This is a genomic window from Prevotella sp. 10(H), from assembly GCF_000711235.1.
Classification (GTDB): Bacteria; Bacteroidota; Bacteroidia; order Bacteroidales; family Dysgonomonadaceae; genus Dysgonomonas.
The window spans coordinates 288,358-403,700 of record NZ_JOMI01000003.1; the positions used below are offsets into that span (position 1 = coordinate 288,358).

At 38.9% G+C, this 115,343-nt stretch carries 121 protein-coding genes and 3 tRNA genes (2 of these 124 only partly in view); 64 read left to right on the forward strand and 60 right to left on the reverse strand.

Features of this window, described 5'->3' with window-relative positions; translation table 11 throughout:
- On the forward strand, positions 1 to 132 hold the 3' end of the coding sequence (locus tag K348_RS0106635; RefSeq protein ID WP_029904179.1) for a YceI family protein. Its footprint begins 525 nt before the window's first position; the window shows 132 of its 657 coding nt (coding positions 526-657); its start codon lies off the left edge, out of view; the stop codon is at positions 130 to 132.
- A gap of 154 nt (positions 133 to 286) precedes the next feature.
- On the forward strand, positions 287 to 712 hold the full coding sequence (locus K348_RS0106640; RefSeq protein ID WP_029904181.1) for a DUF4348 domain-containing protein: 426 nt from the start codon (positions 287 to 289) through the stop codon (positions 710 to 712).
- 7 nt (positions 713 to 719) lie between these two features.
- On the opposite strand, the gene K348_RS0106645 is transcribed toward K348_RS0106640, so the two are convergent.
- From K348_RS0106645 to K348_RS0106665, 5 genes are all read right to left on the reverse strand, one after another.
- Positions 720 to 1,589 carry a cation diffusion facilitator family transporter gene (locus K348_RS0106645; RefSeq protein WP_029904182.1) on the reverse strand — a complete coding sequence of 290 codons (870 nt, stop codon included), beginning with the start codon at positions 1,587 to 1,589 and terminating at the stop codon, positions 720 to 722.
- Between the two features lie 19 nt (positions 1,590 to 1,608).
- Positions 1,609 to 2,547 carry a hypothetical protein gene (locus K348_RS0106650; RefSeq protein WP_029904183.1) on the reverse strand — a complete coding sequence of 313 codons (939 nt, stop codon included), beginning with the start codon at positions 2,545 to 2,547 and terminating at the stop codon, positions 1,609 to 1,611.
- Between the two features lie 7 nt (positions 2,548 to 2,554).
- Positions 2,555 to 3,265 carry a histidine phosphatase family protein gene (locus K348_RS0106655; RefSeq protein WP_029904184.1) on the reverse strand — a complete coding sequence of 237 codons (711 nt, stop codon included), beginning with the start codon at positions 3,263 to 3,265 and terminating at the stop codon, positions 2,555 to 2,557.
- 3 nt (positions 3,266 to 3,268) lie between these two features.
- Positions 3,269 to 3,679, reverse strand: coding sequence for a thioesterase family protein (locus K348_RS0106660; RefSeq protein ID WP_029904185.1), 411 nt, complete (start codon positions 3,677 to 3,679; stop codon positions 3,269 to 3,271).
- A gap of 66 nt (positions 3,680 to 3,745) precedes the next feature.
- A complete protein-coding gene (locus K348_RS0106665; protein ID WP_029904186.1) occupies positions 3,746 to 4,156 on the reverse strand; it encodes a thioesterase family protein in 411 nt (136 codons plus the stop codon).
- Between the two features lie 157 nt (positions 4,157 to 4,313).
- Between K348_RS0106665 and K348_RS0106670 the strand changes: the two genes are divergently transcribed.
- The gene (locus tag K348_RS0106670; protein ID WP_029904187.1) at positions 4,314 to 5,468 is read left to right on the forward strand and encodes a DUF418 domain-containing protein; all 1,155 of its coding nucleotides are present in this window, start codon (positions 4,314 to 4,316) and stop codon (positions 5,466 to 5,468) included.
- Between the two features lie 43 nt (positions 5,469 to 5,511).
- Here K348_RS0106670 and K348_RS0106675 read toward each other — a convergent pair whose 3' ends face one another.
- Together K348_RS0106675 and purL are read right to left on the reverse strand one after the other, a co-directional pair.
- Positions 5,512 to 7,005 carry a hypothetical protein gene (locus K348_RS0106675; RefSeq protein WP_029904188.1) on the reverse strand — a complete coding sequence of 498 codons (1,494 nt, stop codon included), beginning with the start codon at positions 7,003 to 7,005 and terminating at the stop codon, positions 5,512 to 5,514.
- 97 nt (positions 7,006 to 7,102) lie between these two features.
- Positions 7,103 to 10,789, reverse strand: a complete 3,687-nt coding sequence (gene purL, locus K348_RS0106680) for a phosphoribosylformylglycinamidine synthase (protein WP_029904189.1) — start codon at positions 10,787 to 10,789, stop codon at positions 7,103 to 7,105.
- Positions 10,790 to 11,145: 356 nt separating this feature from the next.
- On the opposite strand from purL, the gene K348_RS0106685 reads away from it, so the two are divergent.
- The 3 genes from K348_RS0106685 to dprA all read left to right on the forward strand — a co-directional run bounded on the left by K348_RS0106685 (position 11,146) and on the right by dprA (position 14,327).
- A complete protein-coding gene (locus tag K348_RS0106685) occupies positions 11,146 to 12,465 on the forward strand; it encodes a UDP-glucose/GDP-mannose dehydrogenase family protein (RefSeq protein WP_029904190.1) in 1,320 nt (439 codons plus the stop codon).
- 67 nt (positions 12,466 to 12,532) lie between these two features.
- Complete coding sequence (locus tag K348_RS0106690; RefSeq protein WP_029904191.1) at positions 12,533 to 13,213, forward strand: ABC transporter ATP-binding protein; 681 nt, start codon at positions 12,533 to 12,535, stop codon at positions 13,211 to 13,213.
- A complete protein-coding gene (dprA, locus tag K348_RS0106695) occupies positions 13,206 to 14,327 on the forward strand; it encodes a DNA-processing protein DprA (RefSeq protein WP_029904192.1) in 1,122 nt (373 codons plus the stop codon). Before K348_RS0106690 ends, dprA begins: the two co-directional genes overlap by 8 nt.
- Before the next feature lie 41 nt (positions 14,328 to 14,368).
- Here the strand turns inward: dprA and K348_RS0106700 are convergent, their stop codons facing one another.
- From K348_RS0106700 to K348_RS0106720, 5 genes are all read right to left on the reverse strand, one after another.
- Complete coding sequence (locus K348_RS0106700; RefSeq protein ID WP_029904193.1) at positions 14,369 to 15,016, reverse strand: DUF1349 domain-containing protein; 648 nt, start codon at positions 15,014 to 15,016, stop codon at positions 14,369 to 14,371.
- A 10-nt stretch (positions 15,017 to 15,026) separates the two neighbouring features.
- The gene (locus tag K348_RS18990; RefSeq protein WP_029904194.1) at positions 15,027 to 15,803 is read right to left on the reverse strand and encodes an IclR family transcriptional regulator; all 777 of its coding nucleotides are present in this window, start codon (positions 15,801 to 15,803) and stop codon (positions 15,027 to 15,029) included.
- Positions 15,804 to 15,986: 183 nt separating this feature from the next.
- On the reverse strand, positions 15,987 to 18,491 hold the full coding sequence (locus K348_RS0106710) for a TonB-dependent receptor domain-containing protein (protein WP_029904195.1): 2,505 nt from the start codon (positions 18,489 to 18,491) through the stop codon (positions 15,987 to 15,989).
- Between the two features lie 215 nt (positions 18,492 to 18,706).
- On the reverse strand, positions 18,707 to 19,057 hold the full coding sequence (locus K348_RS0106715; RefSeq protein ID WP_029904196.1) for a hypothetical protein: 351 nt from the start codon (positions 19,055 to 19,057) through the stop codon (positions 18,707 to 18,709).
- Between the two features lie 12 nt (positions 19,058 to 19,069).
- The gene (locus K348_RS0106720; protein WP_029904197.1) at positions 19,070 to 19,489 is read right to left on the reverse strand and encodes a DUF6249 domain-containing protein; all 420 of its coding nucleotides are present in this window, start codon (positions 19,487 to 19,489) and stop codon (positions 19,070 to 19,072) included.
- A 150-nt stretch (positions 19,490 to 19,639) separates the two neighbouring features.
- On the opposite strand from K348_RS0106720, the gene K348_RS0106725 reads away from it, so the two are divergent.
- A complete protein-coding gene (locus tag K348_RS0106725) occupies positions 19,640 to 20,194 on the forward strand; it encodes an RNA polymerase sigma factor (RefSeq protein WP_029904198.1) in 555 nt (184 codons plus the stop codon).
- A complete protein-coding gene (locus K348_RS0106730) occupies positions 20,191 to 20,571 on the forward strand; it encodes a hypothetical protein (RefSeq protein ID WP_029904199.1) in 381 nt (126 codons plus the stop codon). Before K348_RS0106725 ends, K348_RS0106730 begins: the two co-directional genes overlap by 4 nt.
- 2 nt (positions 20,572 to 20,573) lie before the next feature.
- On the opposite strand, the gene K348_RS0106735 is transcribed toward K348_RS0106730, so the two are convergent.
- Entirely contained in the window at positions 20,574 to 21,116 is a 543-nt protein-coding gene (locus K348_RS0106735) for a DUF4924 family protein (RefSeq protein WP_029904200.1), read from the reverse strand.
- 313 nt (positions 21,117 to 21,429) lie between these two features.
- Here K348_RS0106735 and K348_RS0106740 point away from each other — a divergent pair, with 313 nt between their 5' ends.
- On the forward strand, positions 21,430 to 22,254 hold the full coding sequence (locus tag K348_RS0106740; RefSeq protein WP_029904201.1) for an MBL fold metallo-hydrolase: 825 nt from the start codon (positions 21,430 to 21,432) through the stop codon (positions 22,252 to 22,254).
- A 60-nt stretch (positions 22,255 to 22,314) separates the two neighbouring features.
- On the opposite strand, the gene K348_RS0106745 is transcribed toward K348_RS0106740, so the two are convergent.
- The gene (locus K348_RS0106745; protein ID WP_029904202.1) at positions 22,315 to 23,037 is read right to left on the reverse strand and encodes a pirin family protein; all 723 of its coding nucleotides are present in this window, start codon (positions 23,035 to 23,037) and stop codon (positions 22,315 to 22,317) included.
- A 303-nt stretch (positions 23,038 to 23,340) separates the two neighbouring features.
- Between K348_RS0106745 and K348_RS0106750 the strand changes: the two genes are divergently transcribed.
- The 3 genes from K348_RS0106750 to K348_RS0106760 are packed head-to-tail and all read left to right on the forward strand — an operon-like array spanning position 23,341 to position 25,762.
- Positions 23,341 to 24,111 carry a hypothetical protein gene (locus tag K348_RS0106750; protein ID WP_029904203.1) on the forward strand — a complete coding sequence of 257 codons (771 nt, stop codon included), beginning with the start codon at positions 23,341 to 23,343 and terminating at the stop codon, positions 24,109 to 24,111.
- Positions 24,112 to 24,146: 35 nt separating this feature from the next.
- Positions 24,147 to 25,157: an alpha/beta hydrolase gene (locus K348_RS0106755; protein ID WP_029904204.1), complete on the forward strand. Its 1,011-nt coding sequence runs from the start codon at positions 24,147 to 24,149 to the stop codon at positions 25,155 to 25,157.
- Positions 25,158 to 25,180: 23 nt separating this feature from the next.
- Positions 25,181 to 25,762 carry a DUF1287 domain-containing protein gene (locus K348_RS0106760; protein ID WP_029904205.1) on the forward strand — a complete coding sequence of 194 codons (582 nt, stop codon included), beginning with the start codon at positions 25,181 to 25,183 and terminating at the stop codon, positions 25,760 to 25,762.
- Positions 25,763 to 25,773: 11 nt separating this feature from the next.
- On the opposite strand, the gene K348_RS0106765 is transcribed toward K348_RS0106760, so the two are convergent.
- The 11 genes from K348_RS0106765 to epsC form a co-directional block, all read right to left on the reverse strand.
- Positions 25,774 to 26,733, reverse strand: a complete 960-nt coding sequence (locus K348_RS0106765; RefSeq protein WP_029904206.1) for a tetratricopeptide repeat protein — start codon at positions 26,731 to 26,733, stop codon at positions 25,774 to 25,776.
- Between the two features lie 390 nt (positions 26,734 to 27,123).
- Positions 27,124 to 27,603 (reverse strand): hypothetical protein, encoded by a 480-nt coding sequence (locus K348_RS0106775; RefSeq protein WP_029904208.1) that lies wholly within the window; start codon positions 27,601 to 27,603, stop codon positions 27,124 to 27,126.
- A gap of 177 nt (positions 27,604 to 27,780) precedes the next feature.
- Complete coding sequence (locus tag K348_RS0106780) at positions 27,781 to 29,286, reverse strand: PspC domain-containing protein (protein ID WP_029904209.1); 1,506 nt, start codon at positions 29,284 to 29,286, stop codon at positions 27,781 to 27,783.
- A 12-nt stretch (positions 29,287 to 29,298) separates the two neighbouring features.
- Positions 29,299 to 29,634: a PadR family transcriptional regulator gene (locus K348_RS0106785; protein ID WP_029904210.1), complete on the reverse strand. Its 336-nt coding sequence runs from the start codon at positions 29,632 to 29,634 to the stop codon at positions 29,299 to 29,301.
- 12 nt (positions 29,635 to 29,646) lie between these two features.
- Positions 29,647 to 30,231: a PspC domain-containing protein gene (locus K348_RS0106790; RefSeq protein WP_029904211.1), complete on the reverse strand. Its 585-nt coding sequence runs from the start codon at positions 30,229 to 30,231 to the stop codon at positions 29,647 to 29,649.
- Positions 30,232 to 30,438: 207 nt separating this feature from the next.
- On the reverse strand, positions 30,439 to 30,954 hold the full coding sequence (locus K348_RS0106795) for a hypothetical protein (protein WP_231496754.1): 516 nt from the start codon (positions 30,952 to 30,954) through the stop codon (positions 30,439 to 30,441).
- A 407-nt stretch (positions 30,955 to 31,361) separates the two neighbouring features.
- Positions 31,362 to 32,744, reverse strand: coding sequence for a cell envelope integrity protein CreD (gene creD, locus K348_RS0106800; protein WP_029904213.1), 1,383 nt, complete (start codon positions 32,742 to 32,744; stop codon positions 31,362 to 31,364).
- Between the two features lie 59 nt (positions 32,745 to 32,803).
- Positions 32,804 to 33,103: a transcriptional regulator gene (locus K348_RS0106805; RefSeq protein ID WP_029904214.1), complete on the reverse strand. Its 300-nt coding sequence runs from the start codon at positions 33,101 to 33,103 to the stop codon at positions 32,804 to 32,806.
- A 2-nt stretch (positions 33,104 to 33,105) separates the two neighbouring features.
- Positions 33,106 to 33,711, reverse strand: coding sequence for a hypothetical protein (locus tag K348_RS0106810; protein ID WP_029904215.1), 606 nt, complete (start codon positions 33,709 to 33,711; stop codon positions 33,106 to 33,108).
- A gap of 110 nt (positions 33,712 to 33,821) precedes the next feature.
- The gene (locus K348_RS0106815) at positions 33,822 to 34,277 is read right to left on the reverse strand and encodes a hypothetical protein (RefSeq protein WP_029904216.1); all 456 of its coding nucleotides are present in this window, start codon (positions 34,275 to 34,277) and stop codon (positions 33,822 to 33,824) included.
- A 74-nt stretch (positions 34,278 to 34,351) separates the two neighbouring features.
- Positions 34,352 to 35,170, reverse strand: a complete 819-nt coding sequence (gene epsC, locus K348_RS0106820; protein ID WP_029904217.1) for a serine O-acetyltransferase EpsC — start codon at positions 35,168 to 35,170, stop codon at positions 34,352 to 34,354.
- A 184-nt stretch (positions 35,171 to 35,354) separates the two neighbouring features.
- On the opposite strand from epsC, the gene gdhA reads away from it, so the two are divergent.
- From gdhA to K348_RS0106835, 3 genes are all read left to right on the forward strand, one after another.
- Entirely contained in the window at positions 35,355 to 36,692 is a 1,338-nt protein-coding gene (gdhA, locus tag K348_RS0106825; protein ID WP_029904218.1) for an NADP-specific glutamate dehydrogenase, read from the forward strand.
- 395 nt (positions 36,693 to 37,087) lie between these two features.
- Positions 37,088 to 37,441 (forward strand): hypothetical protein, encoded by a 354-nt coding sequence (locus tag K348_RS0106830; protein WP_029904219.1) that lies wholly within the window; start codon positions 37,088 to 37,090, stop codon positions 37,439 to 37,441.
- A gap of 87 nt (positions 37,442 to 37,528) precedes the next feature.
- Complete coding sequence (locus K348_RS0106835) at positions 37,529 to 38,836, forward strand: Na+/H+ antiporter NhaC family protein (protein ID WP_029904220.1); 1,308 nt, start codon at positions 37,529 to 37,531, stop codon at positions 38,834 to 38,836.
- 4 nt (positions 38,837 to 38,840) lie between these two features.
- Here K348_RS0106835 and K348_RS0106840 read toward each other — a convergent pair whose 3' ends face one another.
- The gene (locus K348_RS0106840) at positions 38,841 to 39,605 is read right to left on the reverse strand and encodes a DeoR/GlpR family DNA-binding transcription regulator (RefSeq protein ID WP_029904221.1); all 765 of its coding nucleotides are present in this window, start codon (positions 39,603 to 39,605) and stop codon (positions 38,841 to 38,843) included.
- 273 nt (positions 39,606 to 39,878) lie between these two features.
- Here K348_RS0106840 and K348_RS0106845 point away from each other — a divergent pair, with 273 nt between their 5' ends.
- The 4 genes from K348_RS0106845 (at position 39,879) to K348_RS0106860 (ending at position 44,740) form a co-directional block, all read left to right on the forward strand.
- Positions 39,879 to 41,471 carry a glycerol-3-phosphate dehydrogenase/oxidase gene (locus K348_RS0106845; protein ID WP_029904222.1) on the forward strand — a complete coding sequence of 531 codons (1,593 nt, stop codon included), beginning with the start codon at positions 39,879 to 39,881 and terminating at the stop codon, positions 41,469 to 41,471.
- Positions 41,472 to 41,499: 28 nt separating this feature from the next.
- Entirely contained in the window at positions 41,500 to 42,987 is a 1,488-nt protein-coding gene (gene glpK / locus K348_RS0106850; protein ID WP_029904223.1) for a glycerol kinase GlpK, read from the forward strand.
- 135 nt (positions 42,988 to 43,122) lie between these two features.
- Positions 43,123 to 43,821, forward strand: a complete 699-nt coding sequence (locus tag K348_RS0106855) for an MIP/aquaporin family protein (RefSeq protein WP_029904224.1) — start codon at positions 43,123 to 43,125, stop codon at positions 43,819 to 43,821.
- A gap of 160 nt (positions 43,822 to 43,981) precedes the next feature.
- A complete protein-coding gene (locus K348_RS0106860; RefSeq protein WP_029904225.1) occupies positions 43,982 to 44,740 on the forward strand; it encodes a hypothetical protein in 759 nt (252 codons plus the stop codon).
- A 91-nt stretch (positions 44,741 to 44,831) separates the two neighbouring features.
- Here the strand turns inward: K348_RS0106860 and K348_RS0106865 are convergent, their stop codons facing one another.
- Both K348_RS0106865 and K348_RS0106870 read right to left on the reverse strand, forming a co-directional pair.
- Positions 44,832 to 45,974, reverse strand: coding sequence for an aldose epimerase family protein (locus K348_RS0106865; protein ID WP_029904226.1), 1,143 nt, complete (start codon positions 45,972 to 45,974; stop codon positions 44,832 to 44,834).
- 7 nt (positions 45,975 to 45,981) lie between these two features.
- Complete coding sequence (locus K348_RS0106870; protein WP_029904227.1) at positions 45,982 to 46,980, reverse strand: glycoside hydrolase family 43 protein; 999 nt, start codon at positions 46,978 to 46,980, stop codon at positions 45,982 to 45,984.
- A gap of 190 nt (positions 46,981 to 47,170) precedes the next feature.
- Here K348_RS0106870 and K348_RS0106875 point away from each other — a divergent pair, with 190 nt between their 5' ends.
- The 5 genes from K348_RS0106875 to K348_RS0106895 all read left to right on the forward strand — a co-directional run bounded on the left by K348_RS0106875 (position 47,171) and on the right by K348_RS0106895 (position 50,961).
- Positions 47,171 to 48,148 carry a polyprenyl synthetase family protein gene (locus K348_RS0106875; protein ID WP_029904228.1) on the forward strand — a complete coding sequence of 326 codons (978 nt, stop codon included), beginning with the start codon at positions 47,171 to 47,173 and terminating at the stop codon, positions 48,146 to 48,148.
- Positions 48,149 to 48,166: 18 nt separating this feature from the next.
- Complete coding sequence (locus tag K348_RS0106880; protein WP_029904229.1) at positions 48,167 to 48,874, forward strand: hypothetical protein; 708 nt, start codon at positions 48,167 to 48,169, stop codon at positions 48,872 to 48,874.
- A complete protein-coding gene (locus tag K348_RS0106885; RefSeq protein WP_029904230.1) occupies positions 48,861 to 49,640 on the forward strand; it encodes a TatD family hydrolase in 780 nt (259 codons plus the stop codon). Before K348_RS0106880 ends, K348_RS0106885 begins: the two co-directional genes overlap by 14 nt.
- Positions 49,641 to 49,652: 12 nt before the next feature.
- The gene (locus K348_RS0106890; RefSeq protein WP_029904231.1) at positions 49,653 to 50,798 is read left to right on the forward strand and encodes an acyltransferase; all 1,146 of its coding nucleotides are present in this window, start codon (positions 49,653 to 49,655) and stop codon (positions 50,796 to 50,798) included.
- A 75-nt stretch (positions 50,799 to 50,873) separates the two neighbouring features.
- Positions 50,874 to 50,961, forward strand: a tRNA-Ser gene (locus K348_RS0106895).
- A 155-nt stretch (positions 50,962 to 51,116) separates the two neighbouring features.
- Here K348_RS0106895 and K348_RS0106900 read toward each other — a convergent pair.
- Positions 51,117 to 53,444 (reverse strand): glycoside hydrolase family 127 protein, encoded by a 2,328-nt coding sequence (locus tag K348_RS0106900; RefSeq protein WP_029904232.1) that lies wholly within the window; start codon positions 53,442 to 53,444, stop codon positions 51,117 to 51,119.
- 342 nt (positions 53,445 to 53,786) lie between these two features.
- Here K348_RS0106900 and K348_RS0106905 point away from each other — a divergent pair, with 342 nt between their 5' ends.
- The 3 genes from K348_RS0106905 (at position 53,787) to K348_RS0106915 (ending at position 57,424) form a co-directional block, all read left to right on the forward strand.
- A complete protein-coding gene (locus K348_RS0106905) occupies positions 53,787 to 54,821 on the forward strand; it encodes a hypothetical protein (RefSeq protein ID WP_029904233.1) in 1,035 nt (344 codons plus the stop codon).
- A gap of 157 nt (positions 54,822 to 54,978) precedes the next feature.
- Positions 54,979 to 55,479, forward strand: coding sequence for a thermonuclease family protein (locus K348_RS0106910; RefSeq protein ID WP_029904234.1), 501 nt, complete (start codon positions 54,979 to 54,981; stop codon positions 55,477 to 55,479).
- 304 nt (positions 55,480 to 55,783) lie between these two features.
- Complete coding sequence (locus K348_RS0106915) at positions 55,784 to 57,424, forward strand: hypothetical protein (protein ID WP_156032803.1); 1,641 nt, start codon at positions 55,784 to 55,786, stop codon at positions 57,422 to 57,424.
- 40 nt (positions 57,425 to 57,464) lie between these two features.
- Here K348_RS0106915 and K348_RS0106920 read toward each other — a convergent pair whose 3' ends face one another.
- Complete coding sequence (locus K348_RS0106920) at positions 57,465 to 57,971, reverse strand: DUF4251 domain-containing protein (protein WP_029904236.1); 507 nt, start codon at positions 57,969 to 57,971, stop codon at positions 57,465 to 57,467.
- A gap of 164 nt (positions 57,972 to 58,135) precedes the next feature.
- Positions 58,136 to 58,738 carry a nitroreductase family protein gene (locus K348_RS0106925; protein ID WP_029904237.1) on the reverse strand — a complete coding sequence of 201 codons (603 nt, stop codon included), beginning with the start codon at positions 58,736 to 58,738 and terminating at the stop codon, positions 58,136 to 58,138.
- Between the two features lie 164 nt (positions 58,739 to 58,902).
- Here K348_RS0106925 and K348_RS0106930 point away from each other — a divergent pair, with 164 nt between their 5' ends.
- From K348_RS0106930 to K348_RS0106975, 10 genes are all read left to right on the forward strand, one after another.
- Complete coding sequence (locus K348_RS0106930; RefSeq protein WP_029904238.1) at positions 58,903 to 59,559, forward strand: HAD family phosphatase; 657 nt, start codon at positions 58,903 to 58,905, stop codon at positions 59,557 to 59,559.
- A gap of 5 nt (positions 59,560 to 59,564) precedes the next feature.
- The gene (locus tag K348_RS0106935) at positions 59,565 to 60,458 is read left to right on the forward strand and encodes a class I SAM-dependent methyltransferase (RefSeq protein WP_029904239.1); all 894 of its coding nucleotides are present in this window, start codon (positions 59,565 to 59,567) and stop codon (positions 60,456 to 60,458) included.
- 15 nt (positions 60,459 to 60,473) lie between these two features.
- Positions 60,474 to 63,062: a hypothetical protein gene (locus K348_RS0106940; protein WP_029904240.1), complete on the forward strand. Its 2,589-nt coding sequence runs from the start codon at positions 60,474 to 60,476 to the stop codon at positions 63,060 to 63,062.
- An 8-nt stretch (positions 63,063 to 63,070) separates the two neighbouring features.
- The gene (locus K348_RS0106945) at positions 63,071 to 63,976 is read left to right on the forward strand and encodes a glycosyltransferase family 2 protein (RefSeq protein WP_029904241.1); all 906 of its coding nucleotides are present in this window, start codon (positions 63,071 to 63,073) and stop codon (positions 63,974 to 63,976) included.
- 165 nt (positions 63,977 to 64,141) lie between these two features.
- Positions 64,142 to 64,732 carry a hypothetical protein gene (locus K348_RS0106950; RefSeq protein ID WP_029904242.1) on the forward strand — a complete coding sequence of 197 codons (591 nt, stop codon included), beginning with the start codon at positions 64,142 to 64,144 and terminating at the stop codon, positions 64,730 to 64,732.
- Positions 64,733 to 64,743: 11 nt separating this feature from the next.
- The gene (gene queG, locus K348_RS0106955; protein WP_156032805.1) at positions 64,744 to 65,667 is read left to right on the forward strand and encodes a tRNA epoxyqueuosine(34) reductase QueG; all 924 of its coding nucleotides are present in this window, start codon (positions 64,744 to 64,746) and stop codon (positions 65,665 to 65,667) included.
- Positions 65,668 to 65,697: 30 nt separating this feature from the next.
- Positions 65,698 to 66,174, forward strand: coding sequence for a hypothetical protein (locus K348_RS0106960; RefSeq protein ID WP_029904244.1), 477 nt, complete (start codon positions 65,698 to 65,700; stop codon positions 66,172 to 66,174).
- A 105-nt stretch (positions 66,175 to 66,279) separates the two neighbouring features.
- Positions 66,280 to 66,352, forward strand: a tRNA-Gly gene (locus tag K348_RS0106965).
- Positions 66,353 to 66,358: 6 nt separating this feature from the next.
- Positions 66,359 to 66,441, forward strand: a tRNA-Leu gene (locus K348_RS0106970).
- A gap of 441 nt (positions 66,442 to 66,882) precedes the next feature.
- Complete coding sequence (locus K348_RS0106975; protein WP_029904245.1) at positions 66,883 to 67,770, forward strand: hypothetical protein; 888 nt, start codon at positions 66,883 to 66,885, stop codon at positions 67,768 to 67,770.
- 39 nt (positions 67,771 to 67,809) lie between these two features.
- Here K348_RS0106975 and K348_RS0106980 read toward each other — a convergent pair whose 3' ends face one another.
- The 4 genes from K348_RS0106980 to K348_RS0107005 form a co-directional block, all read right to left on the reverse strand.
- Entirely contained in the window at positions 67,810 to 67,992 is a 183-nt protein-coding gene (locus K348_RS0106980; protein ID WP_029904246.1) for a hypothetical protein, read from the reverse strand.
- Positions 67,993 to 68,298: 306 nt separating this feature from the next.
- On the reverse strand, positions 68,299 to 68,967 hold the full coding sequence (locus tag K348_RS0106995) for an oxidoreductase (protein ID WP_029904248.1): 669 nt from the start codon (positions 68,965 to 68,967) through the stop codon (positions 68,299 to 68,301).
- Between the two features lie 199 nt (positions 68,968 to 69,166).
- Positions 69,167 to 69,820, reverse strand: coding sequence for an outer membrane beta-barrel protein (locus tag K348_RS0107000; RefSeq protein ID WP_029904249.1), 654 nt, complete (start codon positions 69,818 to 69,820; stop codon positions 69,167 to 69,169).
- 9 nt (positions 69,821 to 69,829) lie between these two features.
- On the reverse strand, positions 69,830 to 71,122 hold the full coding sequence (locus K348_RS0107005) for a retropepsin-like aspartic protease (protein ID WP_029904250.1): 1,293 nt from the start codon (positions 71,120 to 71,122) through the stop codon (positions 69,830 to 69,832).
- 95 nt (positions 71,123 to 71,217) lie between these two features.
- Between K348_RS0107005 and K348_RS0107010 the strand changes: the two genes are divergently transcribed.
- The 4 genes from K348_RS0107010 (at position 71,218) to K348_RS0107025 (ending at position 74,565) form a co-directional block, all read left to right on the forward strand.
- Positions 71,218 to 71,598 carry a hypothetical protein gene (locus tag K348_RS0107010; RefSeq protein ID WP_029904251.1) on the forward strand — a complete coding sequence of 127 codons (381 nt, stop codon included), beginning with the start codon at positions 71,218 to 71,220 and terminating at the stop codon, positions 71,596 to 71,598.
- Positions 71,599 to 71,614: 16 nt separating this feature from the next.
- A complete protein-coding gene (locus tag K348_RS0107015; protein ID WP_081852532.1) occupies positions 71,615 to 72,487 on the forward strand; it encodes a sialate O-acetylesterase in 873 nt (290 codons plus the stop codon).
- Positions 72,488 to 72,719: 232 nt separating this feature from the next.
- Entirely contained in the window at positions 72,720 to 73,280 is a 561-nt protein-coding gene (locus K348_RS0107020) for an RNA polymerase sigma factor (RefSeq protein WP_029904253.1), read from the forward strand.
- The gene (locus tag K348_RS0107025; RefSeq protein ID WP_197027634.1) at positions 73,258 to 74,565 is read left to right on the forward strand and encodes an outer membrane protein; all 1,308 of its coding nucleotides are present in this window, start codon (positions 73,258 to 73,260) and stop codon (positions 74,563 to 74,565) included. Before K348_RS0107020 ends, K348_RS0107025 begins: the two co-directional genes overlap by 23 nt.
- Before the next feature lie 152 nt (positions 74,566 to 74,717).
- Here K348_RS0107025 and K348_RS0107030 read toward each other — a convergent pair whose 3' ends face one another.
- Positions 74,718 to 75,068, reverse strand: a complete 351-nt coding sequence (locus K348_RS0107030) for a DUF805 domain-containing protein (protein WP_029904255.1) — start codon at positions 75,066 to 75,068, stop codon at positions 74,718 to 74,720.
- 271 nt (positions 75,069 to 75,339) lie between these two features.
- Here K348_RS0107030 and K348_RS0107035 point away from each other — a divergent pair, with 271 nt between their 5' ends.
- Positions 75,340 to 75,870 (forward strand): GNAT family N-acetyltransferase, encoded by a 531-nt coding sequence (locus tag K348_RS0107035; protein ID WP_029904256.1) that lies wholly within the window; start codon positions 75,340 to 75,342, stop codon positions 75,868 to 75,870.
- Here the strand turns inward: K348_RS0107035 and K348_RS0107040 are convergent.
- From K348_RS0107040 to K348_RS0107055, 4 genes are read right to left on the reverse strand one after another with little or no spacing between them, the layout of a single operon-like run.
- Complete coding sequence (locus K348_RS0107040) at positions 75,865 to 76,635, reverse strand: GNAT family N-acetyltransferase (protein WP_029904257.1); 771 nt, start codon at positions 76,633 to 76,635, stop codon at positions 75,865 to 75,867. The two genes, K348_RS0107035 and K348_RS0107040, sit on opposite strands and share 6 nt — an antisense overlap.
- 18 nt (positions 76,636 to 76,653) lie before the next feature.
- Positions 76,654 to 77,520: a radical SAM protein gene (locus K348_RS0107045; RefSeq protein WP_029904258.1), complete on the reverse strand. Its 867-nt coding sequence runs from the start codon at positions 77,518 to 77,520 to the stop codon at positions 76,654 to 76,656.
- Positions 77,520 to 78,410 carry a GyrI-like domain-containing protein gene (locus K348_RS0107050; RefSeq protein WP_029904259.1) on the reverse strand — a complete coding sequence of 297 codons (891 nt, stop codon included), beginning with the start codon at positions 78,408 to 78,410 and terminating at the stop codon, positions 77,520 to 77,522. Before K348_RS0107050 ends, K348_RS0107045 begins: the two co-directional genes overlap by 1 nt.
- 6 nt (positions 78,411 to 78,416) lie before the next feature.
- Positions 78,417 to 78,692 carry a zinc ribbon domain-containing protein gene (locus K348_RS0107055; protein ID WP_029904260.1) on the reverse strand — a complete coding sequence of 92 codons (276 nt, stop codon included), beginning with the start codon at positions 78,690 to 78,692 and terminating at the stop codon, positions 78,417 to 78,419.
- Positions 78,693 to 78,897: 205 nt separating this feature from the next.
- Between K348_RS0107055 and K348_RS0107060 the strand changes: the two genes are divergently transcribed.
- The 3 genes from K348_RS0107060 (at position 78,898) to K348_RS0107070 (ending at position 81,352) form a co-directional block, all read left to right on the forward strand.
- Positions 78,898 to 79,632 (forward strand): hypothetical protein, encoded by a 735-nt coding sequence (locus K348_RS0107060; RefSeq protein WP_029904261.1) that lies wholly within the window; start codon positions 78,898 to 78,900, stop codon positions 79,630 to 79,632.
- A gap of 152 nt (positions 79,633 to 79,784) precedes the next feature.
- Positions 79,785 to 80,201, forward strand: coding sequence for a hypothetical protein (locus K348_RS0107065; protein WP_156032807.1), 417 nt, complete (start codon positions 79,785 to 79,787; stop codon positions 80,199 to 80,201).
- A 173-nt stretch (positions 80,202 to 80,374) separates the two neighbouring features.
- A complete protein-coding gene (locus tag K348_RS0107070; RefSeq protein ID WP_156032809.1) occupies positions 80,375 to 81,352 on the forward strand; it encodes a hypothetical protein in 978 nt (325 codons plus the stop codon).
- A gap of 37 nt (positions 81,353 to 81,389) precedes the next feature.
- Here K348_RS0107070 and K348_RS0107075 read toward each other — a convergent pair whose 3' ends face one another.
- On the reverse strand, positions 81,390 to 81,779 hold the full coding sequence (locus K348_RS0107075) for a hypothetical protein (protein ID WP_051697679.1): 390 nt from the start codon (positions 81,777 to 81,779) through the stop codon (positions 81,390 to 81,392).
- 169 nt (positions 81,780 to 81,948) lie between these two features.
- On the opposite strand from K348_RS0107075, the gene K348_RS0107080 reads away from it, so the two are divergent.
- Positions 81,949 to 82,317: a YccF domain-containing protein gene (locus tag K348_RS0107080; RefSeq protein WP_029904265.1), complete on the forward strand. Its 369-nt coding sequence runs from the start codon at positions 81,949 to 81,951 to the stop codon at positions 82,315 to 82,317.
- 1 nt (position 82,318) lies between these two features.
- Here the strand turns inward: K348_RS0107080 and K348_RS0107085 are convergent, their stop codons facing one another.
- Both K348_RS0107085 and K348_RS0107090 read right to left on the reverse strand, forming a co-directional pair.
- Positions 82,319 to 84,076: a hypothetical protein gene (locus K348_RS0107085; protein WP_029904266.1), complete on the reverse strand. Its 1,758-nt coding sequence runs from the start codon at positions 84,074 to 84,076 to the stop codon at positions 82,319 to 82,321.
- A 49-nt stretch (positions 84,077 to 84,125) separates the two neighbouring features.
- Positions 84,126 to 84,611 (reverse strand): surface-adhesin E family protein, encoded by a 486-nt coding sequence (locus K348_RS0107090; protein ID WP_029904267.1) that lies wholly within the window; start codon positions 84,609 to 84,611, stop codon positions 84,126 to 84,128.
- 539 nt (positions 84,612 to 85,150) lie between these two features.
- Between K348_RS0107090 and K348_RS0107095 the strand changes: the two genes are divergently transcribed.
- The 5 genes from K348_RS0107095 to K348_RS0107115 are packed head-to-tail and all read left to right on the forward strand — an operon-like array spanning position 85,151 to position 87,674.
- The gene (locus K348_RS0107095; RefSeq protein ID WP_029904268.1) at positions 85,151 to 85,621 is read left to right on the forward strand and encodes a DUF4252 domain-containing protein; all 471 of its coding nucleotides are present in this window, start codon (positions 85,151 to 85,153) and stop codon (positions 85,619 to 85,621) included.
- A 26-nt stretch (positions 85,622 to 85,647) separates the two neighbouring features.
- On the forward strand, positions 85,648 to 86,151 hold the full coding sequence (locus K348_RS0107100; RefSeq protein ID WP_029904269.1) for a DUF4252 domain-containing protein: 504 nt from the start codon (positions 85,648 to 85,650) through the stop codon (positions 86,149 to 86,151).
- Between the two features lie 4 nt (positions 86,152 to 86,155).
- Positions 86,156 to 86,650, forward strand: a complete 495-nt coding sequence (locus K348_RS0107105; protein ID WP_029904270.1) for an RNA polymerase sigma factor — start codon at positions 86,156 to 86,158, stop codon at positions 86,648 to 86,650.
- Complete coding sequence (locus K348_RS0107110; RefSeq protein WP_029904271.1) at positions 86,650 to 87,204, forward strand: hypothetical protein; 555 nt, start codon at positions 86,650 to 86,652, stop codon at positions 87,202 to 87,204. The genes K348_RS0107105 and K348_RS0107110 overlap by 1 nt, the downstream gene beginning before the upstream one ends.
- Positions 87,201 to 87,674 (forward strand): DUF4252 domain-containing protein, encoded by a 474-nt coding sequence (locus K348_RS0107115; RefSeq protein ID WP_029904272.1) that lies wholly within the window; start codon positions 87,201 to 87,203, stop codon positions 87,672 to 87,674. Before K348_RS0107110 ends, K348_RS0107115 begins: the two co-directional genes overlap by 4 nt.
- 69 nt (positions 87,675 to 87,743) lie before the next feature.
- On the opposite strand, the gene recA is transcribed toward K348_RS0107115, so the two are convergent.
- The 5 genes from recA to K348_RS0107140 form a co-directional block, all read right to left on the reverse strand.
- A complete protein-coding gene (gene recA / locus K348_RS0107120; protein ID WP_029904273.1) occupies positions 87,744 to 88,766 on the reverse strand; it encodes a recombinase RecA in 1,023 nt (340 codons plus the stop codon).
- Positions 88,767 to 88,787: 21 nt separating this feature from the next.
- Positions 88,788 to 89,255 (reverse strand): thioredoxin-dependent thiol peroxidase, encoded by a 468-nt coding sequence (gene bcp / locus K348_RS0107125; RefSeq protein ID WP_029904274.1) that lies wholly within the window; start codon positions 89,253 to 89,255, stop codon positions 88,788 to 88,790.
- Between the two features lie 18 nt (positions 89,256 to 89,273).
- The gene (locus tag K348_RS0107130) at positions 89,274 to 89,810 is read right to left on the reverse strand and encodes a hypothetical protein (RefSeq protein WP_029904275.1); all 537 of its coding nucleotides are present in this window, start codon (positions 89,808 to 89,810) and stop codon (positions 89,274 to 89,276) included.
- Positions 89,811 to 89,862: 52 nt separating this feature from the next.
- Positions 89,863 to 90,444 (reverse strand): TIGR00730 family Rossman fold protein, encoded by a 582-nt coding sequence (locus K348_RS0107135; RefSeq protein ID WP_029904276.1) that lies wholly within the window; start codon positions 90,442 to 90,444, stop codon positions 89,863 to 89,865.
- Between the two features lie 549 nt (positions 90,445 to 90,993).
- A complete protein-coding gene (locus K348_RS0107140; protein ID WP_029904277.1) occupies positions 90,994 to 91,860 on the reverse strand; it encodes an AraC family transcriptional regulator in 867 nt (288 codons plus the stop codon).
- Between the two features lie 457 nt (positions 91,861 to 92,317).
- Here K348_RS0107140 and K348_RS0107145 point away from each other — a divergent pair, with 457 nt between their 5' ends.
- Entirely contained in the window at positions 92,318 to 93,586 is a 1,269-nt protein-coding gene (locus tag K348_RS0107145) for a carboxypeptidase-like regulatory domain-containing protein (RefSeq protein ID WP_029904278.1), read from the forward strand.
- A 97-nt stretch (positions 93,587 to 93,683) separates the two neighbouring features.
- Positions 93,684 to 94,280: an ACP phosphodiesterase gene (locus K348_RS0107150; RefSeq protein WP_029904279.1), complete on the forward strand. Its 597-nt coding sequence runs from the start codon at positions 93,684 to 93,686 to the stop codon at positions 94,278 to 94,280.
- Here K348_RS0107150 and K348_RS0107155 read toward each other — a convergent pair whose 3' ends face one another.
- Positions 94,281 to 95,018: an XRE family transcriptional regulator gene (locus K348_RS0107155; RefSeq protein ID WP_029904280.1), complete on the reverse strand. Its 738-nt coding sequence runs from the start codon at positions 95,016 to 95,018 to the stop codon at positions 94,281 to 94,283.
- A 185-nt stretch (positions 95,019 to 95,203) separates the two neighbouring features.
- Between K348_RS0107155 and K348_RS0107160 the strand changes: the two genes are divergently transcribed.
- From K348_RS0107160 to K348_RS0107170, 3 genes are all read left to right on the forward strand, one after another.
- Positions 95,204 to 95,383, forward strand: a complete 180-nt coding sequence (locus K348_RS0107160; protein ID WP_029904281.1) for a hypothetical protein — start codon at positions 95,204 to 95,206, stop codon at positions 95,381 to 95,383.
- 16 nt (positions 95,384 to 95,399) lie between these two features.
- Positions 95,400 to 95,678, forward strand: coding sequence for an immunity 17 family protein (locus K348_RS0107165; RefSeq protein ID WP_156032811.1), 279 nt, complete (start codon positions 95,400 to 95,402; stop codon positions 95,676 to 95,678).
- Between the two features lie 142 nt (positions 95,679 to 95,820).
- The gene (locus tag K348_RS0107170; RefSeq protein WP_029904283.1) at positions 95,821 to 96,123 is read left to right on the forward strand and encodes a hypothetical protein; all 303 of its coding nucleotides are present in this window, start codon (positions 95,821 to 95,823) and stop codon (positions 96,121 to 96,123) included.
- A 62-nt stretch (positions 96,124 to 96,185) separates the two neighbouring features.
- Here K348_RS0107170 and K348_RS0107175 read toward each other — a convergent pair whose 3' ends face one another.
- From K348_RS0107175 to K348_RS0107190, 4 genes are all read right to left on the reverse strand, one after another.
- Positions 96,186 to 97,334: an esterase gene (locus K348_RS0107175; RefSeq protein WP_029904284.1), complete on the reverse strand. Its 1,149-nt coding sequence runs from the start codon at positions 97,332 to 97,334 to the stop codon at positions 96,186 to 96,188.
- Positions 97,335 to 97,352: 18 nt separating this feature from the next.
- Positions 97,353 to 98,399, reverse strand: a complete 1,047-nt coding sequence (locus tag K348_RS0107180) for an AI-2E family transporter (RefSeq protein WP_029904285.1) — start codon at positions 98,397 to 98,399, stop codon at positions 97,353 to 97,355.
- A gap of 184 nt (positions 98,400 to 98,583) precedes the next feature.
- Positions 98,584 to 98,994, reverse strand: a complete 411-nt coding sequence (locus K348_RS0107185) for a DoxX family protein (RefSeq protein ID WP_029904286.1) — start codon at positions 98,992 to 98,994, stop codon at positions 98,584 to 98,586.
- Positions 98,995 to 99,065: 71 nt separating this feature from the next.
- Positions 99,066 to 99,929 (reverse strand): energy transducer TonB, encoded by an 864-nt coding sequence (locus tag K348_RS0107190; RefSeq protein ID WP_051697685.1) that lies wholly within the window; start codon positions 99,927 to 99,929, stop codon positions 99,066 to 99,068.
- Between the two features lie 192 nt (positions 99,930 to 100,121).
- Here K348_RS0107190 and glmS point away from each other — a divergent pair, with 192 nt between their 5' ends.
- The 3 genes from glmS to K348_RS0107205 all read left to right on the forward strand — a co-directional run bounded on the left by glmS (position 100,122) and on the right by K348_RS0107205 (position 103,049).
- Entirely contained in the window at positions 100,122 to 101,966 is a 1,845-nt protein-coding gene (gene glmS / locus K348_RS0107195; RefSeq protein WP_029904288.1) for a glutamine--fructose-6-phosphate transaminase (isomerizing), read from the forward strand.
- 111 nt (positions 101,967 to 102,077) lie between these two features.
- Positions 102,078 to 102,605, forward strand: coding sequence for a Hint domain-containing protein (locus K348_RS0107200; RefSeq protein WP_029904289.1), 528 nt, complete (start codon positions 102,078 to 102,080; stop codon positions 102,603 to 102,605).
- Between the two features lie 6 nt (positions 102,606 to 102,611).
- The gene (locus K348_RS0107205; RefSeq protein ID WP_029904290.1) at positions 102,612 to 103,049 is read left to right on the forward strand and encodes a PaaI family thioesterase; all 438 of its coding nucleotides are present in this window, start codon (positions 102,612 to 102,614) and stop codon (positions 103,047 to 103,049) included.
- Positions 103,050 to 103,295: 246 nt separating this feature from the next.
- Here the strand turns inward: K348_RS0107205 and K348_RS0107210 are convergent, their stop codons facing one another.
- Genes K348_RS0107210 through K348_RS0107220 form a run of 3 tightly spaced genes read right to left on the reverse strand, consistent with a single transcriptional unit; the run spans position 103,296 to position 105,272 of the window.
- Complete coding sequence (locus K348_RS0107210; protein WP_029904291.1) at positions 103,296 to 103,655, reverse strand: GntR family transcriptional regulator; 360 nt, start codon at positions 103,653 to 103,655, stop codon at positions 103,296 to 103,298.
- A 1-nt stretch (position 103,656) separates the two neighbouring features.
- Positions 103,657 to 104,433 carry a hypothetical protein gene (locus K348_RS0107215; protein WP_029904292.1) on the reverse strand — a complete coding sequence of 259 codons (777 nt, stop codon included), beginning with the start codon at positions 104,431 to 104,433 and terminating at the stop codon, positions 103,657 to 103,659.
- Positions 104,430 to 105,272 carry an ATP-binding cassette domain-containing protein gene (locus K348_RS0107220; RefSeq protein WP_029904293.1) on the reverse strand — a complete coding sequence of 281 codons (843 nt, stop codon included), beginning with the start codon at positions 105,270 to 105,272 and terminating at the stop codon, positions 104,430 to 104,432. Before K348_RS0107220 ends, K348_RS0107215 begins: the two co-directional genes overlap by 4 nt.
- Positions 105,273 to 105,821: 549 nt before the next feature.
- On the opposite strand from K348_RS0107220, the gene K348_RS0107225 reads away from it, so the two are divergent.
- Positions 105,822 to 106,187 carry a BlaI/MecI/CopY family transcriptional regulator gene (locus tag K348_RS0107225; protein WP_029904294.1) on the forward strand — a complete coding sequence of 122 codons (366 nt, stop codon included), beginning with the start codon at positions 105,822 to 105,824 and terminating at the stop codon, positions 106,185 to 106,187.
- Positions 106,188 to 106,192: 5 nt separating this feature from the next.
- Positions 106,193 to 107,497, forward strand: coding sequence for a M56 family metallopeptidase (locus K348_RS0107230; protein ID WP_081852533.1), 1,305 nt, complete (start codon positions 106,193 to 106,195; stop codon positions 107,495 to 107,497).
- A gap of 88 nt (positions 107,498 to 107,585) precedes the next feature.
- Here the strand turns inward: K348_RS0107230 and K348_RS0107235 are convergent, their stop codons facing one another.
- From K348_RS0107235 to K348_RS0107250, 4 genes are read right to left on the reverse strand one after another with little or no spacing between them, the layout of a single operon-like run.
- Entirely contained in the window at positions 107,586 to 108,401 is an 816-nt protein-coding gene (locus tag K348_RS0107235) for an META domain-containing protein (RefSeq protein WP_029904296.1), read from the reverse strand.
- Between the two features lie 34 nt (positions 108,402 to 108,435).
- Complete coding sequence (locus tag K348_RS0107240; protein WP_029904297.1) at positions 108,436 to 109,221, reverse strand: amidohydrolase; 786 nt, start codon at positions 109,219 to 109,221, stop codon at positions 108,436 to 108,438.
- A 20-nt stretch (positions 109,222 to 109,241) separates the two neighbouring features.
- A complete protein-coding gene (locus K348_RS0107245) occupies positions 109,242 to 109,781 on the reverse strand; it encodes a 1-acyl-sn-glycerol-3-phosphate acyltransferase (protein WP_029904298.1) in 540 nt (179 codons plus the stop codon).
- Positions 109,778 to 110,062, reverse strand: a complete 285-nt coding sequence (locus tag K348_RS0107250; protein WP_029904299.1) for a hypothetical protein — start codon at positions 110,060 to 110,062, stop codon at positions 109,778 to 109,780. Before K348_RS0107250 ends, K348_RS0107245 begins: the two co-directional genes overlap by 4 nt.
- Before the next feature lie 153 nt (positions 110,063 to 110,215).
- Here K348_RS0107250 and K348_RS0107255 point away from each other — a divergent pair, with 153 nt between their 5' ends.
- The 3 genes from K348_RS0107255 to K348_RS0107265 form a co-directional block, all read left to right on the forward strand.
- On the forward strand, positions 110,216 to 111,865 hold the full coding sequence (locus tag K348_RS0107255) for a glycogen/starch synthase (protein ID WP_029904300.1): 1,650 nt from the start codon (positions 110,216 to 110,218) through the stop codon (positions 111,863 to 111,865).
- A gap of 186 nt (positions 111,866 to 112,051) precedes the next feature.
- The gene (glgP, locus tag K348_RS0107260) at positions 112,052 to 114,637 is read left to right on the forward strand and encodes an alpha-glucan family phosphorylase (protein WP_029904301.1); all 2,586 of its coding nucleotides are present in this window, start codon (positions 112,052 to 112,054) and stop codon (positions 114,635 to 114,637) included.
- Between the two features lie 126 nt (positions 114,638 to 114,763).
- Positions 114,764 to 115,343, forward strand: the 5' portion of a protein-coding gene (locus K348_RS0107265; protein WP_029904302.1) for a DUF1080 domain-containing protein. It continues 149 nt past the right edge of the window; the window shows 580 of its 729 coding nt (coding positions 1-580); the start codon lies at positions 114,764 to 114,766; the stop codon falls past the right edge of the window.

A 115,343-nucleotide genomic window follows, 5' to 3' on the forward strand; every position in this document is an offset into this window, starting at 1 on the left:
CCGTTTACAATCGACCGTACACAGTGGAACGTAAAATACGGGTCAAAGACATTATTCTCCAATCTGAAAGAAAATATTGTAAACGATAATATCGAATTACAAATAACAATAGTGGCAAAGGCTGCAGAATAGAAGAAGAGTGAAGACAATAATAAGTAGCGGTTCAGGTTGTTACCTGAGCCGTTTTTTGTATTTATAATTTAAGGCCGATACAAATTTCTCATTATTATAGTTTAGTATAATAATTATAATATTGTATCTTTAAGGAGAAATAAAGAACAAACCTATGAAAACTATAGCGGTAATATTGGGTATAATAACCACATTAGGCTTAATGGCCTGTAACCTGAACAGCAAAGCTGCAAACGATCTGCAAAGCACAAAACAAGCCCCGGAAAATTTCAAAGACTTTTATGAAAAATTCCTCACGGATGAAGAGTTCCAATTATCCCGTATCAACTTTCCTCTCGAAGGTGAGATTATCGATGAAGATATAGAAATAACCGGTGAGATCGAGGAAACAGACTGGGAAATGCTAACTAATTCGATATACGAAGTCGATACTGATGAATATCAGGTAGAAATAAAAGAAGATGCCGACGAAGTATTTCACCGGGTATATATACAGGATTCAGGTGTCGATATAATTGAGAAGTACAAAAGGATTAAAGGTAAATGGTATCTGGTGTATTATAAAAGTATTTTTATCTGATTGAAACTTACTTCGACGGTTCTACATGTATGAGTACATCCGCAATTTCAGGCTTATATTCCATGAGCCTGCGTTTTAGATTGTGAGCAATATCGTGCCCCTCTTTTACGGTTATGTTCTTATCTACAATAATATGCAGGTCGACATAGTATGACATACCCGTTTTGCGTATATGGCATTTCTCTGTATTCAAAACACCTTCTACAGTTTTTGAGAAATTAGAAATGTCGTTTGCCATATCGGTATATGTATCTTTGTCCATTATTTCCCCCCAAGCCGGCTTCAGTATTCTGTAACTATTATATAAAATTACACCTGATGCAAAGAGGGCAGCCCAGTCATCGGCCGATTCATAACCATCACCCATATAAATAGCTATAGATATACCTATAAAGGCAGCGACAGATGTTATAGCATCGCTCCTGTGATGCCAGGCATCAGCTGTTAAGGAAGTACTACCTGTCTGTTTCGCTTTTCTGATAACAATGCGGTAAGAAATCTCTTTCCATGCAATGATAGCCCCTAGAACGAACAATGTAAATAGCTTAGGGCCTTCATTCGGGGTACGTATATTATTAATACTTTCTGTAGCAATAATAGTAGCGGAAATGATAAGAAAACCGACCACGGCGAAAGTAACAAGTGGCTCTATACGTCCATGCCCATACGGGTGATTACTATCGGCAGGCTTGCTGGCATAACGGATACCGAGCAATACAAGAATAGAAGAAAATATATCTGCAGTGGATTCTATAGCATCGGCAATAAGGGCATAGGAATTTCCGAAATATCCGGCAAGCCATTTACATAATGCAAGTAAAGTATTGCCTATGATGCTGAAGATAGACGCTTTTTGGGCAGTCTGTGTTTTATCCATTACATTGTTTTTAAGACTTTTATTTAGTGCTTATTATCTTATCACCGCTGAAAGTCAGTTTTCCGGCAGGATAAGTCCATTGTTCAGTTTTTCCTGATTCGTTTATATCAGTGGGTTCTCCCCATGCCAGCCGCGTCATTTCCTTTGTCATCCCTACACGAACTTTGTTCTGGAGAATGCGCCGGAAGTTATTCACGTTATACTTTTTCGTAAGCTCTTTTGCTTCTTCTGCGGTATATACTTTCTTGATACTTTCGGTATTTAATATAGTAGAGTAGGGGATTACGGTTTTCAGCCCTTTCGCATTCTGTAATACCAGCGACATTTCATTGGTCGTATTATCCATTGTTACATCGATGCATTTCCATGTCTGGCCGGTAGTGAAAGTTAAAGCACTGCCTGTAACAAGATTGCGCGACATTTTCAATATATCGTCTGATATCACATATTCTTTGCCAGTTAGTAATTGCTTTTGTTTTTCAAAGAAGCCTCTGACAATAAACGGGAAAGTATATTCCGAGTCTACGTTATATTTATAGTACATGATATCTCCACTTGATAATTCCTGCAGTTTCAAATAAAATTCATCTTTGAAATCCTTATCTTTTGTCGACATCGGATGTCTGATAACTTCAAGTACATGGAAGTATTTTCCGGCAAGATCTTCGTATCTCGAATTGTAATTATCATTCGGTTTGTAAATATTCTTTTCGTCATTCAGCAGTTCGTCGTCTTTTTTATATTTTAGGATGAAATTGCTATATCCGTATGACTGTGAAGATTTATCAAGACCTTTCAGATAAAGTTCCTGTCCGGTATATCCCATTGCATTTTTACCCAGAAAGTTTGCGGTGCTATCGTATGCTATAGTTGGAATTGCCTCTTTTATCTTACCTGATTGTGCAAGTAACGAAATGGTTGATAATGTAAAAATTATAATTGCAAATACTTTTCTCATAAATATCTTATATTACTGCTGCTTCTTTTTTCCCTTTTTCCACATAACTCATGTCAGCCATCGATTCTACAGTGAATTGCCCATTCTGATAAGTTACTTTGCATACGGCTGCATTTTCAAGCGGCTTTTTAAATAATTTATCGCCTCCCAAGCCTAAAAGCATGGCCAGTATGCTCATCCCGTGAGAGATTACCAGTACATTTCCGTCTCCATATTGGGATTCGTTCTGTGCAATCTCAAAAAGGCTTTCCTGTGTACGGGCTTCGACCTGTGCAAAGTCTTCTGCCATACCCATTTTATCCAGTTTCTTCACGGCATTCAGTACTTCTCTATAGCTGATTTCCTTTTCCATGATCGCCTTAATCATACCTTCCATAGAAGTATAGTGAAGATATAATGCGGCACTGTTCCACATAAAATGATTAAAATCTGCTTCGAAACTGCCGAAACAAGCTTCGCGCAGGCCTGATAATTCTATCACGGGAATATCGTCCTGTCCTTTGGCACCTAAGATAATTTTTGTGGTCTGTACAGTCCGTCGCAAATCGCTGCAATAGGCTGAGCGGAAATTAATATCACTAAGCCCGTAACCCAGATAGCGGGCTACGTCTATTCCTTCTTTTGTTAGTGGCGAGTCGCACCAGCCCTGTACCCTGTCGAGGGTATTCATCATTGTTTTGCCATGGCGGGCGACATATATTGTTATTTTTGAACTCATTTTTTATTTATTCCATGTTATGTAATCTGCAAAAGCTTTGTCGAACATATCGGGTGCTGCGACTTTCCCGTCGATAAGGCACACTACTTCTATAACAGCATTGGCGCATAAAGTGTTGTCGGGAATCCTTATTATTTGTTGATTAAAGTAATATCTTACCCCTTTGCGTTCGGCCTCTACAGTACAAATGAATGCATCCGAGCCTCTCAGGGAATTCCTGTAACTTATATTCGCATTCCGTACTACGGGTATGATATTGGCATCCGTGAGGTCGCGGAGGCGCAATCCGCATTTTTCCATCAATTCGTGGCGGGTGGCTTCGAAATAATGGAGGTATATAGCATTGTTGACTACTCCCTGCGAATCGCATTCGTAATCTCGTACTTTCATTTTATTTTCAAATATTAACGCCATATATAAATAGTTTAATGAATCGATGTGCCGATATGCCAATGTACTATTTATTGGCACATTGGTATATTAACTAATTAGCATATTACTAAGAGCCTTATCGAATAACTCGGGCTTCTTCACCTTTCCGTTTACCATACAAGCGGTTTCTACCCTTGCGGTCGAACAAACTTTATTGTCTTTGAGCCGGATTATTTTCTGGTTGAATATATACCGGATACCGTCTTTCTCTATAGAATCGACAGTGCAGATAAAATCATTAGCCCCGCGCAAAGAATGCTTGTAACGTATATATACACTCACAACTACTGCGTCTATTCCCTGCTCATGCAATTCGTAGAAATTCAGACCGTGCTGCTCCAGAAACTCATGACGTACTACTTCATAATAATGCTGGTAGTTGGCATTATTGACTATGCCCTGCGCGTCGCATTCATAATCGCGCACTTTCATTTTATATTCGAATAAGGATTCCGTCATGTAATATATTATTATAATTGTAAGTGCAAATATACGACTTTCCATTCTATCATTGAAGCTTAAAGCGTAAGGACTCACTTTCTCCGATTATATTAATCCGGAAAGAGATTGTTTTTAAATTAATTATTATAGTTTTGTGCATTAATTTTAACGCCCAATGAAAAGAGTAAATGTAGCCGATGCCCTTAGAGGCTTTGCTATTTTCGGAATTCTGCTAATGCATAGTTATGAGCAATTCAACCTTTTTAATCATCTTGTAGTCGATAATAAATTATTGATGTTTATCGATGCTGTCCTCGGCACTTCCGTGCCTTTTGTCTTTGCGGGAAAAGCCTATGCTATATTCGCACTGCTATTCGGGTTCAGCTTTTTCATACAGGATAATAACCAGCTGGAAAAAGGAAACGATTTCAGAGGACGTTTTGTCTGGCGAATGGTTTTACTTTTCTTATGGGGTGTAATCAATTCTATATTTTATACGGGAGATGTTTTAGTGCTCTTCTCAATAGTCGGTTTGCTATTGGTTATTACAGCAAGGCTTTCCGACAAGACAATTCTCATACTAGGCATCATCTTATTCCTTATGCCTCTTCAATGGGGTACTATTGTCAGTTCTTTAATCACCGGCGAAAGTACAATCGGCCCTAAGTTGTTCCTCGAATATTACTATAAAACCATACCTGTACTAACTGACGGAAATCTTTTGGATATGGTAAAAGGTGTATATAATAGTCAGTTGTATAGTTTTTACTGGTGGACGGGCGAGGGCCGTGTATTTCAGGTCGCAGCTTTGTTTATGTTCGGTATGCTGATAGGCCGTCGTAAATTATTTATAAATACGAAAGAGAACATTATATTCTGGCGGAAAGCGCTTGTTATAGGCATCATTTGCTTCTTGCCTCTTGCAGGGCTTACATCTATAATGAATGAATTTGTCGAGAATGAAGTTATCAGGCATCAATTGAAAATTATATTAGGATGTTACTCTTCATTTGCATTTCTGGCTTTTCTGATGTCGACGTTTATTCTCGTCTATTATAAGAGTTCACTGGGCAAATATCTGTCGAAATTCGAGTCTTATGGAAGGATGAGCCTGACAATGTATATAAGCCAGTCGATAATAGGCGGCTTCATTTTCTATAACTGGGGCATTGGTATTTCCGCTTATCTTACGGTAACAACATCGATACTCGTTGGTCTTGGCATTTTTGCCATACAATATACTTTTGCATATTACTGGCTGAAATCACATAAACAAGGCCCGTTGGAATATGTCTGGAAAAAGGCGACCTGGATTGGAAAGAAAAAATGATTGATATTAAAAATGCACGGGTTCGAAACCGTGCATTTTCTTTTTATTTTTCCGGAATATCTTTTTTCTTTCTGTTATACTTGTATTCTAATAACCTGTTTGATAGGATATATACTACAGTAAACAATACCGCATTGGTAGGTATCCAGAACCGTGTTGATACAGGGCTTGCAAAGACTGTTGCCGCATAATACATTATTCCTGTGATAACGATAATCCAGAATATCTTTTTCTCATTTTCTCTCCATATCAATTGTTTTCTCAACACAATATTGAGGACTCCCATAATGAGAATAAGAAGCCATACTACAGGGTAGGATATTGTTATCAAATCATCGACGAAATCACTGTATATTGTATGTTTTGCATTCATATCCGTATTTTCAGGTACATTATACCATTCCAATACATTTTTCATTTCGATAGGGTAGTACTTTCCTATGATTTCGTGGTGGTCGGGGTAAAATATATGCTTACTGTTTGGTAGATAATAATACTGCATGAATTTCAACGGATATTTTCGAATAAGGAAACTTCCGTAATCTTTATAGTTATGACTCCCGAGCCATATCCACGAAGAAGAATAAGGATTTCCGGTCTGCTGTGTATATGCAAACAGGAATTGCTTTAGTGGCAAGTCATTTATCCACATGAATGCAGCAACGGCCTCGGTTCCGTTTTTCGTACGTTCCCTGATGACATCTTTCTGGGTCATCATATACTGATGCAGCACTTTCATTTCGGGGTCTTTGACCTTTTCCGGCGGCAAATCAATATAGGGAATTACATGCATGGCATTATTAGCCAGTTGCCAGCCGTCGAATCCTGTTGAGAATTGGTCGAATCCCGTAGTCTTTCTCATGTCCTTCTTTACCTGATTGTAAAAGGTAAAAGTGAAAATAAGGATCCCGGCTATTCCGACCCAGCGTATTTTCCCTTTTATCATAAAGAAAAAACAGATAAACAAGACAGGAAACATCATGGCCGAATATCTTATATGCAAGGCAAAGAACATCGATAATAGGAAAATACAGAGAGTAAACCAACTTTGTTTTTTTAGAAGGAAAATAAACGATGCAAGCATGAAATAAATCATCACGGCAAACATCAGGTCACTCATCAGCGCATTAACCATATATATGGCAACAGGGCTGAATATGAAGAAAAATAAGAGGACGCGCCACAGTATTTTGCTAAATGGAGGAAGTATATATTTTATGACAAAAGAGAAATATGATACTGATAGGAGATAAAATATCATTTGTACTATTACTACAGCATTCATACTTGATGAAAAAGAATGCACCAATCGTAGGAAATAAGAATATCCGAACGGCCTGTAGAAATTAAATGTATTGCTGGCAGCAGCCTGAACGTACGTTCCTGAATCGGAAATAGTGGCAGGATAAGGGTAACATACTTTTATAATTATATATCCGATCAGGCAACTAAAGATTAAAATAATCCAGTCTATACGCTGTTCTTTTGCTTTCAAAAATGAGAAGAAAGATACCGGGCTATTACTGCTCTTTGTCATTTTTATTAAATTTTTGCCATAAAGATATCAATTATATCAGTATGGCAATAAAAATAAAAGGCACGAATTTCTATGTCCGTGCCTTTAAAATATATACTTACTTGTTATTCTCAACCCATTTTCGTGCATTTACAAATGCTTCCATCCACGGAGTAAAGTCATCCTTACGGTTTTCGAACGGCTGGTATCCACATTGCCATGGGAACAGCGAACGTTCCAGATGCGGCATTATTGCCAGATGTCGTCCATCTTTCGATACCACTCCTGCAATATCGTAATCGGAACCGTTAGGATTGCCAGGATACCCGCTATAGATATATTTCGCTACCACATTGTATTCCGATTCGGCTTTCGGCATTGCGAAACGACCTTCACCGTGAGCTACCCATATACCGAGTTTGCTTCCCGAGAGTGAACCGAACATAACGGAATTATTCTGAGGTATTTCTACACTTAAGTAAATCGATTCGTATTTGTGCGAACGGTTATGCTCCATCTTCGGATGCTTGTCGTGTTCCGGATAGATGAGGTCAAGTTCCATCATCAATTGGCAACCGTTACATACACCGAGGCTCAACGTATCTTTACGTTCATAATATTTACGAAGAGTTTCTTTAGCCTTTTCATTATAAATAAAGCTTCCTGCCCATCCTTTTGCCGAGCCGAGTACATCGGAATTAGAGAATCCGCCGCAGAATACTATCAGGTTGATATCTTCCAGTGTTTCACGTCCCGAAGCAAGGTCGGTCATATGTACATCCCTCACATCGAAGCCTGCAAGATATAGCGAATAAGCCATCTCACGCTCACTGTTCGTACCTTTTTCACGTATAACAGCGGCTTTAAGTCCGGTCGGTTGAGTCCTGTTAGGGTCAAGGCCGTATTGACTAAACTTCCCTGTGAAGGAAGGATTGTATTTGAACTGAAGAGGTTGATTCTTATAATTTTGGTAACGTTCGGCAGCAAGACTCCCTGCTGTTTGGTTCTTATCTAGTAGGTAAGACGGTTCGTACCAAACATCGCGAAGTTCGTCTATGTCGAATTCCTGCGAGAAAGTATCCTTTTGTATCACCAGCTTACGCTCTTCGATAGGGCGTGCGACAATGGCAAAACCGATGCCATAATCGTCGAGTATTTTTTCTACCAGATGATGATGTTTCACCTGAATGAGGATACCCGGATTTTCGGAGAATAATACTTTTATAAGGTTTGCATGGTGCAGCTTATCAAGACGTGCTTCAAGTCCTCCCTGCGGATTGGCAAAGCACATTTCTAACATAGCTGTAACCAGACCTCCAGCAGAAACATCATGCCCGGCAAGGATAAGCCCCCTGTCTATCAATTCCTGTACGGCATTGAATGCATTTTTAAAATATTCAGGGTCTTTCACCGTTGGTACTTCTTCGCCCACTTTGCTCATGGTTTGGGCAAAAGCAGAACCTCCAAGTTTGAATGTATCGAAAGAGAAGTCTATATAATAGAGGTATGTTCCTTTGATATAAGCCAACACCGGCGATACTATCTTACGGATATTCTTTACCTCACCAGCAGCAGAGATAATCACTGTTCCCGGAGAATAAACTTTTTCATCACCGTATTTTTGAGTCATGGACAGTGAGTCCTTTCCTGTCGGAATATTTATCCCAAGTTCGCAGGCGAAATCGGAACAGGCTTCCACAGCTTTGTAAAGACGTGCATCCTCTCCCGGGTTTTTACAAGGCCACATCCAGTTTGCACTGAGTGAAATGCCTTTCAATCCGTCTTCGATTGGTGCGAATATGATATTAGTCAAAGATTCTGCTATTGCTAGAACCGAACCTGCGGCAGGGTCTACCATAGCTGCCTGCGGTGCATGACCTATAGAAGTAGCGATACCTGCCTTACCTTTATAATCGAGGGCAACAGCGCCTAAGTCACTTAATGGTAATTGTATTTCGCCCTGTGTCTGCTGACGGGCAACTTTACCTGTTACCGAGCGGTCGACTTTGTTTGTCAGCCAGTCTTTACAGGCAACAGCTTCCAGTTGGAGCACATTCTTTATATATTCTTCCAGTTTATTTATGTCATATTCCGGATTAGCGTATGATTCATCGATTGTTTCGTCACGCATGATTGTTTTCGGTGCTTTTCCGAAGAAGTCTTCCAGTTTCAGGTCGATAGGACGTTTTCCGTCAGCCTGCTCGAAAACGAATTTCATGTCGTTTGTGGTTTCTCCAACAACGTACATCGGTGAACGTTCACGATCGGCGATACGTTGTATTTTTTCGGTCGCATCTTCGGGAATAAGTAAGCCCATACGCTCTTGACTTTCATTACCCACAATTTCTTTAGAAGATAGGGTAGGATCGCCGATAGGTAGTTTCGATATATCTATTTTCCCTCCGGTAGCTTCCACTAGTTCCGACAAGCAATTTAAGTGCCCGCCTGCGCCATGGTCGTGAATAGAAACAATGGGATTATCCTCTGATTCGGCTAAAGTACGGATAACATTTGCCGTACGTTTCTGCATTTCGGGATTAGCACGTTGTACCGCATTCAGTTCTATACCGCTCGAAAATTGCCCTGTGTCGACAGACGATACGGCACCACCACCCATTCCGATGCGGTAATTGTCGCCTCCGAGAATAACCACTTTTTCGCCCGGCTTCGGTTCTCCTTTCAATGCATCGCGTTTGTTGGCAAAGCCTACACCTCCGGCCAGCATGATTACCTTATCGTAAGCGAATTTTTTTTGATTCTCCAGATGTTCGAAAGTGAGTAATGAACCACAGATAAGCGGTTGCCCGAACTTGTTTCCGAAATCGGATGCCCCGTTCGATGCTTTTATCAATATTTCTTCCGGTGTCTGATATAGCCATGGTCTTTCGGGCATTGTTTCTTCCCAAGGTTTTCCGGCTTTTGTGCGTGGATAAGAAGTCATATAGACGGCTGTTCCGGCTATTGGTAAAGATGCTTTTCCTCCGCCCAGTCGGTCACGGATTTCACCACCCGAACCTGTAGATGCACCATTGAAAGGCTCTACAGTGGTAGGGAAGTTATGTGTTTCTGCTTTCAGGGAAATAACCGATTTGATTGATTTTTTCTGATAGAAACTTGGCTTTTCTCCGTTTACGGGAGCGAATTGCTCTATCTCAGGTCCCTGACTGAAAGCTACATTATCTTTGTATGCAGATATTAGTTTATTGGGGTTTACCTGCGATGTCTTTTTTATTAGCTTAAATAATGAACTTTCTTTCTCTTCCCCGTCGATTATAAATGTACCGTTAAAGATTTTATGACGGCAATGCTCGGAGTTTACTTGTGAAAAACCGAAAACTTCGCTATCCGTCAGTTTCCGACCTAGTCTCTGGCTTACATTGTTCAGATATTCTATTTCATCCTCGCTTAGCGCCAGTCCTTCCTGTATATTGTAGGCTTCAATATCGTCTATTTCAAGAATCGGCTCAGGCTGCTTGTATATATTGAATACTTCCTGATTCAGTCCGTCATAGATATGCTGAAGCATCGGGTCATGCTTTGCATCGTTTGTTTCTACTGGGAAAAATTCTTCGATACGCATTATTCCGCTTATTCCCATATTTTGGGTAATTTCTACGGCATTGGTACTCCATGGGGTAATCATTTCGCGGCGCGGACCAACAAAAAAGCCCGGAACATTATCTGCTTCGAGCAAGGTTGCACCACTGAAAGCCCATGTAAGGCGTTGGAGAAAATCGGCGCTAAGACTTGAGCTTGTTTGGACGGCAATAATGCCTTTGTCAGAGGTTTGAAAGAAAGAAACCATATTTTTATTTCAGTTAATAAATTGACTTTCTAATAGGCATGCAAAGGTAGTGAAAAGAATTCTAAAAAGGTAAAAATAAGTTGGAGAACAAATGTTATTTTTTTACACAATTGTTGGGCTAAATTTTGGAAGAAATGGATAATCCCAGATGTTATGCAATTATATTGGGAAAGTAGGGAAAAGATCGATATCCGTGAAAGTTGTTTTTAACCGTTAGTTTTCTTTATTTCTTTTGAAGATGCCTTTTTAAGCTTATCTCAACCTAATAATTAGGCTGAATAAAAGAATAATATTAACTTTGTCCCGCAAAAAAACAAACGTTTACAACTAGATTTGATACTTAATATTAAAAACGAATGAAAATAGCAATAGTCGGCACTGGATATGTAGGTCTTGTTACAGGAACCTGTTTTGCAGAAATGGGTACTGAAGTTTATTGTGTAGACATTGACCAGAAGAAAATAGAAAATCTGAAAAACGGTATTATACCAATTTTCGAACCCGGGCTGGATGAGATGGTAGAACGTAATCATAAGGCAGGTCGTCTACACTTTACAACTGATCTGAGTACTGTCATCAATGATGTAGATATTGTGTTTTCTGCAGTAGGTACACCTCCCGATGAGGATGGAAGTGCTGATCTCAAATATGTAATGGATGTTGCCCGTACAGTAGGTGAAAATCTGAATAAATATATGGTGATCGTTACCAAGAGCACTGTTCCGGTCGGTACAGCTAAACTAGTTAAGAGAACCATACAAGAAGAACTGGATAAAAGGGGTAAATCCGACCTGAAATTTGATGTAGCCTCAAATCCTGAATTCTTGAAAGAGGGAGCGGCTATAACAGATTTTATGCAGCCGGATCGTGTGGTTGTTGGCGTGGAATCGGAAGAAGCTCGGAAATTAATGGAAAGACTTTATAAACCATTTACCCTCAATAATTATCGTATCATATATACTGATATTCCTTCGGCAGAAATGATAAAATATGCAGCTAATGCAATGCTTGCCACACGTATCAGTTTTATGAATGATATAGCTAATCTCTGTGAAATAGTTGGTGCTGACGTAACGATGGTACGGAAAGGCATTGGTTCAGATGCACGAATAGGTTCTAAATTTCTTTATTCGGGATGCGGATATGGAGGAAGCTGTTTCCCTAAAGATGTAAAAGCTATTATAAATACAGCTAAAAAACTTGGCTACAATATGGAAATCCTTGAGGCTGTAGAAAATGTAAACGAACGCCAGAAGAATATCTTATTTGATAAATTGATGAAATATTACAACGGCGATATAAAGGGGAAGACTATCGCAGTATGGGGACTGGCATTCAAGCCTAAAACCGACGATATGCGAGAAGCTCCTTCACTCGTGCTTATTGATAAGATATTGAAAGCCGGAGGTAAAGTCAGAGCATACGATCCGGTTGCTATGGAAGAGGCCAGAAATCATAAATTAGGAGATACTATAGTATATGCAAAAGATATATACGATGCGACGCTCGATGCTGATGCTATACTGATGGTAACAGAGTGGAATGAATTCCGCTTGCCGACATGGGAGGTTATAAAGAAAACAATGAATAAGCCGGTTGTTTTTGACGGACGAAATATATACAACAAGCAGGAAATGAACGATGCCGGATTCGATTATTTCGGCATAGGCATTTAAAAAATTAAAATAATAATGAAGGATGCATAAGTTGATATTTATGTAGTTTCTTCTATAAAACATTAACATGATTGCAGTAGAAGGTATAACGAAAAGTTTTGGTACACTTAAAGTATTGAAAGGTATCAACCTCCGTGTGGAAAAGGGAGAAATAATATCTATCGTAGGAGCGAGTGGTGCCGGAAAAACAACCTTACTGCAAATAATGGGTACGTTAGATAAGGCTGATAGCGGGACTGTATTTATAAACAATCAAAATTTAAGTAAGCTTAGTGATTCCAAACTATCTGATTTCAGAAATAAAAATATTGGATTTGTATTCCAGTTTCATCAGCTTTTACCTGAATTTACTGCTTTGGAGAATGTGATGATTCCTGCTTTGATTGGCAAGGTAAAAGATTCTCAGGCTAAGGCGAAAGCAAAAGAATTGCTCGATATGCTTGGTCTGTCTTCTCGTATGGAACATAAGCCGAACGAACTTTCGGGAGGGGAAAAACAGCGTGTTGCAGTAGCCCGCGCCCTGATAAACGATCCGGCCGTAATCCTTGCCGATGAACCATCCGGAAGTCTCGATACGGAGAATAAAGAAGAATTACATCAACTTTTCTTCAAATTGCGTGATACATTAGGGCAGACCTTTGTTATTGTGACGCATGATGAACATTTGGCTTCAATAACCGACCGCACCGTACATATGAAAGACGGAATGATAATAGAGCCACAGGCAGAAATTATCGCAAATGGATAACTCCGCTGATAAACGACTGTACCAAATAGCACTTACCCGTATATTCGGAGTAGGGGATATTACAGCGCGAAATATATTGCAGGTAGTCGGTGATGAAGAAGCAATATTTAAGTCGGGCAGAAAATCATTATTGAATATCTCCGGACTCTCCTCCCGTTTAGTCGACGAAATATTGAAACCCGAAGTATTACTGAATGCAGAAAAAGAACTGGATTTTGTAGAAAAAAATAATATATCCACTTATTTTGTCAGTGATAAAGATTATCCTCATCGGCTGAGAGAATGTACTGATGCCCCTATATTGTTTTACTTCAAAGGAAAAACTGATTTCAATGCTGAAAAAGTTATAAGTATAGTAGGTACACGGAATTCTACAAATTATGGGAATAATTTTTGTGGGGCTTTTTTAGAAAAGATTGCCGGAATATATCCTGATACACTTATTGTTAGTGGCCTTGCATACGGCATAGATATTCATGCGCACAGAGCAGCCTTGAAATATGGTCTTCCGACTGTAGGAGTTCTTGCTCATGGGTTGGACATTCTCTATCCCTCAGTACATAGACAAACTGCTACGGAAATGATTGATAATGGTGGTTTGTTATCTGAATTCACAAGCGGAACTGATCCTGACCGCCACAATTTTGTGCGTCGCAACCGTATAGTGGCAGGGATGGCCGATGCTGTAATTGTAGTAGAATCGGATGAGAAAGGCGGCTCCTTGATTACTGCCGAAATTGCTAATTCGTATTGTAAAGATGTGTTTGCTGTTCCCGGAAAGATGACTGATAGGTTTTCGCGAGGATGTAACAAGTTGATTGCATCCCATAAAGCCGATTTATTTCAGTCTGCAGAATATTTTCTTCAGCAAATGGGCTGGGATACCGAATCTCAGAAAAAGAAGAAAATGCCGCGACAACAGGATTTGTTCCTTGTGCTGACGGATGAAGAACAGCGTATTGTCGATAAACTTACCACTATCGAAGCTTTGCATATAGACCAACTGGCAAGGGAACTCTCTATTCCTGCATATCAATTATTTACTACACTTTTGGAACTGGAGATGAAAGCAGTTATAAAAAATCTGCCCGGAAATATGTATGCATTGAACTAAATGAAATAAAAAAGAGCGAAGTGTTTCCGCTCTTACCTTTATTACTGATTATTTTTCAACCATTCCAAACGACGCTGATCAGGCAAATGAGTCACCTTGAAATTTTCGAATTTCGCTTCGAACCCTTTTCCGTCTGGGCAAGCAGCCATTAACCCTACCATAACAGGCCGATTATCCTGCAAGTGAGCATTGCGCATCATTGTATATGTCTTATCATCGAAAGAATAAAATATTTCTACAGCATCGAGCCTGCGTACAGCTTTAATCCAAACATACGGAGGCGTCTTGTCCTGCGTAATAACGCTCCAGTCGCTTGTTTTGTGAGTAACAACAGTGCTTAGATTGAACTTGCCGTCCACAAATTCTACGCCCGCCTTTATATAATTTTCATGATCGATACGCAGCATCAACCCCATTTGGTCAAAACGCGCTTTATAATCTCCTGTGATTTTTACTTTAACTTCAAACTCACCCCCGTAAGTTGTATAATAAAAAGGAGCATCATCAACAGTGAAGCCATAATGTGAGATACGCCAGTAATCGCTTTGCGGGGTTACGAACATTGTTAATGTATTGTTTTTGATTTCCCATTTTTCAGGTTCATTGAACCATTGCATTTTTTCGAGACTTTGAGCTGTCATAATCTGTGATAAAATTAAGGCCAACAGGCCGATTGCAAGTTTTTTCATTTTCGGTTTTTTATTTTGATGTATGTTTATATCCTATATTACGTGATATCTCCAGTCCGGCTTCTCTTGTCAGTAAACCGATGTTTTTTATATTTTCTTCCGTCAGACGGCCGGCAGGTCCTGATGTCCAGATGCATGCAATAGCACATCCCTTCTCATCGAATATCGGTGCGGCAATGCAATGCACACCCTTTACCGTTTCATTCAGGTCGAGTGCATAGCCATCGGCAACTATTTTATCGAGTTCGTTTTTCAAAATGTTTTTTTCGGTGATAGTATACTCATTTATAGCATCTAAACTGATTGTGGCTAACTTTTCACGTTGCTTCTTTTCGGGCATGAAAGCCAGTAAAACTTTTCCCGGTGCTGTGGAATGGAGATTAAAGCGCATACCTTGTTTCAGGGTAAATACAAAATCGAGATTTCCCTGTACTTGTTTTAAGAGAACGACTTCTGTATCAACAAGCGTTCCTATCATTACCGATTCACCGATCTTATCGCGCAGGCGGCGCATATACTCCTCCGACTTTTCTATTATATCATAGTTGCTTATAGCAGCCAGCCCTATTAATAGTAATTTGTGGGTAAGGAAATAGCGCAGGCTATCGGGCTCACGGCCGATATATCCGAGTTCAAGCAGATTAGATGATATTTTATGTACAGATGATTTCGGATAATTGAGCAATTCCACCATTTTTTGTAGGGTTAGCCCTTCCGGATACCGCGATAACATTTCCAGTAACTCCATGGCTTTTGTTATCATCGATATATTTTCTTTATTTTCCATTAATTGTGCATAAGTTAATCGTATTTCATTAGTGTGTCTCTATATGTGTATTATATTCTTATTTATGTACAAATGTAATATTAATTAATAATGCTGCAAAAAATGTATGAATATTTTTTCTGAAAAAAGAAAGAGACCCTCTAAATATAGAAGGTCTCTTCCGAATATTTTTAAATATAATTTTTAGTTCTGTCCGCCACTCTGCTGTCCGCCTTGGTCTCCTCCCTGACCTCCGCCCATGCTATCATCGTTTCTGATGCTTCGTTGGGCTTTTTTGATCTGGGCTTTCATTTCACCGAAGCGGAACGATATTCCAATACCGAAATTGCGCATCCTGTTTGAATTCCGCGATTCGCTATAGAAAGTATCTGTTTGAGTTATATTCTTGAATTCATTATCCTTTTTGAACGGATTCTGTGCATATGCGCGTATTTGTAATCTATCTTTTAAGAAACCTTTAGAGAAAGATACGCTGTGGAAGAAAAATGATGATCCTTCGCCTTGTAGCATAATCCATGGACTGAAATAGCCTGTATTGACATATGCTTTGAAATTTTGAGGGAATGAATATTGTCCTCCTGCAACTATGTTCCCTGAAAAACCACTGTTGGTCATCCTTTTATTAGTAATAGGGTCGGTGCTTGATTTTATGTCGACATATCTTCCCGACATATTACTATACACACGAATCTTATCGTTAGGACTCCAGTTTATATAGCCTGAAAGGCCCAGATTCTTCCGCTCACCTATATTTTGATAAGTTGTTGTAGAAATACCATTCTCGCGTATTGTGATATTTTCTATACCATTGTCTTCAAAGTCGTAAGACAAATTCGCATTAAAATTAAGATTCTGACTGAAAGAACCGAAATTCAGGCTTATATTATGATTTTTTACTGCATCCAGTTCAGAGTTACCCACTCTGATGTTATTAGGATTGGATGTATCTTCATACGGGTTTAATTGATATATTCCGGGCCGTTGTATACGCATATTGTATCCTAAGCGAATGTTTTGAGACGGTTTCAACTGGTATGTTATTGTGGCAGATGGTACAAGATTCGAATAGTCGTTCTTGAAGTTTCTGTCTATGTCTTTCGGGAACTTTGCTTCCAGCCATGTCGCTTCGTAACGTAATCCTGTTTTTAAACCCCATTTTTTAAATTTAGCGCTATAACCTCCGTATGCGGCAACGATATCCTGTTCGTGTTTAAATTCATCATATATCTGGGGTTTATTAACCCATTCTCCATCAGCATTAATAAAATCATAGCCACTATTGCTCTGATTGATACGGATAATATATTTAACCCCTGCTTCCAGATTATGTACTTTTCCAAACGGAGTAACAAAATCAGCCTGAAAAGTATGCTCTTTCATATCGGCATCTGAGTATTGATTGTTGGTTTCGGCTGTCCAAGGCGGTGTTCCGGTTATCGGATTAATGATATTGTCCGATTCCGAATCATTCGGGCTTTGGCTGAATCTGTAAGATGCAGTCAGCAACTGGTCTTTTTTCTTAAACGTACGTTGATAGTCCACATTCACATCAGTACCTCCGTAGTTAAATTTAGAATGACTGTTGCGCGCGTATTTATATTGAGTATCCCTGTTTGCATTCAGCATTTCGGAGATTAGTTCACTGTTCGAGTTCCCTTCACCGAAATAGCGGTTAAACCCAACATTTATAAGATTGAGGGTATCTATTTCGAAACTGAGTTCCCCGTTACCATATTGTCCGTTTCCTTTATTTTTGGAAAAACCGTCTTCATGCAGGTATCTGTTATCGTTATTCGCATATTCTTCTGTAAAACGATTAGATGTTCCTCTAGGACGTCTGTATTGGTGATAATTATATCCTCCTGTGAAGCCTATTTTCCCGTATTTCATCTGCACGTATGCACCTCCGCCGAATCCGCCGAGATCATCCACGCGCCCGTTCAGTGTGGCAGTATAACCTCCCATCGATGTATTCTTTTGGGTGATAATATTAATGATTCCGGCTACACCTTCTGCATCATATTTAGCTCCCGGGTCGGTAATTACTTCTATGTCTTTTATTGAACTTGCCGGCATGCTGCGCAATACATCTTTCGGATTGCTGGTTATCATATTGGACGGCTTCCCGTTCAGATATATTTTATAGTTCGACGATCCTTTCAGTTGTATATTTTCTTCTCCGTCGACTGTTACCATCGGTACTTTTTTCAACATATCCAGTACGTTGTTGGTCTTCGCTTCGGGATCGTCTTCCATACTGTAAGTGATTTTATCGAGATCGACTTTTACGAGAGGTTTCTGTGCGGATATTACCACCTCCGACAATGCCTGCGCATTATCCGGCATAGAGATAGTACCTAAATCCAGCGTTTTAGTATTTCCTATTTCAATAGGTTTTGTTATTGTTTGTTTACCTATGTATTCGGCAATAAAAAGATATTCACCCTTTTTATTCATCGATACCTGAAATTTTCCGTTATCGTCACTTGCCACAGCTTTTATCAATTTAGCAGGATTATCCTTTTCAGTTATTTTTATTGTGGCATAAGGAATGGTTTCATTGGTGACCGAGTCTACCAATTGTCCTTTTATTTGTACGTTAACTACTGTTGCATTGGCATTGGTCTGCGCCGAAGCGAACGAAGCGGTTAAAGCTAACAGGGCGATTAACAATAAGCGGAATTTCATATAACAGTTTTTTTTAGTTTTTAGTTAATTTTCGGACGGCTAAGATATAAATAGATTTATTTAGTTTATCTTGTCTCTACGAATTTGTCGTAAGAATTATATATTTATCACTAAGAATGTGAGTATTTTATCATTTTTAACTAAATAATACGTTTATTGTGTAAAAAAGGCGTTATACCGGAAGATACAACGCCTTAAGATATCATAAACAAAAATTATTTGCAGATCTGCAGATCTTTTATCAAAAAATTCTTTCCGTACAATTCTATATATTCGACTTCAGATGTATCAATGATTACGGTTATACCACGTTGGTTCCATCTGGAAATTTCAACTTCTATATGTAATACATTATCATTATCTTCTCTTCGGGAACTCCATCCGGTAATCCCATAATCGGGAGCTTTATATTGAATACTGATTGTATCGCTTCCTATAAGGCAGATATTGAAATCGTCTGAAGATTTACTCATAAACCATCCTTGTTGACGTCCTGCAAACCAGGCTCCGAAAACGATCAGGAGTATGATTAAAGTCAATATTATAGGTGTTAGCCTGTCTTTCATAGACGAAAGGTATTACTCTTTTTCGGATGTTTTCTCGTTTTTCTTTTCTACAAAATAGGCGATTACAAGCCCGATACCACCAAATACAGCAGCGCACGCAGGGTAAAGAACCGATATTGTATTGCGGAACTCATAGAATACTCTGTCATTTGTTTCAACAGGCGGAACAGCCAGTAAATCTACTATGGCTGCAATGACAACGCCTAATCCTACACCAATCAATAAGAGCCCTACGCGGATAGCCCATGAACCGGAAGTCAGTTCCTTATAAACAGGCATTTTAAACTGATTTCTCAATACTTCGGGATCGATGCCGACCGATAGTTTTTCAATTACAGCCATACGTTCTTTACGGCGGGCAAAGAGTTCGAATAAACGGTAAATACCGAGAGTGATGATGGCTATTATACTCACTATTCCAATCATTTCCATAATTTTCTATTTTATTAGTTAAACATTTTGTTTGTTTGCCCATTTTGACGCACAGTTATCGGAAAGGTTACAAATTAAATTAAAAAATTTTCCCTGAAAAAAATTACCTCTACATTTGTAACCTTTCAAACTTCTTCGCGTCATACGGGTATGGCAGATTTTGACGACATCTATTACGTGCGCAGGATCAAGGATGGTCATGCCGATGCATTCGTGCATATTGTGCGCCGTTATCAGAGAATGGTATTTACCATTGTCAGCAAGATTGTCACCCGTCCTGCCGATGCGGAAGATATAACGCAGGAAGTATTTATAAAGGCTTTCCAGTCGTTGGATAAATTCAGGGAAGAATCGGGCTTTGCCACATGGTTGTATCGTATAGCTTATAATGCTACTATATCAGAATTGCGCAAGCGCAGATATGAGTTTACGGCTTATGAAGATAATTATGCAAACCTGCCTGATGATAACATATCCGATGATATAGATGAGGTGAGTACCGAAGAAAGACTGCACTATCTGGATGTTGTCTTAAAAAAGTTACCGCCTGACGATGCTTTGCTGATTACAATGTTTTATATGAACGATCAGAGTATACAGCAAATAAGTGAGATTACGAATAACAGTGTGGCGAATGTAAAAGTAAAGTTGCACAGGATAAGAAAATTTATGAACTTTGAAATAAATAAACTCATACGACTATGAATATAGATGATAAAGATAAACTAAGGAGTTTATTTCAGGAGATTGAACAAAAAGAACCGTCATCAGGATTTGAAGACCGCCTGATGCAACGTGTACATATTCTATCAGCAAAAGAATCGAAGAAGAAAAATCTGAAAGCTATATTTGCTATTATCGGCGGTATTGCAGGTATGCTGGGTATCCCTGCGTTCATTTTCTGGTGGTTTGGATTCTCTTTGAAAACTGATTTCCAGCCAATAGATTTGGATATATCATTTAATATGCCGGATATCAAATTCGATCCGTTTATTATATCTATTGCCTGTGTGGTATTGTTACTCTTAATTAGCGATACGCTGATACGCCGCCGCATATGGGAGAAAAAGCATAAGCACTGATCTTATAAATCGAGTGTACCTTCGCGATCACTTTTATATTTCTGCGATAATAGCCGCAAGAAAGATGAAATCTGGGATATCGCTGCCTGTGTTTCGCCCGACACTTCTCTCTTTTGCAAACGCATCAACAAATAGCCATATAGGGCGGTGAAGCAGGTTTCAATTTCAGGAACATTTTTATCAGGAGCTTTAGCTCTCAATTCCACAATGTAAGGTAGGGTTTTATAATACGCTTCGGAATAAGCAGACTCTTTCGGCGATTTTAGTAATTTGAGATGCAACTCAGTCAGTTCCGAGATCACATTCTTATTTATTATCAGATGCCCGTCCTCTATTACGTTTTCCCTGCGCATCATATCTATCAGGTTTTCGTACCATTCCCTGATTTCTTTTTTTACTTCGTCTGTTTCTCCGAATTTGGATATAATGCTGTCGTCTATTTTTCCGATGTCGAGTTTACTGGCGCGTATGAGATCTTCGACCTGCCACATATAAAGCAGATATTCGCCGATGTTTTCCTCTTTTAATTTTTTTGCAATGAGCATATGATATTGTTTTTTTCGAGATCAAATACAAAGGTAAATAATAAATTTATTAAATGAATGTTCCGGATTTGTGCATTCATGCGGGTTCTCTTTTTATATACAAAATATATATGTCCTCGATTGAACAAAGCGACATCAAATAACGTTTAATCTACAAAACAGGTTCTTACTTTTTTCATAGTGTGTTAGATAGATTGTTTAGTTGATTTTTTGTGCCTGTTTTTATCATAGTATATGTTAGTTTTATATTAGTGTTAAGGTCTGGAAGAGATGGTTGCGACAACCGTCTCTTCTTTTTTTATATCTTAGTAGTATGGTTGAGATCAAAATAATAGAAAGCGGATATATAATGGCCGACGGAGGCGCCATGTTCGGCGCTATACCGAAGCGGGCATGGCAGAGGAAATATGAATCGGATGAAAATAATCTCTGTCGGTTGGCTATGCGTTGTGTCTTGGCGTTATCAAGTGACAGGAAAGTGTTAATCGATACAGGTATGGGAGATAAGCATCTCGATAAGGTTTCCTATTATCAGCCTCATAAGCTGAAGAGAATGGATGAAGCCTTGGAAGATTATGGATATTCGCCGTCGGATATTACAGATGTAATACTTACGCATCTTCATTTCGATCATTGCGGCTATGCTACCTGCATAAACAAAGACGGAGAGATAACACCGTCATTTCCTAATGCAAGATATTGGTTGAGCCGTAAGCAATGGATAAATCTTCTGGAACCTAACCGTTTGGAAGCCGATTCTATTTTCCCTGAAAATATCCTGCCTATATATGATGCCGGATTATTGAATCTGGTAGATGAAGATATGAACCTGACTGAAGGTATTGTCCTGCGGTTTTTCGACGGGCATACCGACGGACAGATAGTAGTTTATATAGATACTGACAACGGACAGCACATTTTTCCCGGAGACCTTATTCCAACCTCTTCACATGTGCCACTGGAATGGATATCGGCATATGATATAAATGCGCTTACTTCTGTCAAGGAAAAAGAAAGGTTTCTGTCTGAGATTGCAGGGGATGAAAATACACTAATTTATTGCCATGATGCAAAAGTTGTGAAGAGCAAAGTAAAAAGGCTGAATAATAATTTTATAGCATTTGACAAAGAACAATAAAAAAAGCCCGGGTTATAAAACTCCGGACTCCTACATATTGCTCCTTACAATTACCTATCACTAAAATTCCATTGGCACATCTATAATTAAGATGCGTGCATTATCAGAATCGGCGGTTATTTTCACATTGTCTATGTCTTCGATGCCTATTGCATCCCTGTGATTTAATTTCTGCCCCTCGACAGTAAATTCACCTTCGATAACCATTGCAAAAACACCATTACCTTTTCTTTTTACTTTATAATCTATTTCTTTGCCTTTCTCGAAAGTACCGATACTGAACCATGCATTTTGGTGTATCCACATCCCGGTATTATCAGCATCGTTTTTCGGCCCGACAATCTGTATCAATTCATTCTTATTGTGTAAGAAATCAAATGCCCGTTGATCGTAGCGAGGCGTTACATTTTTTGTATCCGGGAAAACCCATATCTGGAAGAAGTTTACAGGCTTTTCTTCATTCGAATTGTACTCACTGTGAGTAATACCCGAACCGGCACTCATAACCTGTACTTCACCTGCACGTATCACCTCTGTGTGTCCCATGCTGTCTTTGTGTTCGAGATCGCCGTACAATGGTATGGAAACTATTTCCATATTATCGTGCGGGTGGGTTCCGAAACCTTCACCGCCTTTTACAATATCATCGTTCACAACACGAAGTGCACCGAAATGTATGCGTTCGGGATTGTAATAATTTGCAAAACTGAATGTGTGATATGTATCAAGCCATCCGTGATAAGCGTGACCTCTCGATGAAGCGCGGTATAATGTTGTTTTCATATAAATTATCCTTTCGTTTATTTTATAATCTTTTTGAGTATAAACATTTTAATATGTAAAATGTTTTTTATTTAATACAAAGTTACAATATATTAATGTATTTGTAAAATAATAAAAATTATATATATGTATAAATATATTAATAGTAAACTTAGATAAGTTTTACCTAATTTGAAGATTAAAGGTGAAAATATATGCATACCATAGAAAAAGAAATAAAAGGAAAATATATCAGAAAATCTCCTTTAATAACTGACAATAATTTATTAACTTTACAGTTAAAGTAATTAAATACGGGATGTTATGAAAAAACTGGTTTTTATATTACTCTTAGCAGTCCCGGCTATCGTGTATAGCCAGACTGAAGTTCCCAAAGATAGCTTTCCCCCATTGAAAAAGGAATCTTTGAAGATTGATGAAAAGCTTGATAACTATTTGCAGCTTAATGGGGAAAATGCAAATAATCAGGCCGGATCCAAAGCATCGCTTTATCATCCATTGTTGAATGAAGATAAGGAATATAGTGTTCCCGATCTACATCTTCCTCCATTAGATGTTTATCTGGGGCCTCCTCTCGAAAGTAATACATTTACAAAGGATCCCTTTGCCAATGATTTTTCATTCAGTTCGGGTCATATCTATTCAGACCGGATGTGGCTGTCGTCACGCTCTTCTTATGTCACATATCCGTTGTTAGGTGCATCACGGGACGTAAGCATGCGTTTTAATTATCAGCCACTCGAATGGCTTGCTGTTTCAGCCGGACCTTATGCATCTAAATATAACCTTTTTGGTGCCACCTACAATGACGGGGGAGTCAACGGGTCAATAAAGTTTATCCTGCACGACCGCATACGCCTTAACGGGTACGGCCAATATTCATTAAGGGCAAAACATAACGGTGTAGCCGGTCCTATGCTGAATATGTATCCGAGTACATACTACGGCGGTACCATTGAAGTGAAAGTAACACAAAAATTCGGTATAGAAGGAGGGGTTATACGTGAACTTAATCCGTTTAACGGCAAATGGGTTAACAGGCCGTACTTTGCTCCTGTATTTTATGTGAAATAATTAATCCGTAGTTTTCAGGCATACATAGAATCAGAATGAAATTTAAGAAAATCCTGAAAGCAGGTCTTATTGCAATAATAACAATATTTATCCTAATGAATATTGTTATTATTATACAGGCACATAGTCTTTCTCATTTCGATGAGGATGCAGTGCCGATTATGCCCGATTATAAACCAACTTTTTTTGAATCGATCAAAATCGGCTTGTGCGGATTGGATTTACCCAAGCCCCATACAAAGGGTTATCCCGTACATGCTTACGACTCCTTGTGTATTGTTCAGGAAGAGGGAAAGAAGCTCGATGCATGGCTGTTGCATACCGATTCTCTTAAACGGGGACTGGTAATTGCTTTTCATGGATATATGGATGAGAAATCATCTATGCTCGACAGAGCAGATGTATTTCTGGATATGGGCTACGATGTATTACTGGTGAACCTTATGGGTGCGGGAAATTCTTATGGTGACCAGACTACCATGGGATATCTGGAAGCGGAAAACGTAAAAGCTGCACATGAATACGCCATCACAGAACTAAAAGAAGAAAATATAATTCTGACAGGATTTTCAATGGGTGCAGCCGCTATTATGAAAGCCCAGCATGATTATGATCTTCTGGTAAAAGCAGTTATATTGGAAGCACCCTATGCAACATTCAAGGGAACAGTCGGAATGCGGATAGATAAAATGAATATGCCACGTTTCCCTGTAGCACAATTGTTTACCTTTTGGTTTGGTGCTATAAATGGATTCGATGCGTTCGGAAATAATCCGGAGGAATATGCCGTAAAAATTTATGTGCCGGCATTGCTGATGTGTGGAGGTAAAGATCAGTATATACCTGAAGCGGAAACCGAAAGTATATTTAATAATATTGCAGATAAATATAAGAAGATGAAGATATTTCCGGAATCTCATCATCAGTCTTATCTCATCAGGTATCCTAAAGAATGGAGAACTACAGTGTCGTCTTTTCTGGATAGCCTTGAAAAAATGAATGTATTTAGTGACGAAAGGGTGGGGGCGCCTCTTAGAAGAAACTAATTTATTATTTAATAATTACATTTATGAAAAGAGGATTATTAATACTTATACTAACCTCGCTTAGTATTGGCTTTTTTGCTCAGGACGGAGACTTCTATAAGCGGTTATCGTCGGCTGCCATCGAACTGACAAATGATAAAGTCACCTACGACCCACGTTATTTTACTATACCCTATCCAAATGGTGATGTTCCGGCAGATAAAGGAGTATGTACCGATGTCGTCATCAGGGCATACCGAAAGCTGGGTATAGACCTGCAGCAGAAAATACATTTGGATATGAGGGCGAATTTCAGTAAATATCCAAAGAATTGGGGATTGAAAGGAACCGATAGGAATATCGATCACCGCAGGGTGCCTAATCAGGCATTATTCTTTTCGCGTTTCGGGACAGTATTGAAAATATCTGACAAGGGCAGTGATTACCTGCCCGGAGATATTGTTACATGGGATCTGGGCGGAGGAATAAACCATATAGGGATAGTAACCGACCGTATGTCGCGGGATAATAAACGCCCATTAATAGTTCACAATATCGGACGGGGTCAAGTCTTGGAAGATTGTCTTTTCAGTTTTAAAATAACAGGGCATTACCGCTACAAGTAAATTATTCAGGTTTACCTTTTGCGGGCGAGAGGTTTTAGTCTCTTTATAGCCTTATTAATGGCTTCGTGTGTGTCGAGTTTGTTTTTCGGATCGAGGTCTAATATTCTTTCGTAATCGCTCAGTGCTTCGTTGTATTTCTTTTCTTCTTCGTATATCGCTGCCCGTTTTCTGTAAGCATTGACGTTTGTAGAATCGAGCGCTATGGCTTTATTGCAGTCTGCCAAGGCCTTGTCAAAATCTTTTTGCATCATGTAAGCTCCGGCCCTGTTGCTGTATGCTTTTACATTTGTAGTATCTATGGCGATAACTTTATTATAGTCGGAAATAGCCTTGTCGTAAGCATCTTTCGCCAAATAGGTATTGCCTCTGTTATTGTATATGTCGATAACATAAGAAGGGTTCAGTTTGATAGCTTTGCTGTAATCGTTGAGCGCCTTATCGTAATTGCCAAGCCCTTCATATATAATGCCTCTGTTGTAGTATGCATCCGAATAGTCCGAATTTAAGCTTACGGCTTTAGTGTAATCAAGTATTGCTAGGCTGTCTTCATCCAGCATTTGGTAGATGCAACCTCTGCTGTAAAATCCTTTGGGAGATGTAGAGTCTATAGCTATTATCGTATTTGTATGATCGATAGCTTTTTTATAGTTTTCAATATTGAGGTATTCGTTGCAGATGATCGTATTCGCTTCGATAAGCAAGATATTTTTCTTGCGGGGAGTGATGAGGTCTTCATCTGCATGGATTTGCTCCAATATCGATGTGAGGGCAGTTATGCGTTCTTTCTGATTGTCCAGACTGTCTACTATCCTGTTCATCTTGTGCCTGAACTCAGCAATATGCTTATCCTGTTTTATCTCTTTATCGAAAAGATTACAGGATGAAACGAATATAGAAAGTGCGATAAGTATAATGGCAAAATGAAATTTCGTATATATCACTTGTAACGTTGCGTTTGTTGTCTTGCTCATATAAAAATAGATGACATTAATGAACCTTGATGTCTCGGATTCAGCAAAGATATTAAAAAAAAATATAATAAAGGCTTCAAATCTTGTTACATCTCTGCATTTGTTGATATATAAAGTAGGAACACCTATCCTCACGGATAAGTGTTCCAGATTCGTAGTGTTATTTTTATCTAAAATAAAAAGTAATAATGTGTTTTACTTTGTTCTTTATAAATTTAAACGTAAAAAAATCGAAAGTGTTACATTTGCTGACACTTTTTTGATTTTTTAATAAAAGTCTATATTATTGTAATAATAATTTACTATAAATGAATAAAATGAAATCTTTGCAGGGCTTTGGGCAATGTTTTGGCAACGGGAATGCAGTGCAGAAATAATTTTCTTTGTTAACTACTGATTAGGAAATAATCCTCGTTCAAAAATATCCATAGCGTTAGCTTTAAGTATCTTGTTTTTATCTAGCTTCAATTCCTTAGCTACTTCTTCTCTTACATCTGATACAACATAGAGGCTGGAATCTTCACGGACAACAGATTTTTCTCCACGCAGATCGTCGATCTGATAATAGCTTTTGTCTATTGTTTTGTAGATGCCTTTTAACGGCTCGGAATAGTTTTGGTAAAAATAGTATGTCCTGTCATTCTTAAATTCGTAGCTGACATTATTTTCTTTGTATCTGTTTTTGATATAGTCTTCTATGGGCTGTTTCAAAGACGGCTCGGTAACATATACTTCAGCTTTTGTCCCTGCATGAATCCAATGTCCCTCTACATTTTTAGTATAGGAACTATCTTCCCTGTCGCATGATTGTATCAGAAACCCGAGGGCAATCACTAATATTAAGAAAAAATATCTATATTTACCTTTCATAACCTAATAATTAAGGTTATTTTGCAAAATTACATAATATAAACGGAAAATGTAACAAAATTGTTGTGTTTTTTTAGTGAAAAATCGGGCAAAAATGAAAGTTTTTTGCCCGACTGTTGTGATATGGATTTTATCACTGTCTATTATCAAAAACAAGAAACTATTCTGCTTATTATTTCAATCAAAATTAAAATGGTAATTATAACCATGGCGACCATAATATTTCAATCTAAAAGGTTTGGAATTATATGAATTTTTAAGAGGTCCCTCAATGAGTACCTTTTTATTCGCGGGAGTTGTAATGACTACGTCGAATGTTTCAAGGTTCCATTTGTCGTCATTGTCGTACCATTTAGGATTAATGACCATTAGTGAGTCATTGAGACTATAGTCCAGTTGTAGATTTTCAGCTTTTCGTCTGGCTGTAATATCATTGTCGGCAAAATCATTTTTTTTGATTTCCACTTTATAGCCTGTCAGTAATGAATCTTCCAATACTTTCACTCTCGGAAGAATACATACTTCCCTGTCTTTCATTTTCTCGCCTCTGTAAAATACAGCGGGATTTTGCGGCTGTTGGTTCATATGCCTGTAATCATCTCCAAGCCTTATAATAAGTGTATCGGATTTTGTATTAACAGCGACATTTTCTATCGCATCTTCTTGTTGCCTGTGACCGTGTGCAAATTTTACACTTTTGTTTCCGATGTAGAATAATGAACCTACCCAGATGAACAGTCCGATTATAAAGCTGAACATTGTCCGTTGTGTAAATGCCGAACGGAATAAAACTTTCATCAGTAAACTAAGCAATGCAACCAGTGGTAGACAAAGTGCCAGTATTACAGCAATTTTCAGGTTAATGGAGTTATATCCAAGTAGCACCAGATAGTTGTTAGCATTCAATATTTCCGTATCGAAATGTAGCCAAATTAATGATGCGAGCAATCCGAATAGCGTAAGGAAAACGGTTAACGCAATAAAACCTATAATTATATTGATAAATATATTCAATAGGGTGCCCAGTGCACTTCCCCTGTATTTCCGCTGAGGTGCATGAGTACGATCTTGAATGTTTTCAATAGAAGGGTCGGCTCCCGACATGGACAGCTTCTGGGTGAAAGTACGGGCTGTCGGCATAATCAGCCATAATATCAGATAGCCGATGATGATAGTGACGGCTCCCTTGAAAGAGAAAAAGCTGAAAAGGATAATTACCAATCCCGCAAGTATAATACGTATGGCAGTCGGGTCGATTTTGAAATAGTGTCCGAAGCCACTGCATACTCCTCCAAGTATTTTATTATTTGCATCGCGGTATAGCTTTTTCTTAAATATGCTTTGAGAAGGATCATCCTTATCCGTATATTCAGGGTCTCCCTTTACAGGAGCGCCTTCTTCGTTTGCATCCTGATAGATGGCAGCATCGAAATCCTTAGGGTTGCCCATGATTTTTATGATTTCCTGAGCGTCGGCTAAAGATACCACGCCGTCATTGGAGTTGATTCTGATCTGCAATAATTCACTGAGGCGCGATTCTATATCTGCAATTATCTCTTCGGCTTCGGGATTGCCGCTGAAATGCATCCTGAGTGCCTTGAGGTAATTATTGAGAACAGAATAGGCATCTTCTTCAAGATTGAATGCCAGTCCGCCTATGCTTACTCTTATTGTCGGTTTCATCGTATTATGGTTTTATTTGTTTCGGATATTGTCTATTACTCTGACAAGGTCTGTCCATACGAGATCCAGTTCTTCGAGTACGGCGCGTCCTTTGTCTGTTATAGCATAGTACTTGCGCGGAGGCCCCTGTGTGGATTCTTCCCATCGGTAACTAAGCAATCCCTGATTTTTCTGTCGTGTAAGAAGAGGATAAAGTGTACCTTCTACAACGATCATTTCCGATTCTTTCAGTTCGTTTATGATGGCCGATACATATGCATCGCCTTTCGATAAGATGCTGAGAATACAATATTCGAGTATCCCTTTGCGCATCTGAGCTTTTATATTGTCTACGTTTATAGTTTCCATACAGCTTATATTTTATTTGCGTTGTGAGGTAAATTTCCTGATATTATCTGCAGTAGGCGCATAGCCTCTCAGTTCCAGTTTCTGTGCTATAGTAATAGCGCGTGGCGATACAATCCAGAGAATTAAATATGCAAGTATGGCAGTTCCATATGCAAAGGCCAGTGCTACGAATATGAGCCTTATGATGGTTACGTCTACTCCTGTGTAAGTTGCGATACCGCTACATACGCCGGCGATCATCTTTTCGTCCATATCCCTGTAGAATCTTTTGCTTCCCTTGGTATATTCATATTCCTGATTGTAGCCTGCCGATCTTGTTGATCCGGCATTCGGTTCCGGTTCATTGTTTTCTATTTCTCCGAGATGGTCGATAACTACCTGTACGAGCTTCATATCCACAACCTGATTTGAAAATTTCATTTCTTTCTGGAATATTTCCGCTACCCGTGCTTCCACATCTTCCATGACTTCTTTGGCTTCCTGCTTATCGGAGATAGTTTCTTCAAATCGTCTCAGATATTCTTTCAATCTGTAATAAGCATCGTCTTCCACTGTGAAATTAATGCTTCCTATACTGACTTCTATAACCTTTTTCATGACATACTATTATTTAATACCATTTATTATCCTATACCATGTTGTTTGTATTGCAAATATATAAATAAATAATAGTACTATGCAATACATAATACTATGTCAAAAAATAAAATATTGACTATATTGTTTATAATCAATATTTTATTAAATAGAAAAATATTTGTATTTAACTTTAATTAACTAATTGCACTTTGCAATTGCCTTGTTTCAATACTTCGAAGGTTTGTAATCAATGAGTTTTTCCAATCTTTTTATATACATATGTAAAAGATAAAGGGGTATAATCCCAAATAAGCAAAACGAGCAATCAACAATTCTCCACCATAAAGGAATATCCCTTACTGCTCCGCAAATTAATGCAACAGGAATAACACCTATACAGGCTATCATTCCGAAATAGACAATCCAGATATTCCTTACAGGTTTCATATATAGCCCTATAAAGGCAACGGCGATAACCAGATGAGAGAAGGCCAGCCAGTCGGTGCCATAAGCAAGGAATGGATAATCACGGTTTGTATTTACGACGGCATTTGTGATAGTGGCTATCCATCCTTTAAGGTCTTCATAAGTATCGGGTGAAGCTTCCGGTGATATGCCTAAGATTTCGCAGACAATCCTTATTTCACTTTCTAAAGGAAAAGCTGTTATACCCCAGAATAATAATGCAAAAATATAAAATGCAGTTAGTGCTCTGATTTTTAATAATAGTTGTTTTTCCATTACCTTCATTGTTTTAAATTGGGATTAAATTTATCTATATAATTTAAGCGGATAGCCTTTAGCTGATAGCTCTTTGAAATGATATTAATTACAAGTTACTTCGCCATATGGGTGGTTACAAGTTACAAGTTTTCGTTTCTCGTTGTCAATTATCAACTTTCCATTGTACATTGAAAAACGTTACTTTCGTTACCTTTTAACTAAATATGATTAATTAATGTGAAATAATTATGAGTAATGAGTGAATGCTTTTTCGCTTTTCATTGGCACATAGGCACATTTACTAATTTGCTCATTACTTTTGTTACCTTTTAACTATATATAGTTAATATATGCAAATCTAATAGAGGGTGCAGAGCAATATAGGATTTACACCTACACCCTCATTGATTCAAAGGAGACTAAACTCAATTCATATTATCGGAATTTTCATTATTCGGTATATATTGCGGAGGTATTTCTTCACTTATTCCTTCTGTAATTTCGCACTGTTCTACTTCTTCATCTTTATACCAATCTACTTTGCGAAGTACAAACATGACAATTGCAAGTGCTACAAATAATCCTATTGCACCGAAGAGCAATGCCATATTTTCCTGTTGCAGAATAATGTATAGGTATACATACAGCACACTAAGAAATACACCCATCATGGCTGTTTGCTTTATATTCCGGAACATGGTAGTGGAATAGGCCGTTATCAGAAGTGTGGTCGCAATTGCTGAAATTAGATAGGATAATCCGAAGCTGATATGTTCCGATATGGCAAGTAGAAGCGTATAAAACAATACAAGCGCGCAACTGACCAACAAGTATTGAACGGGATGTATCCGCTTTCTGCTCAACAGTTCCACAAGGAAGAATACGACGAAAGTAAGTGCAATGAACATAATTGCATATTTTACCGAGCGCATAGTCATCTGATATTTATCAACCGGATATTTGAGGTCTACTCCCAGGGCAGATGATTTGAGTATATCGTTGCTTCCTGTCCACATTTGCACATAATTGCGATTGTAGTCAAATACATTCCAGTTGGCATCAAAGCCTTCGTCGTTTATGACACGTTTGCTGGGAAGGAAATCACCGTCGAATGAAACTGTTTTCCACGGTGATTTAAGATGTATTTTGTTTTCTTTTCCAACTGCTGTGAAATATAGCCCTCGGCTGCCGTTCAGTGGCAGGTTGAATTTGAAATCATAGTTGGATACAGAGGTATCGATTGGCATGGCGATAGTCACACCCGAATCTATAATACTATTGTTTTTGACACCCGGCTGTACTGATAGTTTTTTACCATTCATCTCAAATTCTATTTTGTCCCTTATCCCTTGCAGATAAGGAATGCCTAGAAGAATAAATGCATCCTTCCATTTGATTTGTTCGGGCCTTATATTCAACTTTGCATAATCGGGCAAGCTGAACTTACCATTGATCTGCATATCCGATTGAAAAACAAGCGTGTTATACATAGTGCGGGAGCGGTCTTCAGTATTGATACTGCCGTCGACATTGAAAGAAGCGGGGAGAAAATAAGCGTACGCTGTTATTGGATTTTTGTTCTTATCTGTTACCGTTTCGTAGGGTAACACCAATATTGGTCCGGTAATACGTTGGGTTCCGCCCCATTTATTTGTGATATCATTCTGAGCATCCTGCTGGTTTTGTTCCCTGCCTTCTATCAGGCCTTGTATCATTGTGATAGGTATCAGCATTACTAATATCAGTACTGCTACAACAACAATCTTCACAATGAGCATGTCGGTATTAATTCCAAAATTTGTTTTCATGAGTTCTAATTTATATAAATAAAAGTTCTTTGAATTTCAAAGTATAATGATAAAAAAAATTATGGTAAAGGATTAATTAATTTTTCAAGTGCGTCGATATGTTCTTTAAATAGCCTTCTTCCCAGTTCTGAGACCTGATAAGAGGTATTGGGTTTTCGGCCTATGAATTGCTTCTTTACTTCGATCACCTCTTCTTTTTCCAGAGCTTTGAGATGACTCGCCAGATTTCCATCGGTAACATCCAGCAATTCCTTCATTGTATTGAAGTCTACGCTGTCATTTACCATCAGTACCGACATGATGCCAAGGCGTACACGGCTGTCGAAGACCTTATTCAATCCTGATATAATATCTTTCATACTCAACCGTTTTTAGCCGACTTCATGTCATATTTGTAGTAGATGAGGATGCCATATACAATATGTAAAACACCAAAGCCGATTGCCCAGAAGAGTAAGCCGTTATATACATATATTCCGGCAAGAAGTCCTAGGATAATTTCGCATGCGCCTAATATCTTTATGTCCTTATATGTGCGTGATCCTGCCGCAATAAGAGCCAATCCGTAAAAGACGAGCATTGCAGGAGCAACCATATGTGTTGCATTCTGCATGATAAGGATGATACAAAATACTCCGCCTACTGCTAATGGAATACAAAAGTCCTTAGCTATTTGCAATGTGGCCGGCTGCCATAGTTTAGCATTGTCTTTCCTGGCCTTACGTGCTGAAAAGATCAGGCCTTCCGAAACGGCTAAGATGAGCACTATAGCTGCTATTATAGACAGATCATATACAAGGAATCCTGTAAAAGACAACTCACCTTCGAGTATGTAATGAGCTGCTATGGCCCCGATAATCGCAAAGGTTCCGGCTAATACACCGGATATACCGCTTATCGAAAGGAACTTGCTTGAGCGTTCCATCATGGAACGTATGTGTTTTAAGTCATCCAGATTTGTATCCATAATATCTACTTTGAAATACAAAGTAAGGCTATATATTTTTTATTTGCAACTTAATTGACAAATATTTTATGCTTTGGAAAAGAGTAGGACTTTGAGAGTAGGATCTGATCTCATTCTTTCAGTAAACGATCCAGAAATTCATCGAACTCGCGGTCGAATTTTTCCATCAGATCATTGTCAATTTTTATAGTAGATTCTTCCGAAATAAGTAGAAGCTCTTCTATAACAACGAAGTTTTCATCTGCATAATTCACGGAAAAAGGCTTGTACAGATCAAGTGATGTGAACATATCCTCATCATCCAGTTGTTCGGTAACATTGCGTAATACTGATGCAACTACTTCGTCGCTCAATTCATCGACTTTATCAACCCAGTTGAATACTACGATTTCAGCTACTTTATTCTCTTCGTCGTCGTAAAAGGCAACTTCACCGCTTTCTTTGTCAACGGTAATGAAAATATCCGTAAGTGAACTTCCTTTATAATCATGGGCTAAGCAATCGATAGCCTGTTTAAAAGTGTCCTTAATTAATGTAGATGTATCTCTGTTTGCTCCTGTTCCCATTTCGACGATAGTTATTATGATGTAAAGTTATTAAAAATATTGGTTATGCGACCTCTATACTTTAACTTTCAGTATTATATATTGAAATCGATAATATGCTCTCCTGATGCAAGCGTATTATGTATCCTTATTTCCGAATTTTGTTGTACCAGAGAATAAGGAACAACGCTTTTGGTCAGCCATGCATTACCTCCGATAGTGGAATCGTGGCCTACCACTGTTTTTCCCCCCAGAATGGTTGCTCCCGCATATATAACAACATTATCTTCTATTGTCGGGTGACGTTTTTCATTTGCAAGACTCTTTGTTACGAATAATGCGCCGAGAGTGACACCCTGATATATTTTTACATTATTACCTATAACGGTTGTTTCTCCGATGACAATGCCCGTACCATGGTCAATATAAAGTGCATGCCCTATTTCCGCTCCGGGATTGATATCCACACCTACTTTCGAATGAGCGTATTCAGAGAACAATCGAGGTATAATAGGTGTTTTCATCTTGTAAAACTCATGCGAAATGCGATACACCACTTGGGCAAAGAAACCGGGATATGTAAGAATAACTTCTTCTATCGATTTGGCAGCCGGGTCATTTTCGAAATACACCGTTGCTTCTTCAAATAGCTGGTCTTGCAGTTCGGGCAGGCCGGAGATGAATTTGTCCACTGTTTCTTCCGCTCTTTCTCTGTCGAGAAGTGCTGAGATGTTTTCTACAAGAACCGAATAGAAATAGTAGAGTTTCTTTTCCCGCGATTTTTCCTGATCGCATATAGGGAACAGAACCCTGTGGATAAGTGTATTCAGTGCATCTTCAAGCTCGATTCTGTTTATCGGAAGATGTTTCGACTCGGCTCTGAGTCTATTTGCTATTTCGTAAATATTGGTCATACTATTGGCATTGAGAACAACAAATGTAAGAATTAAAAACAAAAAATACGGAAATCTGATTTAGCTTATTTATTATATGTTTTATATCATATTTTACTCCTGAAAAAATAAAGATAAAAAAGATTAGAAATAATACATTATTAATAAATTTGTACAGCATAATTACCGATTAATAGTTAAATATATGAATATAAATAACATTTTGTCAGCGTTGGAGGCAAAACACCCCGGCGAAAATGAATTTCTGCAAGCAGTAAAAGAAGTGCTTGTATCTATCGAAGATGTATATAACCAACACCCCGAATTCGAAAAGAACCGCATCATAGAGCGGTTGGTAGAACCCGACCGTATTTTTACTTTCCGTGTAGCGTGGGTGGATGACAAAGGCGACATACAGGTAAATCTCGGATACCGAGTACAATTCAATAACGCTATCGGCCCTTACAAGGGCGGTTTGCGGTTTCATGCATCGGTAAATCTCTCCACTCTAAAATTTTTAGGATTCGAGCAGACTTTCAAGAATGCGCTTACTACATTACCAATGGGTGGCGGGAAAGGCGGTTCCGATTTCAGCCCGAGGGGAAAATCGAATGCCGAAATCATGCGTTTCTGTCAGGCATTCATGCTGGAATTGTGGCGTAATATAGGTCCCGATACAGATGTTCCTGCCGGTGATATCGGTGTCGGTACACGCGAGATAGGCTACTTATACGGCATGTATAAAAAGCTTGCCAGGGAAAATACGGGTACATTTACCGGAAAAGGCCTTGAATACGGAGGCTCGCTTGTTCGCCCTGAGGCTACAGGTTTCGGCGCCTTGTATTTCGTGAATGAAATGCTGAAAGCCAAGAATATAGATTTCAACGGTAAAACCGTGGCGATATCCGGATTCGGCAATGTAGCATGGGGTGCCGTTAAGAAAGCTACAGAACTGGGTGCAAAAGTTATCACTATTTCGGGCCCCGACGGTTATATTTTTGATCCGGAAGGGGTTAGTGGCGAAAAAATTGAATATATGCTGGAACTTCGCAATAGTGGCGACGATATTGTTGCACCCTATGCCGAAAAGTATCCGAATTCTACTTTCTATCCGGGGAAGAAACCTTGGGAACAGAAAGTCGATATTGCCTTGCCTTGTGCGATCCAGAATGAACTTAATCTCCAAGATGCCGAAGCATTACTTGCCAACGGGGTTACCTGTGTAGCCGAAGTTTCCAACATGGGGTGTACCGCTGAGGCTGTCGACTTCTTCATCGAAAAGAAGGTGCTGTTTGCTCCGGGTAAAGCGGTGAATGCGGGTGGTGTTGCTACTTCGGGACTGGAGATGAGCCAGAATGCCATGCATATACAATGGACTGCAGAAGAGGTGGACCAGAAACTGCACCAGATAATGAAAAATATACATACTCAGAGCCTGAAATATGGTAAAGACAATGACGGGTACATCAACTATGTGAAAGGTGCAAACGTTGCCGGCTTTATGAAAGTAGCCCGTGCAATGATAGCGCAAGGAGTTGTATAATAACTAAAAACTAATCAATCGGAAGAAAAGCTCTTTGGACTTTAAAATCCAAGGGGCTTTTTGTTTACATATATTAACTGTATTTAGTTAAAAGGTAACAAAAGTAACGGAAATTTCAGTTGGCAAGTAAACAAGATACGGGATACGGGCTGAAAGACTCGTCTACTTGTTTACCGTTTACTTGTATCTAATTGTAGAATTTACATTCTTTAACTATATATAGTTAAAAAGTAACGAAAGTAACGGATTTCCATGTTTTCTGGCTATTTATAAAATATCAAAGAGCGACGAGTAATGACTCATAATATAGATAAAGATTGTACGTTTTATATATTGATGATTAAACTAATATTAATTTTGTGGGTCTATTTATATAACACCCTATAAAAAACATTATGAAAACAAACAACTTACTACAAATAACACTTGCACTCTTTCTACTTTCGATAGTAATGGTATCATGTGGCGCTTCATTGCAATCCGGTATAAAACATGTACAACTGGATATGACAAAGCAGGAAGTAATCGGTAAATTAGGCAACGATTACGAGGTTGCTTCTATGGCAAAAACAGAACAGGGGAATGTAGAGGTGCTGCGTTATACAATTTATATGGCACACGAAAATAAAGCAGTTCCTTCTAATTACTATTTGTTACATTTCCTGAATGGAAAACTGGTGGAGGTTAATCAGGAAGACGCAATTGTGCCGATTCCGGTACACCGACCGCATCCACGTCCCGGAAGATAGGTTTCCGTTCTTTATGATAGTTTGATTTTAATCGCATGGCAAAATATTACTACCTTTGCCCGTGCTTATTAAATCTGTCAGACAAATATGAACCGATATAACAAATGGTATCGCTCTAAAGGCTGGGCATTGATGCCATTAGCTGTGTTTTTTCTTCTTTATGCCCTTACTTTTATATTTACAGGTGATCTGTATCAGATGCCGGTATCGGTTGCTTTTATGACGGCATCTCTTGTTGCGGTTTTATATTCGAAGGGTGGTAAGCTTTCCAATCGCATTACGCAATTCTGCCGCGGCGCTGCCAACGAAACTATTATGCTGATGGTTGTCATATTTATTCTGGCAGGTGCTTTTGCCGGAACAGCCAAAGCTATGGGAGCGGTAGATGCCACAGTGGATATGATGTTGTATTTGTTACCCGAGAAGACAATTTTAGCAAGTATGTTTATTGCAGGATGTTTCATTTCCATGTCGATGGGAACATCTACCGGAACGATTGCCGCCTTGGCGCCTATTGCAGTGGGCGTATCTTCGCAGACAGGCATCGATCTGCCGATGATGCTGGGCGTTGTGGTAGGAGGGGCAATGTTCGGCGATAATCTTTCTTATATTTCCGATACTACGATTGTAGCCACGCGTACACAGGGCTGTAAGATGCAGGATAAGTTTAAAGTAAATATCCGTATTGTCTTACCGGTCGTTTTGATTGTGTTGGGCATTTATATTTATCAGGGTATGGAACTGGCCGGAACAGCAACTGTTGCGGTTAATGAAGTGGAATGGCTGAAAGTTCTTCCATATCTTGCCGTACTGGTAGCAGCTTTAGCAGGAATGAACGTAATGGCAGTTCTTGCTTTGGGGATAATTCTTTCGGGAATAATAGGGTTGGTTACAGGCGGCTTCGGCGTTTGGGACTGGACTGCAGCTATGAGTAAAGGCATAGTAGTGGATATGGGCGAACTTATTATCGTTTCGCTGATGGCAGGTGGGATGTTTGAGCTTATCCGTTTTAATGGAGGTATCGACTGGCTGATAGAGAAAATGACGCGGAATATCAAATCGAAGCGTTCGGCTGAATTTTCCATTGCCGGACTGGTTTCTTTTACAAACCTTTGTACGGCAAATAATACGATAGCACTCATTATCAGCGGACCTATTGCTAAAAATATAAGTGATAAATTCGGTTTGGATGGCAGGAAAATAGCCAGTTTGCTCGATACTTTTTCCTGTTTCGTGCAAGGGTTGATACCTTATGGGGCACAACTGCTCATTGCGGCAGGGCTGGCAAAAGTAAATCCCATTGAAATAATACCGTATTTATATTATCCGTTTCTACTTGGTATAGCTGCCACAGCGGCTATTATATTCCGGTATCCGCGTAAATATCACAGGTAAAAGTTTATACTAATGTGACCTCTATTTCCCTTTCCCTTATCATATCTATAATATGGGCCGGAGCATTCGTATCGGTTATTATATGATGGATTTTATTAATATCGCATATTTTGCAGAAACCACGTTTGCCGAATTTCGATGAATCGGTTAGTACAATGATTTTCTGCGCTGCGTCTATCATTTGCTGATTGATGCGTGCTTCGCTCATATCGCTGGTTGTAAGCCCGTAGTCGAGGTCTATCCCGTCTACCCCTAGGAAAAGCTTGTTGCAGGAAAGGCTTTGCAGTATATTTTCCGCATAGTGTCCTATTACCGAAACGGAGTTCTTCCGCATATTTCCTCCCAGTTGTATGACTTCTATATTAGGGTTGTAGCAAAGCGTAAGAGATACTTTTACAGATGAAGTAATTACCGTAATATTCTGCTCAACATCTATTTCATCGGCAAAGGTGAGCAGTGTTGTGCCTGAAGCAATAATTATTTTATCATTCGGTTCCAGCAGGCTGTTGGCCGCTTTCGCAATCCGTAGTTTTTCTTCTATCTGTATTTTTTCTTTTACATCGATATGCTTGTCTGCAATGATGGAACTTAGGCTGCTGGCACTACCGTGGTTACGATATAGCATCTTTTTGCTTTCGAGATATTTTAAATCTTTTCGAATCGTAACTTCCGAAACTTCCAATTGCTTACTTAACTCCTGCACTTTGACATACCCGTCTTGTTTCAGTTGCTCCAGTATGTGCTTATGTCTTTTTGCAATATTTCCCATATCAGCTATGTATTATAGTTCCTGTTTGCAAAGATAGGAAAATAATCAGGAAAGTATTATTGCGCACGGTGAAACTTTTTCGCGTAAATCATTGTTATTATAATAAAATCTCCCCTTTATTCAATAATTAACCTGTCAGAATTACTTTTGATTTCGGTTGATATGGTTTCGAATAATTTCGTTTTATTTTTATTTTATCAATAAAAAGTTTCGAAATTATTTGTTTATTCCAAATACATAATTATCTTTGCAATAAGTAAAAACATATTTATTATGGATCGAAATAGTTATATAAGGCAAATAGCCGATGCATCCGTTGTTTGGGATTTTGTTATAGTAGGTGGCGGAGCTACAGGGCTTGGCTCAGCTGTAGATGCTGCTTCACGCGGTTTTAAAGTAGTATTGGTCGAGCAGGCAGATTTTACAAAAGCAACATCGAGCCGCAGTACAAAACTCGTGCATGGCGGAGTCCGTTATCTTGCACAGGGGGATGTAGGGCTTGTAATAGAAGCTTTGCGGGAAAGAGGATTGATGAAGAAAAATGCACCGCATCTTGTCAAAGACCAGCGTTTTATCATCGGTAACTATAAATGGTGGGAAAAACCGTTTTACACTATCGGCCTTACTGTTTATGATATATTAGCCGGCAAACGAGGCTTGGGCCGTTCGCTGCCGATGAGCAAGAAATCGGTCGAGCAGGAAATCCCTCAGATATCCACTAACGGATTGCGGGGTGGGGTAGTATATCACGACGGGCAATTCGACGATTCGCGCATGGCTATCAATCTTCTGCAAACTGCGATAGAGCAGGGAGCAGTTGCTGCCAATTATGTGAAAGTAACAGGTTTGACAAAGAATGGAGCAGGAAAAGTTTCGGGCGTTAAAGTTTTTGACGAATTAGGTAAGCAGGCATATACGCTTCACGCGAAGTCTGTGATAAATGCTACCGGAATATTCGTGGACGATCTGATGAAAATGGATGCTCCTGAAAAAGATAATATAGTACGCCCGAGCCAAGGTGTACATCTTGTAGTAGATAAATCTTTCCTTGGAGGTGATACGGCTATCATGGTACCAAAAACCAGCGACGGACGTGTGATGTTCGGTGTGCCTTGGCATAACAAGGTTGTTTTGGGTACAACCGACACACCGTTGAAAGAATTTGTGTTGGAACCGCAAGCATTGGAGCAGGAAATAGAATTTATACTTAAGACTGCCGGACAGTATCTAGCCAAACAGCCGCGGCGTGAAGACGTTTTGTCTGTCTTTGCAGGCTTACGGCCTCTTGCTGCACCGAAAAAAGGAGCAGACGGACAGAAAACGAAAGAAATTTCGCGTAGTCATAAAATAGTTATTTCCGATAGCGGTCTGATAACCATAACCGGAGGGAAATGGACTACTTACCGCGATATGGCGGAAGACGTAATAAATAAAGCATTGCAGATTGCCGACTTGCCTCACAAAGATTGCGTGACACGCGATTTGCGGATACACGGATATAAAGAAACTGTCGACAGATCGGATTTCAGCTATGTATACGGTAGTGATTACGAAAAGATAAGACAACTGCAGGCACAACAGCCTGAACTTGCCAAAAAGCTTCATCCGCGCTTCGATTATACAGGTGCGGAGGTCGTATGGGCGGTAAGAGAAGAAATGGCAATAACTCTTGAAGATGTTTTATCGAGAAGGTTACGCGCTACTTTCCTCGATGCACGCGCGGCAATAGATATTGCACCTGCGGTAGCTGCAATCATGGCAAAAGAAGCCGGACATGATACTGAATGGGAAAAGATGCAGGTACAGGAATTTGTCGATCTGGCGCAGCATTACCTCTTGGTCCCTTACAAACCACATAATATATAGAATCTTATAACCTAATTAATATCAACGCATGGAAAAGTACATTTTAGCATTTGATGCAGGAACGACAAGCTCACGGGCTATAGTTTTCGACCATACAGGTCAGATACGTTCGGTGGCGCAAAAAGAATTTCCGCAGATATTTCCTCAAAGCGGATGGGTTGAGCATGACCCGCACGAAATTTGGGCTTCACAGGCAGCTGTAGCTGCCGAGGCAATTACAAAAATAGGCATAAACGGAACGAATATTGCGGCAATCGGTATTACAAACCAACGTGAAACGACTATCGTTTGGGATAGGGAAACCGGCGAACCGGTATACAACGCTATTGTATGGCAGGATCGCAGAACATCCGAGTATTGCGATAAATTGAAAAACGACGGGCTTTTACCTTTTATTAAAGAAAAAACAGGACTTATAGTAGATGCATATTTCAGTGCTACAAAAGTAAAATGGATTCTCGATAATGTAGAGGGAGCCAGAGAAAAAGCCGAAAAAGGGCAACTCGTATTCGGTACTGTGGATACATGGATAATATGGCGCCTTACCAGAGGTGAAGTGCATTCTACCGACGTAACGAATGCATCCCGTACAATGCTGTACAATATTCATAAATTGGAATGGGATGAAGAATTATTGAAACTTTTCGGCATACCTAAGAGTATGATGCCAAAAGTTTGTTCTTCCAGCGAAATATACGGACATACAAAAACAACCATATTCGCATCGAAAGTGCCTATTGCGGGAATAGCAGGCGATCAGCAGGCAGCTTTGTTCGGACAAATGTGCGTTGACAAAGGAATGGTAAAAAACACATACGGCACAGGGTGCTTTATCCTTATGAATACCGGAGAGGAGCCAGTTGCTTCCAAAAATAATCTGGTAACTACAATCGCATGGCAGATAAATGGTAAAACTACCTATGCGCTTGAAGGAAGTATCTTCGTAGGCGGTGCGATCGTACAGTGGTTGCGCGACGGGCTGAAGGTTATCAATTCATCATCGGAAGTAGAGCAATTGGCCATGCAGGTGCCCGATAGCGGCGATGTATACTTTGTTCCTGCACTTACAGGACTTGGAGCACCATACTGGGATCAATATGCCCGTGGAACTATTGTGGGGATATCGAGGGGTACAACAGCCGCTCATATTGCCCGTGCAGCCCTTGAAGGTATCGCTTACCAGACAATGGATGTTGTAAATGCCATGATATTGGATGCAGGGCTTGGCCTCAAAGAACTAAGGGTTGATGGCGGCGCAGCAAAAAACGATCTGCTTATGCAGTTTCAGGCAAATGTTTTAGGTGAAACGGTTATTCGCCCGCAAACAACAGAAACCACAGCCTTGGGTGCTGCGTATCTTGCCGGACTGGCTGTCGGATTTTGGGAAAATCTAGAAGAAGTGAAAAAGCAGTGGCATGTAGATACACGCTTCAAGCCTGATCCGAAAATAGACATGCACCTCGCTAAACGTAAATGGTCGGAGGCCATATACAGGGCGCAGTCTTGGATTAAATAGCCATAGAAATACAACAGGATCTTAAATACTCTATATACGGACTTAATGAAAGTCTTTGTGAGATTTTCATTAAGTCTCCAGATTCGGACAACACATATTACACAAAACTGATTAACCTTTTAATTTTTTAAGACCATGGGACAGGATATTTTATTCGAATTTATAGGCACTACCATACTGATACTTTTTGGTGCGGGCGTATGTGCCAACGTTTCATTAAAGAAAACATTCGGCAATAGTTCGGGCTGGGTGGTAATTGCTTTCGGCTGGGGTTTTGCCGTATTTGTCGGAGCCTTTATCTCGTCGCCTTATTCAGGTGCTCATCTCAATCCTGCCGTAACTATAGGTTTGGCTATAGCAGGCAGTTTCAAAGGAAGTGTTATAGGATATATAATTGCACAGATGCTCGGCGCTATTCTGGGTGCCACACTTGTATACCTGATGTACAAGCCGCATTTCGATGCGGAAGAAAATGCAGATGCAAAACTTAGTGTATTCTGCACGAGCCCTGCTATCAAGAATTGGTTTTCGAATTTTTTCAGTGAAGTAATCGGTACCTTTGCATTGGTATTCGGTATACTCTATGCAGCCGGAGCGGAAATAGCCGGGCCGTTGCCTGTAGCCATACTGATTGTTGCTATCGGTATGTCGTTAGGGGGTACTACGGGCTATGCTATCAACCCTGCCCGCGACTTAGGGCCGCGTATCGCTCATGCCATATTACCAATAAAAGCCAAAAGAGACAGCAACTGGGGTTATGCATGGCTGCCGGTAGTTGCACCAATCTGCGGCGGAGCACTTGCGGCTTTGGCTTACATTGCTCTTAATGCTTAAGGCGCGCTTCTGAGTTAGTTAGAGTAACTATCTTCAATATATCATAATTGTTTGGTTATCATTTTCCTGTATGCTTCCATGCGTGCGGGTAGGTAACTTAGTGTCTTATTTTAAAGCTTTTATAGTACATTTTTACTTCACAACAATAATCTTTTTGCGCATGAAACACTTTAAACTATCAACTTTAGCTCTGCTATTTTGCTTATTACCATCACTCTGTTCAGTCGCTCAGAATGATGAAAAATATACTCCTATCGACTTTTCTTTACAACTGAAAAATATGCATCTCTGGCGCGGTTTGCAGGTGACCAATACGGCTTTGGGCGCAGTCGATTTACATTTCAAAGACAAATCGAACAGTTTTGCAGTCGGCTTATGGGGTGGGGCAGGATTTACGGGCGACTATCGCGAATTCGACTATTATGTTTCGTATTCTAAGAGTGGCTTTACTGTAGCAGTATGGGATATTTATAATTTCTCTAAGGATGCTACCTATAATAACAGGCAGGTATTCAATTACAGTGCACGTGAAACAGGACATTTTATAGATATCTCCCTAGCATACCGTTTTCAGGGTAATTTCCCTTTGAATATTAGCTGGGCGACTATCTTTTTCGGTCGCGATAGGGGAGCATTAAACGAAAAAAATCTTTATTCTACCTATGTATCTATGGATTATCCTGTACTCAGAGGTAAAGTCGTGGATGTCAGCCTTGGTGTTGCAGGTGCTTTTGCACTGAATCCCGAAAAAGGTACGGATGCAAACTTCTATGCCAAAGATGCAGGCATTGTAAACATTAATATTACTGCCTCCAAAAAACTACAGCTGGGAAGTTATACACTGCCTGTTTCAGTCATGGGAATGTTCAATCCGGCAAATAATGAGGCAAATCTGCAGATTGCATTAGATATATTTTAGCCATTCCTTTTAGTGGACATAATTATGTGTTTGCTATAAAAAAGAAAAGCTATCCGGTAACGGATAGCTTTTCTTACTTATAGGTGTGTATTTATTTCTTCACAGAGAATTTAAATATTGTTTCGCTCTGATATTTTTCTCCCGGACGAAGCGTAGTAGTCGGCCAGTCTTTCTTGTTAGGAGTGTCAGGATACTTTTGTGTTTCCAGACATGCAGCAGTGCGGTGTTTGTAAACAATACCTTTTTTGCCTTTGTCGGTTCCTTCCATAAAGTTGCCTGCATAGAACTGCATTCCCGGCTCGGTAGTATATACATCGAGTACAATACCTGTCTTAGGCGATTCCAGAGTGGCAGCTACCTTGCTGATATCACCGCCTGTATTCAGTACCCAGTTGTGGTCGTAACCTTTACCGTTTACCAGCTGAGTGAAAGTAGCATCGTCAATTCTTGCGCCGATTGCAGTAGGGGTACGGAAATCCATAGGTGTGCTTTCAACAGTCAGGATTTCACCTGTAGTCATAAATGTAGAATCTATCGGCGTATACTGATCGGCATGTATAGTAAGCAGCCAGTCTGTATTTGTAGAATTAGGATCACCATCCATATTGAAATAGGAATGGTTTGTCAGGTTCACTACAGTAGGCTTGTCTGTTTCCGCCTCATATTTGATCTGTATAGCGTTATCTTCGCTAAGGATATAAGTAACCTTTACATTCAGATTGCCCGGGAAACCCTCTTCGCCGTCCTTAGAAAGATAAGTCAGTTCAAGTACATTGTCGGATACAAGATTTGCATCGAATACCTGAGTATCGAAGCCTCTGTTACCACCGTGCAGTGTATGCCCGAAATTATTTTTAGGCAGGTCGTATTTATTACCGTCGATTTCGAAAGTACCGTTGCCGATACGGTTTCCGTAACGGCCGATCAATGCCCCGTAATTATTGGAAATAGTGATATAATCATGTATAGAGTCAAAGCCCAATACTACATCTTTTTTCTTTCCTTCCTTATCCGGAACCATAACAGATACTATACGGCCTCCGTAATTGGTAATGCATACTTCCATTCCGGAAGGATTGGTAAGTACATACAGATCGGTCTTCTTACCGTTCAATTCGGTTTCGAAGTTTTTCTTATCCAGACCCGATTCTGTGAGATTTCCCACAGGAGCGGTCGGGTTACAGGCTGCAAAAAGCATACCTGCTGCAATCGCTGCAAAAAACGTTTTTTTCATATTCTGATTATTTTAGTGGATTACTTTTTACGCCTTCAAATGTCATCTTCACAGGGACGATATGGCCATTTTCGTCGAAAAACATTTCGTCGATACATGTTTCCCTGTCGTCGCGATGTTTTTCAGTAAGTGGGCGACGGTGATATACCATATACCATTTGTCGGACTTCGGTTCGTGGATAATAGAATTATGTCCGGCTCCTGTAGCTATACCCGCCTCTTGTTCCAGAATTGTACCGATACGTTCGAACGGACCGAACGGACTATCCGAAATAGCGTAAGCCACCTTGTAGTTAGGTCCACCCCAGCCGCCTTCCGACCAAAGGAAGTAATATTTGTCGTTTTTGATGAACATGAACGGACCTTCTACGTAATTTTCAGGAGTCACTTCCTTATACATTGTACCGTCTTCCATCGGAACGATAGCTGTGAAATCATCGTTGAGTTTAGCTACATTACAATGTCTCCATCCTCCGTAATATATGTAATAGCTACCGTCTTTATCTTTAAAAACATATTGGTCGATAGGTTGAGCACCGTTGTAGAACTTGTCTATAAGCGGTTTTCCGATATGGTCTTTGAAAGGACCTTCCGGTTTGTCGGCAACAGCAACGCCTATGCCTCCGTATTCATCGTCGCTCTGTATATCATTTCCTCCAAAGAAAAGGAAATACTTGTCATCTTTCTTTAAGATGGCAGGCGCCCACAAGGCACGGTTGACCCATTTCACACCGGAAGTATCGATGACACGCTCGTGTTTTGTCCAGTTGACAAGGTCGGGCGATGAAAAGGCATCCATGAATACCTGTTTTTCATAAAGATCCGAATATGTAGGATAAATCCAGTATTTATCGTCGAAAATAATGCCTTCCGGGTCAGCATACCTTCCTTCGAATATAGGGTTGCCAGACATTTCTTTAACTTCTTCAACCGGTTGTTTGTTTTGTTTGCAGGCCTGTACCATAAAAATGCCTGCAATGAGTAATAGTAAATAATAGTTTCTCATGAAAAAATCACATTTTTGTTAATGACGCATAAAATTAGAAATAATTTTAATTCAATCTCTTCTATTTTGTAATATTTTGATATTTATCGTTAATAAACTACCTTTGCTATGGTAAGAAGAGAATTTTTTGGTAAAAAGTCCCCATTATTAAGGAAATTGTAATTATATAATAACTATTTGAAATAAAACGATGAAATCACTATATACTTTCGATGAGGTTCTGGATATTGTAAATAATCATATTGCAGATATAAAATATACGACTGAACCAATATCTTTATTCGAACCGATATCGTATATATTGTCTTTAGGCGGAAAACGTGTGCGTCCTGCATTATCACTGATGTCTTATAACCTCTATAAAGATGATGTGGAACGTGTAATGCCTATCGCTTTGGCTATAGAAGTGTTTCATAATTTCACACTTTTGCACGACGACCTCATGGACAAGGCGGATATGCGCAGAGGAAAGCCTACCGTACATATTAAATGGAACGATAATACGGCTGTTCTGTCCGGAGATGCGATGCTCATAGAAGCATATAAGGAAATAGCTAAGACCGAGACCGGATTTTTACCTCAGGTTCTCGATTTGTTTTCGGTAACTGCTACTGAAATCTGTTGCGGACAGCAATATGATATGGAATTTGAGAAACGCCTCGATGTTACCATTCCCGAATATCTGGAGATGATACGCCTCAAAACTGCAGTATTGCTGGCATGCGCCTTGAAAGAGGGTGCTATTGTTGGCGGAGCTTCAGCTGAAGATGCCGACAATCTGTACGATTTCGGTATCAATGTAGGGCTGGGCTTCCAATTGCGTGACGATTTATTGGATGTATATGGAAACAGTGACAGTTTCGGGAAAAAAATCGGCGGAGATATTCTCTGTAATAAGAAGACTTTCCTGCTGATAACTGCTTTATCCGATCCGGCTGCTAAAGAAGAATTGCAGACATGGATCAATAAAACGGACTTTGATGAAAATGAAAAAATCAAGGCTGTTACTAAAATCTATGACAACTTAGACCTGAAAAAGAAATCGGAGGATCTAATTGCCGACTACTACGAAAAGGCGGTATCCTGCCTGAATAAAGTGGATATAAACGAGGAAAGAAAAACAGAACTACATAAATTAGCAAAAAACCTGATGTCCAGAACATCGTAATTTTAAACCTTAACTATTATGCCCTATCGCCGTTTACCTAACACAGATAATGCGCGGATAAAAGCATTAAGAACCGCAATAGAGAAACATAATTCTCTCTTCGGGCGGGATGTTATATCCTTAGATGTACGCAAACTGGAGCATATGCTCCGCACTTTCGAAAATGCACAACAACGTTATCGCGAGAGTCTCGAAAAACAGGCTTCTTCAAACAAGAAATTTCAAAAACTGATAAAGAACGCAAGACTCTACATTTCGCATTTTATACAGGTACTCAACTTTTGTGTGATCCGTAATGAAATTAAGAAGGAACAGAAACAGCTTTACAGTATCGACCCTGATAATTTTACAGTACCCGATCTCACAAGCAACGATGCTTTGCTATACTGGGGCGATAATATCGTAAAAGGGGAGCAGGCTAGACTTTTGCAAGGTGGAACACCTGTTTATAATCCGACTATTGCGAGGGTAAATGTGGCTTTTTCTCAATTTAAGGATGCATATTTTAATCAGAAAACATATCAGAATACAACTTCCCGACAATTGGAGATATTGAGCCAGCAAAGAGAAGACATAGATAATGTACTGTCCACATTGTGGAATCAGATAGAAGCCGCTTTTGCCAATCTTCCGGCTAATGAAAGGCTTGAAAGATGCAAGGAATACGGCGTAGTATACTATCTGCGGAAAGAAGAAAAGGAGAAAACTGAAAGTGAGAATAATTGATACCCATTCACATATCTATTCCGAAGAATTTGATAATGACATCGATGATGTTATTGAAAGGTCGAAACAAGCCGGAGTAGAAAAAATATTATTACCGAATATCGATGTAGAATCGCTCGGTCGTCTGCATGCTATTTCCGACCAATATAAAGGATACTGTATTCCTATGATGGGTTTGCATCCTACAAGTGTGGGGGAGGACTGGAAAGAACAATTGGATTTAATAAAACAGCAATTTTCAGAACGATCATATATTGCTGTAGGTGAAATAGGACTCGATCTTTATTGGGATAAGACGTACGAGAAAGAGCAAAGACTGATTTTCGAAGAACAACTTTGTTGGAGTATTGAATATAATCTACCTGTAGCTATTCATTCGCGGGATGCAATATTTCAGTGCATTGAATGTATCCGGAATGTGGGCGCTGATCGTTTGAGAGGGGTATTTCACAGTTTTGGCGGAAGCGAAGAAGAATTGGAGAAAATATTATCTTTAGGTAATTTTCTGTTGGGGATAAACGGAGTTGTTACCTTTAAGAATTCTACTTTATCTACAATACTGAGAAAAACAGATTTAAATCATATTATTATTGAGACCGATGCCCCTTATCTGGCACCTGTTCCGTACAGAGGCAAGCGGAACGAATCGTCTTATACGGTAAAAGTAGTTGAAAAATTAGCCGAGATATATGAAACGACACTGGAAGAAGTGGGACAAATAACAACACAGAATGCGGCTGAGTTATTCAGTTTGCAAAATATATAATTTTACCTCATTTTGAAGAATGAATCTGATCAAGTGAAGAAGCTGGGATACATAGATAGTCTCAGAGGATTTGCAGTATTGGCTGTGCTTATGGTGCATTGTGCCGATTACGGTACGAATAATTATCCTGATATTATCGAATCTATAACGGGCAACGGTGGTCGTGGCGTCCAGCTGTTTTTTATTGTGAGTGCGTTTACATTATTTTTGTCGTTGCATCACAGATCGAAGAAGGAAAATAATGTATATTCCAATTTCTTCATACGCCGGTTTTTTCGGATCGCTCCCATGTTTTATCTCGCCATAATATACAATGTGGTAGAAAGGCTTTTTATGGGATACGTGTTAATTGGCTATTATCCCGATGTCACGCCGTGGTCGGTTATATCAAGTGTCTTTTTTCTGCATGGATTAAGTCCATACTGGATAAATAATGTAGTTCCCGGAGGATGGACAATTACAAATGAAATGATGTTTTATTGTATGATTCCTTTTTTATTCAAAAAAATAAAGAACCTTAATCATGCAGCTATTGCATTTATTATTGCTGTTTTTATACAACATTGCTTCATCTTTTTAGTGAAACAAGTTCCTTTTGCAGAACCTCATTTTATGAAAGGATTTTTATTTTTCTTTTTACCTAATCATCTTCCTGTTTTTGCATGCGGTATTTTTCTGTACTTCCTTGTTTATACTCCAAAAGAGCAATGGAAAATAAATCCGCTTATCTTATTGTTTTTCCCCTTATCGTTTCTTTTGCAGTTAGCGACCGGGCGTGAATTATATTCCCAACATGTGCTGTTCTCGTTCGCTTTTGTCGCATTTGCATATGTTTTGTCCATAAAGGAATTTAAGATATTTGTAAATCCGGTAAGCAGATTTCTTGGAAAAATCAGCTATAGCATGTATTTAGTACATTTCGCAGTTCTTCATTTACTATTTAAATTCGATTTTCTCGACTATGTGTCTACTGGTACGGTAATAGAAAGTTTGCTCAATCTCGGAATCAGATATTCAATAGTTATATTACTTACTGTTATTATCTCTTATATAACATACCGGTTGATAGAGAAACCTTTCCAGCAATTAGGTAAAAGAATCATAAAGAAACGTGAGACAAAAACGGGAATGAAAGAAGCGAATTTAAATTCTATCTGATATAATACTATTTCCGATCTTTTGCCAATTCCGAAATATCCCTTATCTTTGCACACGCTACAACCAAAGGACAATGGAGAGGTGCTCGAGTGGTTGAAGAGGCACGCCTGGAAAGCGTGTATACCCCTAAAGGGTATCGAGAGTTCGAATCTCTTCCTCTCCGCAATTATTACTGATAATCAGTAGTTTATAAAATTTACACCCAGTTTTACATCCTAAAATGTAGAACTGGGTGTTTCTCTTTTATATTATTAGATAATAATTTTCGACTATTGGTTCTAGGCTTAATCAATCTGTATGTGATGCGATTGAAATCTATCATTTTTTTATCATACGAGCAAAAAAGATACCTCCTGCTTTGTTACCCGAATTAGCTTTCAGTTTCACTGTAATCTTAGTTTTATCCTTAGTCAAGTGGTGAGGTACTGCATACTCACGATCAAAAAACTCATTTGGGATATGCGCTGTCAGTTCTTCTGATGCAATTACTTCGTCGTCTACCAATATATCAAATTTACGTCCACCGCCATCGCTACCCCAATAGGTAAGAATCAAACCGGCAGGAACTTTCGGGTCTACTGTCATCTCAAACGAAAAATATCCGTCGTTAGAGTCGCACCACTTTCTGCCAAGTGCACCTTCACCTTTACTTACATTGATGCCCTGGAAGTTATGATCTACTTCCTGCTGTTGTTCATTCGGACGGAAATAATCAAGAGTAAGTCGTTCCAACTCCTTCAGACGTTCTTCTTCTTTCTCAAATTCTTCTTTTACGGCGTCCCATTCTTTAGGAGAAAACGTATCAAAATAAATCGCATAATTTCCATCGTGCTTCTTATAGAAAGGTATCATATTCAAATTGATCGGAAATCCCGTTTCGCTTCTGAATGCAGTTCTACTACTATTAGTAGGCTTGATCCAAGTACTGATATTCTTATCTTTTTCCAAGAAAACAACTGTCCTTGCATCCGGTTGTGTTTCCCCTGCCAATACAATAGGACCGTTCATATAAGCTGCCTTATGATCGTCGCCCAATAGCATTTCTTTACGAAGTGTTTTTATCATTTCCACCTCTATTCTATCTCCATTTTTCCATGTACGTTTGATTGATACATACGAGCCGGGAGTTGTTTTCAATGTCTGAACTTTGCCGTTTACCTTCACTTTAAAACCTGCAGTAGACCATTCGGGATAACGAACATGAAATGTCAGTTCTTTTTTAGTATCGGTATTGATGATTATCTCTGATTTATCCGTATCTGGGAAACTTGTCTGTTGAGTAATAGTCATACCCTTTCTGTCCCAATTCAAAACGGAAGGGATGAAAAGGTTGACCCAAAGTTCATTTTCATTTTCAGAGTAAATGCTTTCTGCATATTTTACATGATTCTCAAATCCTGTTCCTACACAACACCAAAAACTGTTGTCCTTATTAGAATAACGTTTGGTAGAATTGTATGCCAATGGCAGATAGTATACCACCATACCCGTTTTAGGATTTTGTGATGCCAAAATATGGTTGTACAACGCTCTTTCATAATAATCCATATATTTAGCATCTGGTTGCCATGCAAAAAGGTGACGGGTCAGTTTCAACATATTGTATGTGTTGCACGTTTCGGTAGAGGTGTTCGACAAGGTTAGTTTTCCAGATTCACCGAAATGTTCGTGATCGCTGTTACCCCCTATACAGTATGATCGATTTTTGGTAATGATCTCCCAAAAATATGTAGCTATGTTTCTGTTTTTCTCCTCGCCAAGCAACTCGTAGGCACGCGCCTCACCGGTTATTTTAGGTATCTGCGTATTGGCGTGAAGTCCTGCCAACTGGTCTTTTTGCTGTGATAAAGGATCAAGCACCGCTTTATGATAGAATTTACGAGCCAGTTCCAAGTGTTTCGGATCGCCTGTAATGGCATATACATTGTATAGTGCATCATTCATACCGCCCGTTTCGCAATGCAACATTTGCTGCCATTGTTCATCAGTCAGAGGTTCAAACTTTTTACAGGCCCAATTCGTTTGATTTATCACAATGTCCTTAGCCGTCTCGTTACCAGTATACAGGTAAATGTCAGTTAGTCCTGCCCATAGTTTATGCAGGTTGTACCATGGCACCCATATAGTGTTCAACCAACCGGTTCCATCTATATGTATCTTTCCTGCCAGTACATCATCCCAAAGCTGGTCGCTGCCGGGTATAGCATCTACATAGCCTCCGCGTGCATCCTGACATTTTTTTAATTCTGCTATACAATACTCTATCTTCTCTAATACTTTAGTGTCGCCCGTAGCACCGTAAAGCATAGACATGGCAGACAAATAGTGACCGAAACAAAAACCGCTCTGTGAAGTATTTTCCCAACCGCCGTAAATAGGAGCTTTGGGTTCGAAGCCTGCATTCTCGTGAAAACGGTGTAGAAATCGATCCGGCTCTAAAGACATCAGCCAGTTTTTATCGGCTTCCATCGCCATCTTAAACGGACTTTCCAGTAAACGAATTTGTTTTAAAGACACAGGATACGCCTTTATTTCTATTCTTGGCGTTACGCTCAAGCGTGTTTCATTGATAAGCGGAACGTAGCTTTGAGCTTTAATGCCCGACATTAAAAGTACGCAAAATAGAAGTAATGTAGTTTTTTTCATTATTAGATAATAAATGTATTCAGATTGCTTAAAAATATTAACAGTAAAAGTATTAAAATAATATCTTTTCCCAAAGAAATTTATTTTCTTCGACATTCACTATTGTCATCCAAGCCAATATAATGTCTCCAAAGAGTTTTCCATCTCTAAAATTTTGAATTTATTAATCCTAATATATACTATTACAGAATACAATAAAATGTTAACAATACATCTCCCAGGCATCAGAATACATGTTCTTATGTTAAAACCCTATATCACATGTTTATAGCGTTAAACTTTCAACTTTTGAGAGTGTTAATGAAAAGGAGGGAATCATGTAATTAATTAAAATTAAAAGTTATGGAAAGAACAAAATTTGTGGGGGTATGGGGCAGAGTATCCTGGGGGAGCGTTATTGCCGGAGTTATAACAGTAATTGCAATATCTATTCTTTTATCTATTTTAGGATCGAGTGTGGGTTTATTTATGTTCGACCCTACGTCGGGTGATCCTGTTTCAGGTATTGGTACTACTATGGGTATATGGACGGTAGTTTCGCTCTTGTTAAGTCTTGCAGCCGGTGGTTTTGTAGCGGGTAAATTGTCCGGATCGGATGGAATGATACACGGATTCTTGGTTTGGGCATCTACGCTGATTATAGGAATAATTTTCGTGGTGATGATCGCAGCCAGTGCTGTCAGATTAACTACAAATATACTTGGTTCCGTAACATCTGCAGCGGGAAGCATACTTTCAGGCGCGGGTTCGATGGTAGGAAGCGGCGTATCGGGTTTGGCCGATGAGGTTCAGAATGTTTTCGGAGATATAGAATTCGATGCCGGAGATGAAAATACGAATGTCCGTCAGGATATCCGTACTGCATTACGTAAGAGTGGTGTAAAAGAGTTTCAACCTGAGTATCTGCAGAATCAGATGAAAGGTGTAAAAACCGACTTCGACCGTTCTGTAAAAAGACTGGCTACGCACCCTAATGATGCAGAAAGTATCATCAACAGCTTCCTCGACAAGGTGAAGAAAAGAGGCGAAACTTATGCTCAGAATATAAACAGGGACGATTTGAATAAGGCTATCGCTAATAATTCAAATTTATCTAAAGCTGAAGTAGACAAGGCTGTAGACGAATATATTGAGCTTATAGATAAAGCAAAAACACAAGGGCAGGAACAAATACAAAATCTCGAACAATCGATAGATCAGGCTAAAAGAGATTTAGAAGCATTCAAACAAAAAGCATTGGAGGAAGCCGATAAAGCAACAAATGCAGCAGCATGGTCGGGAATAATTTCATTTATATCTATGCTGATAGGAGCAGTACTTTGTATCTATATGGGATTCTTCGGTACCCGTAAGACAAGACAGGGATACGAAGCTTAAGAATTCTGTTATAAAATATACTATACCAAAGAAGAAGCCACTGATATTTTTATCAGCGGCTTTCTTTTTATTACGATCGCAGCTGTAATTATTACTAAAAATCAATTTTTGATATTCGGTAATAATTCCTCAAATTTGCACTCCGAAAAATAATACTATGAAAAAGATAATATCCATAATAACTCTGATACTAAGTACCGCTACACTGATATACACGGGAGTGGATATTTTTGAAGATGATGAATATCTTACCGGAAAAGTAGTGAAGGTAGCAGATGGAGACACATTTACCTTACTCACTAACAGTAATGAAAAAATCCGTATCCGCCTGTACGGAATAGATGCACCGGAAAACGGACAGGATTACGGCTCCAAATCACGACAATATCTGAATGATCTTTGCTATGGAAAACAGGTACGTGTGCAGAAAATAGACACCGATCATTACGGGCGTACATTGGGAGTAGTATTTGTAGACGGAATAAACGTGAACGAAGAACTTGTCCGGCAAGGTTTGGCTTGGTATTACAGGGAATATGCCGACGACCCCTTTCTCGAAGCATTGGAATTATCAGCACGTGATAAAAGAATAAATATATGGAGTATGAAAAACCCTGTACCACCTCACGAATTCAGAAGAAATAAAAGAAAGAAGTAATATCAGGATTTATAATCCTTTATACTCACATATCTGATTTCTATTGTGTATTATCTACAATGTGCCAAATTAATACAAATTATCCTCTCTTTAGCCTCTCTTATTCATTTTGCTTCTGATATTTTTGTATAAATGACTTTTATAATAAATGCCATAGTCATGATCATATGAAATGGGAAAAGAAAAATCATAAATAAGAAAACAAAACCTATTCTTATTGTGGAGATTTATATATCAAACAACGGAGACAATTATTATTTCTTTTTTGATTAAAAAAATCAGAGGCATACAAATAACAAAGCTTATGAAAAATCATATTTCAAACCAGTGGGCCATATCCCTCAGTCTATTGCTGACTATTTTATTTTCCAGCACTTGTACGGGAATTAAGGCCCAATCTATTTACGGGAACTTTCCGGTTGAAGAAAGCTTCCTAAGCGGCTCAAAGCCAACTTTTGTAGACGTACCGGGAAATAACCCGAATGTCTTGTTCACTACCAGAGGAGTCCAATTAACAAAAAATATTCAATCTCAGTTTGGAGGTATTTTCATTAATAACCGCAGATTAACTTCTAAAAACGGAGTACATATAGAATTCGATTATATGATGTACGGGCGTGGTTCAAGTGCCGGAGGTGATGGACTGTCGGTATTTTTGTTCGATGCAAAAACAAAAAATCCTAATATTGGAGCTGAGGGGGCCGGAATCGGTTATGCATACAACTGGGCCACTTCATCAACAAGTTATCGTAGATTAGGATTGTCGGGCGCTTATGTAGGGATTGCTCTTGATTCATACGGGAATTACAAGGGATTAAGATATCAGGGTAATCCGCCCTCACAGGTACAGGGTATTCCTTTTGGGATTAGTATTGATGGAAAAATTGAAGCAACAGAGAATACCCGTGACAATATAACTATAAGGGGAGCTGCAGGTAAAGGATTTACTGCAAATAACGGTGCAAAAGTATTTACTATTCCCGATGGCTATGCCGGTTATCCTGTGCTGATAACACAGTCGACAAATACAAATAAAGGCTTTGTAATAACAGAACCCGGCGATTTATCCGGATATAATGATTCCCGATATGTTGCGAAAGCTTCTACAAAAAAGAAGAATAATTTCGCCATCAGTGGAGATACTCAATTTAATTCTCCAATGGACAGAGGGTATAGACGTGCAATTATAGAACTATTTCCTGTACCGGAAGGTGATCCGGATGGCGGCTTTTATATAACAGTAGCCATAGAGCATGATACTAAAAGAGATACTATAATATATGACTATCATTATAAACAATCATTTCAGTATCAGGAAAATGCAGCTATACCATATCGTTACAATGAGGACATTCCTATATCTACGCCACCTATAAAGACTTTAGATGCTCAGGTTCCCGACTCATTTAAGATTGGTTTTGCCGCTTCAACGGGCAGGGAAATTAATTATCATTATATAAAGAATGTAAAGATATCTTTGCCGCGTGCAGCAGAGGCAAATCTGGACTCGGCACGTATCGATATGGGCGGGCTGGCGGTGATAAATCCGTTGGATAATGATATCGCTTATACCGGAACTATCAGTAGGAACCAGATTGGTAAAAAAGATTATATCGATGAGAAAGAATTCAGATTTGTAGATAATAGCGGTACTGTATACAAACTGGGTTCGGGACAGACACAGATAGAGGTGATGACAGCCGACGGCAAGTGGGTGTATAATTATACAACTAAAGCAGTGACATTCAGGCCTAAGTCCGGATTTTTCGGTGCAGCCACAATCCGTTACAATATACGGGGAAGTAACACCAATGAGATGCCTTATGCCGACGATGCTTACCGCTCGTTGAACAGGGATATTATAGTGTATGTAAATGAAGGCCCGGCAAAACCTACTTCTATCGTAACCAACAAAATGGTGACTAACAGAGGTTCGAATAAATAAAAGAAAAGAGGGGCTATTATTGACCCCTCTCATTTTATCCTTATTTGAAATATCCCTGATATGATATTTCATCGCGGTTTTGGGTTTTTACCGTAACTGTTCCGTTCCCCTCTTTATCCATTTTCATTCCTATAATCATGTTATTATCTATAATATCATAGATATCCTGCGGTGATATAATTATTAAAAAAACATCTTTCTTTTTATCATAACTAACGGTAGAGATAGACTGCCGGGAATCCATATCCGCCATTATTTCAAGCCTGTCTACAGGTCGCAGAAAAAAGTATCCCAGATACGGTAGCTTAATATCCAGATCGGTAGTAGTTACTTTTATATAGCAATCGATAGGACTGATATCTATATCCGATCCTAGTTCCGTAGTAACTTTCATAGGATAGAATGCAAAATCCGGAAGTACTACTTTATTTATATTTGCTGTTCTCTCCTGAGCCTGTTTCAGTCTGGTGTGAATATCCGAATCTGTTTGTCCGGATATATTCAATATGGCTGAATAGAGGACAAGCATTAAAATTATCTTTCTCATCTGATCTATATTTATTTACGGGTGTCTGATATAAACATTTTATGAGGCTTCAGGTTTTAAAAAAGATGTTATTTAATAACCTGCTTTTAGTTAAGAAAAGGGATAAAATAAAAAAGCAGATATAAATACTATATCTGCTTTCCGGATTATATATAATCACCTGCTTATTTATGAATTATAACCCTGCTTTCGAGTGGTTGGAATTCTTTTGGCGCAGGTTCGCTGGTTGGAATACCGAATGGCATTTGTGCTATCAGTTTCCATTTTTCGTTTATATTGAAGGCTTTCGCCACTTCTTCGTCTATTATCGGATTGTAATGTTGTAATGATGCTCCGAATCCTGCTTCTTCCAGCAATGTCCATATTGCAAACTGATGCATTGCCGATGTTTGCTGCGACCATACCGGAAAGTTATCACTATATGAAGGGAATGCGTGCTGTAGGCCTTCCACTACGCTTTCATCTTCATAAAACAATATTGTACCATATCCGGCTGCAAAAGCATTATCAATTTTAGCTTCTGTAGAAGGGAATGCATCTGCCGGAACTCTTTGCTTGAGAATCTTCTTTACTATATTCCAGAGTTTTTTATGGTTTTCATTCAAAAGGAGAACCACCCGTGTAGATTGTGAATTGAATGCCGAAGGAACATTGAGTACTGCAAAATCGATAATTTCTTTTAAATCATCGTTTGATATCGGACTTTTGTCACTGATACTGTAATACGTTCTACGGCCTTCGATTGCTTTTTTCAGATTTTTCATAATGTCTTTTGTTTTTTGTGCTTATTATTATAGTTAATTTATATATTAAACGGCAGAGGTAGGGCAAAAGTTTTAATAATAGCTATAAAAAGAATAATAGTTACCTCTTTAAATATCTATATATCTAAGTATTTCGTACATTTGTGGCTGATTTTAATAATTAACATATGCCTTTTTCCGGAGTTATATTCGATTTTAACGGTACTCTTTTCTGGGATACCAAATTGCATAATAAAGCATGGGATATTTTCCTTACAAAACACAATTTATCCCTTTCCGATGAAGATAAGTTTACGAAACTTCACGGAAAAAACAATAAGGATATATTCACTTCTATTTTCGGGAATCAACTAACTGATCACGAAATAAGCGACTTTGTACTGGAAAAAGAAGGCCTTTACCAGCAGCTTTGCCTACAGACCAATATGCAGCTGGCTCCCGGAGCAACGGATTTTCTCGATTTTCTGAAAAGCAAATCCATACCTTTTACAATAGCGACGGCATCGGGCAAAGAAAATGTCGATTTTTATTTTAAATATCTGCCGCTCGATAAATGGTTCGAATACGATAAAGTCGTTTACAACAATGGTAAAATAAAGGGAAAGCCCGATCCGCAGATATATCAGACAGCGCTTTCGGTAATAGGTAAAAAACCGGAAGAAGTTATTATATTTGAAGATGCTATAGCCGGATTACAGGCTGCAAAAAATGCTCACGCCGGGAAAATTATTGTAGTAGATTCTAATGATGATGATTATACCGATTGGGCGGATTGTCAGATTATTAAAAATTTCGACGAAGTAGACAGGTCACAGTTTATCTAATGACGATGAAAATACATACACGGATATGTCCTGTGTGCGGAAGCACTGATTTTATACCTTTTTTGTCATGTAAAGATTATTTGGCGACAGAGGAGGTGTTTGATATAGAACTATGTAATTCGTGCGGATTTGCAATCACTCAGGATTTCCCTTCCGAAGACGAAATAGGCAGATATTACGATGCACCCGAATATGTATCGCATTCCGATACCCAGAAAGGAATAATAAATATATTGTACCATTGGGCACGCAGATTAGCTTTGAAGTCTAAATCGAAAATCGTAATGCGCTATGCATCGAAAAAGACAGGGAAGCTTCTGGATATCGGTTCGGGAACAGGGTATTTCCTGAACAGGATGAAAAGTCTGAAATGGATAGTTACCGGAATTGAAAAATCAGAGGCCGCATGTAAATATGCAAAATCGAAGTTCGATATAGATTGTCAGCATTCGGAATATTTGTATGACATATCGGAAAAAACAAAAGATGTAATTACCATGTGGCATGTGTTGGAACATCTTGAACATCTGAACCGTGTAATGGAGCATCTTGGCAAGATATTAAAAGATGACGGGATAGCCGTAATCGCATTGCCGAATAAAGATTCTTTCGATGCTGCTCATTATAAACAATACTGGGCGGCATATGATGTTCCACGGCATTTATGGCATTTTTCACCTGCCGATTTCGAGCATCTTGCTCGCAGACATCATTTCGAACTGATAGACATCAGGCCCATGTATCTCGATGCATTCTATATCTCTATGCTCAGCGAAAAGCATAAAGGAACATTTCTGGGAAGCCTTGTCGGGCTGTGTAAAGGCGGATGGTTTTTCCTGCGTACACTCGGGAATAAAAAGCGGAGTAGTTCGTTAATTTATATATTGAAGAAAAAATAACAAATACGAAATAAGATGATAAATAAAGAACAGTCATTAATGGGGAAAATATTACCGCATGTAATTGCGATAATAGTATTTCTGGCAATAACGATGATTTACTTTAGCCCGTTGTTAGAAGGCAAGGTGCTTATGCAGAGCGATGTCGCGCATTACAACGGAGCAGCGCAGGAAGTGCGCGAATATTATTACAAAGAAGGCCAATCTTCTGCGTGGACGGGTTCGATGTTTTCCGGTATGCCTACCTATCAGATCGGTATTTGGGGCGGAAGTCCTAATTTTCTCGATTATCTTGAGATTCCGTTAAGGGCATTAGGTGCGGGTACTGCAGGACCTGTGTTTACAGCCATGTTGATGGCATATATCTTGTTTTGTGTTATGGGCTTCCGGCCGGGATTTTCTATACTGGGGGCTGTAGCTTATTCGCTTTCATCCTACAATTTTATCATACTTGATGCCGGCCATGTGACTAAAGCATGGGCGCTGGCCTATATGCCGTTGATAGTTGCAGGGCTGATGGTGCTATTCAGGAAAAAGGTATTTTTGGGTGGATTGCTTATTGCTTTGGGGCTTGCTTTACAGATAAAGAGTAATCACTTGCAGATGACATATTATACAGCAATACTTTGCGCAATCCTTTTCATAGTTTTTGCTATACAGATGATTGCCGAAAAAGATATAAAGACCTTGCTCAGGGCATCAGGCATATCTCTTGCGGCTGTAGTTATTGCCGCATTATGCAATATGGGAAGTATCTATGCCAATTTGGAAATGGCCCGCGAAAGTACACGCGGAAAATCGGAACTGACTGCTTCATCTGATAATTCTCAGGAGACTGCAAAACAATCGGCAGGACTCGATAAGGATTATGCTTTTGCATGGAGTTATGGAAAAGCGGAAACTTTTACACTGATGATACCGAATATGAACGGAGGTTCCTCTGGTGGCAATCTGGATCAGTCTTCAAATCTTTATCAGGAAATGGTAAAGAATGGTGCTCAAGTGGATGCGAATGGCGTTCGCGCGAATACATATTGGGGAGCACAGCCTTTTACGGAAGGGCCTGTATATTTCGGAGCGATTATTTGTTTTCTTTTTCTTCTCGGAATGATTGTAATAAGGAGTAAGGTGAAGTGGGGGTTATTTGCAGCAACTGTATTATTTATATTCCTTGCATGGGGTAGTAATATGGAGTGGTTCAACGACCTGTTCTTCTATCATTTCCCATTATACAGCAAGTTTAGGGCGGTATCTACCGCGTTGGTAATTCCGGCTCTCACCATGGTAATTATTGCCGTATGGGGTTTAAAGGAATTTCTATCTGGTGAGGCCGATAACGAAAAATTGAAAAAGGCTTTATATATTTCGCTGGGTGTGGCAGGCGGCTTATGCCTGTTCTTCTGGATAATGCCCGGCTTTTTCTTCAATTTCACTGCTGCGGCAGATGAGGCGTGGCGCTCGCAGGTTCCCGACTGGTACTATAATGCGCTGCTTGCCGACCGTAAAGATTTATTATCTTCCGATGCTTTGAGGTCATTAGTATATATATTGCTTGCTGGAGCCGTATTGTTCTTCTCATTGAAGACCAAGATGGAAAAACAGAAAGTATCATTGTACGCTTCCATAGCTGTTATTATTCTTGTATTGACAGATTTATGGGGAGTAGATAAGCGCTACCTGAACGATTCTAATTTTATAAATAAAAGTACGTATCAGGCACAGAGTTTCCCTCAATCTACTGCCGATAAGATAATACTGCAGGATAAATATCCGTCATACAGGGTATTAAATCTTCAAAATACTTTTAAGGATGCAGCTACTTCTTATTACCACAAGTCGATAGGAGGCTATCATGCGGCCAAACTCAAACGTTATGATGAATTGATCAGTGCTAATCTCGGTAACGAGGTCGGATTTCTTCAGCAGAAGGCCAATGCGCAATTGCAGCAGGAAATAACCAAGTTGCAGCAAGGACAAGGCAATCCTCAGACTATCAGTACTTCTATGCAGGATAGTATTACACCGATATTCAGTGTAACTAAAGCGTTGAATATGCTGAATGCAAAATATGTTATCTATCATCCGGAGCTTGCACCTTTGGTTAACCCATACGCAATGGGCGAGGCATGGTTTGTGCCGGAATACAGACTGGTTAATAATGCTGATGAGGAAATGGCAGCACTCAATAATATTGAACCTTTAAAGACTGCAATAGTCGATAAGCGTTTTGAGCAGGAATTAGCCGGACTTAATATCGTACCTGACTCTGCAGCTACAATAAATATGACAGAGTACAAACCGAATATCCTGACATATAAGTCGAAAGCTGCAACTGAGCAATTAGCCGTATTATCCGAAATCTACTTCTCCGACGGCTGGCAGGCATATATCGATGGAAAAGAAGTTCCTCACTTCCGTGCCGACTGGACATTGAGGGCATTGCGTGTACCTGCGGGCGAACATGAGATAGTCTTTAAATTCGAACCTAAAGATTATTATACGAGCCGCACGGTTGCTACAGCTTCATCCGGAATTCTATTATTACTGCTAATAGGCATGTTGGTTATGCCTTTTGTGAAAAGAAATAAGGAAACAGAAAAATAAACAGTACTATGAAGTTTTCCGTTATATTCTGTACATACAACAGGGAAAAGTATATCTACAATGCTATGAAGAGTGTTGCAGAGCAGGACTTTCCCCACGAAGACTATGAAATAGTCGTCGTTAATAACAATAGTACAGACAGTACGGAGGATATATGTAATCAGTTTCAGCAAGATTATCCACAGGTGAATTTCCGCTATTTTGTGGAAACAAACCAGGGGTTATCGTATGCCCGCAACAGAGGGGTAGAGGAGAGTAGGGGAGATATCCTTATTTTTGTGGATGATGATGCTACTGTCTTCGACTTTTATCTGTCCTTTGTCTCTGCTTTTTTTGAAGCTCATCCGGCAATAAATGCCTGTGGCGGCCCTATTATTCCCGTATATGAAACGAAGAAACCGCAATGGCTTTCGCATTATACCGAACAACTTATCGGCGGCGCATTGTATCAGGGTAGCAAAGTGAAACCTTTCAAGAACGGTAAATATCCGGGAGGGGGCAATTCTGCTTTCCGCAAAATAATATTCGAAAAATACGGGTTATTCAATGTCGAACTTGGCCGGAAAGGCACAGGGCTTATAGGTGCCGAGGAAAAAGACCTCTACGACAGGCTCAGCCGTGGCAACGAGCAATTCTATTATCTTCCGCAGATGGGTATATATCACTATATTTCTGCAAAGAAACTTACCGAAGAACATTTCAAGGAATTGACCTATTCGATAGGAAAAAGCGAACGTATCCGCACCAAAGGAGTTTCGGAAGAAGCATATAAAAAAAGGGTATGGGCCGAAGTTAAAAAATGGATAGGTTCTATCGGCCTGTTTTTCTTTTACCTGTTGAAATTATCAGCTGTAAAAGGCTGGAGATTATTAGAATTCAGATGGTATGTGACGAAAGGATTATTAGGGAAATGACTTATTAGAAAAGTTTTATTTATTAATATTCTTACTGTTGTATAAAGTGTTAAATGCCTGACTTTGTTAATGGTAAAAGTGTTAGTTTTTGTAAATATGCACTACAAGTTTATTTCTTGTATTATATTTGCCGGACTAATATAAAACGTGTAACAGCAAATACATATGAAAAAGGATAAGAAAAAGACCTTTCTTACGATTGCGGTTTCTGTTGTCATTGTAGCAATTCTGCTCTTCTTTCTCAAAGGCAGTATTTATCGTATGGCAGTGAAATATGAAGATGTCGGAGGCCGTAAATCTTATGAAATAAAGGACGATAAACTATCTTCTTATATAAATCAGAGTTTGCCGAACGATGAATCACTCGATGCCAATATCGATATAGAAACTATCATCGATTTATCTTTAGATATAACAGGAAATGCTTTGGAATTCTCGACATTTTATGGCGATAGTGATCCGGTAAAGTCCTTTGAGAACAGAGGTGCAAATTGTGTCGGCTACGCAACATTTACATCTGCAGTCGGGAATTACCTGATAAAGCGTTTCGGGATGGAAAGAGAGTGGGAGGCAAAGCCTAAAAAGGGAAAGCTCTACTTATTCGGCAACAATATGCATAAGAATGCAAAAGACGGTTGGTTCAAAGACCATGATTTTGTTGTTTTCAGGAATAAAGGCACAAAAGAAGAAATATATGTTGACCCTACAGCGTACGATTATTTCGGTGCCCGCAGGGTAGACAAGCGTCAGAAATAGATTCGGGTATTTTGATTACTTCTGTTCAGATAAAAGAATATGCTTATAGTCTTGGCTTCGGCGCTTGTGGTATCTGTAAAGCGGAAGAAGTCGGAGATGAAAACCGTGATGCATACGAAGAATGGATAAGGAATTCATATCAGGCCGATATGGATTACATGCAGAGGAATGCAGATAAACGGTGTGACCCTGTTTTGCTGGTAGAAGGGGCGAAGTCTGTCGTTAGTGTTGCATTGAATTACTATCCGGAGAAAAAGCAGCCGCAAGATCATCCTCAGTTTGCCTATTATGCTTACGGAAAGGATTACCATGATATTCTGAAAATAAAACTTCAACAACTCTTCGATTTTATTAAGTCAATTGAACCGACAACAGAGGGACGATGTTTTGTCGATACTGCACCAGTGTTGGAGCGTTATTGGGCAGCTAAAGCAGGGATAGGCTTTATTGGGAAAAATTCATTAATCATCATTCCTAAAAAGGGATCATACTTCTTTTTAGGAGAATTGATTATAAATCTCGAATTGGACTATGACGAGCCTTTAGCACTTTCGTGCGGAAGCTGTACACGCTGTGTGGATACATGTCCGACAAAGGCTATAACAAGTCCTAAGATTGTGGATTCCAATAAATGCATATCCTATCAGACTATAGAGAATAAAGGATCTATTGACGAAAATATTGCCCCATCAATGGATAACCGTTTTTATGGTTGTGATATATGTCAGCAGGTTTGCCCGTGGAACCGTTATGCCCAGCCTCATAGTATATCAGAATTTAATCCGTCTGAAGATTTTCTGAATTTATCATTTGAAAAACTCGATAACCTGAGCGAAGAAGAATACAGAAAAATATTTAAAGGATCGGCGGTGAAAAGGGCAAAGTTCAGTGGGTTGAAAAGGAATTTGGAGACAATAAAACGGAACAGGAAGTAATATTAGTATCTGAAAAACGTTTATATAATTATGGAAAAGATAAAATATATAGTTATAACAGTTTTTTTACTTTTTATATTCTCTTCTTGTGGAAAGGAGGAGGAAAAAAATGTTATTCCGGCAGAACGCGTAAATTTTAGAATAAATTTGAAGATAGATAATGAGCTCCGTGCCCCCGGAGGTTATAAAGAATATGTAAGAGGGAAGCACCCATTACTGGAAGGTGAAGCACTCGGTTTTGGTGGATTATTGGTTATAAATAGCTTTTATGCAACTAATACTCCCGACCTACTAGCGTATGATCTTAGTTGCCCCAGCGAAGCATTGCGAACAGTTTTGGTATCTGCAACCAGCGACGGCAAAGCTAAGTGTTCGAAATGCGGCAGAATCTACAATCTGATGGAAAACGGACGGGTAGTATCTGAATCGTCAGATCTGCATCTGCAACGGTATATAGTGGCTCCTACCAGTAATCCCGATATTTTTTACATCACACGTCAAAATTGACGGAGTAAACCTTGCAGAAAGCAAAAACATTTTTTACATTTGCACTCGCTAAACGGGAACAGCAGTCAAAGTGTTGGCATCAGAAGGTTCCTAAGCAATAAAAATGCGAAAGTAGCTCAGTTGGTAGAGCACGACCTTGCCAAGGTCGGGGTCGCGGGTTCGAATCCCGTCTTTCGCTCATGTTGCTCGGATGGTGGAATGGTAGACACGCAAGACTTAAAATCTTGTGACCATTAGGTTGTGCGGGTTCAAGTCCCGCTCCGAGTACAAACTGAAAATCAGGCGATTACTATAAGGAAGTGATCGCTTTTTTTGTGTTTATACCTTTCGGAAAATACATAAAATAAATAAAATTATAGAACTCATCTGGTGAATGCCTGTTGTATGCAATTATTGATAATGTATTTATATTAATAACTAAACTATATATCGTAATTATGTGTTTAACTATTATGCTTTTTTAATAATCTTGGCGAAAACACAATATAGGCATTAATAAAGGAAGTTAATCAATTCTCAATCTAAAACATTATTTACTATTAAAAACATGCAAAATGAAAAAATTAATAAAGTTATCATTGATTGGTATTTTTTTGATGTGTTTTTCAACTTGTTCAAATTCTGATTTGGATATTGAAAAGGGAAATGATTCTGCAAAAAATGAACCTATTTCAAAATCAAAAACTATAAGAGAATTAAAAGCTTTTAATGATTCAATTATTTTGTTTACAACCACCTGCTTTAAAAAGCAGTTGGTGGAGAAAATTCAAAAATGGTGTAATTGTAGCCTCAGCAGATGCAGTAGGAGCAGCTACTGCAGTTGTAATTACTAAAGAAGCTGCTGCTATTATTGGAGTTGCAACAGGCGGTACCGGTGCGGTAGTAGTATTAAGTGTTGCAGGGGTTCTATGTGGTGCCGGAGCGTCTTTTGCGGCACACGATGCCTTACCCGATAGTCAGGTTACAGAACCTGTTACAATGGAAGCCATATACACACATTTTGATAATCTAGACAAACCTAAAACAGATGTGAAAATTGTACTGAATTTCCCAGATAGATATAAATTTTTAAATTCACTGGGAACGATGCACAATGAAATAATGAAGAAAGAGATAACTTTCCCTAATGTTGATTTACCACCTGTAGCTCTACGATCAGACCCCGAAGAATCAGATCCACCAGGTGGAAATGATGATGAATGTGGAGGTGATACATATTCGGGAAACGAAGCATTTGCTACAGTAGAATATATGGAATATGAACGCTTACTTTTACAATCTGAAACATTAGCAAATGATTTCGTCGCTTTGAAAAACTTTGTATCACAATCTTGTGAAAACGGTATATTTAATAGACAGCAGTTTATTGAGAGAATGGATAATTTTACCGTTAACGAAAAAGATGTTTTTCAACTGTATTACGATGTTTTAATGGAAACTGCAGAGAATATCGATGATGTTATCTCAATCGCAAACCGTTACATAGATGTGATAGAAAATAGCACAGATATTTCTGAACCAGAAAAAGAAAAGATTTTCATAAACATTGCCATATCAGTCAATAGCATTGATTTCTGGAGTAAAGGACTGAATTGAAATAAACTATTCAAATAATTTCCTATATTAATGCCTTATTTATTTATTATTTTTTTCAGTAGAATTGCTGGATGTGGCTTTTTTTAAAAAACTCAAAATGGATACCAAAACAACTATACCAGTATATACATAAAAAAATGTACCTTGAAAATGTAGAAGGATTCCTAATACTAAAGCAGATGAGAGTAAAGCAATAGGAAATTTATTAAGTAATTTTTTCATAACATGCGGATTTATAAAATAATTATCTTCAATATACTATAACTTCTCCTTTTTATTATCTATCTCCTCTTGTTTGAAAAGAGAGAGAACTATCGCAAATACAGTAAATATTGTCATTATTTTCATAGTAGTACTCTCACATCCTAAAAGAAAATATAGGAATAGATAGCACAATACAAGAGAAAGAGGTACTCTATTTATTATATCAAGTAATGTTTTCATAATGGGAGCATTTATAAACCATTATCCTATAATCTCTTATAAAGGTATAAATTTCTTCTTTAATAAAAAATACTTTTCTGTCAATTAATTCCCCGCTGCAGCTATCTCCTCTATCTCATCCGATTCATAAATATGAAAACCTACCGTATTTTGTTGGGCTATGCTAAACATCGCATTAGCTACTTTCTTTACACTGATAGCCCTGTATCTTTTGAGTTTACCAATGAAGAATACTCTGAATATTTTCATTGCAAACTCGCTGATCTTTTCACCCAGCCTGAATTCCTTTCTGTTGCCCAGTAGTAGTGACGGGCGGAATATGGATATCGATTGGAAAGGCAGTTGCCTAAGCTCTTCCTCGACGCGACCCTTGGTTCTGAGATAGAAGTTACCTGATTTAGAATTGGCGCCGATAGATGATATAATAGAATATTGCTTTATCCCTTTACTGGCAGCGGCGCGGGCAAATTGTACCGGATATTCCAAATCGACTTTTTCGAATGCTTCTTCCGATCCGGCCTTTTTTATTGTAGTTCCCATGCAGCAGAACATGTCATTGCCCTCTATAAGGTTTTCATACGATTCGGGATTATCAAAATCCACAACATACTGTACCAGCCTCGGATGTGATATCTTGGTGCTTTTGCGGACAAAAGTAATAACCTTTTCATACACATTGCTCGTGAGCAACGTCTTCAGTAGTTGTGAGCCTGTGAGTCCTGAACTTCCTATTATAATTGCTGTCTTAGTCATCTGGGTATGCTTTAAAATTTAAAAGTGGGGCAAAGATAACACTTTATAATAAAACAACAGATTATTCTACGATTTATGCCGGTATCCCTTTCCCTATGTATAGATAAACAAAAATCCTGAATAATTATATGTCCGGACTCCTAATTATACTTAATTGCCCAGCCAATAGCAACAAACTTACAAAATTATTGTATTGAAACTATTGCTTTATAATGTAATTAAAGCCTATCCCAACCTGTATAGGTGTTGAGTTTTTGTGTTGAACAACCTCAGGCTTGACCTTCGAGAAGTCGAAAGTATTGTATCCCAGCCAGCAGCTCATCGCCCAGCGATCATCTATCGGGAATTGGTATCCGGCACGGATTTCGTATGTCAGGCGATATTTATGTGCATTGCCTGTCATACCTTCAGCTTTATTCAGATTGATGCGCATATAGGACAATCGGTTTTCAATGAATACGTATCTCGCCCTGTCTTTTTTGTCATCATAGCCGATAGGCAGATATAGCTTTGGTGCAATGTACGGAGCCCAATATGTACCCTTATAAGTAGTTTTTGTAAAGCTTTGAGGATCACCCATCGGGTCGAGTCCGAAATTTGGGTCATAATATCGGATGCCCTGATTAAAGCCTCCCCCACGGAAACCGGCTTCGATACCGAAAAACATATTTACATCATACTCATACCCTAAGCTTGCGCCTACAGCTACAGGGTCTTTTATCCCATCTTTATTGCTGAATGCATAATTCAGATTAAAAGATGCATCTATATCCAGATTAAGCTTATGACCTTCCTGCGCCAACCCATAGACGGCTAAAAGAAATAATATTACAAATAATAATAGCTTTTTCATATTCTTATATCATTCTACTTCGACAAACATTTTTGAATAATTTACAACTACTTTATCAAACAGTGTAATAAAGCCCATTCCCAGTGCGCCCTCTTCAATACCTTGTTTGGCGTATACAGCATCGATGTTTACTTCAAGATTTTTAAGTTCGGCCTGTTTATTACCTACCTTTATCGGGAAAACAGGCAGGCGGTATATATCTTTTGTCATTACACCTCCAAAGCCGCCGGACAACTTTGACTCCTTCTTTCCTTCCTTTTCTATCTTCTCTTTATGTTTTTGATAATATATATAGTGTAACAATGCTGACGAATTACCTATATCGAAATGCATGATAAGCCTTTCTCCGTCCGAAAATGCTTCCACATAGGGATGCTCGGATATTAGCATTATATTGCTTCCCGTAGACGGCAGAGGAGTTTGTCTTATAGGAAAAACGATTCTCCTTTCTTTGGGATATATCCGGAATTCTCCCGCTGCTTTCATTATCCCTGAACCTAAAACAGCATCGACCTGGAACACCGAATCTACAGCCGGATTAGGCGGAACAACTAATCCTGTAACATTTCTATAAACCATGTTTCCTACCTGCATGCTGTCTATCAGTATATTTTTACCATAGCCGGTTCCTACTCCATGCACAGGTATTGAATCAGCGATTATCCTGTAATTGATATTAGCTGCGAAACGCTCCGAAAGCAGAAATCCTCCGGGGCATCCCGTGTCGAATATAAACGAACTTTCCTGTCCGTTTATTGTAACAGGTACATACATCATTTGCCCGCCCACAGATAAAGAATCTATCCGTATCGGTATTTCGCAATCAGTATCAGGTCGTATTAATTGGGTAGGGGCAATATCTTTCATTTCATTATACAACCTGTGAAAACTTTTGAACTCATTCAGCATGTTCTTATCCATATGTTGCCCCACATCATTCATAAAACCTTCCAAATCCGCTGTTGCCTGTTTGTAGTTACCTTGTTGTGCCAGTAAGGCGCAGCGGCGTAGAAAAAAGCCTTGCACATTCTCAAAGCCAATCTCCTGTTGAAAATTCTGAAACAAATAATCTATATTTTCGAGCGCCATTTCAGGGCGGTTCATAGAAGAATTTAAAACAACATCTACAATTGCTTTTAATGGGGGGCTCAGTTCTTCTTTTACGGAAGAGTAAATCTTGTTCAATTCGATATAATCCCCTTTATTTAACAACTCACCTACTTTTTCATCTGATTTTTGGGCATTCAGGTTTATTCCTATTAGGAAAACAATAATCAAGGCAGGTACATTCTTAATATTCATGGGGCAAAGATTAGGTACTTTACAAATCTAAGAAAAAATATGACAAAATGACCGATATTTTTTATATATTGCAACGTTTTTCTAAACAACTAAAAATGAAACAGCTTATATTGTGCTGCCTGTGTATATTAGCGCTAATGGCCTGTGGTGAACGTAGTAACATCATGGGGCGGTGGGCTATTGTAATTGAAGAATCGGACGATACGTTTATCAGGATGCCTGATGATACGATCGTCAGCCCTGAAATATTGTTCGAATATGATACCGTATATATGGAAGTAAAATCGAGTCAGGGAACAGTGAAAAGCGAATGTTTAGGTATATATAAAGTCAACGGAGACTACATTAAAGTAACGGACAGGTACGGTAAACAACGGGAATGTAAATTTATTATAAAGGAAGATATGCTGACAGTGATGGATAAGGACGATACTGATAAAGTGCTTATGAGACTCCGCAGAATAAAAGAAGACTAAATCTGTATATTTTAATATGAAAATAAAAACTTTACATCTTACTGCACTATACTTATGTGCCGTTTTTTTATTAATGTCGTGCTCAGACGACGATGTTCAGACTAATAAATATGTGCCGGGAGGTGTAATGCCGGCAATATTGGTTGTAGGGCAGAGTAATGCCGAGGGCTGGGCTCCTATCTCATCGGCTCCTCAATGGCTGGCCGATTCCAAGTACAGACTTGAGAACTATGGCATGTGGAATCCTGTTCTGAAACAGTTTCAAACATATCAGCTCGGTGTAAATGTAGGTTCCGGGAATAATGCAGATACGAAATTTGCATTCGATGTATTTTTTGCCAAGGCTTTCTTAAACGATAATAACGATAAATTGCTCTGTATAAAGCATGCTATGAATGGCGCTCCGATATCGGAAAAAGGACACAGGGAAATTGGCCGCTGGCAGCCTAAGACTGAACTGATACCTGACGGTGAAAGAAAATTGGCGATCGAGCTGGCGCAGAAGTTGCAGGACGCAAAAGATTTTGCTCAAAAACATAATACGCAATTGAAAATCATAGCAATACTTTATCATCAGGGAGAAACGGATGCTTACGTGAATGAACGTCTGGTCGATTATGAAGTGAATTTTAAAAACCTTATAACGTACATAAGGGGGATTGCGGGAAGTGAAACTATACCTGTTATCAATGCAGAAGTGTTGCCTTTCAGTAAAAATTCACTTACACTGAATTCTTTATTTTTCCAAATGAACGAATCCGACCCCTATTTGAAAACAGTCAGCATGGCAGGTCATTATACACATATCGGTGACCGCATGCATTTCGATGCTGCTGCATTTGAATATATGGGAACGAAAATGTATGAATACTACAAGGAGATAAAATAATATTGTGTCCTGATCACAAACCTAAAAGCGTATCTATCACCTTATTTTAGCGGATGGAATACGGGATTAGTATTGCCGTCACATTCTGTTTATTTACTTGTCGGGAAAATATATTACCTTTAGTCTGCGTTAATCTACAAAACGGGAAATGCCCGATATAAAAACAATTAAATCGTAATGCAACTTTTTGGTAGAACATTGCATCAATGTAAATAGAGAGTATAGTTAGCCGATGAACGAACAGTTATTAATAGCGGGGTGTAAACGTGGCGAATCTTGGGCTCGGAAGCAACTGTACGAGTTACATGCTCCAGTCATGATGGGTATCTGCATGCGCTATACAAATGACCGGGAAACGGCTAAGGATATACTTCAGGACGGGTTTATAAAAGTGTTCACAAAAATAGATACATATGCCGAAACCGGCTCGCTCGGAGGTTGGATGCGCAGGGTTTTCGTAACCACTGCACTCGAGCACCTCAGACGCAATGATGCACTTAAGATGAGTGTAAACATTGACGACTATAACGATGCGATGGAAAATACCGGAGTTTCGGCTTTAGATCATATTTCGGCCGATGAGCTGATGGCCTGTATAGCGCAGTTGCCGGATGGTTACCGTACAGTGTTTAATCTCTTCGCCATAGAAGGATATACACATGCAGAAATAGCTGAAATGTTGAATATAAAAGAAAGCACCTCGCGCTCGCAGTTTATACGTGCGCGGAAAGTTTTACAAAAGAGTGTCGAATCTTTATTAATGCATGAAAATGTCAGACAAGAGAAAATATAACGAACAACCTGACGATTTCAGTAAGTTGGTAAGGCAGAAACTTGAAGATTATAGGATGCCTGTCGACGCAGATTGCTGGGACGCTATTGAGCTTCAGATGAAGCCAAAGCAAAAGAAATATGTCTGGTGGATCGGGGGCTCTGCAGCAGCAATAGCTGTCATCGTGATTTTACTACTCTCTATACCCAAAAATGATGAGCCCCCTTTCAACCTGATCGCTGCCGGACAGAATTTTAACGCAGGAAGCGCCATAGTACCGGAAAAAGTTGTTGAGCCTGTTATCGAAAACATTAAAGCTGTCGACAATAATTTACGGGCATATGCTAAAACAGATAGTAAGAAAGGCAGGACACAAAATGAGGAATCGAATCAATCTGATCTATTAAGCACAACTCCTGTAGATATAGACACAGAGAGCGTCACTCAGATTGAAGAGAAAGTAGAAGAAATTATACAAACAGCAGAGTCGGATAATACAGTAAAACTGGCTGAAGTAGAAGAAAAGAAAGATTCTCAGCCTATTAGCCAAACTCCAAAAAATATTGTGAAAGAAAGGAAAAAAGATGCTCCGCGATTACTTTTAGGAAAAAAGGAAAGTAATGATAATAAGTGGCTTTTGGCAGCATCTATTTCATCGGGGGGCGGAGCGTCTACTGTTAATAACAACGGTCGGCTGAACACGCTGAAAGCTTATGCTAGTAATTCACCGGTAGATCCTGAGCAGGCTGCAAGTGCAGATTCTCCGTTGAAAAACGATATGATGACCGATGATTTTTCGGATATCGATCATGCGTTGCCGTTATCTTTCGGAGCTAGTGTGCGTAAAGATTTCAATAAGTATCTCGGTATAGAAACGGGGATAACGTATACCTACCTTTCATCGAAATCGAAAAAGGCAACAAATGACTATTACAGTGCCCGTCAGGAAATACACTATCTGGGGATACCAGTAAATGTGGTGGGTTATCTGTGGAATGATGACCGATGGAATATATATGTTTCGGGCGGTGTTATGATGGAAAAGGGATTACGGTTTAAATATACCCAGTATATACATGATAAGAATAATAATTCGTCTGAGGTATATAATAAGGGAAGCGTCGACGGCCTGCAATGGTCTTTGAATGCATCGGTAGGAGCATCCTACATGTTTTATAACAGTTGGGGTTTGTACTTCGAGCCGCGATTCTCTTATTACTTCGACAATAATCAGCCGATTAGTATAAGGACAGAAAAACAATCCGTATTCGGTATCAGTGCGGGTTTAAGATATAAGTTTGAATAAAAAAGGAAATCGGAAAGGACCCAGTGTATATCCATACGTAAAGATGACTATTGTGAAATAGGCTATATGTAAAACTAAACGGTACCTAAAAAATAAGCTGGAAATCTCACTTCCAGCTTATTTTATGATATTCTTTTTTTTAATCAGCAATCTCAGGCTTTAGGATCGGGACCGTATTGGTTGTCACCTTTTTCGCCTTCAGTGATAGCTAATATCAGACTGTAAATAGGGATAAGCAGATACCATCCGCTTTTACCTACATCGTGCATTCTCCTGATACCTGCCGAGAACATTGGAACAATAAGTGCAAGTGCCAGAAGTCCGAGTATAATAAAAAATATAACACCCAGAATTGAAGAAATCGCAGACATAATAATTGCAAGAATCTCCACAGCGATGATAACGCCTAATGCAACCAGATAGAACATCCAGAACTCTTTACGCCGTGCCCTTCCGTTAAAATCGGCGTAGTGTTCTTTTACTACTTTTAAAAACCACTCCATATTAATTTTATGTGTTTTATGTTAGGTTCCTACTCATATGGCTTTTCGGGTCCGCCTCGTTTGTGTATGGTCTCTGAACTCCATGTTTTGCGTGTGATACGCGAATATATAAAAAAAAGTCAATATTTTATCTATATTAACTAAATTTCACTATAGTTAACCTGTTTGAGTATGATTGGAAATTATAATTAAAATACCTGTTTTTAATCCTTACTTTTCCTTTTTTATTAATAAATTGTTACCTTTAGACAACCCATAATCTCTTGTTACCATGAATGAAAATTTAGAAGTCGAAATTCGACAAGAGGAAGCAAACGACTTTCCTGCGGTATATGATATCAATCTGAAAGCATTTAAACGAAAAGATGAGGCACGACTAGCCGATCGGTTACGAGCGAGCGATGCTTTTATACCTGAACTTTCGCTCGTGGCTGTTATCGGCAAAAAAGTTGTCGGGCATATACTTTTTACTAAGGTAAATATTATGGATGACAGCAGAATTATCGAGAGTCTGATCCTTGCCCCTGTATCTGTACAACCGGATCTGCAAAATAAAGGGATAGGCAGCAGATTGGTAAGACATGGCTTGCAGAAGGCGAAAGATCTTGGATATCAATCTGTATTTGTGTTAGGGCATGCGCATTATTATCCCCGTTTCGGATTCCTGCCTGCCAATAAATGGGAAATAAAGCTTCCGTTCGATGTGCCGTCCGATGCCTTTATGGGTGTAGAATTGCAGGAAAATAGCCTCGCCGGAGTAAAAGGTATTGTATATTATGCCCGTGAATTTGAAGAATTATAAGTGCCTGTTATTCTTCTCTGCAATCAGCTTTTTTAATTTATCAGGAGTTAATATCTCATTCGAATAATATTTGCCGTCTATAAATACAGTATAGGTGGTAATGGGAGCGACGTGTGCCTGCGCCATTTCCTTTGTCGTTATATGGTGAAGTCTGACAGGATATTCCGATTCCAAAATGACGGGTTCTAATAATTTTGTATAGGGAACTGTAAACGGGCACTGTGCTGTATAAAAAATATCGATACCTTTTATACCTTCGCCCATTCCCTTTTTGGCCGACTCTTTGAAGCGGGATAGAGGCGCAATATTGTCGAAGCGTTTAACCAATAATTCGAAATACGGAGGGCAGTTATCGCAGACTTCATAGCCTTGCCGCAGCATAAATGCCTTATCGGAAAGAAAAGGTTTCTTCTTTTGTCCCGCAATTAACGTTACACCTTTAAAGCCGTTCTGTCTAGCATCAGCCTCACATTCGGCAAGCAGTTGTTTGCCATAGCCATGTTCTTTGAAAGAACCTGATACCCAAAAGCAGTTAATCAGCATATAGCCGTTGGCCTCTACAGGCACCCATGCATTCTCAGCAGGCAGGTATTCGATAAATACTTTTCCTCTTGCATCCAGCTTTTTGAACCTTAAGCCTTCCTGCATACGGCAGCTTAACCATTCTTTTTTAGCATTCACCCCGACTTCGGTAGATTTACTGCTCATCGAGCAACATATATGTTCGGTAGCTATATTTTCTTTTGTAAGTGTAATTATGTCCATAGTTTGTATTCTTAGTCTTTAAAACAAAGATAACTGTTTTCCTGTTTGTGGTGTATAAAATTTCATTTTTCCCGGCATACCTAGTCGTCCGGCCGTTTGAAGAAATTCTGCCCTCAACTCATTGTAATTGGTGTTGTTACAGATATATTGCTCTCCAAACATTTTCTCATAACGGTTTCTCATTTCGGGAAAGTATTTGTCGAAAGATTGATAGAGATAGTCGCGCGAGCCTTTACGCAGCGTTACTCCCAACATAGGTATAATATACGATGCTCCGGCATCGGATGCCATCTCTACTATCGATCGGATGTTCTCTTTCGTATCGTTGATGAATGGCAATAAAGGCATGAGCGTGACACCGGTATATATGCCGTTCTTAGCCAGTGTTTCTATAGCCTTAAAGCGGGCGGAAGTCGAAGATGCGTTAGGTTCCAACTTTTTAGCAAGAATATCGTCAGCCGTAGTAATAGTGATACTTACCGCTGCATATACTTTACTGATTTCCTGCAATAAATCTATATCCCTTAATACCAAGTCGCTTTTTGTAATGACATGAACGGGAAATCTTGTATCGGCAATAACTTTCATTGCCTTTCTTGTCATTTCCAGTTCTTTTTCGACAGGCATATAAGGATCGTTCATCGAACCTGTTCCTATTGTGCCTCGCAGGCGTTTACTTTTGATTTCCTTTACCAGCAGTTCGATCGCATTCTTCTTAACCGATATCTGCGAAATATCACCAACGCCATAACATTCGCTGCGGGTATCGCAGTAGATGCAGCCGTGCTGGCATCCACGGTAGAGATTCATGTTATAGGTGAGCCCGAACATGGTATCATTACCCTGCAATTTCGATAAAATGCTTTTAGCTTCGATATACTGCATCAGGCTTCGTTTTTTAATTCTTTCCTGTTACGTTTTGCTACAGGAACATAGATTTCCGTAAGCAACTCGTCCGGTGATACATGATCCGGATTATTGAGATATTTTTCGAAACTGCCGCCGTTTCTCAGCTTGTATCCGCTTTCGGGGAGCCACCGGAAAAAGATATTGTAAAACATATCCAGCAAACCGTCGTATGGGCCTTTGAGTGTGAAGACAGCATACAATCCGCCTCCGATATTCAGTATGCCGAATGGTCCGGTCGGCTTAACTTCCTTGCTTGTAGTGATGCAGGCATAGAACCGGCAATTTTCGGGAGCGGTGATGGTCGGGTTATCAAAGCTCAGACCTATAAATTCTGTGGTTTTGTCTACCAAACTATTCTTTTTGGCAAACTGTCCAAGTTTTTTCCATGCTGCGCGGTATGAATCGGGAGAACCGTACCAGTCGATAATACGGATATAAACAACTTTTTTGGGTGGGACTTCCCGCATTTCGGGAGCCAGTTCCATAATTTTACGTTCGTTCCTTCCAAAAAAATTGAACGGGTCTTTATCCTGTGAGCGATAAGCAGATGGAGAAACGCCGAAATGCTTTTTGAAAGCTTTCGATAAAGCATATTTTGTACCATATCCGGTTTTGGCAGCTATCTCATCCAGACTGAAACGGGTAGTTTGCAGATATTCGGCAATGTATTCGAGCCTCAGGCGATTGATATATTCTCCGATGTTTTCCCCGATAACAGTTTTGAATATGCGGTGGAAATGATATTCGGATATGTTGGCAATCCCAGCCAGATGCTTTATATCAGGAGCGTCGAACAGGTGATGATTGATATAATCGATCACCCTGTTGACGGCCTTTTCGTATTCGTTTCTCGTATTCTCTTTCATTCACGGTTATGCCTGCGCCCAGCGTTTCAGGGTGGGGAAGTACTGTTTCATCTGTTCTATGGCCTGCTCTTTAGTGAGTGCCTGTTCGGTATCTTTATTAAAATCGTCCAGATATTGTACACAATGGTCGATCATTTCATCCATTGTAACATCTTCGGTAAAGTTACCGTTGGCAAAACAATATGTGCAATATTCTTCGTTTTTACTCTGGTCTGCATTTGTACCGAAATCTTCACTAACATTTAGCGGCATACCGCAACTCTGACAAAATTTTTGATCCATAATAGCTTTTTTAATAATTAATACTAATACAAATGAAAGGATTTGTGTAATAAATAAAGTTATCCATTCTTGCTAAAATTAGGATATTTTTTATCAGTCGGTTAATTAAAGTTAAACAAATTAACACTGATTAATCCTTCACGTCATTATTATATCAAAGATACAAAGAGATGAAAATTAGTATTCACCTTTAATACTAAAAGTTATGAAAAAGTTATTATTGGCATTCGCATTATTTATAGGTGCTGCTTCACTTTACAACACTGCCGAAGCTCAAAACGTAAATATAAGCATCAATATAGGGCGTCAGCCCGCATGGGGTCCCGTAGGATATGATTATGTAGGATATTATTATTTTCCTGATATAGACTGTTATTACGACGTAAATGTAGGAATGTTCTATTATCAGAACAGGGGAAGATGGATATCGGCTCGTTATCTGCCTTATTCTTACCGCAATTACGACCTTTACGGAATGTATAAAGTAGTATTGAATGTGCACGAACCATGGCGTTATCATCACAACCACTACAGAGATTATGCAAGGTACAGAGGACACCGTAACCAGATCGTAATCCGCGACAGCCGCGATCACAGGTACCATAGCAGCCGCAACAACAGGGTAGCATGGTATTCGGGAAACAAGAAAAACAATCACAGAGACGATCACAAATATAACAGCGGGCGTCCGAGTTATAACAATAAGAAAGACAAAGATCATCGTAAAGAATATAACGCGAATAAGAGCAGGGATAACAAACGGCCTGACTATAGCAATAAAAACAACCGTCCAGACAGAAAGGACAATGTAAAAAGCCGCCCGTCTACAAGTCGCGAAAACAAACGAGAAAGCAGTAGCAGGACTGTACGTTCTTCATCCGAGAAAAGCAATCTGAGGATGGCATCGAATACCGGATCGGGACGAAGCAGCAGAAGATAGAAAATAATAGATACAAGTAATAAGGTTTAGGTAAAAAAAGGTTTAGTGAATCAGACTAAGGGTGTATATCGCTTTAGATATACATCTTAGTTTTTATGTTAGATATCAACAACTTATTTGTATATTTGTTATATAATAAAAACGTGGAGCAGATGAAAAAATATATAATAATCACTCTTCTTTTATTCAGCATTCTTCCGATACTTAAATCCCAGAATGATACTTCCATTAAGAAAGAAGATATTGTAGGTAGATGGATCGAAGAAAAGCGGATAGAAGGCGATAATGTAAAAATGGCCGGAGAATATGCCGATACATACATATTCAAAGATAATATGATTTACCATAAAGGTGAGGCTGCAGAGGGGGTCATATTATTTAATGTTGCAGGCTGGTACGAAGTGCAGGGGGATATTATTTCTATCTTCTACAACAATTACCTGATGGACAAATCGGAAAGGCAGAAGCCCGAAAAAATGCAGTTTAAGATACTTAATTTAACCGAGAGTGAGATGTTTGTTCTTGTTTCTGATAACGGCCGTGAATACAAGATGCTGCTAAAGAAATAACATAATTCATATAATAATTCCTGCCTGATTTCGTTTCTTAGATTAGTAATACTGTTAAAAATGAGGGCTAAACCCTGTATATAAGTAAAAAAGAGGTTGTTCAGGCAATTTTTGATTCAATAATTCATATCTTTGTATATCAATAATACACAATGGTTCATTACTACAATACAATGAAAAAAATCCTATATATTTTATCACTTATGGCTTTGGTTTTGTCTGGTTGCGTAAACAATTCGGATGAACCTCAACCACCCGTTGTTCCACCTCCTGCACCACCTATAGTGGCCACATCTGCCGATTTGCTCGGTACGTGGGAGACATATTACTATATGAAGGAAATATATTTTATGTATCAGAATGGCGACAAAAAGGTATTTCCCGGACTGAGACTAACGGATTATGACGGATACAGGACTCAATTTTACGAAGAAGACGGCAAGTACAAATACAAAAGCTTTAATGTTGTAGGCAACGTAAATGATGAAGGAACATACAGTGCCCTTAAAGATACTGTCTATTTCAGAATCTTGGCGAAAAACGGCGTTCCGGCAGATAGTACTACCAAGCATGTTATACGACGGCTGGAACCGGATAAAGGAATATTAAAGACCGATGATATATATTACGGTACTACAGCAGGAAGCGGTTATAAATACGAAATAATAGACACGCGTGCACACCGTAATACGGCTATTGCGCCCACCTTTTCGGATGCTTCGCCTGCAAAGGTGATGATCGATTTTGCTGAAATGTCGAAGGCGCCATGGGATGTAATAGGGGGGGCATATTACCGTAATGGTAGTTACTATTCGTATGAATCAGAAATAATTGATAAAGCCTTAGTAAAGTCTGAGACCACATATGAATTTTATACAAGAAGTGATAATCAGAAAATGTGTAAGATTTCTTCTTTGTATCCGGACACTAACGAGAGAGGCGAAGAGACTTACGAATTAATGATATTCGATGATGTAATTTATTTCTTTTTTGAAGATAGTGGAAAACTTGCAGATTTTAATATGTGGGTTACATCCTGGAAAACTGAAAACGGAGTAAATAAATTTATAGACAAGAAGTGGGACCGTTATAATAATGATATATCGATTGTAGTGCAAGTAGAGCATCACCTTACACAACGCAGGAATTAATATCATTCAATATAAAACAAAGCAGGGCAAATAAAACTTATTGCCCTGCTTTTTTATATATCCATATATTATCTGTTACAGAAAGGATCAGCGAATCGGCTGAAAGAAGATCGATATCCAGTTTGCGGAATGGCTTATCATCCTTATAAAGCCTTAGCTCATAATTGCGGATGACGAAAGTAAAATCTATTGTATCCTTAATGTCGGACATATGCTGCGAACACTTGTTACCCTCGAAGATAAGGAAAGTAAGCTCTTTGTTATAATCTACATTTACAGTATCATACATCACAGTTCTTTCGGCATCGGCTAACACCCATTTGCCCTGTATCAACCCTGTATTCACACGATCACTGTCGTATGGAGTACAGCTGTAGATACAAATTCCTAAAATGAATAAGATTGCGATACTAACCTTTCTGTTCATGCAAATTGCGTATTTAGTGCAAAATAAGAAATTATTTTCGATTCGGTACTTCAGTCATTAAAAAATCTGCATTACACAATAAAGATATTCTTTTTCCTGCTATATTTGTTCAGGATATTCATGTGGAGCAATATCCGGTAAAAATAAATAACACAATAAAACTATAGGTATGAAAACGTTGGGTAATATAATCTGGGTAATTTTCGGAGGTTTCATGATAGCACTGGAATATTTTATTGCAGGCTTTCTTATGATGATCACTATAATAGGTATCCCTTTCGGCATCCAGTCTTTTAAAATGGGTATCCTTGCATTATGGCCGTTTGGAAGTAAAGTGGTCGAGGACGAGAAGTCTAACGGCTGCCTTAGTCTGGTGATGAATATAATCTGGATTATTATCGGCGGATTCTGGATCGCGCTTACCCACCTGTTTTGGGGTGTTATCTTCTGTATAACTATAATAGGTATCCCTTTCGGAAAGCAGCATTTCAAATTAATACATCTTGCCCTGTTCCCTTTCGGGAAGAAGGTAGAATAATTTATTTCGGTCTGAATCCCTCCTGGAGGCTTTCACCCCGCGTAGTTACAGTGCTTATATCCTGATACTTTCCGGGTTCATCGGCTTTCAGGACAGTGCCGGGAAACGGACTTTCGAAACAGACAAACCGGCCATCGGGTATTTCCGGTGATTTACTGATGTAAATAGTATCGCCGTTATCCAGTTTATAAGGATGAAATTCGTCTTTATATAATGTCAGCGATTTCAGTAATTCCCTGTATGGGTATTGTTTTACTAGGATATCCGATACAGGCCTGCTGTCTGCCTTAGGTGTTCCCAGATCGAACATATTATAGAACTTCACAGAGCGGCTCACTGCCCAATATCCCATCAACAGGGCAAATCCCGAAAGATATATAATTCCTGCTTTAGGAAAATATTTTTCTTTCTGTGTATATAATAACAGATACAATATATAGAATACAACGGCAAATAGTATTCCTCCTATAAATCGCGGATCGGGGCTGCTCAGATACCAGATGCCTATAGTTACGATTAACAATAGATATACGAAATAAACGGTTTTGTCGATATATTTCTTCCTGATCAGGCAGTATAGTACAACGAAAGGGGAGAGCAGGGTAGGGGCTATAAACATCAGGTTCATAATCCATCGGTTTATGCCGAAATAACTGCTCAGTTCGGGGTTTGCTATTTCTCTTAATATATCATTAAGTATTCGGATACCGCATGATAGAATAAAATCACGCTCTTCTACAGCTACATAGCGAGGCACTTTCCAGTCTACCGAAAACAGGTCTATTTCATATAAAGGGAAAATGAGGTAACCGGATATGATGACGTTTCTGATGAACCACAATATTAAAATAGTCGCAGACGACAGGATAAGAAAAGTTACTACACGATATTCTTTTTTCCTTATAATAGTTATCAATATATATAAGGAAATTAGGCAAAGCGGTAATATTGTAAGTTTAAATGTTACCAGTACAACAGGAATAAGGAAGTAGAATAATTGCTTTCTTCTGATTTTATCGGGGTATAATAAGAGCTTGGCAATCAGGTATAACGATATCAGGTTTGGAATGGCATCTGTAGATGTTGCAGCCAGTGAATATCCGAATGTAAATATATATCCTGTTACTATTAGTAATAATGCCATCCGTTTAATTTCAAATCCTGATTGTATAATTTCTTTTATAGTCCAGCAGATTATTACTGCCAATACTAAGACTTGTAGGCTGTAAACCGCTTCTCCAAACAAAAAGCGAAAACTAAATATTGCTGACAGCAGCAGATAATTGGAATTGAAACCGAAGCGATGTTCTATATTTCCTAATCCGGGAACAATTGAAAATTCTTCATTCCAGCGTATATTTTGCTGGTGATAGAGTAGGGAGTCGAACACTCCTACCTGCCATAGTACGGCGACCATTAATCCTAGTACGGGAATAATGAAAAGTAACGATTGGAAAAGAGAGAAACGGGAGAATCCGGATTTTATATTTTTTAGAATATCCTTAAAATGATTTCTGCGTACTCCCCAATATATAATGCTGAAAAGTATAAAGATCAGCAATACATAATGGTTGGACGGCAACCAAAACGAAAAAACTGACAATGGTATAAGTGTAAAGCACATCCCAAGCAGGAATGTATCGGTAAGTCCGTATTGTTCGTCTTGCTTGCAAAGTTTGTTATACAGGGAAACAAGTGCGTCTCCCATCGATAGGAAAACTACTGAGATAGCAATCCATGATATGATGATAGCGAGCATCTTCGATTAAAATTTGTATATAAAGATACGGGTTTTCTTTTTATTGCTGTTATTGACCGTAATCGCAGACGAAAAAGAAAGTATAATCACCAACTGTTTCACTGTCGACATTCAGCCATTTGATATTATTTTTTGCCGGAGTTGTTTTAGCAATCCTTTTGCCTGCCGAATCGAAATCTTCTACCGATAATATTCTAAATCTCTTATTAGTACATTCATACAGGCAATTGTATATGCAATAGCTGAAATCGTTCCATTTGTCCGCTTTTTCGGGCTTTCCTAATTTTATATATTCGTCACGTATCTTATCTACATAGATTTTTTTACTTTCCGGAGATATATAAACTCTTTTTTCGCGTGCGTATGCTATAGGCCCTTCATGCCTTATACTCAAAGTATCAGTATATATTTCCACATCTTCGGCAACGGCTATATTAAACCAACCCTCACCCCGAGGCTTCGATGCGTTTCCAGATGTCGTCTTGCAACCTGATAATAGAAAGAGAATGCTTATGAGTAAATAGATATATTTCATTTTCTCCGGATATTGGTTCATACAAAGATAAGCTATATCATTCACATCAAGATAAATGCCTCATGGCTTTTTCAGTTTTTTATCTATATTGTTTTAGCTTCTAGCCATTAGCTGATAGCTTTTAGCTCTTTGATATATTAGTTACAAGTTACTTTGCCCTTCGGGAAGTTACAAGTTACAAGTTTTCGTTTTTGCGTTATCAATTGTCCGTTGATAAACGTTACTTTTGTTACCTTTTAACTATATATTGTTAATAAACGTAATTAAACATGAGTCATGAGTGACTGCTTTTCACTTTTCATTGTCACATCAGCACATTTGCTTATTTGCTCATTGATTTTCCGTTACTTTCGTTACTTTTTAACTAAATATGGTTAATATATGTATAATTGAGACAGTTTTAGAGATTAAAAATAAGCCTGTAAAAATTTTTTCATTTTTCTTGTAACAAATTTTCAGCCTGTTCCGTCATAGTAATTGAAAGCAGATGAAAGCGCGCATCTCACTTTGATTTACTAACTATTATTACAGGAACTATTATGAAAAAATACTTATTATGTCTGGTATTATTCTTAGCTTTGAGCCAGATAACTCAGGCACAGAACGTAGACAAATTGCTGAAAACGGTATCACAAACCGAAAATATCGAAAAGGTTAAGATCGGCCGTTTTATGATGTCTCTGGGAAAAGCCTTCGGCGGAGTGGGAAATAAGCCTGTTGCCCGCGGAATACATTCGATGGAGGTATATGATCTTTCGGAATGCGATGGCAATCTGAAGAATAATTTGGCATCTCAATTCAATAACGTGAAAGACGGAGCAGGATATGAAACACTTATCTATGCTAAGGAAAAAGGTGATGGAGTTCGCATCATGGTAAAAAAGGATAAGGATGTGATAAAAGAAATGATCATATTGTGCATGGATAAAGATGACCCCGCATTGATTCGCTTTTCCGGTAAAATAAAGGAAAAGGATATTGCCGAGCTGGTCGAAAAATATAACAAATAGTATAAATAAATAAAACACAATCAATTATGAAAAAGCTCGTATTATCCCTGATCGTTGTATTTGCAGTAAGTCACTCAGCAATGGCACAAACTCCTGATGCCCTGATGGCAGAGGTAGCAAAAAAAGAAAATGTTCAGAATCAGGTTCTCGATAAAGCCATGCTCGACCAGTCGATGGCTCAGGCTATGGAGAACGATTCTTCAGGCGAGCTCAAATCTAAGATGCCGGCATTTTTAAATAAGATCGATTCTGTACGTGCTGTCATCTTGGCTAATGCAACACCGGAATTTTCAGAGCAAATGAAAAACGGAGTGAATGCGATAAAGGATGACGATATATATTCGACCTTGGTGAAAGTGAAGGATGAAGGTGATAATGTACAGATCATCTCCAGAAAAGAAGGCGGATTATCAGGTGTATACGTTTTTGTAATTGAGAGTACGAATATAGTAATGGTAAAGTTGAGCGGCAACTTTGATGCATCAGACTTGGAAGCTATTGTAAAAGAGCAGACAAAGAATAACAACTGATATTATGGATACGGAATCTTTTAAGAAAGTATTTCTCCCGTATCATCAGAAATTGTATCGAATAGCTTATCGTATTTTACAGGATACGGCAAATGCCGAAGATGTAGTTCAGGAAACATTCATCAAATTGTGGAACAAGCGCGATGAAATGGATAAAATAGACAACACGGAAGCCTTTGCAATTATTATTCTTCGTAATAACTGTCTCGATTATTTACGCAAGACGAAGAACGATTACCATACCAACTATGATGCCGACATACCGGAAACCGAGTCGTTAGCAACACGGATAGAACTGGCAGATGAGGCGGTGCAGGTAAAGAATCTTATAGCACGCTTACCCGACCAGCAACGGCAGGTGATGATGATGAAACACTGGGATGGTTATTCGGATGAAGAAATAGAACAGGCCACAGGTATAAGTCCGGGAAATATACGGGTAATATTATCGAGAGCCAGAAAGACAATACGGGAACAATATATAAAAATACGACAGTGATGAAAACGGAAGAAATATACAGATTATTAGACGCTTTTTACAATGGGGAAACAACCGTTGAAGAAGAGCAGAGATTGCTGGATTATTTCAGCAGCAAGGAAATATCCGGAGAATTACTGGAAGAGAAGGAAGTTTTTCTCCGTATGTATCAGGCAGAAGATATAGAGGTTCCTGTAGGACTGGAGTCAAAGCTGGAAAATCTCATAGATAATCTTGCTAAGGAAGAAGGCCCGAAAGTTGAAACGAAGCCTCAACCAGCCAGAAAACGTCTGGTACTTTGGATAGGTAGCGCAGCGGCAACAATTGCCATATTGGTTTCTGTGACATTCTATCTGAATAACAAACCGGAAATAAGTAATCCACCGATAGCTCAGGGGCAAAATTTAAGTGAGGCGGATATGCAAACCCTGAAAGAGGCTCAGGACGCTCTTATTCTACTTTCGTCCAATTTTAATAAAGGAATGGAACAGCTCGGTGTAGTATCATCGAATCTGGATAAGACAAATGAAATATTGAATAAAACGCTTAATCGCACAAATGATAAAGAATCATGAAAACAAAAATAGTGATAACGATAATAATGCTTATATGTGGCTTTACAGGGCTGCATGCGCAGAAAGGTATGTTCGACAAATTGTCGGATAATGATAATGTATCCATAGTTTACGTTTCAAAAGCCATGTTGAAAATGATGCCTAATATGGAAACAGGGGGGGCAAATCTGAAATCTTTGGCGGGCAAACTCGAGCAGATTGAAATATACAGCAGCGAGAACAAAGATGCTATAACAACTATGAAAACGGAAATCGAAGGATTGACTAAGAGCAAGGCTTATGAAACTCTTATGGCTATAAAGGACAAAAAGGATAAGATTACGTTTTATGCCCATAAGGAGAATAATAACTTCAAAGACCTTGTGATGTTTATAAACGATCCAGAGGAATGTACCATTATACGCATTATGGGGAACTTTACAGCAGAGGATATTCAAAAGGTTATGGAAGGAGAGAAAACGGATAAATAGTACTCGATAATATGCAGAAAAGGCTCCGGGTTTACTCGGAGCCTTTATCCTCAAAGAAGATTTAAATCTTTATTTTTTATCCTGCAGTGCTGCAAATATCAAATTTTCAAGTTCTTCCGCCAGTTCAGGATTATCCTTTACAGTATCTTTGGCTGCTTCACGGCCTTGTCCGAGTTTCGTATCATTATAGCTATACCACGAACCGCTTTTCTTGATAATACCGAGATCAGCACCGAGGTCGATAATTTCTCCGGAGCGTGAAATTCCTTCTCCGTACATGATGTCGAATTCCGCTTTACGGAAAGGAGGCGCAACCTTATTCTTCGCTACTTTTACGCGGGTCTGACTACCTTTAACTTCATCACCGTCTTTCAGCTGGCCGATACGGCGGATATCGAGACGTACTGAAGAGTAGTATTTCAAAGCATTACCACCTGTAGTCGTTTCGGGTGAACCGAACATTACTCCGATCTTATCACGCAACTGATTGATAAAAATACAGGTAGTGCTTGTCTTATTTATAGCTGCTGTAAGCTTACGCAATGCCTGCGACATCAGACGTGCCTGCAATCCCATTTTCGAATCACCCATTTCACCTTCGAGTTCGGCTTTAGGGGTCAGTGCAGCAACAGAGTCAATCACAACAATATCGACAGCCGACGACCGGATCAATTGCTCGGCAATCTCTAATGCCTGCTCTCCGCTATCCGGTTGTGATATGTATAGGTTTTCCACATCTACACCCAACTTTTCTGCATAGAAACGATCGAATGCATGCTCTGCATCTATAATTGCCGCTATACCGCCTGCTTTCTGAGCTTCGGCTATAGCGTGTATAGCCAGCGTGGTTTTACCTGACGATTCCGGGCCGTATATCTCAATCACTCTTCCGCGAGGATAACCGCCTACACCTAATGCAGCATTCAGGGCAATGGAGCCGGTAGGTATAACTGCTATTTCTTCTACCTTGTCATCCCCCATTTTCATGATAGAGCCTTTACCGTAGCTTTTCTCTATTTTATCCATTGCTGCCTGTAGGGCTTTCAGCTTCTCTGTATTGGGCGCACCTTTCTTTTCTTTTTCTTCTGCCATTATTTTTTCTTCTTTAATTATTTACTTTACAATTGTTTTTAATATCTGTTCGCCATGTTCTTTTGTCTTAATCTCTTTAGGGCCGATAATCTTTTCAATAATACCGGATTCATCGATGAGAAAAGTGGTACGGAAAGTACCCATAAATTTACGTCCCATAAATGTCTTTTCGCCCCATACGCCGAATTCTTCAACAAGCTTTTTATTAGTATCTGATATTAGTGGAAACGGTAATTGCTGCTTTTCGATAAATTTCTTATGGGATTTCTGATCGTCTATACTTACCCCTAGTATATTATATCCGGCCTTTCTAAATTCGGAAAAATTATCCCTGAGACTACAAGCCTCAGCTGTGCAGCCGGGAGTGCTGTCCTTAGGGTAGAAGTAAAGCACTAGCTTTTGTCCTGAATAATCACTTGCCTTTATTTCTTTTCCGTCCTGATCTGTGCCCAGAATTCCCGGTATTTTATCTCCTATGTTTAATGCCATTTACTTCTCTCAATTTAATTATTTTATGTAAAAAGTTTTCTCATAGTCGGCTTTTTTTCTTCTAACTATGTTCCGCTTTTCTATAGCTTCATTATCCGATTCATTGAATGCTTTGCCTGCCTTATTGTATTCCGTAATATCGGAATTGGCATCAGCACCTAGTATTCCGTATTTCTCCAGCCGGCTTGTCTTTTTTCTTACAGCATCTATATAGTCGAGAACCGCAGCCCGATATTCTAGTCCGCCTTTGTAAACCGGCATTTTTAAAGTAGAAGTGCGGATGTCATCTATTTTCTCTAAAGATTCTTTTGCCGAATTATGTAAATCAAGATTAATTTCCTTGTCCCATACTCGTTGCACCATTGCTTCATACTCAGTATATACAATGTCTACATCTTTTATCATATCTATCAGGAAATAATTATAACCGTTTTTCGTGTCGATCTTCTTATTCCTTTCGATAGTTTGCTTGCTTACTTTTCTTTCCTGATTCTGTGCAAATCCCATAGTTGCCGAACCGAGTAATAAACACGTAATAAAAATAGTTGTCTTCATACTTGTCTAGTTTTAGTTTGCTGTGTTGTCTGTTATCTTCCAATTAAAAAAATCATGTTACTGTAGTTTCGAACCATTTGTCATTTTCTAATGGTACAAAACTTTCCATTGCATTCAATAATGCTTCTATGTCATTATCTACAATAAGGAGACTTCTGTATTCTTCTTTTAAGAAGCCCTTTGAGATCATCATCTCCGACATAGAAACTAACGGATCGTAATACCCGGCGGTATTTAATAATCCGATAGGTTTTTTGTGTAGTGCTAATTGTGCCCATGTTAGCATTTCGAATAGTTCCTCCATTGTTCCGTAGCCTCCGGGCAGAGCAATTATAGCATCGCTGAGTTCATTCATCATTGCTTTGCGCTCATGCATAGTCTCTACAATATGCATCCGGGTTATCGTTTTATGTTCGAGTTCTTTTTGTTTCAAGAATTCCGGTATTATGCCAATCACTTCGCCGTTTTCCTCAAGTGCGCCGTTAGCTACGGCACCCATAAGACCTACGTGTGCACCTCCGTAAATAATTCCATGCCCTCTGCGTGCTATAGTTTTACCTAGAAGTGTAGCTTGCTCGGCAAAAATGTTTTCATTTCCTGATGAAGAACCGCAAAATACGGATATATATTTCATACAATAATCAAATTTAAAGAAACAAATGTACCCGATATGCTTCTAAGAGCAATTTTGTTAAGATATATTTACCTTGTAATTTATCTTAACAAAGATAATAATAATCTGACAGAATAATAAGTAATCCAAGACCTGTTGAAAACTTTTATATTGCTATTTTTAATCTTTTAGTATATCTGTAGTATAGATAAAATATAAATATTGTGTGAACTTTTTTGTTGGGCTATGGGAAGTTTGTTTCTTGAAAGGTGAGATATTTCACAGTTTTTATTACTTTTGCTGCGATTTATTAAAAATAGTCAATTCGGGTAGTAATATCTGTTTTGATATAATTATGACTGAAAATGCAAAAAGTCCGCAAATTCCCTTCGCAGACTTTCCAACCTTAACACAAACTTTACAAAACTACACAATAATAGAGTTAAACTACAACCTAGTCAGGTTTTCATTTAAATAAATATATTCCTCATATATTTATACTACAAATGTACAGCAATTATAAGCGTTTGTTATTACAGATATATGCCTGCTTTTTCAGAATTCGTGCCTTTATTCAGCTTGGGATTTTGCAACGGCTTTTTTGCGTCTGATGCGGCCCGGAGTAATTCCGAAATGCACCTTGCAGAAGTCATTGAAATGGGAAGGTGAAGAAAAACCGAACTCGTCACTTATCTCCTTGAACGATTTTTCTGTACTATTTATCTGGTGATATATAGATTTCGAACGTTCGTCTTTCATCCAGTGGTATGCCGATACTCCAAATACTTTCTTGAATCGTTTCTGGAAGCCGGATAGGCTGTAATGGGTAAGGTCGGCAAGTTCTTGTACGGTCTTTGCTTTGTAGTGATTTTTTATTACCAGATCGGAGAATGAAATATCTTTGCTCAGCAACGGATAGAAAAATCCGAGCAATTCTCCTTTAGGGTAATAAGCTCTCAGTAGAAAATAAAATTCCTTTGCTTTTAGTTCGAAATAATAGGTACATTTCAGCCCGTCGCTCATGCATGTATCCAGAAAAGACAGATAAGACTCTACTCTTTCATTTATATCGAGATAATACAAATCAGGTATGAAGTCGTCTTTCTTCTCACGCAATAAAACATCGAGGGAGAAACAGTCGCAAAGTTGTTTGGTATTATGCAAACGGACTATAATTATGGTGCAGTCTTCTTCTGCCTGACTTGTGATCTGGCAGCCGGACGGAACCAGCATTATTTTGTTCTCGGATATTATCCTGTCTGAGAAATCGCTAAATGAGAAACTGAGAGAACCTTTAATGAGAAAGATAGCTTTGTTGTCAATAGTGAATATTTCCCATTTCTGACCTTTAGTCAAGTACATCTTCTCGATTGAAGGCCGGTCTCCTTTTTCGTAGTTATAGCAAGTCAGGTGTTCCCTTGGATATAATAATTCCATTTAGATTTTGCTCTAAGATTGTTTTATATAGCTTTGTCCTTTAATTACAATAGAGAGTGTCAGTGCCTGAGCATTAACTTTATTTATTTCGTATATACATAACATATTTGTGAAGAATACACAAAACCCTTTCGCAAATATAGATAAAAAATATAAGAAAAAGCATTAATTTAAGCTTCATCTATAAAAGTTATGAGCGATAGACTACGTCTATATATAAATAATGTAACAAATTTTATTTATAAAGTTAGTGTTTCCTTAATTTTTTAACAGCTATATACAGATTACATAAATCATCAAGTTTTACTTCTTATCTTTCGGTATTCCAATTATTTTTACTACCTTTTACACATAAATGATGCTACCAGTGAATCTCGGTTTCTAAGGTAAGACCGGCTCGGGGTCTTAATTAGATTTGATTGTATAGACTAAAGTATTTAATCAAAGAGAAACTAATATGAAAGCATATATTAAATCTACTACACGGATAATATCCTTTGTTCTCTCTTTTTTATTTGCAGTTTCGTTATGTGCACAGGTCGATATGGATTATACTACAATAAGTGGTGTGGTAAAAGACAAGCGCTCAAAGAAGAAACTGGAGTCTGTCAGTATATCCGTACCCGGTACTAATATAGGTACTGTGACGAACGAAGACGGGGAATTTGTTATCAAAATAAAAGAAGATGCAGCACCCAAATCAATAGAAATCTCACATATAGGATATGTAAATTATATTTTGCCGATTACGGAGAAAAGTATGGAAGATATAACTATATGGCTTACGGCAAATGAGAATGAACTGGCCGAAGTAGTTGTTCATCCGAATAACCCACGTGCTTTAGTAGAAGCGGCAATAGAGAAAATAGAAAGTAATTATAGTGCTGAACCCAATCGGTTGACGGGATTCTACAGGGAAACGGTAAAGAAAGGCCGTAATTACATTAATATATCGGAGGCCGTAATCGATGTTTATAAAACTCCGTACAAAGAAGATGTGAAATGGGATAAAGTGCAGGTATTCAAAGGACGGAAGCTTATCAGCCCGAAAGCCAGCGATACACTTGCCGTAAAGTTATTAGGAGGGCCAAATCTGTCGATATATCTGGATGTAGTAAAGAATAGCGAAGATGTATTGCTGGATATGGAAACTGTAGGCTATTACAGATATGAAATGCAGGCGCCTGTTATGATAGAAGAACGCACTCATTACGTCATCAGTTTCAGGCCGATAATAATTCTTCCTTATGCATTGTATAGCGGTAAATTTTATATTGACAAGGAAAGCCTTACTTTCTCAAGAGTAGAGTTTAGTCTCGATATGGATAACCGCCATAAAGCAACTCAGGCTATACTGGTGAAAAAGCCGGCTAAGCTACACTTCAAACCGGAAGAAGTTTCTTTCCTCGTAACATATAAGCAACGCGACGGACGTAGTTATCTGAACTATATACGTAATAATATCCGCTTTAAATGTGACTGGAAGAAACGTTTCTTTTTCTTTTCTACAGGATATGAAATCGTTTCGGAAATGGTAGTAACGGACAGAAAAAGTGAGGGCGTGGAAAATATTCCGAATAAGCTGGCATTTAAGCAAAATCATTCTTTATCTGATAAGGTAAGTGATTTCTCTGATGCAAATTTCTGGGAAGATTTCAATATTATCGAGCCAACAGAATCTCTCGAGTCAGCTGTAAATAAATTGAAGAAAAAGTATAAATTATAATATGAATTTGATTCTGCCTCTCTTTTAGAGGGGTTTCTTTTTGAGTATTGCCAATAAAAAAGGCTTATCTTTGCCCCTTATCAACTAGAAACAACATATGAATTTTCTGGCACATGCTTATTTATCATTCGGTGATGCCGATATTCTTATAGGAAATATGATTGCCGATATGGTAAAAGGCAGGCAGATAGAGCAATACTGTGACGGTATCCGTCACGGGATAACTATTCACAGGCATATAGATACTTTCACCGATAGTCATCCTGTTACATTGCAGGCAATGGAATTTTTTCGCGCGTCTGCCCATAAATATGCAGGTGCTTTTCTTGATGTGGCTTATGATCACTTTTTGGCTTTGGATGTGAATAATGAGCCAAAAGAAGGCTGGAAAGATTTTGCAGAGAAATGCTATGAGCAAATTAGCAAGTATGCAGATATTCTTCCTGCTAAATTTTGCAATATGTTTATGTATATGAGAAGTGAAGACTGGTTTTATAATTATCGCTACCACTGGATGATAGAGCGTAGCTTTACCCGATTACAGCAGCGCGCGGCTTATCTTCCCGAGGACTCTCATATGCTCATCTATTCTGATTTTGAAAAACATTACGATGAGATAAAAGAGAGTTATGCGCTATTCTTTCCTGAATTGAAAGCATATGCCTACAACCTTTATTTACAAAAGGGGATATAATTAAAAATTACTCGATACCCTTTGTACAATATTACATAATTGACAGACATCGTCCAGCTTCAGTTCGAAATCTGCATATTCCGGTGATGGATTCAACGAATGGCAAGTAATCGTACCATTATCCATATCCTGTGCGATAATCTGTTTGCAGAGAATCGTATTGTTAAGCACAATAATCCAGTTCGGGTAATCTTCGGTGTGCAGTTTGTTGCGCCAATGTTCCTTTGCCAGTTCGCGGGCAAGAACGATATCCCCGTCTGTCAGGCTTCGCTTCGAATCGTTATCCATACTATCGCCTTTTATTTCAAAAGCAAAATAACGTCCGTGTCCTATCTTATCGACAATAAAGTCAAATTCTTCGAATTCATCCCCTACGTATTCTACATCGCGCGACTCGTCTAGATATTTGGCATAAGCTTTTACTGGAATAAAAGGTACGCGCATACGAAATTTGCCATTCGACATTTCGTAGTAATGCAATCCCGATTTAGTGGTTAGGTAAGGTTCCTCACCGCGCATTTTCTCGGGACGGTTCATTTTTCCGGTACCGCTGGCAAGCCACTCTTCATTTACTTTGAAGTAATTGGCTAAAATAGCTATATTCGACTTATTAGGATTTGTTTTTCCCTCAATGTAATTGGCAATCGTCCCTTTTGTTATAGCAGTATCTTTCCAGATGCGGTAAGCAGTGACTCCGTCCTTTTCCAATAAATATTTTAATCTGTCTTTAAATTCCATATTCACTTTATATATTTAATAAGTCGTAAAGTCTAGTGTAAAAATGAGTTTTATTGGTAAATGTAGTAAAATATTGAATTGATTCAATGCGTTTTGGGTAAAGAATAATTATTTAACTGTCCGAAAAGCTATTTTTTAACAAAAACTTCCTTAGTTTTGCATAGATTGATATTCTGTAATATAAGATGGACGATAAAAAAGAAAATTCGAAATGGGGATGGATGCAATGGATGCTATTGATCACTATCGTATTAATGATTGTATTTGCAATTGCATATTTCTTTTTCGATTTACCGGTTAAGTTTATTCCAATTATATTTGTCTTTCCATTCTTCGGAGGTATATTCCGTAGAAAAAAAGAATAATAAACAACTGCATATCATGGATGACCTTGGTAACAAAATACAAAACTATTGTAGTCAAAACCCTATAATGTTTCCGCTGTTTTTAATGGCTATAGGAATCTTTTTCTTATTAGCTTGTATTTTCGACTGGAAAATTGTTTTCGGGGATGTAAACCGCAATACCTATAACTTAAGAAAAATAGACGGTATAATTAATATGTTTGGCCGGAAAACTGCGCGTGTGGTATCAGGCGTCGTAGCGGTATTTATTATTCTGCTTAGCGGTTTTATCATATTTATGATGTTGAATTCTTAGGTAAGAGCATGAGTATTTGGTCGTTTTTTTAACATTTTAGCTTTTTATTGATAAACAATAGCATTTGTTTGATTGTTATTTTAATAAATATCCTATATTTGTTAAACAAGAAATTTACTAATTCATCTAATTAAAATACATTATGAAAGGATTTATATTGGGACTGGCTGTCGGTGCACTAGGTGTATATGCAGCAATCAAGTTATCTGATGAAGAAACCCGCGAAGAATTGCGTAGCAAGGTAAGTAATGCGACAAGCAAAGCAAAAGCAGAACTCGACCATACGCTTATTGTAGGTAAGAGTAAAGCCTTACGTGCCGGTGTGCGTGCCCGTCAGGAAGTAAGGAAAGGTACTAAAAAGATAAATGAAGTTACTGCTGATGTTGCAGGAAAACTGGCCGGAGAATTATCTGATATTGAAGCAAAGGCGAAGGCTAAAGCTTAATATAAGAATATATAGTAAAAGAAAAGGGACTGAAATTTCAGTCCCTTTTCTTTTTTACCTTTTTACTTGAATAACAGAGGTACAAATTGTATCATGTAGTCGCGCCAGTTGCTCCATGTATGGCCTCCTTCACTTTCAACATAAGTGTATTTAAAGTCCATACTATCAAGTTTAGCACGGTAATCTTCTACAGCCTTATACAAAAAATCTGTTTTGCCAATGGCAATCCAGTATAGCTTATATCCGTTCTTCTTTTGAGCAGCTAATGCTTCATCTATATTTTGGTAAACAGGAGATCCTTCTTCCCTTGGTCTTGTTGCATGGGAAAAAAGCCCTACATAATCGAATGTATTGGGATAATAGCGTGATATGCCCATAGCATGGAAGCCACCCATAGATAATCCTGCAACAGCTCTGCCCGATTTATCTTTTATCACTCTGTAATTATTTTCCACAAAGCTTATTACATCTATAAAAGTTTCTTCCATCTTACCGTCCGATGTATGAGGAAGCCTGCCTCCGGGCTTGTAAAAGCCAAGGCTCGACTCTCCGGGTGCAGCCTCTTGTGCTACATTTCCATTAGTCATCACTACAATCATGGGTTTTGCTTTTCCCTGAGCAATCAGGTTATCCAGTATTTGCGACGTACGACCAAGGGCCATCCATGCTTCCTCATCACCTCCCATGCCATGAAGTAAATACAATACAGGATATTTCTCCTTGCCCGACTCATAGCCCGGAGGAGTATATATAGTGATGCGGCGTTCCATTTCGTTTCCCGGTGAGTAATACCAGCGGCGAGTAACCGAGCCGTGCGGAACCTTATTTACCTTGTAATAATCACCGTTTCCGCCGCCAATAATAAATATATTGAAAACGGTAGCTACATCTCTGTTGATATAGACATTGCTCGGGTCGATTGTTCTTAGGCTATCTACCCAGAAAGAATATCCATATAGGTTCGATGAAAGCGGAGCAGTTGTATGAGACCATACTCCTTTATCATCTTTATTCATAAAGATGCTTCCCTGTGTCCATTCACCCGTCAGTTTTACTTCTTTGGCATTTGGGGCATGCAGCCTGAATGTAACACTATTGTTGGGGTGTATTTCGGGTGAAACGATTTCCGATCCGCCCCATATGGCTTGTTGTGAAAAGCCGTTTGTGCATAAAAGTGTACTTATTAGAAGTACAAAGAGTGTTTTTTTCATAATATAATATGGTTTAGTCTAAGTGTGCTTGTTTAATGGATTTTTAGGTGCTGCGGTTTTATCATTCTCCAGATATCCCCTTTTGAAAATATCAATGAGCAATATAAACATCGAGAGGAATAAAGGCCCGAAAATAACTCCCCAGAAACCAAATACCGGTAACCCGATTACTACCCCGAAAACGGTTATCATCGGGTGAGTATTTGCTATTTTCTTCTGAAGTATAAATCGCAGCAAATTATCTACATTAGATATAACAATCAAAGAATAAGCGGCAAGTCCAAGAGCATTTACCCAGTCGCCCGTAACAGCCAAATATATTGTTAATGGCAACCATATAAACATGGTACCTATCAAAGGAATAATGGTAGCGAAACATGTCAGGAATCCGAAGAGAATAGGGTCGGGGACACCGAATAAAATATAGCCTGCAGTAGCAAAACCACCCTGTATGGTAGCCAGTAGTGGAATTCCCAGCGCATTCGATTTGACCATGACTTTTATCTCGAGCAATACATCCTTTTTATTTGCATTATTAAATGGCAGTAATTCATAGAGATAGGCTTCCATTCCTTTCCCGCCTATCAGCATAAAATAAAGGACAAATAGTAATACGACGGAATTGACAGCAAAACTGCTGACACTGCCTATGAGTATCTGTCCGATTTTAGGCAGATATGCGGCTGCGCTGACAAGGTTATCTGTATTAAGCATATTATAACCTGTGCGTTCCTTCACCATTTCGGCAAATTTCTGAATCTCTGCAATAGTAGAAGGTATGTTCAGATTTATCCCCTGTATTTCTTCAATCAGCAGCCATACTGCAAAAGCCAGTGGTATGAGGAAGCACATCACTACCTCGATAAGTATAATGGAAGCTGAAAGATTTTTGCCGAATTTTTTTTTCTCGGTAAGATGAAACATCTGTTTTCTTACCAATATATATATGGTGGTTGCTCCGAGTATTCCACTGAATAAAAGAGAAAAGTAGTGAAACAGAATCACTCCCATAAAAAGGATTATGGTTATGAGCGAGTATTTCCAGTATTGTTCTTTGAATGTCATAAAAGCCTGTACATTGAGGGTTGTTAATCTGCTAAGTGATTCTGTTTGTATTTAACACAAAAAAGAACAAATAGTTTTCTAATCCGATTGTCAAATTTAGATAAATAATTATTGATATTCTATATAATGTGTATGAAAAACGGCTGACACATTTTGCGACAGCCGTATATCGTTAATTTGAATATCAATCCCATATTTTTTTGCTGCTCAGTGCATATCGTCCGGCTCCGGTAAAGACAAGTACGACAGCACTAAAGAAATACAGAGCCTGCAATTCTATAGTCCAGCCTCCGGATTCACTCAGCGTAAATATGTCACTGCTGTGAGCAATAGCTACTGCAATTATCATGTTGAATGCAAAGACGGCGGCGGCAACACGTGTTCCTACTCCAGCAATAATAAAGAGCGGAGCCACTACCTCACCTATATATACACCATACATGATAAAGACCGGAAGTCCGCTGGATTCGAGCATTTGCCCTATTCCGTCTGCACCATGCATAAGTTTTGCAATACCGTGAAGCAACATGAGTATACCTATACTCAATCTTAATATAAGTAAGCCTAAATCTATATTTTTTTCGAATATTTTCATATACCGCTTTCGTTTTGATTACAGTATATGAACAATGAAATGTTAATAATGTTCACATTTCATAAGAAAAGTTATCTGGGTAGTACAAATGGCACGGGTATCATCACCTCCATTGCAGTCGGCTTACCGTCACGCATTCCCGGTATCCATTTAGGCATTTTCTTTATAAGATAGAATGCTTCTTCGTTACAATCTCTGTATATTCCCTTAAAGAGTGCTATCCGCAATATTTCACCGTCAGCTGATATAAGGACATTGTATAATACGCGTCCTTCTATTCCCATTTGTATGGCTCTTTTCGGATATTTTAAGTTCGCTTTTAAATAGGCTTCCATGGCCTCTTTACCCCCGGGATATTGTGGTGTTTTATTTAATAAAGTATCTGTTTGCTGTGTAATATTATCAGATGAGGCTAGCTGATTGCTTATTTTATTGTCTTCCGGTTTGTTGCTCGATGATCCGACAAAAAAGTCGTCGTTCTTTTGCTCTGCTCTCATTTCTTCGGCACGCTTTAGCAGTTCTTCATCTATATTGAAGTTTACAGATAGCTTTTGTTCCGTATCTACGGGTTGGCCATTTTGGGTAGCGGGTGTCCATGCGGGCATCATTTGCAAGACACGTATGACTTCTTCATCCGCCATAGGATCAAATCCCCTTGTTATTTCAATATTCTTAGCTTTACCGACTTTGTCAATTGTAAACCTGACATCTAAATCGCCCTCCATTTGAATTTTGATGAGTATGTAAGGGTATCTTATATTACTTGCAAGAAATTTATATAATTCGTTATCTCCTCCGGGGAACTGCGGGGCAACAGTATTAGTTTCCGCGACCGGTGAGGGAAGAAGTTTTGCCGTGATGCCGTTTTGTGCAGTAGTATTTATCAGGCAAGTTATTAATATGACAATTGTCAATATTATAGCTTTAATTTTCATCGTCAATTTAGTTTCTCTTCAAAAAGTTGAATTTAATATAATTCATTAGCAAATATATATATTAAAATATTGATTGATAACTTACATAAAGTTAAAGAAAGTCAATCAATAAAAGAATAAAGTTATTGAAAGCTGTATTTATAGTTAAAAAATCTTCTTTTTGTATATCTTTGTATTCCAAAAAGAAGAATTATGTGTGGAATAGTAGGATATATTGGCTTTCGTGAAGCCTACCCCATTTTGATAAAAGGATTGCACAGGCTCGAATACAGAGGCTATGATAGTGCAGGTGTAGCAATCATAAACGATGAGAATAAGTTATCTGTGTATAAGGCTAAAGGCCGCGTAAAAGATCTGGAAGATTATGCACGCGATAAGAACGTAACCGGAACTATAGGTATTGCACATACCCGCTGGGCGACACATGGCGAACCGAGTAATGCAAATGCGCATCCTCACTATTCCCAAAGCGAATCTTTAGCCTTGATTCATAACGGGATAATAGAAAACTATGCAGTACTGAAAACTCAACTGATAAATAAAGGTTATTCTTTTCACAGTAGTACGGATACGGAAGTGCTCGTGCAATTGATAGAGTATATAAAGCAACTAAATAAGTGCGACTTGTTTGCAGCTGTTCAGATAGCCCTTAATCAGGTTGTAGGTGCTTATGCAATTGCTGTAATAGAAAAAGGGAATCCCGATCAGATAATAGCCGCCCGTAAAAGCAGTCCTTTGGTAATAGGTATTGGCGAGGGGGAATTCTTTTTAGGCTCGGATGCATCACCAATAGTAGAATATACAAAGAAAGTTGTCTATCTGGATGATGAAGAGATTGCCATTATAAAGAGGGACGAAGACCCTAAAATCTTTACTATATCTAATATAGAACGTACACATGAAGTGAAAGAACTGGAGATGAATCTCAGCCAATTGGAACGGGGAGGCTATCCTCACTTTATGTTGAAAGAAATATTCGAACAGCCTGAAACTCTTAAGAATTGTATGAGTGGGCGTATCAATGTGGAAGGTACCAATGTTACTTTATCTGGTATAATCGATCATAAAGATAAATTTGTAAATGCCAAACGTATCATAATTATAGCATGTGGCACTTCATGGCATGCGGGATTGATCGGAGAATATCTTTTTGAAGAATTCTGCCGCATACCTGTCGAAGTTGAATACGCTTCTGAATTCAGATACCGTAATCCAGTGATATGCCCCGATGATATAGTTATTGCTATTTCCCAATCGGGAGAAACCGCCGATTCGCTTGCAGCAATTGAAATGGCTCGTAAGGCCGGTGCTTTTGTATATGGTGTTTGTAATGTAGTAGGATCATCTATTCCGAGAAATACCGATTCAGGATCATATACACATTGCGGGCATGAAATAGGAGTAGCTTCGACGAAGGCTTTTACCGCTCAGGTTACTGTTTTGACAATGATGGCCTTGGCTATTGCAAAGGAAAAGAATACTATCGATGAAGATAATTATCATAGCATAATAGGAGAACTCCAGAATATTCCATCTAAAATTGAGCGAATCCTGAAATTGAGTAATGAAATCAAGAAGCTATCTTTGATTTTCACTTACGCTCAAAACTTTATCTATCTGGGGCGCGGTTACAATTATCCGATTGCTTTGGAGGGTGCTCTTAAGCTAAAAGAAATCTCATATATACATGCCGAAGGCTATCCCGCCGCAGAAATGAAGCACGGACCGATAGCACTGATTGATAATGAAATGCCGGTGGTAGCAATAGCGACTAATAGCGCTATATATGAAAAAGTGGTGAGTAATATTCAGGAAATAAAAGCCCGTAAAGGTAGGATAATAGCTATTATTAATGAGGGTGATGAAACGATGAAAGCTTTGGCCGATCATTATGTAGAAATACCTGCAACCGATGAGTGTCTCGACCCTTTACTTACGTCTATACCACTTCAGTTATTGGCATATCATATAGCCGTAAACAAAAACAGGGACGTGGATATGCCGCGCAACCTTGCAAAATCTGTTACTGTAGAGTAATACTTTCAATATATTATCATTATCTTTGTTGATATAATATTGTCAACCAATATCATTTTGCAAAATATTTTTATCTTTGCATAAAACTTTACATACAAAAACAGAATTAATATGAAAATCAGGGTTTTCCTTTTTACACTCACTTGTTTTTTTGTGCTTGGTATGGGCATAAATGCGCAAAATAGCAGTTTGGCAGCCGGCACAAAAATCACAATGTTCGACGATAAGAAAAAGAATATAGAAGAACTGGAAGTAGGAGACGTCGTGCTGGCATTCAACATCAAAGAAAAAGTATACGAAGAGAAGAAAGTTGGAAATATAAATAAGATCATGTACAATCGCCTTGTACGCGTTTCGCTCGAAAGCGGTATGCAGCTTACAATGACTATCGATACACCCATATGGGCTGAAAAAGGCTGGGTTTCTGTAGATCCCGAACTCACTAAGATGGGTAATAAATTTCCCGATGTGCAAACTTGCAAGATAGGTGAGTATGCTTTCTACTACAATATTACCAGTACCGACTATGTGGAGATTACCGTTATTCAGGGGATAATGGAGCCTACTCAGACCTATACTATCGAACTTGAAGGAGGCGGAGCTCTCATAGCCAACGGGTTTATCGTAGGGCTGAATTAATAATCTATGAGGTTCAATAATAAGAATATACAAGAGAACATACAACAAACATTTCTGGAAACACTGGACATTACCTTCATAGAATCTGATGATCCGATGTCTCTCGAGGCAACTATGCCTGTCACCCGTCAGGTATCCCAGCCAATGGGTATTTTACACGGAGGTGCTACCATTTCTTTAGCTGAATCCTTAGCCGGCGCCGGTTCTAACAATATATGTGCGAATGACGAAAGGTGCTTCGGTATGCAGATTAGCGCCAGTCATATATCCAGTGCAAAGGTTGGTGACACAGTAAGGGCCAAAGGAACTGTTCAGCACAAAGGACGTTCGACACATGTATGGAATGTAGACGTATTCTCCGAGTCTACCGGACAGCTTATATCATCTATACGGATTACCAATGCAGTTGTAAAGCAGGTTGTATACTTCGGTAAAGAGAAGTGATATTTAACCATGCAAGGTACGAGTTGAGTACCCGCACCTGCAAATTTAATAGATTAGATTCAATTATATCCTATTTCGTTTCATTCTCCTGATACTTTTGCAACATTGCCCATGCTATGTTGGGCTGCCTTATCATAAAGCGGTCGACAGTATATCTATAACCTTATATATTATTACAGCTATACATACTACAACGATTGTTATCATAACGGCTAATATTTTGTTTGCATACTTCTTCATAATATCTTATCCTTTTGACTGATTATACCTATCGACTACTTCATCGATGCTGATACCCAATAACTCCATGGTGTTGAATGTTTCGGGGAGCATCTCTTCAAAAAAATCCTTTTTCTGCAGATTCAGTATTTGTTTACGGGCATTTTCCGCCACATAATATCCCATTCCCCGTTTCGAGTATATGATATCTTCTGCCTGCATATATTCGAACGCCCGCATGGCGGTATTGGGATTAACCTGCAGTGTAGTGCCCAGTTCCCTGACCGAAGGGATGCGTTCTTCTTCAGCCCATTCGTTTGTCAGCATTTTCTGGAAGCAGAAGTCCACAATTTGCAGATATATCGGTTTGTTTGATTTGAAATCCATATTATACCTCCGTTTCTCTCAGTTTGAAAAATGATGTAAGCCACATACCCAAAGGTACAACCACACTTATTATATAGGAAGCAATCTGCAATACGGTATCGGATGCAAAATGAGAAGCAGCTATAGCATTACCGAAATCGTATCCTGCCGTGAAATTATTTTCATTATCTGCAGACATACTGAAAGCCACATTTTTCCCCGATTCCAGTATTATGTGCCCCCATGCAATGCTTAGAAACATGATTGCGATTCCTGCTATTATCAGTATTAATGATGTCTTTGCAAAGGCGTACTTCTTGAAATAGTAGTATCCACACATAAATATAGACTGGTGAAATATCAGTGCAAAATATGTCTTAACATTGTATTTAGTCCAGTCTAGCTGTTCAGCGTGTGCTTTCAATTCTTCTACAGGAATAATACTGCTGATCACATTCAATACTAATAATACCAGTAATATAATGACCGGCAATATAATTACATATTTCAGCCACACACTGAAGAACTTTTCGAAAGTCGAAGCCGGCAGTGTGAAGTCAAAGATACTCGAATGCCTGTTGCGTGTCCGTTCAAAAAAGCACGGTCCCCCGATGATAATTGTTCCTGCGGCAAGATATATGAGTCCCGAAAGGCTGTTGTCTATCAATATATATAGCATTGCCGATAATATATACATCCCCACTAAGGCTATTGTCATATATAGATATTGCGCTTTTGAAAGGAACAGGTTACGTTTCTCCAGTCTCGCGAAGCGGTTTATATTAAATGTTGCATTCATCGGTTTGATACATTAGAGTTAAACAATTCTTTGATCTTTGCCTTGTTATTGACAACCGCATTGAAGAGAGCTTCAATATTCAAAATACTCTCTTCCCCGTATTCATTTACCTGTACCGAAGAGTATCCCTGCATAGTCTGTTCGCAATAGAGCGCATCTTCTGGTTTGTATGCAGTGAACGAGAACATCAGTTTTTTGGTTATTTCTTCGACGCTATTGTTCAGCAGCACCTGATTGCGGTCGAGTATTATGATCGGGTCTATCAGGCTTTCGAGGTCGCGTACCTGATGTGTCGATATCAGGATGCATCTGCTTTCATCGTATGCCGAAGCCATAATCTTCCTGAATTGCGATTTAGACGGGATATCGAGCCCGTTGGTCGGTTCGTCCAGTAATGTTATCGGTGTATTCAGTGCCAGAGCATATGCAATCATTACTTTCTTTTTCTGCCCGAAAGACAATTCCGACATTTTGCGATCTTTCTCCACCTGAAAATCATTTAGATATACATCGAATTGCGTTTCACTGAAATTCGGATAAAAGCCTGAATTATACTTTATGAAGTCACCGATGAGTATTGCCGGGGCATTAAACTCTTCAGGAAGGAAAAAGTATTGTTTCAGCATTTCCGGATTGCGGTAAGCCGATTCGTAATCGAATATCTTACAACTGCCGTTTTTCGGGAAGCACAATCCGCCGATAAGATGCAGCAGGGTAGTCTTGCCTACTCCGTTTTCTCCCAACAACCCGTATATACCGCCTTTCATTTCGAAAGAGACATGTTCGAACACAGGTCTTTTCTTGTTGTAATAAAAGCTTAAGTCATTAATCTTTATCATATATTATGAGTGTATTAGTTTATTAGTACACTGCAAATATAAGGCATATTTTTATATATGCAATAGAAAATAGATTTTTTTTCAAAAATATTTTTCTAAGAGATTTTTCATCATATTATATTTACATATATTAACCATATATAGTTAAAAAGTAACGAAAGTAACTTTTTTGAGCTATTAGCTGATAGCTGTTAGCCATTCGCTTTTCTCTTTTACCACAAAATATAAGGAAAAGCATCAATTCGGATTTACATTCTTTAACTATATATAGTTAAAAGGTAACAAAAGTAACGTTTTTCAATGTTCAATGGAAAGTTGATAATTGACAACGAAAACGAAAACTTGTAACTAATATATCATTTGGCTCCGCCGATTTTCAATTCAAAGAGCTAAAAGCTATCAGCTAATGGCTAAAGCTAAAATGATATAGATAAACTTTCTTTCGATTTGTTTTCGAATTCTCGAAAAACCGTTTTACACTCTTTTAACTAAAACAATTAGTTGAGAACTAAAACTTTTAGTTTCATTTGTGAAAAGTTAATTTTTATCATGAAAGCATTGACCAACAAAGAAGAAGAGATCATGGAGTTTTTCTGGCAACATGGCTCCATGTTTGTCAAAGATATACAAAAGTTGTTTGATGAACCCAAACCTCACATAAACACTATATCCACCATGATAAGGATACTCGAAGAGAAAGGATTTGCAGGACACGAATCATTGGGAAAGACATACCGCTACCATGCGCTGATAAGCAAAGACGAATACCGTAAGAAGACCCTCAAGGGTGTTATAAGCAAGTATTTTAATAATTGTTATCTCGATGTTGTTTCGTCATTCATAACTAAAGAAGATGTATCTATAGAAGAGTTGAAAAGCCTGATAGATCAGGTAGAGCAAGCACACATAAAGTAAACGCTATGGGAGAATTATTAGCCTACAATCTAAAGATTTCTGTATGCATTACCCTGTTTTATCTATTGTATAAGCTATTATTCAGCAAAAATACATTTTACAGGATAAACAGGATGACACTTTTAGCTATCTACCTGATAGTACTTGCTGTTCCCCTGATTAATATATCGGTCGATCAGCCTATGGCTATACATAAAGTGCTGGGTAACTATGAGCAGGTACTTCATGTACCTTCTGTAAATACTGAACAAGCAGAGGGAACTGTTCCAGCCGATTTCGAATTTAGAGTGTTTGCAGATCAGAGCGGAATTAAAATGGTAAATTTAAGCTGGGTCGGAATACTTCTCTTTATATATAGTATAGGTGTAATAATATTTTCCGCTAAACTGATCTATTCTATAGCTTGTATCTTTTCATTGATACGTAAAGGCAAAAAGACCAGACTCGGAAATATCACGCTCGTTGTGCATGACAGCAATATAGCTTCGTTTTCGTGGTTGAATTATATCGTTATTTCAAAAGATGATTATAATGAACACATGAATGCTATCCTGACACATGAAATGGCGCATATCGTGCACAGGCATTCATTCGATCTTATCATCAGCGAAGTATTCGCTATATTCCAATGGTTCAATCCCGTTGTGTGGCTGATGAGAAAAGAATTTCAGGATATCCATGAATTTGAAGCCGATTCTTATGTGCTCGATTCGGGTATTGATGCAAAGCAGTACCAGCTTTTATTAATAAAAAAAGCTGCCGGGGTAGAGCGTTTCAATTCAATAACCAACAGCTTTAATCACAGTACACTTAAAAAAAGAATAGCTATGATGTTAAAAGAAAAATCAAGACCATGGGCGCGTTTGAAGTATATTGCTATACTTCCGCTTGCTGCCATATCGGTAATTTTATTCGCCCGTACGGAAATTTCAATGAATCACAATGAAATTTCAGATATAAAAGTTAATAAAATATCAATGAAAGATTCTATTGAAGGTAAATGGAAACAGATCGATCCTGAGAATCCGGACGTAGATATTGAATATCCGAACATTAAAACAATATCCGAAGGTACTTTTTCGTGGACTAGATCCGATAAAGACGGAACAGCTTTGACAGGAGCATCAGGAACTTATACATATAAAGACGGGGTGTATACCGAAACTATTAATTATACAATGCCGGGTATGGACGCATTTAAAGGAAAACAAGCTGTTTATAATGTAACTATAAAAGGAGATAAGCTGATTATCGACGGATTCCTCGATAAACAATATCCGGTATATGAAGAATGGGTCAGGGTTAAATAAATGTGATTACAGGGAGTAGTATCCCAATGAAAAAAACTACAGGCAGGCCGCCTGTAGTTTTTATTTTATAAAAATCTATATGTATGTCTTATTTTTCCGCTCCCTTTGTAAATTCGAGAACAACATTCCCGTCTTTAGTAAAAATAAGCTTGTCGCCGTTCAGTCCAGCCTGAAGCGGAGAAGCTAAAAGGCCTGTAAACATATCTTCGCCTTTCATACTCGGGCAAGCCATTTTAGTAGAAGCTACAGGCAAAAATGTTATTGTATTATCAGCCAGCGTATAGCCGGTACGGTATGTATTGCAACCTGCATTGCCGAATACTTTGCCGTCGGCAGAAAATTCCATCGTCGGAGTCTTTCCTGTAAATAAAGTTTTCATATCACCGCCTGAAATAGAAGTAAGCGTCCATGCACCGGTTAGGCTTTCTGCATTTATCATGTCTGTATTTGCAGTTTCTGTCGGAGCCTCGCCTTTCTCGAATTGCAGAACAACAGAATTCCCTTCACTCAGTGTAAGCATACCGTCCTTATCCAGAGAAAGAGTCAGGTTAGGAGAGGAGAGGGCAGAAAAGAACTGGGGCTCCTTATTACCCTGCATACACATCTTCATTGTGGCAGCCAGATTAGGCGCCGAGAATTCGTTTCTTTCGCTTAGTGTGAACGGCCCTGAAAAAGTATTGCATCCACCGTTACCCGATACGATATTCTTTTCGAAATCGAATTGTACATAGGGAAGATTGCCTGCAAATGCTGTTTTGGCTTCTTCACCTTTCAATGTTTTTAATGACCAGTAACCCCCTAGCTGTGTTTTATCTACCGGTTTTACCGAGTTACAACTCTGAAGTCCAAAAGTTAGTGCTAATGTGGCGATTGCTAGAATCGCAGAATTAAAAATACGTTTCATAAAATTGATATTTTAATATAATGACTTTGCTGATTTATTTCAGTTCGAACCGGTCCGCATCTTTCCATACAGGGAATTTTTCCCTGAACAGTTGTAGCTCGGATTTCGATATATAGACAGTTTCGACCCGCTCTGTGTTCAATCCGGCCGAGATTATTTCCTCTCCTTTAGCATTAATTAACTTCGAGCCGCCCTCGTGGGCCAACCCGTTTCCGTCTTTGCCGATACGGTTCACACCGCATACATAACACATATTTTCCAAGGCTCTGGCAATTAATAATGTATTCCAAACTTTTGCCCGTGATGCAGGCCAGTTGGCAGTATAAATCAGAAGATCGTATTCATTATCTACATTTCTCGCCCAAACCGGGAAACGCAGATCATAGCAGATTAGCAGGCATATATTGAATCCTTTATATTCAAATATGAGCTTCTTATCTCCTGCTGCAAACGAGCGGGGCTCTGCACCCATACGGAACAAATGCCGCTTATCGTAGTAATATTCCTTCTCGGGAGTGATGAAAAATCCGCGGTTGTAATAATCATTTCCATCTTTTGCAATAAAACTGCCGCAAATGGCAACTTCATATTGCTTTGTCCATTGCCTGAGAGAAGTGATAGTGTTCCCGTCGTTCGGCTCTGCCAGATTATGGCTGTTCATAGAGAAGCCTGTAGTACACATTTCCGGCAATACGACGATATCAGTCTTACCCGATAAGTCAGATACAATATTATGTATATACAAGAGATTGGCTTCTTTATTCTCCCATACTATATCATATTGCACAAGACTTATTCCCAGTTTGTCATCTTGCTGCATAACTTCTTGCTTTTAGGAATTTATAATGCGAAATTCTCAGGATGTTTTGCCGTCACACCTATATAAGATGCTTTTATTTCTTCAATATCGGCATCGGCATCACCCGTCGGCATCAGTATCTTTTTGAAGTCGACTTCTTTCTTTCCGTAGTCAATAGCAACGATCACTATCGGCACGTTAGCTGCCAGCGCAATAAAGTAAAATCCTTTTCTCCATTCCGGATTACGTTTGCGGGTAGCTTCCGGAGTTATGGCCAGCTGAAAGTTATCTCTATTAGCATATATTTCAGACATCTGCTCTGTCAGCGAAGTTTTACGCGTACGGTTTACCGGTATTCCTCCCAGTGATTTGAATATCAGATTCATAGGAAAGAAGAACCATTCTTTCTTTATAAGGAAAGAAGCTTTTCGCCCCATAGCCTTATACACCACCAATCCGAGAAGCAGATCCCAGTTGCTGGTATGAGGAGCTACACAGATAACTGATTTATTTGGAAGATCGGTCAGTCCTGTTATTCTCCAACCGATACGGCGGAGAATAAAGTTGCAAATTTTTTTCATTCACCCAGATTCGCTATTTCTTTTGCAATAGCATTTGTTTCATTCTGTAAATCAACTCTTAATTTTCTATAATAAGCCTTAACTCTGCCTTTGGCTTCCTTTCCTTCATTAACGCTCACACGTTTCAATAGTTCATTCTGCGTTTCTACTATATGGGTAATGACTTTATTGGCTGCTTCCTGATCGGCATCGACTACGAATAACTTGTAAAACAGACAGTCTGCATACAATAAATCCATTGCTGCAATTATACTTTTTTTTAGTTTTCGTCTGCTACTCATGAGAAAAATATTTTTTATACGTTTATATCTTTACTATCTTTGTGCCTCTTTTCGAAGCATGCGGCAAAGGTACTAAAAAAAAATACCGATGTATGTATGCTATGAAAATTAATAAGTAATCAAAAGAAATAGCGGGACGACGCAGCAAATTTTATGGCAAAACAAGATTATAATCCGGATTACATTTTTGAAGCTAGTTGGGAAGTATGTAACAAAGTAGGCGGAATTTATACCGTATTGTCAACAAAAGCTAAGTCGATGCAGGAAACTGGCAAAGACAAAGTCATATTTATCGGCCCCGATGTTTGGGAAGACAAAGAAAGCCCTTGGTTCGTCGAAGACCAGACACTTCTTGCCGAATGGAAAGAAGTTGCAACAAAACAAGATCATCTGAATGTAAGAGTCGGAAGATGGAACGTGCCGGGAAATCCTGTTGTAGTCCTTGTCAATTTCAACCAGTTCTTTCCTGCAAAAGATGCGATTTACGCCGATATGTGGCGCCAGTATGAAGTAGATTCACTTCATGCATATGGTGACTACGACGAGTCTTGTATGTTTGCCTATGCCAGCGGAGCCGTTATCGAAAGTTTCTATAAATTCCATAAGTTTGAAGAAAAGAATGTAATCGCTCATTTCGATGAGTGGATGCTTGGCATGGGAGTTTTATATATAAAAAGCCGCTTACCTAAAATAGCAACAGTCTTTACCACACATGCTACTTCTATAGGGCGTTCGATAGCTGGAAACGGCAAACCCCTTTACAATTATCTTTCTACGTACGACAGTGACCAGATGGCGCGCGAATTGAATATGGAGGCAAAGCATTCCATTGAAAAGGCCGCAGCTCTCAATGCCGACTGCTTCACAACGGTGAGTGATATTACTGCCCGTGAGTGCCGTCAGCTGCTTCATCGCGAGCCGGAAGTAACACCCAACGGATTCGAAAAGGATTTCATTCCCGTAGGGGAGGAACACGAAACGAAACGCCTTGCAGCACGCAAGCAACTGATCAATGTAGCCGAAAGATTGCTGGGTTACGATATACAGGAAGATGCCCTGCTGGTAGCTACCAGCGGCCGTTACGAATACCGTAATAAAGGTATAGATGTCTTTGTGGACGCTATGCACAGGTTGGAGCAGATAAAGCAACTTGAAAAAGATGTGATTGCTTTCATTATGGTTCCGGCATGGATAAGCGGCCCCCGCGTAGACTTACAGGACAGGATGAGATTAAAGAAATCTCCTTCAACATCATTAAGTCATCCGCACATAACTCACTGGCTGCGTAATATGAATAACGATTCGGTACTCAATCAGATCAAATATCTGAAAATGGAGAACCGGAAAGAGGACAGGGTAAAAATAATCTTCGTTCCGTCCTATCTGAACGGCAATGATGGTATTTTCAATGTTCCTTATTACGATCTGCTTATCGGTATGGATGTCACTGTATTCCCGTCTTATTACGAACCTTGGGGCTATACCCCGCACGAAAGTATAGCGTTCTCAGTCCCTACTATCACGACATCACTTGCCGGATTCGGCCTTTGGATGCGTAAAATGGGTGACGAAAGGGGAATGGACGACGGAGCGGAAGTAATATCCCGCGACGACTACAACTTCATCGAGGTGTCGGAAGATATATGTAACCGCGTATTCGAGATGACCAGAAAAAGTAACGAACAGGAAAAAATATTACGTCAGGCTGCGCTCGACCGTGCCGATCTGGCCGACTGGGATCATTTCTATAAATACTACAAAGAAGCGTATCGATCAGCACTGAAACAAGCGGCAAATCGTTAATTAACATATTATTATCTGTTTTTTGTAACGAAAACGCACCCTAACGAAAACTTTACAATATTTTATAAAGACTTCGTATTTTAAAATCGTTATATTTGTAATTCCAAATAAAACAAACCACAAAACAATTCCGTTCGAAGACTATTTAGGAGAAGAAGGAATATATAAAGTTTAAATAATATATTTATGAGAATCAAAGCAAGTTATTCTAACACTCCCTCATGGAGGAGTGCGTATACGCAGGTTAATCTGCCTAAGGAGCTGTTGCCGTTAGAAAAGTTGGTACATAATCTATGGTGGGTATGGAACAACGACGCGGCAGACCTGTTCGCAGAACTCGATCCCGATCTGTGGAGAAAAAGTGAACACAACCCGGTTATTTTACTGCAAAAAATCTCTTATGAAAGAATCGACGAAATTCTGAAAGACTCTTTACTGATGGATAAAGTCAGAAAAGTGATACAGAATTTCGAATCATATATGGCCGAGGATTTCGATAAGTCGAAACCGTCGGTTGCCTACTTTAGCATGGAGTACGGTTTTTCTCATGTATTGAAAATCTATTCCGGTGGTCTTGGTGTTCTTGCAGGCGACTATCTGAAAGAAGCCAGTGACAGCCATGTAGACCTTACAGGTGTAGGGTTTCTGTATCGTTACGGATACTTTACGCAGTCTATCTCCCCTGACGGACAGCAGGTAGCTAATTACGAATCTCAGAATTTCGGAGAATTGCCGTTAGATCCGGTATTGAACGAAGACGGCAACCAGATGATTCTGGCTGTGCCTTATCCCGACAGGGATATTTATGCAAATGTATGGAAGGTAAATGTAGGACGTATAAACCTTTATTTGCTGGATACTGATATCGATCTCAATAGCGAATGGGATCGTCCAATCACTCATCAACTTTATGGCGGTGACTGGGAAAACCGTTTGAAACAGGAATATTTACTCGGTATTGGTGGTATTTTACTTCTCAATAAGCTGGGTATCAAAAAAGAAATATATCACTGTAACGAAGGGCATGCTGCGTTAATTAACGTTCAGCGTCTGCTCGACCTTATCGAAGGCGAAGGACTGACATTCAATCAGGCGCTTGAGGTAGTTCGTGCATCCGGTCTTTATACTGTGCATACGCCTGTTCCTGCAGGACATGACTATTTCGACGAAGGGTTGCTTGGCAAATACCTCGGCAGCTATCCGGCTCGTCTGGGTATCTCATGGCAGGATTTCGTAGATATGGGTCGTGAGCATCCGGGAAGCGGTGAGAAGTTCAGTATGAGTGTCTTTGCACTCAATACATGCCTCGAAGCCAATGGTGTAAGTTATTTGCACGGTATAGTTTCGCGCCACATGTTCCAGCCTGTATGGCCGGGATATTTCCCTGAGGAATTGCATGTAGGCCACGTTACTAACGGCGTGCATCTTCCTACATGGACTGCAAAAGAAATGAAGGCATTGTATGAAAAGACTTTCGATAAGAATTTCTACAACGACCAGTCGAACCACGAAATATGGGACAATATCTACAGCGTACCTGATGCTGAAATCTGGAAACTGCGCATGGTATTGAAAAAACGTCTGATCTCTTATGTTCAGGAGCAGATGAAAGAAGGATGGATTAAGAACCAGAAGGCTCCGTCTGCAATATTCAATATTGTAGATAAGATTAATCCTGATGCGCTTCTTGTAGGTTTCGGACGCCGTTTTGCCACTTACAAGCGTGCTCATCTTTTATTTACAGACTTAGACCGTTTGTCGAAACTGGTAAATAATGAGAAATATCCTGTTCAGTTTCTTTACACAGGTAAGGCTCACCCTGCCGATGGTGCCGGACAAGGTTTGATTAAGCAAATTGTTGAAATTTCGCGCCGTCCTGAATTTTTCGGTAAGATTATCTTCCTCGAAAACTACGATATGCGTCTAGCTAAACGCCTTATCTCAGGGGTGGATATTTGGCTGAATACACCTACACGTCCGCTGGAAGCTTCAGGTACATCGGGTGAGAAGGCTGAAATGAACGGTGTGTTGAACTTCTCTGTACTTGACGGATGGTGGTATGAAGGTTATCGTAAAGATGCAGGCTGGTGCCTGACAGAAAAACGTACCTATACCAATCAGGCTTATCAGGACGAACTCGATGCATCGGAAATATATTCTACATTCGAGAATGAGATACTTCCATTGTACTATGCGCGCAATTCGAAGGGCTATTCTCCGGAATGGATTCAGTATATCAAAAACTCGATCGCTAATATTGCGCCGGAGTATACTACCAAGCGTATGATCGACGATTATATCAATAATTTCTACAAACCGGAACAGGATCGTGTCAAACTGGTTGCATCCAACCATTATGCCAAGGCTAAAGAACTGGCGGCATGGAAAGAAGATACTGCAGCAAACTGGGACAAGTTCACTGTAGAGAAATTGACTTTCAACGGTCAGGATTTGAGGGACGGAGTAGGGCTTCTTAATCCTACACTTACCGAAGGAGAAAAAATGACGGTAGAGGTAGTTATCGATAAGAAAGCCATGAAAGGCGATCTCGGTATCGAATGTGTATTGACTGAATACGATCCCGAAAAGAAAGAAGATAAATTCTTATCTGTTCAGGAATTCAATAAGGTTAAAGAAGAGGGTTCCAAACTGTACTTCGAAATGAAAGCTATAGCAAGAATCCCCGGTACATGCCATTTTGCATACCGTGTATATCCGAAACATCCGGATATGGCTCATCGTATGGACTTTGCATACATACGCTGGATTTAATAGGTTGTATATAAAATAAACTTGAAAAGCTGCTTCTGTTTACAGATGCAGCTTTTTTTAATAAAACATTCTTTATTTGTCGCAAAAGTATTCGTAATTTTGGCTGGTCTAAAAAATAAAACACCTATGAAAAAAATTATCTTACTGGCTGCTGTGCTTGTTTCAGCAGTATCTATTAATGCCCAGATGAAGCCTCAGAGCACAGAATGGTATTATCCTCAACCCCCTAAAGTTACTCCGGCTACAACTTTGAATCAACCGCCGTCGGATGCAATTGTCCTTTTCGACGGAAAAGATTTATCCAAATGGGTATCTACTAACGGTGGAGAAGCTAAATGGAATGTGGTTGACGGTGCAATAGTGATAGTTCCGGGTACGGGCGGTATTGCTACCAAAGAATATTTCGGGGATTGCCAGTTGCATATAGAGTTCAAATCTCCGGCTCCTGAAAATTATCACGGACAGAATCGTGGCAACAGCGGTATCTTCCTTCAAAGCACTTACGAAGTGCAGGTACTCGATGGAGATAACAACCCTACTTATGTAAACGGTATGGTAGGAAGTATTTACAAGCAGCAAGCTCCCGCGGTAGATGCGTATACCAAAAACGGTCAGTGGCAGGTATATGATATTTACTGGAAAGCCCCTGTTTTCGGCACAGGCGGAAAATTGGAATCTCCTGCAATGATTACGGTAGTCCTTAATG

Coding starts and splice junctions, on each gene's coding strand:
- K348_RS0106720 (WP_029904197.1), bottom strand. CDS start 19,489: ATGGAAATGATTGGAATAGTGAGTATAATAGCCATCATCACTCTCGGT.
- K348_RS0107045 (WP_029904258.1), bottom strand. CDS start 77,520: ATGCAGTATATCGAAGCTAAAAGCATTTTATCGAAATTGCAGGGTAAT.
- K348_RS0107015 (WP_081852532.1), top strand. CDS start 71,615: ATGAAAATAAAAACTTTACATCTTACTGCACTATACTTATGTGCCGTT.
- K348_RS0107070 (WP_156032809.1), top strand. CDS start 80,375: ATGAAAAAAATCCTATATATTTTATCACTTATGGCTTTGGTTTTGTCT.
- K348_RS0106645 (WP_029904182.1), bottom strand. CDS start 1,589: ATGGATAAAACACAGACTGCCCAAAAAGCGTCTATCTTCAGCATCATA.
- K348_RS0107200 (WP_029904289.1), top strand. CDS start 102,078: ATGAAAATCAGGGTTTTCCTTTTTACACTCACTTGTTTTTTTGTGCTT.
- K348_RS0107235 (WP_029904296.1), bottom strand. CDS start 108,401: ATGAAACGTATTTTTAATTCTGCGATTCTAGCAATCGCCACATTAGCA.
- K348_RS0107245 (WP_029904298.1), bottom strand. CDS start 109,781: ATGAAAAAAATTTGCAACTTTATTCTCCGCCGTATCGGTTGGAGAATA.
- K348_RS0106775 (WP_029904208.1), bottom strand. CDS start 27,603: ATGAAAGGTAAATATAGATATTTTTTCTTAATATTAGTGATTGCCCTC.
- K348_RS0106665 (WP_029904186.1), bottom strand. CDS start 4,156: ATGACGGAATCCTTATTCGAATATAAAATGAAAGTGCGCGATTATGAA.
- K348_RS0106760 (WP_029904205.1), top strand. CDS start 25,181: ATGAAAAGAGGATTATTAATACTTATACTAACCTCGCTTAGTATTGGC.
- K348_RS0107140 (WP_029904277.1), bottom strand. CDS start 91,860: ATGGAATTATTATATCCAAGGGAACACCTGACTTGCTATAACTACGAA.
- K348_RS0106980 (WP_029904246.1), bottom strand. CDS start 67,992: ATGAAAAAATTACTTAATAAATTTCCTATTGCTTTACTCTCATCTGCT.
- K348_RS0107035 (WP_029904256.1), top strand. CDS start 75,340: ATGAATGAAAATTTAGAAGTCGAAATTCGACAAGAGGAAGCAAACGAC.
- K348_RS0106840 (WP_029904221.1), bottom strand. CDS start 39,605: ATGGGAAATATTGCAAAAAGACATAAGCACATACTGGAGCAACTGAAA.
- K348_RS0106700 (WP_029904193.1), bottom strand. CDS start 15,016: ATGAAAAAACTTGCAATCGGCCTGTTGGCCTTAATTTTATCACAGATT.
- K348_RS0107255 (WP_029904300.1), top strand. CDS start 110,216: ATGGCAAAACAAGATTATAATCCGGATTACATTTTTGAAGCTAGTTGG.
- K348_RS0106715 (WP_029904196.1), bottom strand. CDS start 19,057: ATGAAAGACAGGCTAACACCTATAATATTGACTTTAATCATACTCCTG.
- K348_RS0107205 (WP_029904290.1), top strand. CDS start 102,612: ATGAGGTTCAATAATAAGAATATACAAGAGAACATACAACAAACATTT.
- K348_RS0106910 (WP_029904234.1), top strand. CDS start 54,979: ATGAAAAAGATAATATCCATAATAACTCTGATACTAAGTACCGCTACA.
- K348_RS0107180 (WP_029904285.1), bottom strand. CDS start 98,399: ATGACATTCAAAGAACAATACTGGAAATACTCGCTCATAACCATAATC.
- K348_RS0107185 (WP_029904286.1), bottom strand. CDS start 98,994: ATGAAAATATTCGAAAAAAATATAGATTTAGGCTTACTTATATTAAGA.
- K348_RS0106855 (WP_029904224.1), top strand. CDS start 43,123: ATGGGACAGGATATTTTATTCGAATTTATAGGCACTACCATACTGATA.
- K348_RS0106655 (WP_029904184.1), bottom strand. CDS start 3,265: ATGAGTTCAAAAATAACAATATATGTCGCCCGCCATGGCAAAACAATG.
- K348_RS0106650 (WP_029904183.1), bottom strand. CDS start 2,547: ATGAGAAAAGTATTTGCAATTATAATTTTTACATTATCAACCATTTCG.
- K348_RS0107160 (WP_029904281.1), top strand. CDS start 95,204: ATGGACGATAAAAAAGAAAATTCGAAATGGGGATGGATGCAATGGATG.
- K348_RS0107090 (WP_029904267.1), bottom strand. CDS start 84,611: ATGAAATATATCTATTTACTCATAAGCATTCTCTTTCTATTATCAGGT.
- K348_RS0106795 (WP_231496754.1), bottom strand. CDS start 30,954: ATGGAAAAACAACTATTATTAAAAATCAGAGCACTAACTGCATTTTAT.
- K348_RS0107250 (WP_029904299.1), bottom strand. CDS start 110,062: ATGAGTAGCAGACGAAAACTAAAAAAAAGTATAATTGCAGCAATGGAT.
- K348_RS0107065 (WP_156032807.1), top strand. CDS start 79,785: ATGAAAAAATATATAATAATCACTCTTCTTTTATTCAGCATTCTTCCG.
- K348_RS0106685 (WP_029904190.1), top strand. CDS start 11,146: ATGAAAATAGCAATAGTCGGCACTGGATATGTAGGTCTTGTTACAGGA.
- glmS (WP_029904288.1), top strand. CDS start 100,122: ATGTGTGGAATAGTAGGATATATTGGCTTTCGTGAAGCCTACCCCATT.
- K348_RS0107165 (WP_156032811.1), top strand. CDS start 95,400: ATGGATGACCTTGGTAACAAAATACAAAACTATTGTAGTCAAAACCCT.
- epsC (WP_029904217.1), bottom strand. CDS start 35,170: ATGACCAATATTTACGAAATAGCAAATAGACTCAGAGCCGAGTCGAAA.
- K348_RS0107025 (WP_197027634.1), top strand. CDS start 73,258: ATGTCAGACAAGAGAAAATATAACGAACAACCTGACGATTTCAGTAAG.
- K348_RS0107100 (WP_029904269.1), top strand. CDS start 85,648: ATGAAAAAGCTCGTATTATCCCTGATCGTTGTATTTGCAGTAAGTCAC.
- K348_RS0106950 (WP_029904242.1), top strand. CDS start 64,142: ATGAAAAAGGATAAGAAAAAGACCTTTCTTACGATTGCGGTTTCTGTT.
- K348_RS0107175 (WP_029904284.1), bottom strand. CDS start 97,334: ATGAAAAAAACACTCTTTGTACTTCTAATAAGTACACTTTTATGCACA.
- K348_RS0107050 (WP_029904259.1), bottom strand. CDS start 78,410: ATGAAAGAGAATACGAGAAACGAATACGAAAAGGCCGTCAACAGGGTG.
- K348_RS0107020 (WP_029904253.1), top strand. CDS start 72,720: ATGAACGAACAGTTATTAATAGCGGGGTGTAAACGTGGCGAATCTTGG.
- purL (WP_029904189.1), bottom strand. CDS start 10,789: ATGGTTTCTTTCTTTCAAACCTCTGACAAAGGCATTATTGCCGTCCAA.
- bcp (WP_029904274.1), bottom strand. CDS start 89,255: ATGGCATTAAACATAGGAGATAAAATACCGGGAATTCTGGGCACAGAT.
- K348_RS0107110 (WP_029904271.1), top strand. CDS start 86,650: ATGAAAACGGAAGAAATATACAGATTATTAGACGCTTTTTACAATGGG.
- K348_RS0106930 (WP_029904238.1), top strand. CDS start 58,903: ATGCCTTTTTCCGGAGTTATATTCGATTTTAACGGTACTCTTTTCTGG.
- K348_RS0107215 (WP_029904292.1), bottom strand. CDS start 104,433: ATGAATGCAACATTTAATATAAACCGCTTCGCGAGACTGGAGAAACGT.
- gdhA (WP_029904218.1), top strand. CDS start 35,355: ATGAATATAAATAACATTTTGTCAGCGTTGGAGGCAAAACACCCCGGC.
- K348_RS0107115 (WP_029904272.1), top strand. CDS start 87,201: ATGAAAACAAAAATAGTGATAACGATAATAATGCTTATATGTGGCTTT.
- K348_RS0106995 (WP_029904248.1), bottom strand. CDS start 68,967: ATGACTAAGACAGCAATTATAATAGGAAGTTCAGGACTCACAGGCTCA.
- K348_RS0107055 (WP_029904260.1), bottom strand. CDS start 78,692: ATGGATCAAAAATTTTGTCAGAGTTGCGGTATGCCGCTAAATGTTAGT.
- K348_RS0106765 (WP_029904206.1), bottom strand. CDS start 26,733: ATGAGCAAGACAACAAACGCAACGTTACAAGTGATATATACGAAATTT.
- K348_RS0107105 (WP_029904270.1), top strand. CDS start 86,156: ATGGATACGGAATCTTTTAAGAAAGTATTTCTCCCGTATCATCAGAAA.
- K348_RS0106710 (WP_029904195.1), bottom strand. CDS start 18,491: ATGAAATTCCGCTTATTGTTAATCGCCCTGTTAGCTTTAACCGCTTCG.
- K348_RS0106880 (WP_029904229.1), top strand. CDS start 48,167: ATGCCCTATCGCCGTTTACCTAACACAGATAATGCGCGGATAAAAGCA.
- creD (WP_029904213.1), bottom strand. CDS start 32,744: ATGAAAACAAATTTTGGAATTAATACCGACATGCTCATTGTGAAGATT.
- K348_RS0107145 (WP_029904278.1), top strand. CDS start 92,318: ATGAAAGCATATATTAAATCTACTACACGGATAATATCCTTTGTTCTC.
- K348_RS0106960 (WP_029904244.1), top strand. CDS start 65,698: ATGGAAAAGATAAAATATATAGTTATAACAGTTTTTTTACTTTTTATA.
- K348_RS0106690 (WP_029904191.1), top strand. CDS start 12,533: ATGATTGCAGTAGAAGGTATAACGAAAAGTTTTGGTACACTTAAAGTA.
- K348_RS0106745 (WP_029904202.1), bottom strand. CDS start 23,037: ATGAAAACAACATTATACCGCGCTTCATCGAGAGGTCACGCTTATCAC.
- K348_RS0106785 (WP_029904210.1), bottom strand. CDS start 29,634: ATGGAAACTATAAACGTAGACAATATAAAAGCTCAGATGCGCAAAGGG.
- K348_RS0106730 (WP_029904199.1), top strand. CDS start 20,191: ATGAATATAGATGATAAAGATAAACTAAGGAGTTTATTTCAGGAGATT.
- K348_RS0107230 (WP_081852533.1), top strand. CDS start 106,193: ATGGGAGAATTATTAGCCTACAATCTAAAGATTTCTGTATGCATTACC.
- K348_RS0106900 (WP_029904232.1), bottom strand. CDS start 53,444: ATGAAAAAAACTACATTACTTCTATTTTGCGTACTTTTAATGTCGGGC.
- K348_RS0106815 (WP_029904216.1), bottom strand. CDS start 34,277: ATGGGAACAGGAGCAAACAGAGATACATCTACATTAATTAAGGACACT.
- K348_RS0107150 (WP_029904279.1), top strand. CDS start 93,684: ATGAATTTTCTGGCACATGCTTATTTATCATTCGGTGATGCCGATATT.
- K348_RS0106860 (WP_029904225.1), top strand. CDS start 43,982: ATGAAACACTTTAAACTATCAACTTTAGCTCTGCTATTTTGCTTATTA.
- K348_RS0106675 (WP_029904188.1), bottom strand. CDS start 7,005: ATGACAAAGAGCAGTAATAGCCCGGTATCTTTCTTCTCATTTTTGAAA.
- K348_RS0106945 (WP_029904241.1), top strand. CDS start 63,071: ATGAAGTTTTCCGTTATATTCTGTACATACAACAGGGAAAAGTATATC.
- K348_RS0107030 (WP_029904255.1), bottom strand. CDS start 75,068: ATGGAGTGGTTTTTAAAAGTAGTAAAAGAACACTACGCCGATTTTAAC.
- K348_RS0107130 (WP_029904275.1), bottom strand. CDS start 89,810: ATGAAGACAACTATTTTTATTACGTGTTTATTACTCGGTTCGGCAACT.
- K348_RS0107080 (WP_029904265.1), top strand. CDS start 81,949: ATGAAAACGTTGGGTAATATAATCTGGGTAATTTTCGGAGGTTTCATG.
- recA (WP_029904273.1), bottom strand. CDS start 88,766: ATGGCAGAAGAAAAAGAAAAGAAAGGTGCGCCCAATACAGAGAAGCTG.
- K348_RS0106640 (WP_029904181.1), top strand. CDS start 287: ATGAAAACTATAGCGGTAATATTGGGTATAATAACCACATTAGGCTTA.
- K348_RS0106915 (WP_156032803.1), top strand. CDS start 55,784: ATGAAAAATCATATTTCAAACCAGTGGGCCATATCCCTCAGTCTATTG.
- K348_RS0107005 (WP_029904250.1), bottom strand. CDS start 71,122: ATGAATATTAAGAATGTACCTGCCTTGATTATTGTTTTCCTAATAGGA.
- K348_RS0106870 (WP_029904227.1), bottom strand. CDS start 46,980: ATGAGAAACTATTATTTACTATTACTCATTGCAGGCATTTTTATGGTA.
- K348_RS0107010 (WP_029904251.1), top strand. CDS start 71,218: ATGAAACAGCTTATATTGTGCTGCCTGTGTATATTAGCGCTAATGGCC.
- K348_RS0106875 (WP_029904228.1), top strand. CDS start 47,171: ATGAAATCACTATATACTTTCGATGAGGTTCTGGATATTGTAAATAAT.
- K348_RS0107210 (WP_029904291.1), bottom strand. CDS start 103,655: ATGGATTTCAAATCAAACAAACCGATATATCTGCAAATTGTGGACTTC.
- K348_RS0107075 (WP_051697679.1), bottom strand. CDS start 81,779: ATGAACAGAAAGGTTAGTATCGCAATCTTATTCATTTTAGGAATTTGT.
- K348_RS0106830 (WP_029904219.1), top strand. CDS start 37,088: ATGAAAACAAACAACTTACTACAAATAACACTTGCACTCTTTCTACTT.
- K348_RS0106810 (WP_029904215.1), bottom strand. CDS start 33,711: ATGGATACAAATCTGGATGACTTAAAACACATACGTTCCATGATGGAA.
- K348_RS0106935 (WP_029904239.1), top strand. CDS start 59,565: ATGAAAATACATACACGGATATGTCCTGTGTGCGGAAGCACTGATTTT.
- K348_RS0106660 (WP_029904185.1), bottom strand. CDS start 3,679: ATGGCGTTAATATTTGAAAATAAAATGAAAGTACGAGATTACGAATGC.
- K348_RS0106790 (WP_029904211.1), bottom strand. CDS start 30,231: ATGAAAAAGGTTATAGAAGTCAGTATAGGAAGCATTAATTTCACAGTG.
- K348_RS0106845 (WP_029904222.1), top strand. CDS start 39,879: ATGGATCGAAATAGTTATATAAGGCAAATAGCCGATGCATCCGTTGTT.
- dprA (WP_029904192.1), top strand. CDS start 13,206: ATGGATAACTCCGCTGATAAACGACTGTACCAAATAGCACTTACCCGT.
- K348_RS0107170 (WP_029904283.1), top strand. CDS start 95,821: ATGAAAGGATTTATATTGGGACTGGCTGTCGGTGCACTAGGTGTATAT.
- K348_RS0107000 (WP_029904249.1), bottom strand. CDS start 69,820: ATGAAAAAGCTATTATTATTTGTAATATTATTTCTTTTAGCCGTCTAT.
- K348_RS0107135 (WP_029904276.1), bottom strand. CDS start 90,444: ATGAAATATATATCCGTATTTTGCGGTTCTTCATCAGGAAATGAAAAC.
- K348_RS0107190 (WP_051697685.1), bottom strand. CDS start 99,929: ATGAAAATTAAAGCTATAATATTGACAATTGTCATATTAATAACTTGC.
- glgP (WP_029904301.1), top strand. CDS start 112,052: ATGAGAATCAAAGCAAGTTATTCTAACACTCCCTCATGGAGGAGTGCG.
- K348_RS0106835 (WP_029904220.1), top strand. CDS start 37,529: ATGAACCGATATAACAAATGGTATCGCTCTAAAGGCTGGGCATTGATG.
- K348_RS0106780 (WP_029904209.1), bottom strand. CDS start 29,286: ATGAAACCGACAATAAGAGTAAGCATAGGCGGACTGGCATTCAATCTT.
- K348_RS0107155 (WP_029904280.1), bottom strand. CDS start 95,018: ATGGAATTTAAAGACAGATTAAAATATTTATTGGAAAAGGACGGAGTC.
- K348_RS0106755 (WP_029904204.1), top strand. CDS start 24,147: ATGAAATTTAAGAAAATCCTGAAAGCAGGTCTTATTGCAATAATAACA.
- K348_RS0107040 (WP_029904257.1), bottom strand. CDS start 76,635: ATGGACATAATTACACTTACAAAAGAAAATATAGCTACCGAACATATA.
- K348_RS0107060 (WP_029904261.1), top strand. CDS start 78,898: ATGAAAAAGTTATTATTGGCATTCGCATTATTTATAGGTGCTGCTTCA.
- K348_RS0107220 (WP_029904293.1), bottom strand. CDS start 105,272: ATGATAAAGATTAATGACTTAAGCTTTTATTACAACAAGAAAAGACCT.
- K348_RS0106905 (WP_029904233.1), top strand. CDS start 53,787: ATGGAAAGAACAAAATTTGTGGGGGTATGGGGCAGAGTATCCTGGGGG.
- K348_RS0106865 (WP_029904226.1), bottom strand. CDS start 45,974: ATGAAAAAAACGTTTTTTGCAGCGATTGCAGCAGGTATGCTTTTTGCA.
- K348_RS0107095 (WP_029904268.1), top strand. CDS start 85,151: ATGAAAAAATACTTATTATGTCTGGTATTATTCTTAGCTTTGAGCCAG.
- K348_RS0106725 (WP_029904198.1), top strand. CDS start 19,640: ATGGCAGATTTTGACGACATCTATTACGTGCGCAGGATCAAGGATGGT.
- K348_RS0106920 (WP_029904236.1), bottom strand. CDS start 57,971: ATGAGAAAGATAATTTTAATGCTTGTCCTCTATTCAGCCATATTGAAT.
- K348_RS0107225 (WP_029904294.1), top strand. CDS start 105,822: ATGAAAGCATTGACCAACAAAGAAGAAGAGATCATGGAGTTTTTCTGG.
- K348_RS0107085 (WP_029904266.1), bottom strand. CDS start 84,076: ATGCTCGCTATCATCATATCATGGATTGCTATCTCAGTAGTTTTCCTA.
- K348_RS0107240 (WP_029904297.1), bottom strand. CDS start 109,221: ATGCAGCAAGATGACAAACTGGGAATAAGTCTTGTGCAATATGATATA.
- K348_RS0106805 (WP_029904214.1), bottom strand. CDS start 33,103: ATGAAAGATATTATATCAGGATTGAATAAGGTCTTCGACAGCCGTGTA.
- K348_RS0106670 (WP_029904187.1), top strand. CDS start 4,314: ATGAAAAGAGTAAATGTAGCCGATGCCCTTAGAGGCTTTGCTATTTTC.
- K348_RS0106750 (WP_029904203.1), top strand. CDS start 23,341: ATGAAAAAACTGGTTTTTATATTACTCTTAGCAGTCCCGGCTATCGTG.
- K348_RS18990 (WP_029904194.1), bottom strand. CDS start 15,803: ATGGAAAATAAAGAAAATATATCGATGATAACAAAAGCCATGGAGTTA.
- K348_RS0106940 (WP_029904240.1), top strand. CDS start 60,474: ATGATAAATAAAGAACAGTCATTAATGGGGAAAATATTACCGCATGTA.
- K348_RS0106735 (WP_029904200.1), bottom strand. CDS start 21,116: ATGCTCATTGCAAAAAAATTAAAAGAGGAAAACATCGGCGAATATCTG.
- K348_RS0106740 (WP_029904201.1), top strand. CDS start 21,430: ATGGTTGAGATCAAAATAATAGAAAGCGGATATATAATGGCCGACGGA.
- glpK (WP_029904223.1), top strand. CDS start 41,500: ATGGAAAAGTACATTTTAGCATTTGATGCAGGAACGACAAGCTCACGG.
- K348_RS0106975 (WP_029904245.1), top strand. CDS start 66,883: ATGATTCAATTATTTTGTTTACAACCACCTGCTTTAAAAAGCAGTTGG.